Genomic DNA, 90,818 nt, shown 5'->3' on the forward strand with positions numbered 1-90,818 from the left:
AATCAAACAAACAAGAAAACTACATGATAACGCCCAGAACACAGACTGCCATTGCAGTACTCAAATGTATTTATGCAAGAGACTACGGTACTTGCATAAAACCGTGCACACTTACCGAAAAAGAAAAACAAGCACTATTATTACAACTTTCCATCGCAAAGTTCATTCTCCTGAAAGACACGGAAAATCCGCTGGAAATACAGTCCTACATCCCTGCCAGAAAAGCTGTGGAAATATCCCTGCTGGATATTCTCGAAGCCACGGGAGAACATCTGAACTGCAACCGCCCCATTACCGAGCAGTTCTATGCACAATACGGAAGAGCCGCCCAGAAACTCGGAATAATAAACCAGATAGCCAGAATATACCTGAAGGAAATTACACTGACAGATTTATAAAAGGAGGACAATAAATTGAAAAAGATAAACTATATCATAATATCGGCTTTGTTTGCAATATTGCCTTATGCAAGCAGACTGAAAGCGCAAACCATAGCTGTAAAAAGTGACCTGCTCACCGGAGCACTCTCTTCTCCCAATCTTAGTGCAGAGGTAAAACTCTCCGAACGTTTTACGCTGGAAGCCGGACTTCATTACAACCCTTTCTCAATAGGCAAAGACAAATACCTGAAGCACTGGTTTGTACAACCAGAATTGCGCTATTGGATGTATCAACCCTATAAAAGAAGTTTCTTGGGGATAAATCTCATGTATGGAGTATACAACATAAGCAAAATAAAATTGCCTTTCGGAATATTCAAAGGAATACGCTCGTCAAGATACGAAGGAGATTTTGTAGGAATAGGAATATCGTATGGCTATCATTTTATCCTGTCTTCCCATTGGAGAGTGGAAACAAGCATCGGAATGGGATTTCTTCACACCGGATATGAGCGTTACTATTGTTCGAGTTGCGGAGAAAAGACAGGAGCAGGCAATAGAAACTTCATTGCACCTACCAAAGCGGCAATCTCCCTGGTATATATAATAAAATAATGACAAACAATAACAAATTACATATTAACACTTAAAAAAACAGATGCATATGAAAACAAACAATTTTTTATGGGCAACATTGGCAACAGCCATCCTTACACTGACAGGATGCAGCAGTGACGACAACGAACTGACAGTTCCTCAACCGCAAGATAAAACAGCACTCTTGGAACTGCGTCTGATCGGGAATGGAATAAATACTAAAGCAACCGGTGACAATTTACCCACGCAAGCCGAAGAAAACACAGTAAAGCATTTCACTGTTGCTATTTTTAACAGCGACAACACCGTAAATACCCTGCATACCGTAACCGAAAACACAACCTCGGCAACAACCATCAGCTGCACACCGGCAACAGACTGTACGGGTATCGTAGTAGCCAACGCTCCTTCCGATAGTTATTTTACAGGTGTGCTGAACAAGGACGATTTCTTGAAGAAGACCATCGCATTGGCGGATGCACAAACCAAAGACTGCCTGCCCATGAGCGGAAATATAAAAGACAAAAACGGCAACGCCACCTTCACGTTGAGCGCAGGCGACAATGAGGGAATAACCGCCCAATTGAGCCGGCTTGTGGCAAGAGTATCGATAAGCAGCATCAAAACTGACTTCGACCCCAAAGGGCAGTACTCAGCAGCAACGTACGAGTTGAAAAACATCTTTGTCCGAAATGCAATAAAAGAAGTGATACCGGGCACAGGCGAATACAGCACAACGAAAATGGGAACCCCTGCTTACCTGAGCGGAAACTACGACAGTTCCATCGGGACAGCAGATTATCTGGCAAATGCGATAAGCCCTGCTGCGGATGTAAAAAATAGACATCAGGCCAACTACTGGTTTTATGTTCTCCCAAACGAGGAAACCACCCATACGGCATTGGTACTGGAAGGTACATTCAAGAAAAACGCGGACGATACGGGAAGTACCATCTATTACCCGATAATCATCAATAAAAGCCAGAGCGGAACAACCATCACCGGAGCTTCGGGCACAGGCACTTCAAACATAGCCCGCAACACCACTTACAGCATAAAAGCCACCATCAAAAGTATAGGTATTACAGATCCTATGGAAGATATAACCCCTACTTCACTCCAACTGACGGTAAGCGTGGCGGACTGGGCATTGAATATTACCCAGGATGTGACTTTCGAATAAAACCTGAATAACAAACAATACTTAAAATAGCCATGAAGTTTCTCCGAATATCCATACTTACGGCACTACATGTATGCCTCATATTCCTGCACACATCATGTATACGGGAAGAGATGAACGCCTGTGTACAATACAAGCTGAACACACAGGCAGTGGATGAACAAGGGAATGACCTGACCGGAAACGGGATACTGGAAAAATCGGAAGTTTATCTGTTTGGAGAAAAAGGATTTATAAGAATGATACCGGCAAAAGCATCGTTGGAATATCTCTTTGGAAACCATAAGAGCGAAAGACTGACACTCGTAGCATGGGGAAACATCAAGGAAGACACCTTGATTACTATCCCCATCCTGCCGGGAACCTCCATCGAAAATGCACGCCTGAAACTGAAAAGGCATACCGAAGGCAACCATCTGCCTGTAACGGATATGTTTTATTGCCGCAAGGAGCTGAATAATACCGCCACAAGAAGCATACAGGAAGAAAGCATCACATTGGTAATGAAAAGAATAGCAGCAGGACTTAGCATACATACCCTGCACCTGGAAGAGCAATATCCCCGACAAGAAGAAAACTATACACTTCTTATAAGAGGCACGGGAACGGAAATGGACTTCACAGGTAAAGTGACAGGCGAAAATGCCGAGTACAAGCCGCTATCCATTACCGATGAGCAAGGCAATGTACATGTTCCCCCTTTCAGGATTTTTCCTACCGAGGAAGGAAAGGGCATAGAAATAGACATATACAGAGGGCAGGACAAGGTATGTACAGTGGAACGGGACAATGAAGGAAAACCTCTCTACGTAATGGCAGGAAAGCAAACGGACATTGAAATTGACTTCAAAAACACACAAATAAAAGCAACAGTAAAGGTCTTGCCTTGGGGAGAAGTGAACCAGAACACAGAAATCTAAGTAAGGAGAAGTATGACACAATTATTGAAATACAAAAGTGGTAAAATGACCGCATTATCTGTTATAGTCTTCACTGCAACCATTGTTGCCATGTTGGCATCATGCGATACCGCGCAACTCGAAATTCCGGAAGTGCAACTGACACTCCGCCTTTCGTTACCGGAAGCAGGGGAATATGCACGTACACGTGCTATCACAGCCGATGAAGAAAATGCGATAGATATTGAACAACTGAAAGTATTGGTCTTCAAGGTAGAAGGAACTTCCGAGCTCTTTGCCTATGAAACTCCGCAGATACAGTTGCAGGCAAACCGGTATACAGTGACCCTAAAGCAAAGCCAAGCGGAAGAAAAGTACAGATTAGTTGTCATAGCCAATGCCGGCAAACAATTACCGGCCATTCAGGAAAACACTCCTAAAGACGAGGTACTAAGAAAAATTACGTTCAGCGCCAGCGGCAACTGGAACACGGCCAGTCCCTCAGATTACACTCCTTTTCCCATGTGGGGAGAAAGTGCCACTGCGCAATCGATAACTTCTGCCACTACTTTGGGTTCCATCACCTTGCTTCGTGCATTGGCGCGTATAGATGTGGGCTGCGGACTCAACAAGGAAGAGACAGCAACAGGAGTCGGCGGATTCGCATTAAAAACCGTCAGCATATACCGGACTAACAATAAAGGCTATGCTGCCCCCGTAGACAGTAAGACAATCACCGGCAATGTGGTTTCAGCCGTATCCGTACCTTCTGATGCCGGCACCAATGATGTCCTGACCTATACCTGTACAGATGATAAATCATTGCTACGGACTATCTATATAGCAGAAGCAGAACAGGGAACCAACAAGGATAACAATATATGTCTGGTCATAGGCGGGATTTATACAGGAGATACATATTATTACAGAGTGGACCTGACCGTCAACGGGAGCTATATTCCTATTAAAAGGAATTGCCGCTATATCGTAAATATCAAAGCTGTGAACAGCATAGGCTATACAACAGAAGAGGAAGCACTCCACGGCGACATTGTATTGTCCGTTACTGCCGACTTGTCGGCAGAAGCATGGGGCAGCCAGACAGAAGCGGGCAAGGGAACAATAACATTACTCTAAAAACAGTATAAAACAGATGGCAAAAATCATATCCTATACAGTATTCATACTATTATTCGTAACCGGATGTAGTACCGATGAAACGGAATATTTTCCAGAAGATAATGTATTGGTCGAAGTCAAAGCGCCACAGACCGATGGGTGGAGTACAAAGGATTATATCAACACCCGGAATTACTCAGAGAAAACAACCGTACGGAAAGAGGAAGACGGACTGAATATAAAAATACATACGCTTCCCGATACGAAAGGAACTGCAAAAAGCGGCATAAATACCCGCTGGACGAATATGGAAGATAACATCACTTTCAGGGTGATAGCCTACAAATGTGCAGATGCCGCCAATATTTCAACGGCCAATTATGCCGGTTACGGAGATTACAGATTATCGGGTAGCAGCGTGCAAACGAACAAGAAACTATCCCTTCTAATAGGAACTTATACGTTTGTCTGCTATTCTTTTGGCAATTTAAATTCCTTAGCCGGCTTCGATAACAGTACAACCAATATACCTGTTTCAAACGGACAAAATTTCATGATCTGCATAAAGCCTAATATCAGCATTAACAAAGCGGAAGATAGTAAATACACTTTGGACAATATTGTATTCAAACACCTGTGCGCACGATATAGGGTATTGGCAAAAGCACAAAGTGGAAGAATGAGTAACATCACAGCATGTTCCGGTTCCATAACATTGCCTAAAAAGACAGCAGTCTATTCATTTACCGACAACACATTGAATGTACAAGAAGAGAATACAGAAACCGTAAACATACTTTGGAACAATCCGGACGCCATGGAAGTATATAGCGAATACATATATTTACTTCCTCAAAACTCTGCAAAGATAACCGTCAGCCTGGATTTGACTGTTGGCGGAAAAGCCTACACAAACAAAAGTATCACAGCGGACGGATTGACATTTACTGCAAACAATACATACTACAGCAGCATAGATTTTAGTACAGAACAAGGTTACATAGTCGGAGGCGTAATATGGGCCAACGGAAATCTTTATTACGAGAACAATGAATATAAATTCTTTCCGAATACAGAAGACTTCATAGGAGGTACAAATACCGGCGAAATATTCTATTATAATGCACTGCTGCCATATCCATCCCTTAAAACAGATCCTGTAAAAACCTGGAATCCGGCGAATGACCCATGCAGTAAAATCGCTCCGGCAAACACATGGCGCACTCCAAGTTCCAAGGACTTCACCAAGTTACAGGAAGCAGGTTATACGATAGATGCAGTAAGTGGAAGCAAGAAAGGGTTCAAATTCGGCAATACGCTTTTCCTGCCGTATTGCGGTTATCTGCAATCCAAAGTGTCTCCATATTATAAAGACAAAGACTATCGCGGATTATATGCCACTTCCGATTACAAATATATATTTGTATTTTGGAACAGTGCTTATAACGGAAAAGCCGGATGCAACATGCCTAATGACTACAACTGCCCGTGGGATGCTTTTTGTATCCGGTGCATTCGGGATTAACACCGGTCTGGCAGATTTGCTGCAATTCTTGTTGTACTGCACTACCTATGACACAAAAAGCCAGCTAATCCATTGCGAGTTAGCTGGCTAATTCTATAATATTTTCCGAAAAATCTTAGGGGTTCTGCCCAATACCATTAGAACGGTACAGGCCCGTCCAATCCCACCCCGCCAAACGGATTGTCCGTTTGAGGCATATAATCGGAGGCAGACGGAGGCGGTGGCGTAGAGGGACTGCCAATGGGCGCATTCATACGCGAACCGAACGTGGCTCCTCCCATACCCTCGGTAGGCGGCGGAATAACCATATCGTCTTCCGGATTCTGGAAGCGGGTGTACTGGCCGATAAAGCGCAGGCGCACATCGCCCACGGCACCGTTACGGTGCTTGGCTATGATAATTTCCGCCATGCCGCGCAGGTCTGTGCCGTCGGCGGAAGTATAAATCTTGTAATATTCGGGACGGTGGATGAAGCACACCATATCGGCATCCTGCTCGATGGCTCCGGACTCGCGAAGGTCGCTCAACTGCGGACGCTTACCCTCTTCTCCCTCACGGTTCTCTACACCACGGTTCAACTGAGACAGGGCGATAATGGGAATGTTCAGCTCCTTGGCCAACCCCTTTAACGAACGCGAAATCGTACTCACCTCTTCCTGACGGCTGCCGAACGACATGCCGCTGGCATTCATTAATTGCAGGTAGTCGATAATAATTACCTTCACCCCATGCTCGCGAACCAGACGGCGGGCCTTGGTACGAAGTTCGAATACGGAAAGCGAGGGAGTATCATCCACGTACAGAGGCGCATCCAGCAGGTCGCGCAGCTTATAGTCCAACTGCTGCCATTCGTAATCGGCAAGCTGTCCGCTTTTGATTTTCTCACTCGGTATCTCGCACACGTTGGAGATGAGACGGTTCACCAACTGTACGTTGCTCATTTCAAGGGAGAACAAGGCAACGGGATTGCGGAAGTTCACGGCGATGTTCTTCGCCATGGAGAGCACGAACGCCGTCTTACCCATGGCAGGACGGGCGGCTATGATAATGAGGTCGGAGTTCTGCCAGCCGGAAGTCATCTTGTCCAGTTTCGTAAATCCGCTCTCAAGACCGCTCAAACCGTCGGTACGGGCGGCGGCTTTCTGAATAAGGTCGTACGCTTCGGCAATGACCGGATTGATTTGCGTATAGTCCTTCTTCATGTTCTGCTGCGAAATCTCGAAGAGCTTGCCTTCGGCTTCCTGCATCAGGTCGTCCACATCGAGCGTCTCGTCAAACGCCTTGGACTGTATGTTACTGGTGAAGGTTATCAGCTCACGCGCCAACGCCTTTTGGGCAATGATACGGGCGTGATACTCGATATGCGCAGAGGATGCCACCTTGCTGCTGAGCTGGGTGATGTAGAACGGGCCGCCCACCTCTTCCAAATCTCCGCGCTTGGCAAGCTGCTCCTTCACGGTGAGAATGTCCACCGGTTTCTGATTGACGGCAAGGTCTGTGATAGCGGAGTATATCAGCTGATGCCGGTGTTCGTAAAAAGATTCGGGACGGAGAATTTCGCTCACCAGCGAATAAGCGTCTTTCTCGATCATCAATGCACCCAGTACGGCCTCTTCCAGTTCCGGCGCCTGCGGCTGGATACGCCCGTAATCGTTGACCGGCTGGGGTGATTTCGACTTCGGGGTGCGGGTTGTTCGTCTTTGTTCTGCCACTTTATGAATTAAGAATTGAAATTTAAAAATTAAGAAATAAATAGTCCGCCTTTCAAAAGGGAAAGCAAAGATAAATGATTTTATTGATAGCAATCAACAAATCGTTGTTAAGTTTTCAATCTACTATGAACAGAATTCATTAACTTTGTCTCCGAAGCCTGCTTTGACAGGCCCGTTTTTATTTTTAAATTTTCAATTCTTAATTTAACGATGCTTACTTTTCCGAATGCTAAAATAAACCTGGGACTGAATATTACAGAAAAACGACCGGACGGTTACCATAACCTGGAGACCATCTTCTACCCTATTCCCGTTGAAGATGCGCTGGAAATAAACCCGCTGCGCGAGGGTGACGGAAAATATTGCCTGCATCAGGCTGGTATGGAAATAGCGGGAGAAGCGGAAAACAACCTCGTGGTGAAAGCGTATAAGCTGCTGGACGGGTTGTTCGACCTGCCGCCGGTGGACATTCATCTGTTCAAGCATATCCCATCGGGGGCCGGATTGGGTGGCGGCTCGGCAGATGCTGCATTTATGCTGAAAATGCTGAATGAGAAGTTCGGCCTTGGACTGAGTACCGGGACTCTGGAAGAGTATGCCGCCCGCCTGGGAGCGGATTGCGCTTTCTTCATCCGGAATGCTCCTACTTATGCGGAAGGCATCGGAAATATGTTCTCGCCTGTATTCTTGTCGCTGAAAGGGTATCAGCTCTGGCTGGTAAAACCGGATATATTCGTTTCCACACGGGATGCTTTCTCACAAATAAAGCCGCACCGTCCGGAACGGTCACTGAAAGATACGGTGCAGCTGCCCGTTGAAACATGGAAAGAGTATATGGTGAATGACTTTGAAGAGAGCGTGTTCCCACAGTTTCCCGCTATCGGGGCAATCAAGGATGAGATGTACCGGCAAGGCGCCGTCTATGCGTCGATGAGCGGTTCGGGATCATCGGTGTACGGACTGTTTGCAGCGGATGCCGTATTGCCGGATGTAGACTTCGGTGAAAAAGCATTCGTATATAAAGGAAAGCTGACCGTTTAAAAGTATGAAATATAAAGTATGAGGAATGAACCATGCGGACGGGACATTGTTATACCCTATATTTTATACTTCATACTTAATTTCAGGATGAAAAGATTCAGATTTTGTTTGGTAGCAGGCATGCTACTGTTTATTTCCGTTTCCACCGTTGCCAAAGGAGTTCCCACAAGCATACAGGCTGCTTTCGAAAAGATGTACCCGTATGTTGCAAATGCCCAATGGGAACAGATGGCAGGATGTTACGTAGCGGAATTCGTTATTGACGGCAGGGAAACAGATGTGTGGTTCGATGAAAATGCCCAATGGGTAATGATGGAGAATGATGTGGAGTCGCTGGAGAAAGTTCCCGCTCCCGTTGCGGAAGCATTTATGGAAAGCATTATGGCTTCCATGAGATTGAGGGATGTAAGGATAGTCACGTTTCCCAAACGCCCTGCGGTAATCGTTATCGAAGTGGAAGGCTACAATTCCGGTGAAGAATTCCAACTGTTCTATGCACCGGACGGAAAGCTGCAACGGCAACTGAATGTGAGTGAACTGGGCGGAGAGATTTACCCGGGACTCTTTAATTAAGCATAAAAGTATGAGGTATAACCATGCGGATGGAACACGGTTATACCTCATACTTTATATTTTATACTTAAACTCAGTACACTTCTACTTTCGCGGCTATCCGTTTGGCTTTATCGCGCAGCGCATCGAGGTCGCTGTCCAACGGGGCATAGCACAATACAACACCCATACGGCGATTGACGCGGGTGGTAGGCTTGCCGAAGATACGCAAGTAAGTATCTTCTTCTTTGGTCACCTCTTCCATGCCGCGGTAGTTGGGACGCTCCTGACTGGCAATGGGCGAAAGGATAACGGCACTTGCCCCTATCCGCTCCTGCTTGATACCCGGAATGGGCAAACCGAGTACGGCGCGGCAATGCAATTCGAATTCGTTCAGGTTCTGTGTTCCTGCCAGTGTCACCATGCCCGTATCGTGCGGACGCGGAGAGAGTTCGGAGAAGTAAACGCCGTTCTCGTGACTCAGGAAGAATTCCACTCCCCACAAACCGGCGCCGGTCAGGGCACGGGTCACTTTCTCCGCCATATCCTGCGCTTCCTTTAAATGAGCAGGGTCGATATGGGCGGGCTGGAAGCTCTCGCGATAGTCGCCGCCCTTCTGCACATGTCCGATAGGCGGGCAGAACAAGGTAGGGCCATTCTTTTGGGTAACCGTCAGCAAGGTGATTTCACTATCGAACTTGATAAACTCCTCAATGATAAGCTCCTTGATGTCGCCACGGCTTCCGTTGCAGCCGTACTCCCAGGCATGCTCCAGTTCGTCGGCACTCTTTACGAGCGACTGCCCCTTACCGGAAGAGGACATCAGCGGCTTTACCACACAGGGGAAACCGATTTTTTCGGCAGCAGCCTTCAGCTCATCCAGAGATTTGGCATAGAAGTACCTGGCTGTTTTCAGTCCCAGTTCCTTGGCGGCAAGGTCGCGGATAGCCTTACGGTTCATTGTAAAGTTGACCGCACGCGCGCTGGGCACAACCTGAATACCCTCTTTCTCGAAATCGTACAGGCGTTCCGTACGGATAGCCTCTATTTCGGGTACGATAATGTCCGGCCGGTGTTTGCGCACCACACGTTCCAATGCTTCGCCGTCCAGCATGCTGAACACTTCGCACTCGTCCGCCACCTGCATGGCGGGTGCTCCGGCGTAAGAGTCGCAGGCTATGATATATTGCCCTTTACGCTGAGCTGAAATTACAAACTCTTTACCCAGTTCACCGGAACCTAACAGTAAAATCTTTTTCATCGGTTACTAATTTATTTACTACCTATTATTATTGTTTTCTATAATTGGCAATTTGTTGTTTATCACTGGTGCTGTTCTCTCAACAGGTCATTCACCGTCTTCACCGGATTGAATGTAGTCAGAGGAACTTCTACAAAGACCGTATTCCAGTCGCTCATGGCACCGTTCCACAATCCGGGAAGTTCCAGAGCTTTCAGGTCTTTGCCGTTCTTCGACTTATAGGAGATGAAGCCCGTAGCCTTGTCCACATACTTCACCAAATCGAACTTATGGCCCTTATAGTCGCGCACTGCACATACCAGGTCCACCGGATTGAAGTGCGTACCTTTTTCAAACATATCCTTCTTCTCAGGGTCGTTCATGTCAATCTGAGAACTTTCGAGGATTTGCAGGGAAATTGTACCGTCGCTGTTGTAAGCAAGGAACGGACCGCCGCCCGGCTCGCCTACGTTCTTCACCATGCCGCAGACACGCATCGGACGGTTCAGCTTCTCTTTCAGGTAAATCACCAGTTCGGCATCTTCCAGGTTCTTCGTTTCGGGGTTCTTGCAGAACAGCTTCTTCTGTACAAACTGCAGGATGTCGAGAACCTGCTCGTGCGTGTACTTGCCGCTGTCCAGCAGTTGCAGATAGGCAAAAGCCTGCTGCTGCAAGGTGATGAGCACACCGGCAATCAGCTTCTTATATAATACGGTATCGCCTTTCAGTTTATCGGGCACTACGTTGTCGATGTTCTTGATGAAGATGACATCGGCATCGAGGTCGTTCAGGTTCTCTATCAATGCGCCGTGACCGCCCGGACGGAACAGAAGCTTGCCGTTATCGCGGAAAGGCTTGTTCTCCATATCGGCGGCGACGGTATCGGTGCTCGGTTTCTGCTCGGAGAAGCTGATGTTGTAATCCACGCCGTATTTTCTGGCATAAGCCGCGGCTTTCTCGTCTACCAATGCCTTGAACAGCGCACGGTGCTCGGGAGATACGGTGAAGTGCACATTTACCTTACCGCTCTTGTTGGCAGCATAAAGCGCACCTTCCACCAGATGTTCTTCGAGCGGGGTACGGCTGCCGTCCTCGTATTTATGAAACTTCAGCAATCCTTTCGGAAGCGCGCCGTAATTCAATCCTGCCGATTCGAGCAGGGCGGCAACCACCGCCTTGTAATTGCCGGCGGCAATCAGGGCGGGAATATCCTTGTCGGTTGTTTTCAGGCAAGCGGCGTTCAGGTCGTCATAGAAAGCGAACTTCCCGATTTTCCCGAAGAATGTTTTCTCAAAGTCCGACTGCGGAGCATCGTATTCCGCTCCGAGGAATTCAAATAAATTCTTAAACATACGGCTTGCCGCACCCGATGCCGGAACAAATTTCACCACCGTTTTGTCTGTCTGAGTATATGCTTCCCACGCATTCAGATATTTTTTCTGCTCATCGGCATCCGGAGCCAGTATACCCTGCTCCACGGAAGCAGCGGCAGACAACTTTAAATATGGAAATCCCTTTTCGAAGCAGGCCAGCTGCTCGGCTATCTGTTCTTCCGATATGCCTTTCTTGGCAAGTAGTTCTTTGTCTTGGAGTGTTATCATAATATCTAAATTAATTAATGCCCAAAAATACAAAAAAAGCACAAGCACCGTCATGAAAAGGAAGAAAAAAACTACCTTTACAGCAGAAAATACGGACAATTATGGAAACAGGTGAATTTTTCACAGCCGAAGAGAAGCGTTTGCTCTTCGTGCTCTACCGAAAATTATTGCAGCTTTCCGGAGAGACGCTCCACAAGGGCGATTGCAGAAAGCTGAAAACACATCTTGTAAACTCTATACAGAACAACCGCATACAGCGGGATATCTTCGGGCTGAACCCGATTATAAAGGATATGCAGACCGCCGTTATCGTGGCGGAAGAGATAGGCATGAGGCGGGCATCCATCCTGGGACTGATGCTCCACGACTCCGTGCGCTGCGGCACCTGTACCGCCGAAGAGGTGGAACGGAACTACGGCGAGGATGTGGCGGGCATCATACGCGGACTGATACGGGTAAACAAACTTTACGCCAAAAGCCCCACCATCGAGTCGGAGAACTTCCGCAACCTGCTGCTGTCCTTTGCAGAGGACATGCGCGTTATCCTCATCATGATTGCCGACCGCGTGAACATCATGCGCCAGATAAAGGAGTGCAAGAACGACGAGGCACGCAGGCAGGTGGCCAATGAAGCCGCCTATCTGTACGCTCCCCTCGCCCATAAGCTGGGTCTGTACAAACTGAAGTCGGAACTGGAAGACCTTTCGCTGAAGTACACGGAGAAGGAAGTCTACTACCACATCAAGGAGAAACTGAACGAAACCAAGGCATCGCGCGACAAGTATATAGCCGCTTTCATCGCTCCGGTACAGAAGAAACTGGAAGAGGCGGGACTGCACTTCCACATCAAGGGACGCACCAAATCCATCCACTCCATCTACCAGAAGATGAAGAAGCAGAAGTGCCCTTTCGAGGGTGTGTACGACCTGTTTGCCATCCGTGTAATCCTGGACTCCCAAGTGGAAAAGGAGAAGCTGGAGTGCTGGCAGGCATATTCCATTGTAACGGATATGTACCAGCCCAACCCGAAGCGTCTGCGCGACTGGCTGTCCGTGCCCAAGAGCAACGGCTACGAATCGCTGCACATCACCGTCATGGGGCCTGAGGGCAAATGGGTGGAAGTGCAGATACGCACCGAACGCATGGACGAGATAGCCGAACGGGGGCTTGCCGCCCACTGGCGGTACAAGGGCGTGAAAGGCGAAAGCGGACTGGACGAATGGCTGACTTCCGTACGTGAAGCGCTGGAGAATTCCGACAGCAGCGGACTGGAGACCATGGACCAGTTCAAGCTGGATTTATACGAAGACGAAGTGTTCGTCTTTACCCCCAAGGGAGACTTGTTCAAACTGGGCAAGGGTTCCACCGTGCTCGACTTCGCCTTCCACATCCACAGCAAGCTGGGCTGCAAATGTATAGGAGCCAAGGTAAACGGCAAGAACGCACAGTTGAAGCAGATACTGAACAGCGGCGACCAGGTGGAAATCATGACGTCCAATACACAGACGCCCAAGCAGGACTGGCTGAACATCGTCACCACTTCCAAGGCGCGCACCAAGATACGGCAGGCGCTCAAGGAAATGGCTGCCCGCCAGCACGCCTTTGCCAAGGAGACATTGGAACGTAAGTTCAAGAACCGGAAAATAGAGTATGACGAGGGTACGATGATGCGCCTCATCAAGCGGCTCGGCTTCAAGGTGGTGACGGACTTCTACCAGAGCATTGCCGATGAAACGCTCGACGTGAACGACATCATCGACAAGTACCTCGAACTCCAGAAACGGGAGAACGACACGCACGACGACATCGTGTACCGCAGCGCCGAAGGCTATAACCTGCAGGCTGCCGCCCTGCCCGAAGAGACTGCCGCCAAAGAGGATGTGCTCGTCATCGACCAGAACCTGAAAGGGCTGGACTTCAAGCTGGCACGCTGCTGCAATCCTATCTACGGAGATGAGGTATTCGGTTTCGTAACCGTAAGCGGCGGCATCAAGATACACCGCTGCGACTGTCCGAATGCAAGCGACTTGCGCGAACGCTTCGGATACCGCATCGTAAAGGCACGCTGGGCAGGCAAGTCGCAAGGCACGCAATACCCCATTACGCTGCGTGTGGTGGGACACGACGACATAGGCATCGTTACCAATATCACTTCCATCATCTCCAAAGAGACCGGCATTACGCTGCGAAGCATCGGCATAGACTCGCACGACGGATTATTCTCGGGAACGCTTACCATCATGGTAGGCGACACCGGAAGACTGGAAGCGCTCATCAAGAAGCTGAGGACGGTAAAGGGAGTAAAGCAGGTATCGCGCAACTGACGGGGTAAATCCCAAGTTCAACATTGCGGACCGTAAAGTGCTACACTACGTTTCTAAAGTGCTACTTGGCGACGCTAAAGTTCTACTTTACAATCCTAAAGTAGAACTCTACGTTTCCCAAGTCCAACACTGCGTCTTCCCCGCCCTTATTTCTCAATGTTTTAATTCTAAAGACTCAATTTACCAACTATGCGATACGATTTCAAAAAACAGCTCCGCAGTTTCGGTTATGCCTGGCAGGGCATCCGGAGCTGCGTAGGCAAGGAGCAGAACCTGAGTTTTCATCTGATTGCCATGACGGCAGTAACCCTTGCGGGATTTGTTTTAGGCATTACACGCACGGAATGGACAGTCGTTATCCTCTGTTTCGGTGTGGTGATTGCCGCCGAGCTGTTCAACACCGCTATCGAAAGGCTGGTAGACCTGGTATCTCCCGAACGGCACCCCGTTGCGGGGCAGGTAAAAGACATTGCCGCCGGAGCAGTGCTGGTGTGCGCTGTTGCGGCGGCAATTATAGGATTGATAATCTTTATACCGTATCTTTAAAGGCAGACGTTATCTTACCCTTTTCCTTTTATAGTAGGGATACGTCAGCAGGACGAAGAAGAACAAGGCAAGTATGGCGGCTACACCGGCGGCGTGGTAAAGCAGGAATGCATCTGCCAGGCGGCAAGCCGTTGCCAGACCCGCCAAAAGTCCGGTTTCCATAACCAGGTAGCAAGTCGTGTTGCCCGTTCCCCGCTGGCAGTGATGAGACAGTTTTACGAACATCCTTGTAAACGGCAGCGTCAGAAACACCAACGCCGCCAATGCCAGGAATGCAATGTAGTCGCCTATATAGAGCAGTGGCAGCAACACGCCCGGCACGAAAGCTATCAGCAACATATTCAGTGCAGGAACCCATGCACGCGGCAGCAGGAAGCGGTCCAGGCTGCACAGCCTCAACCCGATAGGCGCACGGAAAGCCACATATACCCTCGATGCGAAATACATGCCGAGAACTCCCACGGCAACGGCTGTATAAACAACCGTGCGGAAGCCGTAAAGGTCGTACAGCAGGAAGCCTGCGCACGCCCCTGCCAGCATACCCAGCCGGGCAGACCACGCATAGACCAGATTGCCGGCACTGCGCCTTGTAGATGTGGTAATGTCGATAGCCACCGTAATGCCCGCCGTCGTTGCCAGTCCGAAACATACGCCCTGTACCGAAGCAAGCAGCATCAGCTTGAGGTAGCTGTCGGCAAAGGCATACCCTGCCATTGCAGCCAGCATGACGAAAGCAGAGGAAAGCAATACGTTCTTCCGCTTATACTCATCGCACAGATAGGCATGAAACGGACCTGCCGCAAACATGGCCGCAATGAATGCCAGAAACATGTCGCCTGTCCGAGAAACGGACATTCCCAACTGCTCCGGCATTACGAACGAAAGTACGGGAAAGAGCATGTAGACGGATGCGAACAGCAGCAAATTAGCTGTGCACATCCGCCAGAAGTTCAGCGTCATAAGCCTGTCAGTACTGTTCTTTCTCATTCGGGAAGTCTAAGTTCTTCACATCGGAAATGTAATGGCTGATAGCATCGGTCATTACAGTATGCAGGTCGGCATAACGGCGCAGGAAACGGGGGCGGAAACCGTTGTTCATGCCCAGCATATCCTGCACTACCAGCACCTGGCCGTCCACACCGCTACCGGCGCCGATACCGATGACGGGAATAGTCAGCTCGCCTGCCACACGCTCTGCCAACGCAGCGGGAATCTTCTCCAGTACAAGGGCAAAGCATCCGGCTTCTTCCAGCAGGTGGGCGTCGCGTACCAGCTTCTCCGCTTCGGCATCGTCCTTGGCGCGTACCGTGTATGTTCCGTACTTGTTGATAGACTGAGGCATCAGTCCGAGGTGTCCCATAATAGGAATACCTGCGCTGAGAATGCGTTTTACCGTACCGATGATTTCTTCCCCGCCTTCCAGTTTCAGGGCATCGGCATGGCTCTCCTTCATGATGCGGATGGCAGATGCAAGACCTTCCATTTCGTTTCCCTGATAAGAGCCGAAAGGCATATCCACCACTACCATTGCGCGCTTTACGCCGCGCACGACGGACTTGGCATGATAAATCATCTGGTCGAGGGTTATGGGCAGCGTAGTCACGTTGCCCGCCATTACGTTGGAAGCGGAGTCGCCCACCAGGATGACGTCCATACCTGCGCCGTCGACAATCTGCGCCATGGTATAGTCGTACGAGGTCAGCATCGATATTTTTTCGCCTCTCTGTTTCATCTCAACAAGGCGATGCGTAGTTACTTTACGAGTGTCGTCTGAAATATATCCAGCCATAATCTTAATGAATGTGTTAATGAGTTATCAATTAAAATAGCGCGCAAAGTTAGCGCTTTTTCCCATTACTTGTGCACTTGAAGCATTTTATCGTAAGTGAATCCCGTAAAATCATCCAATACACAATGACATAACGGAGCTATAGCCTCACGGGAGTTGGTCGTTGCCAGCCCTATCACGGTGGCTTCGGATGCCATGCCCGCTTTCAGTCCGTTAAAGGAGTCCTCGAATACATAGGTGGTGTCGGGAGTCGTGCCGAATACTTCCATACCGAGCAGGAAACAGTCGGGAGCCGGCTTTGAACGGGAAAACATCTCTGCGGTAAGAATCCGGTCGAACATAGTCCTTACCTCAGGGCGGGCACGGTAGACGGCAGCCATTTTCCGGTCGTTGGAACTGGTGACAACCGCCATTTTCACGTGGTTACGGCGCAGGTCGGCAATGAAATCGAGCACACCGGGGATGTAATCATACGCCATCTCCCGCTCAAAAGCGTTGAGGGCGGCGGTGATTTCCTGCTGTTCCTTTGTCTTTCCGGCAAAGAAAGTGTCGTAGATGTAGGTCATGGTCTGCCCCTTTATGCGGCTCTCCAAATCGTCCATGCCCAGATAGTCCACTCCCGCTTTATGCCAAAAGACGGAATACTGCGTTTCGGTATCCATTACCACTCCGTCGAAATCGAACAGGACGGCCGTTGTTTTTGTTGTATCCATATTAAAAAACAAATATAATATTCGGGCGCAAAGGTCTGAATAATCATCGAACTGAGCAAATATTCACTATCTTTTGATAAGATAGGAAGCTTTCACTATCTTTGCAAACACTTAATTGACGTATATCCAATGAACGATCCGCACATTTTGGGAACCGAACGAATAGGCAAACTGCTTGTGCAGTATTCCATCCCTGCCATTATCGGTATGACAATTACTTCGTTATATAATATCATCGACAGTATATTCATCGGTCATGGCGTAGGCGCCATGGGTATTGCCGGGCTTGCCATCACCTTTCCGCTGATGAACCTGGTGGTCGCTTTCTGTACGGTAGTCTCGGCAGGCGGCTCCACCATATCATCCATACGTCTGGGGCAGAAAGATACGGACGGAGCCACAGAAGTGCTGAACCACACCCTGATGCTGTGCCTTGTCAACGCATTCCTGTTCGGCGGCATCTCCTTTATCTTCCTGGACGAAATCCTGCGCTTTTTCGGTGCCAGCAACGAAACGCTGCCGTATGCACGGAACTTTATGCAGATAATCCTGTTGGGTACGCCGGTGACATATACAATGATAGGGTTAAACAACATCATGCGTGCCACGGGGTATCCCAAGAAAGCGATGCTGACTTCGATGGTTACGGTGGTGTGCAACATTATTCTCGCCCCTATCTTCATCTTCCACTTCGGCTGGGGTATCCGCGGCGCGGCAACGGCAACGGTCATTTCGCAATTTATCGGCATGATATGGGTGGTGAGCCACTTCCTGCAAAAGACAAGCATCGTACGCTTGCAACCGGGTTTCTGGAAGATGAAAAAGCGTATTATCAGCAGCATTTTCTCCATAGGGATGTCTCCGTTCCTGATGAATGTAACGGCATGCGTCATCGTCATCATCGTCAACAACAGCCTGCAACGTTACGGCGGCGACATGGCTATCGGCGCTTACGGCATCATGAACCGGCTGCTGGTGCTGTACGTAATGATTGTACTGGGACTGACCATGGGCATGCAGCCCATCGTGGGCTACAACTTCGGAGCACAGAAGTACGACCGCGTAAAGGCTACGCTGCGCCTGAGCATCCTTACGGGCGTGTGCATCACCAGTACGGGCTTTATCATCTGCGAACTCTTTCCGCATGCCGTATCGGCTGTCTTTACCAGTGACGGGCAACTGATTGACATGGCTTCCAGAGGAGTGCGTATCGGCATAGCCATGTTCCCGCTGGTAGGTGCGCAAATCGTTATCGGCAACTTCTTCCAAAGCATCGGCAAGGCGAAAATCAGCATATTCCTGTCCCTTACCCGGCAGTTGTTGTACCTGCTGCCGGGACTGATTATCCTGCCCCGCTACATGGGGCTGGACGGTATCTGGACGTGTATGCCCGTATCGGACTTCTTTGCATTCGTTACGGCGGTCATTGCCCTGTGGATATATGTAAAGAAACTGAAGAGGTTGTCTCCTCTCCAGTCTTAATCCTTATAAATCGTTCGAGGCTACGCTCGCCACCACGCTGCCGTCGAACAAGTGTACCGTGCGGTGTGCAAACGAGGCATCGTGCCGGGAGTGCGTCACCATGACAATGGTAGTGCCTTCCCGGTTCAGTTCCGTCAGCAGGTTCATCACTTCCGCACCGTTCTTGGAGTCCAGGTTACCGGTAGGCTCATCGGCAAGAATCAGTTTCGGGTTCGTCACCACGGCGCGGGCAATGGCTACACGCTGCTGCTGACCGCCGGAAAGCTGTTGCGGAAAGTGCTTGGCACGGTGGCTGATGTTCATCCGTTTCAGGATATCATCTACCATGCGCTTGCGTTCACCCGCTTTCACGCCCAAATAGGTAAGAGGCAGTTCTACATTTTCGTAAACGTTCAGCTCATCTATCAGGTTGAAGCTCTGGAACACGAATCCCAGCTTGCCTTTGCGCACGCGGGTACGTTCTTTCTCTTTCAGGTCCGCCACTTCCTGCCCAAGCAACTTATAACTGCCTTCCGTAGGATTGTCCAGCAGACCGAGTATATTCAATAAGGTAGACTTGCCGCAACCGGACGGGCCCATGATGGCTACAAATTCCCCTTCTTTCACTTCGAGGTTTACATGGTTCAATGCTACCGTCTCCACTTCCGAGGTACGGAATACTTTACTGATGTCGTTTATCTTAATCATATTGTTTTGTTTTTCTATGTTATACGCTTCTTATTCACTCTTGATACTGTTCACAGGGTTCTCGTTGGCTATCCGCCAGGACTTCCAAAGGACGCAGCCTACGATTACCGCCAGATTGGCGATTACCACCAGCAGATATACAACCCAACCGAGAGGAACCTGCTCGGCAAACTGCTCCATCCAGATACCGTTGATGTACCACGATGCAAGGGTTCCGAGAACAACTGCCGGCAATGCTACGACAAGCACGTCTTTGGAAAGCAATTCCAGGATAGAGGACGCTTCCGCACCGTTGACCTTGCGGATGGCAATCTCCTTGCCGCGACGGCATACTTCATCGGCAGTATATCCTATCAGCCCCATCAGCATGACGAAGAACATCGTTACGGCCGCCATAAGTGTGGCATTGCGGAACACGCGGACACTGTTGTAGGAATCGGTAATCTGCTTTTCATAGCTGACGAAGTCGATGGTCTGATTGCCGAAGGCATCAGCTGCATCCTTGTTCAGTTGCCGCAGGTTCTGTACAAAAGGTTCTTTCAAACGGACATGTACCGTCCCCGTGAAATGTTGATTATAGCGGGCGACGAAAGGCATCTTGGCTTCCGTGAAATCCCCTATCTGGAAATCTTTCAGCACCCCCGCCACTTTCATCTGTACAGCATTGTCTACATCAACGGTACGCCCTACGGCATCGTTTCCCCAATGCATCATATCCGCAAATGTTTCATTTACGATTATCTCATCTTTCGTACGTGCCATACGCCCCGCCTTGAACGCCATGCCCATCATTGCCGGATAGTCCTCCCGCATATAGTAACAGGCACGTGTGGAAAAAAGCACATTGCCCGATGCGTCACGAATCATAGAGCCGCTATATCCGCTGACAGGCGTATTGTTGGCGCTGGTCACCGCCTCTACATAAGGAAGCCCTTTAAAGAACCGGAGAGCGGCATCACTCTCTTTATCCTCGTTCCAATAGGCATTGGCAAACGCCATCCGCTGTGGATTATACCCCATATCCTTGTTCAGCACATATTGATACTGCACCATCACCACGCACATAAGTCCGCAAATGAATGCCACCCCTGCAAACTGGATGAAAAGCAGCGGACGCTTCCAGCCTTTCTTCCCTTCGGTATAGCGGCGGAACACTTGGGATACGGGAATACGGGCAAACAAACGTCCCGGCAATACTCCGCCCACCATAAACAGTATGCCGACCACCGTCAGCGGAACCCAGATACGTTCCGGAGCAAGCAGCAAAGAAAGTTTCGCCGCAGCGGTATCTTCAAAGAACTCCCGGAAATTCAGCAGCACCAAAGTCATCAGGAGCAATGCCGCCGCAATGATAATCCCCGTTTCCAAAAGGAACATGCCGAATATCTTGCCACCGCTTGCCCCATTGCATTTATGCACGCCTACCGCTTTGGCACGGTATGTAAGTGAGGAAATGGAAATCAGCACGTAGTTCAGCGCCGCAATGAAAAGAATGGCAAGGCCGAGGACGGTCATGATATTACGCATCCGCTCTACGCTTTCATAATTGCGGTAGGTGTCACGGATAGGCTTTACAAACGCCGTATAGCCATACTTCTTTTTGTCCTCTTCCGGGCGATATTTCTCTATCATAGCGTCTATACGCGCATTCACTACCGACTTGTCCGCACCGGGGCGGAAACGGATGTATTCGGGATAACTGTCTCCCCCGCGCCATGAGTAGTTGCCGACTCCGTCGTTCCACAAGGTGGGCATAGAGATAACGGCTTCAGGATGGACGGTTGCGTTTTCGGGCAATGCCTCATAAGTACCTTTCACTATAAAGTCTTTCTCGTGATTGTAGTTGACGGTCTTTCCCACCGGATTCTCTCCGCCGAATATTCTCCCGGCAAAGCGGTCGCTTAGGAAAATCACATTGGGCTGCTGAAGGTCTTTCACCGGATTACCGCTCAGCACTTCGATACCCATTGTTTTGAAAAAGAGTGAATCCGCCACTATCTTTCTTTCGTCAAAACGGGCGTTTTCATTATATAACGGGGCATTCATCCAATGGCAGGTGCTGGTAGCAGCTTCCACCTGTTCGGGAAAATTCTCCAATATGGCGCCCGCCACAGGGCCGCAATTCTGCTCCTGCGGCGGGTACTTCTCGCCCTTAACGGTAAATACCGACCAGATTTGGTAGAGATTGTCGTAGTCTTTGTAGCAGGTGTCGAAACTCTGCTCGTACGCCACGCGGGAGAACAGCAGGATACTCATCGTCAGGCTTAATCCCAAGGAGATTATCTTGATGATATTCGAGCCGCGTCCCCGAAGCAGGGTTTGAATGACATAATAGATTTGTTTCATCGTATACTAATTTATAATTCGTAAACCTACAGTATCGGAAATACATGGCTTGCCGCCATGTTTTCCTGCCTATAATAATGCAGAAAGCGTGCCAAAGAAGTTATAGTTTTGATTATCAGGTAATCCCGCATAAATAATCCATATACAGGTGTCTAAAAATTAGACACCACCCGTCCAATAATTAGACACAGCCTGCCGAATAATCAAATACTATCTGCTTAATGCCTGCCTACAAATCAGATAAACAGACATTTATTCTTTGCAACCCCTGGCCTGATTAGCCAAATCATCACTTACAGAACAGAAAAACGGAAAATAGGACAACTTTTCTATCGAATGAAAACTTTACCTTTGCCCTCAGTTTCCATAGATATATACTGACAGATTATTCAACTTTCATAGATATAGACTGTATAGAGTTGTTATGATAAAGCCATATAAACCTTTGCTCCTGTCATTCCTCTGCCTGCTTATGGGCAGTTGCGACATGATAGACTATCATCCGTATGATGTACGCATCAACGGTGAGACCGATGTAAACGCCCATAATATTGCGGAGATAGAGCAGAAATGCAAGGACAAAACAACGATTAAGTTCGTGACCATGGGCGACTCGCAACGCTGGTACGACGAAACGCTGGACTTCGTGGGAGAGATAAACAAGCGCGATGACATCGACTTCGTTATCCACGGCGGTGACATGAGCGACTTCGGCGTGACGGACGAGTTTCTGTGGCAGCGCGACATCATGAACAAGCTCCATGTGCCCTACGTAGCCCTGATAGGCAACCACGACTGCCTCGGCACGGGAGAAGAAACATACCGCGCCGTATTTGGTGACCCTAACTTCTCATTCATTGCCGGACGGGTGAAGTTTGTATGCCTCAACACCAACGCCATGGAGTTTGACTACTCCCGCCCCATTCCCGACTTCACGTTCCTCGAAAAAGAGCTTACCGACCGCAAGGACGAATTCGACAAAACCGTTGTGTCCATGCACGTACGCCCCTATGCCGACCAGTTCAACAATAACGTGGCACGCGTCTTTCACCGCTACGTAACCGAATTTCCCGGCATACAATTCTGCACTGCTGCCCACGAGCACCACGTCTTCGAGGAAAACCTCTTTGAGGACGGCATCATGTACTACATGAGCGACTGCATGAAGAACCGCAACTACTATGTATTCACCATAACACCCGAAGGATATGAGCGCGAAGTGGTCTATTTCTAATCTGCCGGCACTCGCCGCCATCTGCCTGCTGTTGCTGTGGTGCAGCCCGCTTTCCGCACAGGAACGGGATACGGTGATTATCGTAAAGCACGATACAGTTTACCTGCAACGCAAACCCGACACCGTCGTTACCGGCCGTACACGCCACAGCCGTTACGACCGGCGCGTGCACCGCTACCGCAAACGGTGGGAAGCTTTGATTCCGACACACACCAAGATACAGTTTGCCGGCAATATGGGACTCCTCTCGCTGGGTACGGGTTGGGATTACGGCAAGCGCAACCAATGGGAAACGGATGTTTTTCTGGGTGTCCTGCCTAAATATCAGTCCGACTGCACCAAACTGACATTTACCTTGAAGCAGAACTACATCCCCTGGAGCCTGCAAATCAAGGAAAGCCGGTTCTCGGCAGAACCCCTTACCTGCGGTATGTACTTCAACACCGTATTCGGCGATGAATTCTGGGTGAACGAACCGGATCGTTATCCGAAAGGCTACTACGGTTTCTCGTCCAAAGTACGCATCCATGCTTTCCTCGGACAACGCATTACGTATGACATCGACCCGCGCCGCAGATTTACGGCAAAAGCCATTACGCTGTTCTACGAAATCAGTACCTGCGACCTGTACATCGTAAGTGCATTCACCAACAAGTACCTGAAGCCGAAGGATTACCTGAGCTTGTCCTTCGGAGTGAAGCTACAGTTGCTGTAAGACATGTCTTTCAAGTGAAATTACAGTTACCGCAAGGTCGCCGGCTGTATCTTGCAGTGGTACGAAATGTATCCCACGGTGGTACAAGAAGTACCTCGCTATGGTACGGCATGTACCCTGAGGTGGTACAGCACCTACCATGCCGTGGTATGACACCTACCTTGTCGTGGTACGGCATGTACTCTGAGGCGGAACGTAGCGCAGCCCCTCTTCTGCTACTGCTTTGGTTACTTCCGCTCCTTATAAAAAAACATCCATGTATCTTGCCGGGCAGCAAAGCCCAATGAAAAAGTCCCCGAATTATTCCTCTCCTTTCCCTTCTTTCTCGGGAAAATAGAATATATTTGCCCTCACAAATATAACAAGACATCGTTCTGCCATGAAGAAATCCGGAAACATTCTTATCGTTGATGACAATCGCGGCGTACTCACCGCATTGCAACTGCTGTTGAAGCCTTATTTTGATAAAATAACCGTCCTTTCTTCACCGGTTACCCTTCCCGCCACCTTACGCGAAGACACCTGGCAGGCAGTGCTTCTTGATATGAATTTCACATCCGGCATCAATACCGGAAACGAGGGGCTTTACTGGCTGCACGAAATAAAGAAACAATATCCGGCGCTCCCCGTAGTGCTGTTCACCGCCTATGCCGACATAGACCTTGCCGTACGGGGGATAAAGGAAGGAGCAACGGATTTTATCGTCAAGCCCTGGGACAACGGAAAGTTAGTGGAAACCCTGCTAAATGCCGCACAAAACGCCCCTGCATCCGGGAAGAAAACAGCAACCACGCCTGCAAGCACCGCTTCTTCCATGTACTGGGGAGAAAGCCCCATCATGCAGCAGCTTCGCATGCTGGTAGAAAAGGTAGCGGCCACCGATGCCAACATCCTCATCACCGGCGAGAACGGCACGGGTAAAGAGATGCTTGCCCGCGAGATACATGCCCTCTCCGCACGCTACCGCAAGGAAATGGTAAGCGTGGACATGGGCGCCATTACCGAAAGCCTTTTTGAAAGCGAGCTTTTCGGCCATGTGAAGGGGGCGTTCACCGATGCCCATGCCGACCGTCCCGGAAAGTTCGAGGTTGCCGACCACAGCACGCTCTTCCTCGATGAAATAGGCAATCTCCCCTATCACCTGCAAGCCAAACTGCTGACCGCCATCCAGCGCCGCAGCATCGTGCGGGTGGGCAGCAATACGCCTGTTCCCGTAGATATCCGCCTTATCTGCGCCACCAACCGCAACCTGTCCGAAATGGTGGACAAAGGAGAATTCCGTGAAGACCTGCTCTACCGCATCAACACCATCCATCTTGAAATTCCCGCGCTGCGTGAACGGCAGGAAGATATAATCCCGCTGGCAGAGCGTTTCATCACACGTTTCTGCAAACAATACGGGAAGCCGGCCTTGCGTCTGGACAATGCGGCGCGGGAGAAGCTGATGCTGCACCCCTGGTCCGGCAACATCCGCGAACTGGAACATGCCATTGAAAAGGCCGTTATCATCTGCGACGGTGCATACCTCTCTGCCGGATTGTTCCAGTTACAACGCAGGAACGAAGCCCCGGAAATGCCCGCCGCATCCACTCTTGAAGACATGGAAAAGCAAATGATACGCCGCACGCTGGACAAATGCGGCGGCAATCTCTCGGCGGTGGCCTCGCAACTGGGAATTACCCGGCAGACGCTTTACAATAAAATGAAGAAGTATGGGCTTTGAGAAACCTAAGGATATCAGCCAATATTACGTTTTCCGGACTATCGTCAGCCTGCTCACAGCCGCGGCCGCCGGAATAATGTGGACGCTGTTCTTTCTGAAGCCGCCGGGCGCGCATGGTTGGGGCGACCCTCTGCTCTGGGCTGTCCTGTTCACCGTGCTTCTTTCTTTGACAGTATACTGGCAGCAACGGTTGTACCGCCGCCACACCCGTAAAGTTCTTTTCATGCTCGACGCCATTGAGAACAGTGATACTTCCGTTCACTTCTCCGAAACGGACGGAACCGAAGACAACCGCCTCGTAAACCGTTCGCTGAACCGCGTAGCCCGTATCCTGCATAATGTAAAGAGTGAAACCGCCCAACGGGAGAAGTACTACGAGCTTATCCTCGACTGCGTTAATACCGGTATCGTCGTGCTGAACGACAACGGAGCCGTCTATCAAAAGAACAACGAAGCCCTGCGCCTGCTCGGACTGGAAGTATTTACGCACGTCCGCCAACTGTCGCGCGTGGATGCCCATCTGACGGATACGCTCACCGCCTGCCGTCCCGGCGACAAGTTCCAGGCGGCATTCGGCAACGAACGCGGAACCGTAAACCTATCTGTCCGCGTCAGCGACATCACCGTACGCCAAGAGCACCTGCGCATCCTCGCCCTGAACGACATCAACAACGAACTGGACGAAAAGGAGATAGACTCCTGGATACGCCTTACACGCGTGCTGACCCACGAAATCATGAACGCCGTAACCCCCATCACTTCCCTGAGCGACACCCTGCTGAAACTGACCGAAGCCCGAATATCGAAAGAAGAGATGCGGCACGGCCTGCAAACAATCAGTACCACAGGCAAAGGATTGCTCGCTTTTGTAGAATCCTACCGCAGGTTTACGCGCATCCCCACCCCCGAACCGTCCTTGTTCTACCTCAAAGGCTTCATCAACCGTATGGCGGAACTGGCGCGGCATCAATATCCCGATACCCCGGTTACGTGCAATGTTTCCATCGTTCCCGACGATTTAATACTCTATGCCGACGAAAACCTCATTTCGCAAGTCATCATAAACTTACTGAAAAATGCCATACAGGCTTTTGAAACGGGTGCTACGGCAGCAACGGGGACAAATGCGGAAACAAGCGCAGCGACTACGGAAAAACACATCAACATACGCGCCTACTGCAACGAAGCCGAAGCCGTACTGATAGAAATATCCAACAACGGTCCTGCCATCCCCCCGGACATTGCCGGGCATATCTTTATTCCTTTCTTCACCACCAAAGAGAACGGAAGCGGCATCGGACTGAGCATCTCCCGGCAAATCATGCGCTTATCCGGCGGAAGCCTCTCCCTGATAGCCGGGAAGGAGACAACTTTTGTATTGAAATTTAATTGAACCAATTAAGTTTTGGTTTTGTTGTCAAGAATGAATATCTTTGTACACAAAGGTACGAAAAGCATTTTCCAATAAAACTCATAACACACTATTTATGCTATTTACAGCCGAAAACATTTTACTTGTAGGTTCTATTTTACTTTTTGTCAGCATCATCGTAGGCAAAACCGGTTACCGTTTCGGAGTTCCCGCCTTGTTACTTTTTCTTGTGGTGGGCATGCTTTTCGGCAGCGACGGACTCGGACTGCAATTCCATAACGCCAAAGAAGCGCAGTTCATCGGTATGGTGGCCTTGAGCATTATCCTGTTTTCGGGCGGAATGGATACCAAGTTCACCGAAATCAAGCCTATCCTCTCCCCCGGTATTGTACTGTCTACTTTCGGTGTGCTACTGACGGCGCTGTTTACCGGACTGTTTATATGGTGGTTGTCGGGCATGAGCTGGACCAATATCCACCTGCCGCTCATCACCTCCCTGCTGTTGGCTTCCACCATGTCGTCTACGGACTCGGCATCGGTATTCGCCATCCTGCGCTCGCAGAAGATGAACCTGAAGCACAACCTGCGTCCCATGCTGGAGTTGGAAAGCGGAAGCAACGACCCGATGGCCTATATGCTGACTGTCGTACTTATCCAGCTCATCCAGTCCTCAGGTATGGGTGCTTCGCAGATAGCTTTCTCTTTCGTGATACAATTTGTAGTAGGTGCTGCCGCCGGCTATCTGCTGGGCAAGCTGGCCATCCTTATGCTCAACAGGCTGAATATAGACAACCAGTCGCTCTACCCCATTCTGCTGTTGTCGTTCGTATTCTTTACCTTCTCCATTACCGACCTGATGAAAGGCAACGGCTACCTCGCCGTCTACATTGCCGGCATGATGGTGGGTAACAACAAAATCATGCACCGCAAGGAGATTTACACGTTTATGGATGGACTGACATGGCTTTTCCAGATTATCATGTTCCTCTGTCTCGGCCTGCTGGTGAACCCGCACGAAATGCTGGAAGTGGCAGTCGTGGCATTGCTCATCGGCGTATTCATGATTGTCATAGGACGTCCGCTCAGCGTATTCCTCTGCCTGCTCCCGTTCGGGAAACGTATCAATATGAAGTCCAGGCTGTTTGTGTCCTGGGTAGGGTTGCGAGGCGCGGTTCCCATTATCTTCGCTACCTATCCGGTAGTGGCAGGTGTGCCGGGAGCAGATGTAATCTTCAACATCGTGTTCTTCATCACCATCCTCTCGCTCGTCATCCAAGGTACTACCGTCTCTAAAGCAGCACGTATCATGGGGCTTTCCACCCCGATGGAAAAGACGGGTAACGACTTCGGAGTGGAACTGCCCGAAGATATCGACTCCGACCTGCGCGATGTAACCGTCACCCGGGAGATGCTCGACGCGAAAGGCGATACCCTCAAAGACATGAACCTGCCCCAGGGAACTCTCGTTATGATAGTGAAGCGCAACAACGAATACCTGATACCCAACGGCACTCTGAAACTTCATGTGGGAGACAAGCTACTGCTTATTTCTGAAAAGACCAAAGAATAGGAAATAAGAGGGAGAAAATACACTTGATGTTTTTTTAGGCACGGAATTATACGGAAAACACAGATTTTCTTTATTCTTTTTCCGTGAAACCTGCGTAATCCCGTGCCTAAAAAACAAATAGCAAGCGATTTTTAATTTGATATACCCTCATGAAAAAAACTTTAAACCACTTGCTTTGCATCACTATAAGCCCTATATTTGCGCAGTTTTAACTAAAGTGTGCAAATATACGCATGGAACAAGAACAACTGTTCATCGACTATATCGAACAAAGCATCATACAAAACTGGGACAGAAACGCTCTGACAGACTATCAAGGAATAACCCTACAATATAAAGATGTTGCCCGCAAGATCGCTAAATTTCATATCGTATTGGAAAGCGCCGGCATCCAGCCCGGTGATAAAATAGCTGTATGCGGTCGTAACAGCGCCCATTGGGCGGTTTGCTTTCTGGCAACAGTGACTTATGGTGCTGTAATCGTTCCTATTCTTCACGAATTCAAGGCAGACAACATACATAATATCGTCAACCACTCCGAAGCCAAACTCCTTTTTGTCGGCGACCGGGCTTGGGAGAACTTGAACGAAGAAGCCATGCCGTTGCTCATGGGAGTTGTCTTGCTGACGGATTTTACTCCAGTTGTCTGCCGGGACGAACGGCTCATGGAAGCTTTCGAACACCGCAACGCCATCTACGGCACGCGCTATCCCAAGAACTTCCGTCCCGAACATATCTGCTACCGCAAAGAACAGTCGCCCGAAGAGCTGGCGGTTATCAATTATACGTCCGGCACTACCGGCTATTCCAAAGGCGTGATGCTGCCCTACCGCAGCTTATGGTCCAATATAGCCTATTGCCACGAAATGCTGCCCGTACGTCCCGGCGACCATATCGTATCCATGCTCCCTCTGGGGCATGTTTTCGGCATGGTCTACGATTTTCTTTACGGTTTCTCGGCAGGTGCACACCTTTATTTCCTCACCCGCATGCCGTCGCCAAAGATTATCGCGCAGTCATTTTCCGAAATCAAGCCGCGCGTCATATCCTGCGTGCCGCTCATCGTAGAGAAGATTATCAAGAAAAACATCCTGCCACTCATAGACAACAAGATAGGCAAGCTGCTGCTACGGATGCCTATCGTCAACGATAAGATAAAAGCGGACATGCGCAAAAAGGCTATGGATGTCTTCGGCGGCAATTTCGATGAAATCATCATCGGCGGCGCACCCTTCAACGCCGACGTGGAACGCTTCCTCAAACAGATAGGCTTCCCCTACACCATTGCCTACGGCATGACGGAATGCGGTCCTATCATCTGTTCCAGCCGTTGGGAAACCTTGAAACTGGCCTCTTGCGGAAAAGCCACCACCCGCATGGAAGTAAAGATAGACTCTCCCGATCCTCAGCATGTAGCGGGCGAAATCATCTGCCGGGGAAGCAACCTTATGCTGGGCTATTACAAGAATGCCGAAGCCACTTCCCAAATCATAGATGTCAACGGCTGGCTGCACACTGGCGACCTCGCCACAATGGATGCCGACGGCTACGTTACCGTACGCGGGCGTAGCAAGAATATGCTTCTCACTTCCAGCGGACAGAACATCTATCCCGAAGAGATAGAAAGCAAACTGAATAACATGCCTTACGTCTCGGAATCGTTGATCGTATTGCAGCATGACAAACTCGTAGCCCTGATTTATCCAGACTTCGACGATGCCTTTGCCCACGGCCTGCAACAAGCCGATATAGAAAAGGCAATGGAAGCCAACCGGAACGAACTGAACCTGCTTCTGCCGGCATATTGCCAGATTACCAAAGTAAAAATACACTTCGAGGAGTTTGAAAAGACCGCCAAGAAGAGTATCAAACGCTTTATGTATCAGGAAGCCAAAGGCTGAAATTCTTAAAAAAGATATAGAGGAAAGCATGATTTTATAAGAAGTGTTATAAAACATGCTTTTTTTCATAAATAATTTGCAGATTTATCAAATGTCCGTATCTTTGCAACGTGTTTTTTATAGTATTAGATTTAAGGTTAACAAAGGTTGGAGTACAGCGGTACTCCTTTTTTTATGCCCATGTATTTCATCCGCTTCTTTTTCGGAATCATCTTTTTTACGTTGCAGTGCCTTTTACCACCATTTCCGCTATTTATAGCATGCTTTAACGGGAATAATAATTATCTCGTATTCAGAAACAATTATAACACTCCCGGTTTTCCTGTCCACTCCTGATTAATTTTCCAGCCACTTTTCCGGTTTTTCTTTCTTATTTTTCAAAAACCAATCGGTTGTTTGGTTTTATATTTTCTTTCTTATATATTTGCATCAAAGGTTCTCGTCAGCACCTTTTAATTTGAGAGAAGCAAATAGTTTAAATCAGTTTGTATCAATGGAATACGCCATTAACTAATTATATGTACTTACTGTTTGGAAAAGAAAAATAATATTTACCGAAAATGAAGATAATCTTGTCCTATATAACGGCCACTATCATCCTTCTTTTTCTTCTTGCATTGCCCATTGCAGGAGTAGTAGCCTACATACGATTAATCCGTAAAATGCGCAGAGAGCAGATAACTGCCATTCCGAAATTCTCCTTATTCATGCTTTTTCTTATCTGCGGAACTTTGCTCATGGAAATTCTGTTAGGAATAAGCGGCATGTGGTCGGGAGCATCGACAGCGGGATTCATATTCCTGATGTTCGTTGCTCCCGCCTTGTGTGGAATGATAGCTTGGCGGCATCGGCATCATAGCGAAATATCCAAATACCACTGTACAATTTTGCATGCAGCATTAGGGTATTTGCTGGGCGAAGCGGTTCTGATAGGTGCAGTCAGCTTGTTTATCATCGGAGAACTGGCTTATATGGCGCTGCTCGGTTAGCATAAAACCGTATTTTCGCATACCGGAAAAGAAATTCCCGGAATATTAATTATCTTTGGTGAAAAATAGAAGGGAATGGATATACATACGTTTATAGGCAATTATCGGGAAGCTTTCGGGCAGCAGGCCGAACTTCCCATCGTATTTTGGTACTCCGACCAACCGGAAGCTCCGGCAGAGAAAGTAAACGGGTGCTTTTTTAAAAGCATGGCGCAAGTAAGAAACGGAAAAACAATCAGCCTCAATGCCGAAACAATAGGCTGTGGAGGCGGCAAGTTCTACACAGGCTTCACGGATATGCCGGAACATGTGCCCGGCTTCGTCTCTTTGAAAGAGAAATACAAGAAAACACCCGATATGGTTGTTGACTTCATACAGGAATTGCAAGTGCCTAAAGCGGAAAAAGCCTACCTGCACTTTGCACGAATCGACAAGATTGGTTCTTTCGACAAAGTGGAAGGCATATTGTTTCTTGCCACGCCGGACATGCTGGCAGGACTTGCCACATGGGCTTTTTTCGACAGCAATGCAACGGATGCCGTATCAGCTCCTTTCGGTTCGGGCTGTTGTTCCGTAGTAACTCAGACTATCCTTGAAAACCGGAAACAAGGCAAACGAACCTTTTTGGGATTCTTCGACCCGTCTGTCCGTCCTCATTTCGAGGCAGAGTTATTAAGCTTCACCATTCCGATGTCCCGGTTCAAGGAGATGTATCACACCATGCGCGAAAGCTGCCTGTTCGACACGCATGCCTGGAGCAAACTCAAGGAAAGGATACAAGGCAGGCAGAAAGAGACAAAGCCTTTCAACCATTTAAATGTATCTTTTGAAATCCGTCCGGATATTGTGCTGCGTGAAGTAACGGTAGAAGATGCCGCTGCCATATATCGTGCCATAGATACCCACCGCGACTATATGCGGACATGGTTGCCTTTTGTAGACAACCTGAAGTCCGTAGCCGATGAGGAAAACTTTCTGAAAGGAGTCCTCTCCGCCCCTGCCGACAGCTACGAACCTATATTCGGTATTTGGAACAGAGAGAATGAAATTTGCGGACTGATAGGTTTTCATTTTTCCGACTTTGCCAATCACCGCACGGAAATCGGTTACTGGCTTCTGCCCGAATACCAGCATCAGGGCATCATGACCGATTGTGTCCGCTGCTTATGCCGATGGGCCGTCGAAACCAAAAACATAAAACGCATACAGATACGTTGTGCCACAGGCAATGTAGCAAGTAACGGCATTCCCGTCCGGCTTGGCTTCCGCCTTGAAGGAACGGAACGGGCCGGAGAGTTATTGGCTTCGGGAGAATATGCGGACATACATGTATACAGTATTTTAAAAGAAGAACTTATGAAACAACAAGCGAAACTCAATGAGCACAACAAACAGGAATACCCGCCCCATGCAGACAGATGAGACACATTCTCTTATTTTTTTAGACAAAAGAACATAAGAACAAAAAGAAAACATGGAAATAGAAAATTTGATAAAAGCTGTTATTCAGTGTGCTTATAATGTAAGAATACACCTTGCAGCAGGTTTTCTCGAGAATGTTTATCAGAAAGCATTGATAATAGAATTAAAAGAAAAAAGTATTCATGCAGATACAGAAACTCCTATAAATGTATATTACAAAAATGAAATTGTTGGAGAATTTAGAGCGGACATAATCGTAGAAGGAGAAATAATCATTGAACTTAAAGCGGTACAGCATCTTCTTCCTATACACGAAACACAATTAGTAAATTACTTAACCGCTACCAATACAGACCACGGCTTATTAATAAACTTTGGTGGTGAACGTATCGAAATAAAAAGGAAATTCAGAGAATATAAACATAAAAATTACGCATAAGAAAAAATTTGTTCTTTTGTTCTTATGTCTCAAAGCAATAAAAATTTATCTATTATGGAAATAAATCAAGCAGCCCCCAAGTTTCAGGATGTGTCAATCGCACCTATGCATACCACCGAACACATCATTAATCAGACAATGATCAGATTATTCGGTTGCGGCCGTTCCGTCTCCGCTCATATAGAACGCAAAAAAAGTAAATTGGATTATCGGCTCAACGCCTGCCCCACAGAAGAACAAATAGAGAGTCTGGAAAAAGCGGTAAATGAAGTGATAGCACGGCATCTGCCTGTCACTACCGAGTTCATCACTCAGGCAGAAGCCAAAGGACGGTTCGATTTGGAACGGTTACCCGAAGACGCTTCGGAAACCGTACGTATAGTAAAAGTCGGTGATTATGACGAATGCCTTTGCATCGGTACACACGTTGCCAACACTTCCGAGATAGGAACTTTCAAAATTATCAGCCACGACTGGGACGAAGAAAGCAAGCGCTGGCGAATGCGTTTTAAATTAGTATGAAATTCAATCAATTTTAAATAAAAAGATAGCAATATTGGCATTATACAGGTAAAATAGTCAGCCCAACAATGACAATTAGTCAATAAAGTGAGTACAAACCTGTTGGCATACAGTTTGCCATAACAGTAAGTGAACAACGGTTCAAGATACAGACGATGAAAGCCGAAAGGTAAACATCGGGGAACATCGAAAGCCGAGGTTCAGAACAAACCGAATGTATAACTTTTTAAAGATAGGAGACTATGATTATGATGCCTGTAAGAAGAACTCAGAATTGGTTACCAAGTATCTTTAACGATTTCTTTGATAACGATTGGATGGTAAAAGCCAATGCAACGGCCCCCGCCATTAACGTATTTGAAACAGAAAAGGAATACAAGGTAGAGTTGGCAGCTCCCGGAATGACCAAAGAAGACTTCAACGTCCATATCGACGAAGAAAACAACTTGGTCATCAGCATGGAGAAGAAAACGGAAAACAAGGAAGAGAAGAAAGAAGGCCGCTATCTGCGTCGCGAATTCTCATACTCCAAATTCCAACAGACAATGATCCTTCCGGACGATGTAGACAAAGAAAAGATTTCCGCCCAAGTAGAAAACGGCGTATTGAACATAGACTTGCCGAAGTTTTCCGAACAGGAAAAAGAAAAGGCCAAAAGATTCATTGACGTAAAATAAGATAACTGGTAATTAGAGAAAAGTCCCGGTGCAGATTCTGAATAAACTGCATCGGGACTTTTTTATCATACCTGAACTGGATTACATTGTACATGCGTTTACCTCACTACACGAGAACTAACTTTTAACAGCTTTCTTTCCTTTCAGGAATCGGTCTGTCAGCCATTTGCGTATAGGTTCGTCATAGAGTTTCAGACAGGCATAGGCAAGCACGAAAGCACCGGCAAAGGTCAGTATCATATAAGGAATGCCTTCCGCTAAAGTAGCATTATTATTGCACACCCATGCCGTGTAGGTATACACCAACGGATAATGCGTTATGTATACCGGATACGAAATATCTCCCAGAAACTTGCACACAGCGGTAGAACGTTTGCCCGTCACCTTACCTCCCGCCCCCATGGACACAATCACAGGAAAGACAAAAAGAATGCAGCAGGCCTCATAGAGTCCGTTCATCCAATAATGATTTTCACCGCCCAGACGGGGAAATGCCAAAACTGCCACAATCATCAGACTGCACCACCAGAACGCACGCTTCTCAATACGAACAAGCCACCCCAGACGGGACAGCAGTAATCCGCCAAAGAAAGGATACATCAACCGGACAAGCCCTACGTACTGCTGCTCCCAATTCAACGCCCAGCCGCCGACAATATCACCCGCAGGTGCGGTAAGACAAAGGTGCACCGTAAAACATCCCGCCACAACAACGAGAACGGACAAAGCTGTCTTGCTGAACTTACGGATGAACAATGCATAAAGAATATTGCCTATGTATTCGTAGTAAAGCGACCACGCCGGTCCGTTGAGCGGATGCATCTCGGTCCAGCCGCGAATGTCCCATTTCAAAGGAAGCGGAAGCAGCGTACACCCCAACAGCATTACCAGCAGCATAGTCCCTACCGATGTATCCTGTATAGCCGGAAAGCAGGACGACTCCTGAAAATAAAAATATATCGCACCTACTATGCTTCCCACTATCACCATAGGATGCAAACGGATAATACGCCGCTTGAAGAAAGTACCGATGCTCATCCTGCTCCAGCGGTCGTCATAAGCATAACCGATAACAAAACCGGAAAGCATAAAGAAAAAATCTACAGCCAGGTAACCGTGATTGATAATTTGTTCCAAGTGATTGCCGCCGGAATGCGCTTCCAGCAGATGAAAAGCGACTACCATTACGGCAGCTACGCCACGAAGCCCGTCGAGTATCTCGTAATGCGGCTTTGAAGCAAGATAAGAGTTTTGCGTGTTCATTCGGTATAAGATATTAATTATATGTACTTGCAAAGATATGAAAAAGATTATCTCATAACCTTTTTCAATTCCCAATTTCCGTAACTTTTCATCACCCGAATATCGACTGTCACAGTATAAAGTCCACACGACGAATCTGACACCCCAGAACGCAATAGACAGAAAAATGTCCGTTTTTTATAAAGAGAGGGCATAAACAGAACATTTTATAATGCTTATAAACCTTTTATATATAGAAGAGACTGAGTAATTTTGTCACAAAACTAATATACCTTGAATTATGAAACGAATTTATTGGATTTTAACAAGCATCTCACTCTACTCGCTGCTATCCTGTAGCAACGGAGCTAAAGACACGCAAGAATACCAGACTGTAAAAACAGACACGGTCATCTCCGCCGGCGGGCAAACCAGCCTGCAATATCCCGGAAAAGTAAAAGCGGCACAAGACATCAGCCTCGCATTCAGAGTGAGCGGCACGATACAGAAGATATATGTAAAGGATGGAGCCCGCGTACAGGCAGGACAACTGCTTGCCGAACTGGACCCTACGGACTACCAGGTGCAACTGGACGCCACCGAGGCCGAATACAAACAGATTAAGGCAGAGGCGGAACGCGTAATGGCACTTTACAAAGACAACGGAACCACGCCCAGTGCCAACGATAAGGCCGTGTACGGACTGAAACAAATCACCGCCAAATACCGGCATCACAAAGACCAGTTGGGCTACACCCGCCTTTACGCCCCTTTCAGCGGCTATATACAGAAAAGGCTGTTTGAAGCACACGAAACGGTAGGAGCCGGAATGCCTGTCCTGTCCATGATAAGCAACAGCGCCCCGGAAGTGGAAATAAACCTTCCGGCAGCCGAATACATCCGGCGCGAGCAATTTGACCGATACCGCTGTACGTTCGACATTTATCCGGAGCAGACCTATGAGCTGAAACTCATCAGCGTCACCCCCAAAGCAAATGCGAACCAGCTCTACACCATGCGCCTGCAACTGATTACAGACAACCGCCCCGTTCCTTCTCCGGGCATGAACACCATGGTTACCATCCTTTGCGACAATGACAGTTCACGCAACCTCTCCGTACCCGGCAGCGCTGTTCTGCAAAAAGACGGCAAAGCCTGCGTATTCGTATACAACCCGTCCGACAGCAAAGTACACAGCCGCGAAGTAACCCTCGTGCGCCTGCTGAGCAACGGACGCAGCATCATCGCTTCCGACGGGCTGCAACCCGGCGACCAAGTGGTGTCGGCAGGAATACATCACATAAAGGACGGAGAAACCGTGACTCCTCTGCCTGCTGCCAGCGACACAAACATCGGCGGACTGTTATAGCATTGTTTTCCTTTAAAACTCAGCAATTATGGATATAAGCAAATGGGCATTCAAAAACCGCAATCTGGTTTACTTCCTGGTGACCGTCCTGTTTGTAGGCGGCATCCTCTCCTGCTACCAGATGAGCAAGCTGGAAGACCCTGAAATAAAAGTGAAACTCGCCATGGTGGTAACCACCTATCCGGGGGCATCCGCCCACCAGGTAGAGCTGGAAGTGACGGATGTGCTGGAGAAGAGCATCCGCAGCATGGGCAATATAGATAATGTGGAAAGCTACTCGTACAACGACCTCTCCCTGATACAGGTAGAACTCACCACCATTACCCCGGACGATGAAGTGGAGCAGTGCTGGGACATGCTGCGCCGCAAGGTGAGCGACGCCTGCGCCCTGCTGCCCGACGGAGCGAGCACCCCCATCGTGAAAGACGACTTCGGCAATGTATACGGAATGTTCTACGCACTGACCGGTGACGGACTGTCCGACCGGGAGCTGTCCGACTACGCAGAGCTCATCAAGCGCGAAATAAGCGACATGACAGGTGTGGAACGGGTGGAACTATACGGCAAACGTCCCGAATGCATCAACATCTCCCTGCTGCAAGACCGCATGGCAAACCTCGGCGTAAAGCCCGCCGAAGTCCTCGCCACCCTGAACGGACAGAACAAGACCACCTACAGCGGCTACTACGACAATGGCGACAACCGCATCCGCGTCACCGTCAGCGACAAGTTCAGGACAGTGGAAGATATAGGCAGCATGCTGATACAAGGGCATGACGACGACCAGCTCCGCATGCGCGACATCGCCCGCATCGAGAAAGGATACGAAGAACCTACCCGCAACGAACTGTTCTTCGACAGCGAACGGGCGCAGGGAATCCTCATCGCAGCTTCCAGCGGTTCGGACATCGTGAAAGTGGGCGCTGCCGTAGAAAAGAAGCTGGCGCAACTGAAAGAAAGCCGCCTGCCCGCAGGCGTGGAGTGCCACAAGGTATTCTATCAGCCCGAACGTGTGGGAGCCTCTTTGGGTACTTTCGTCATCAACCTGATAGAGTCCGTCATCATCGTTGTGGTAATCCTGATGCTGGCTATGGGCTTCAAGAGCGGAATCATCATCGGCATCAGCCTCATTGTCACCGTATTCGGTTCGTTCCTGTTCCTGTACACGGCAGACGGAACCATGCAGCGTGTATCGCTTGCCGCTTTCGTGCTGGCAATGGGTATGCTGGTAGATAATGCCATTGTCATCGTAGACGGCATACTGGTAGACCTGAAAGCCGGCAAAAACCGCATGGAGGCAATGACAGCCATCGGCCGCCAGACGGCAATGCCCCTGTTGGGCGCCACACTGATAGCCATCATCGCTTTCCTTCCCATCTTCCTGTCGCCGGACACTGCCGGGGTATACACCCGCGACCTGTTCATCGTACTGGCGGTGTCCTTACTGCTGAGTTGGGTGCTGGCGCTGGTGCACGTGCCGCTGATGGCAAACCGCAAGCTGCACCCTGCCGTTGAAGTCAGCGCCACCGGAAAGCGCGAATACAAGGGACGTACCTATGCCCTGCTGCGCACCGCCCTCTACTTCGGACTGGCACATCGCTGGAGCGTCGTACTGGCGATGCTCACCCTGCTGGGACTTTCCATTTTCGGCTACGGCTACATGCGGCAGGGTTTCTTCCCTGATATGGTGTACGACCAGCTCTACATGGAGTACAAGCTGCCCGAAGGCAATAACTCCACCCGCGTGGCACGCGATTTAAGGGAGATAGAATCCTACCTGAAAACACGCAAGGAGATTACCCATGTCACCGCCTCTGTCGGCGGCACGCCGGGACGCTACAACCTGGTGCGCAGCATCGCCAATCCGTCCTTGTCGTACGGCGAACTGATTATAGACTTCACCTCTCCTGACGACCTGGTAGAGAATATGGATGAGATACAGGAATACCTGACACGGCGTTATCCGGATGCTTACATCAACCTGAAACGCTACAACCTGATGTTCAAGAAGTACCCTATCGAAGCGCAGTTCATGGGGCCCGACCCTGCCGTACTGCACCGCTTGGCCGACAGCGCGCGGTACATTATGGAACACACGCCGGAAGTCCGCCTCATCACCACCGACTGGGAACCGCAGATACCCGTACTCTCCATCGAGTACGACCAGGCAGCCGCCCGTGCGCTGGGTCTCAGCCGCAATGATGTAAGCATGTCCCTGCTTTCCGCCAACGGCGGCATACCTATCGGGTTCTTCTACGAAGGCATCCACCGCGACAACATCTACCTGAAATGTCTGGACGAGGAAGGAAAGCCGATAGAAGACCTCGGCAATACGCAGGTATTCTCCGCCCTGCCCTCGCTGAACGGACTGCTGAACGAGGAAACCATGGTGAAACTGAAGGCAGGTACACTGAGCAAGGAAGAACTGGTGGAAAGCCTCATGGGAAGCACCCCGCTGAAACAAATCAGCAAGCGCATCGACATCCGCTGGGAAGACCCCGTCGTTCCACGCTATAACGGACAGCGCAGCCAGCGCGTGCAATGCTCTCCCGCTCCCGGCATAGAGACCGAAAAGGCAAGGCAGATTATCGCCCGCCGGATAGAACAGATAGAGCTTCCGCAAGGCTATACCCTGCATTGGCAGGGCGAGAAGAGCGCCAGCGACGAGTCCATGGAGTATCTGTTCAAGAACTTCCCGCTTGCCATCATCCTGATGATTGCCATTCTTATCATGCTGTTCAAGGACTACCGCAAGCCGATTATCATCTTCTGCAGTCTGCCCATGCTGCTTGTGGGAGTGGTGGCTGTGATGCTGCTTACAGACAAGACGTTCAACTTCGTGGCAATCGTGGGTACACTGGGACTGATAGGCATGCTTATCAAGAACGGCATCGTGCTGATGGATGAAATCACCCTTCAGCTCAACCAAGGGGTAGAACCCATTACGGCACTGGTGGACAGCGCCCAAAGCCGTCTCCGTCCTGTGACCATGGCTGCGCTGACCACCATTCTGGGTATGATACCGCTGCTACCCGACGCGATGTTCGGTTCGCTGGCGGCTTCCATCATGGGCGGCCTTACATTCGGAACGCTGATAACACTCCTGTTTATCCCTGTACTATACGCATTATTCTTTCATATAAAAAACGAACAATAATGAAAAAGACAACATTCATCCTCGCCGCCCTGCTCTCCGCTGCCTGCATCTCCGCCCAAGAGACGCTGACACTGGAACAATGCAGGGAAATGGCGCTGAAATACAATAAAGAAATGGCAGCCGCTGCCAGACAAACGGAAAGTGCACGCTACACCGCAAAGAGCTATAAGGGCAACTTCTTCCCCAACTTCAGCCTCAGCGGTACGGGTATCTACAGTACATCAGACGGCAGCCTCGGCATAGCCGGCGGCAATCTGCCTACTTTCCTGCCCGATGCCACGGGGCAATTCCTTCCCAACAAGGGGTTCGCCTACTTCCCCGGAATAGACCTGAACTACAAGATAGGCATGGTATATATGGGCGGCATACAAGTGGAACAGCCGCTCTACATGGGCGGTAAAATCCGTGCGGCATACAAAATGTCCCTGCTGGGTAAGGAAATGGCACAGTTGAGCGAGACGTTTACAGCCTCGGAAGTCATTGTAAAGACAGAGCAGGCATACGCACAAGTCATCAAAGCCAAAGAGATGAAGAAAGTGGCCGACAAATACAATGCCGTGCTCACGGAACTGATGAAGAACGTGGAAAGCGCCCATAAACACGGCCTCAAGCCCCAGAACGACGTGCTGAAAGTGCAGGTAAAGCTGAACGAAAGCGAACTCAACATCCGCAAGGCCGACAATGCGCTGCGCCTGGCCACCATGAACCTCTGCCACTACATCGGCAAACCGCTGACGGCAGATATACGCACCGCCGATACTTTTCCCGAAGTGGCACAGGACATCCGGCTGCAAACAGCCGACATCTCCGCCCGCCCCGAATATGCCATACTGAACCAGCAAGTGGCCATCGCCAAGCAGCAGGTGAAACTGAACCGCAGCGAACTCCTGCCCAAAATCGGCGTGAAAGGTTCGTACGACTACATCCACGGCTTGGAAATCAGCGACCAGGACCTGTTCGACGGCGGCAGCTTCTCTGTGCTTCTGAACGTAAGCGTACCGCTCTTCCACTTCGGTGCAAACAGCAATAAAGTACGTGCAGCCAAAGCCAAACTGGAGCAGGCGCGCCTCGAACAGGAGAACATGAACGAACAGATGCTGCTTGAGCTGGCACAATCCGTCAACAACCTCGACGAAGCCCGGCTGGAAAGCACCATTGCCGAACGCTCCCTGCAACAGGCGGAAGAGAACATGAGAGTGAGCCGCAGCCAATACGACGTGGGACTGGAAACCCTGTCCGACCACCTGGAAGCGCAAGCTCTGTGGCAGCAGGCGTACGAAACCAAAGTCGATGCACGTTTCCGGCTGTACCTGAACTACATCACTTATTTAAAGGCAACGGGAACGCTGCTGAAATGAAAACGTACATATATCAGATTACAGACAATTAGAAAATATATAAGGAGACCGGCAAAGAATAAAATAACGGATACTCTTGCACCCTACCAACAAAATGTAAAATTATTTATTCGCCTCCCAAGCGACACACCTTATACTCGACAGGGAAAATGTTTTATCAGAAGCATTTTCCCTGTTTTGCTACCGGTAAGCCCCGTTATACCGTCCCCCCAGACATCCTTTCCACGAAAAAGCGCATTTTTTTAAAATCTTTTGGTAAAAATAAAACCATCTATAGAAAAATAATATATATTTGTTGCTATAAGCGTCGTATTCAGAGATAATACGGACAAGCAAAGCAAACAAACAAATATATACAGCCGCTCCACACAGCAATGTTTATCGGAAAAATGTAACAATCTTTTCGACAGCGGCCAAACCATTCGTCTTATGAATGTTCTTAATAAAAGTGCGAAAAGCATTATTATTGGCTGGGTGATACCTTTTATAATCATTCCATATTGCCATGCCCAGCAAGAAAGAAGAACGTATGTTCCCGCCCAACCGATGGAACTTCATTTTCGTTTCGACCGGACGTTGCCCGACAGCGGATACATGGATAATATACATGTCTTCAATGCTCTGGACAGCCTGTTTTCCAGCCATGATACCGTTTCACAAAAGATAAGTTCCATACATATCCTCGCTTTTGCTTCTCCCGATGGCAATACCACCTACAACGAGCAATTGGCAGAACGCAGAGCGATAAACATCAAGAACTATCTGATACGTAAATTTCCCCATATCGATACCTGCCGCATACACACTTGTCCGCAAGGAGAAAACTGGCAAGGACTGCGGCGTCTTGTCGACGAAAAACGCCATCTCCCCCACCGTGGGCAGATACTGTACATCATCGACAACAGCAATACCGGCATCCAACGCAAAAAAGCCCTAAAGCTGCTGGAGAGTGCTTCCATCCACCCGCATATCCGTGCCCGGATATTACGTAGCCTGCGTTCGGCCATCCTGCAGATAGATTGGGAAAAAACAGTACGTCTGCCGGCATACCCCGGATACCTTTGCCTTCAAGATACCGTCCCGAATCTCTTTCGGAATGTAGAGTATCCGCTACCGGCCAGCATGGAAATTCCCGACAGGTTTCTGCCTGCTTCCGGTTCCGGACATCCCGCCACACACCCGTTGTTCGCCCTGAAGACCAACCTGCTATTTGACGTTGCGCTGATTCCCAACTTCGAGATTGAAATACCTATAGGCAGACATTGGTCGGTAAACGGAGAATACATGTTTCCCTGGTGGCTGCTTGACGGTGATAAATACTGCCTTGAAATCATGGCGGGCGGACTCGAAGTACGCTATTGGCCGCAGTTATACAGACAACGGAAGCGACAAGACATACTGACAGGACATTTCGTCGGTCTGTATGCCGGAGGCGGCAAATACGACCTGCAATGGAAAACCAATGGCTATCAGGGCGAATTTTTCATAGCAGCAGGATTCAGCTACGGTTATGCCCATAAACTTTCGCGTCACCTGCATTTGGAATTCAATATAGGTATAGGGTTGCTGCGCACAGACTACCGTCATTACCATGCCCGCAACAATTACCAGACCCTGCAATGGCAAGAGAACGGCCGTTATACATGGTTTGGCCCTACCAAAGCCAAAGTCTCGCTCATATGGCTGCTTGCCCGCAAGCAGAAAACACAGGAAGGAGGCATAAAATGAAACACAAATACCCCGCTACCTTTCCATTACTGTGCATCGTATTCCTGCACATCACATTCCTTGCCTGCGAACGCCGCGAACTGACCTACTATGAAGTAGCCGAAATCAGCCTCAGTGCCGACTGGAGTTTATCCGGACTGGACAGTAAAGAAGCGGATTTCGGTGCCACCGCCCTGTTTTATCCGCAAACAAGCGGCGAACCGAAAGTATTCCTTTTGGGCGACCGTTCGGGAGACAAGATACGTTTGCCGGAAGGCATATACCATGTCCTTCTCTTTAATCGTTCCTTCAACGACTTCAGCAACATTACATTCCGTGGAAAAGAGTGTTATGAAACACTGGAAGCCTGTGCCGGCAAAATAATCACACGTCCGGATGAAGGAATACGCACCCTTGTATCCTCTCCCGAAGAACTTGCCGTAGCCACAATGGAAGGATTCGAGGTTACGGAAAAGATGCTGGGCAACTACGGCAGCACTCCATACAAGCAAACCACCGTACATCCGGAGATTACTGCAACCGGCGATGACCCTTGTCATATTCACCTCACACCGCAAAAGATGACCCGTAAGATTATAGCCACATTCCACATAAAGGGGCTGAACAATGTCCGCTCACTCACCTGCCGTTTGGACGGTGTGTCTGAATCCGTATTTCTCGCCACCGGCAAGCCGTCGGCCAATACCGTGATACAGGAATTTGTGCCTTCCACTTACCAATTCACTCCCGAATCACCAGCCGACGGAACGATTAGCGGCACGTTCGAAATATTCGGCCTCCATACCGGAAGCGAACACAGGATATACATCGACGCATTACTTACAGACGGCAAAACCCACTTTACAGAAAGCTACGACAAGGTGGAAGTGACAGAAACGGACGACGGACAAGGAACAACCACACTCCGGATAGAAGTGAACACGGGAAAGATACCGGATGTGGAACCTGAAACCGGTTCAGGTTCGAGCTTTGACGTAGACGTAAACGGATGGGAAAACGATATCAATACCGACATACCTATTATATAAGCCATCATACCATCAATATATACATATATAATCTAAGTAAACAAACAACTATCAATTGAAAAGAAAGATGAAAAGAACCAGCGCAATCACGCAATTGCTGACAGTATTGCTATTAGCAGGCTGCTCGCAGAATGAAGTAACAGATGTAAACCCGGACTCCCATCCGGCAGTAGGATTCGGTGTATACACCGGACTGGCAACCCGTGGCGTGGACATGACCACGGAAAGTATGAAAGACTCTCCCTCGGATGCAGAGAAATACGGTGGCTTCGGCATTATGGGATATTTTACGGGACAGGAGACGTTCGATAATGTAAAAAACACAGTCACTGCAGGATATATGTACAATCAGGCGGTGGAGTATGATTCGAAAACCAGCGCATGGACATATAGCCCCGTAAAATACTGGCCCAACCGCGACGGCGACAAGATTTCCTTCTTCGCTTACGCGCCTTACGAAAGCAACGGGCAAAGCGGTACCAAAACGGGAATAACCATTTCCGCTGCTACCGAAGCAGGAATTCCTTACATTAATTTCAGCCTCAAAAAAGAGAACGAACTGACTAAAATGGTAGACCTTGTAGTAGCTGATGCACTCGACCAGCAGTACACTCAAGCCAATGGCGGAAAAGTAAGTTTCAACTTCAAACACACGCTTTCCCGCATCTCGTTCAAGGCAAAGTTGGGAAGCGGTGACTTTACCGGAATGGATGGCAATAACAGCTTCGTATACATCACGCATATGTGGATTGTGGGCAAAGACCATGGCACGACAGCAGAAAGCGGTAACCTTTCACTGACCAACCTTTCAGCGGCATCCAACCCCGGTTCCAAGTTCTATACAAGCGCCAAATGGTCACAGCTGCACTGGAACTATGAAAACGCTGTCATTCCTGATAAGGACTTCAGCCTCGATAATATCCTGGCGCTGGAGAAAGAAGGAATCATTGAAACCGATGCCACCACCGGGCACGAAGGTAGCGTCAAGGGAATAAAACTGACTGCCGAATCGCAAAAGACGCCCGTCAGCCTGTTTCCGGAAAAACAATACTTATACCTGATTCCAGTCGGAGACAATGACGCTGATGTAACCAAAAACTCCGGTTGTGCCGAAGGAGATATCAAGATAGGGTTCCATTATGACATCGTTACAAAGGACAATACCAGTTCCGGTTCCAGCAAGTACATTGCCAGCCATGCCGAATCCGTAATCTCATTGCCCAAAGGCCATATGAAGCGAAACGAATCCTATCTCTACACGCTGCAAATCAACCTGCACGAAATCAAGATAGAAGAAGCCAAAGTAGAAAACTGGTCTGACATAACGAATGACGTAACAATAGAATAAACCTCACCACACAGGCCGGGCGGAGTTGGATGTCTCTTCCCGGCCACCAAGAACATTGACCAATGAACAAGACCCAAAGTATATCTGGCACAAGACACCTGCCGGTCTTTATCGCATGCCTGTTGCTTACTGCCTGCAATGCAGGCAACGGAACGTCCGAAGTCCTGCAAGCGGAAGAACTCCTCATAGGATTCTCCACTGCGCCGGCAGAGACGCGGCAAACCCGAAACGACGGACTGACCGCAGACAATCTCTCCGCCATAGGCGTATATGCTTACTATACGGGCAGCAGAAACATGCAGAAAACGGACACCCCGAACTTCATGTGCAATCAGAAGGTAACACGCACCGAAGGCAGCTCCACCTGGACGTACTCTCCCTTGAAATACTGGCCCAACAACCCGGCGGACAAATTGAGCTTCTTCGCTTACGGACCATACAACACGGGCAGTTTCAACGTATCCGGCAATGCACAAAGCGGACCGCCCGTCATCGAATATACCCCGCCCCGGTCCGAAAGCGCACAGACCGACCTTCTTGCCGCCGTCCCGCTGATGAACCAGACTTCCGCTTCGGACAACAGCCTGGTGAAGTTTCGTTTTCACCATACCCTGACCCGGATTGCCATCTACGTAAAAAGCGACGACAACACGACCGGAAAGCAAATCACGGCATTCTCCATCCGCGGAATGAAAAACGGTATCCTCACCTGCCATATCCCGGAAGACAGTAAAGACAAAGGATTCGGCTGGAGTTATCCCGCCCCCGCCGAAACGGAAACATTCACCGCCACCGCTACCCGTTTCGATATTCCGGATAACACCGCAGCCCCCAAGGAACTGCTCGCAACCTTCTATCTGCTGCCTTACGGAACAGAGAGTGTCTTCAACCTCACCTACACCTACCAAGCCTATAATTCCGATAATACGGACATCACCCAGACTATCGTCCTGAGCAACCAGACACTGCCATCGACTGAAATGTGGACGGAAGGAGCTTCCATAAGTTATACCCTCGGCATCTCCCGGAAGAAAGTCACCGTAACAGCAGGCAGCCTTCCGACATGGAATACAGGAAGTACTGAAACGGTAAGCGAAACGGTTGTGATAAACTAAAAACGAAACGACATGAAACACCTATCTGCCAATATACTGCTTTGCAGCCTTCTCATCTGCAACGGATGTGACAACAGCCACGAACTATACAACAATGGCTACGACAAACGGATGCCTCTTACCGTCCGCGCCACGGCAGCCGGGTTTGCTCCTTTACCGGTATCCCCGGAAACAACCACACGCATCCCACAGGAAGACGGACTCGTCACCCGGTTTACCGCCGGCGATGCCATCGGATTGTTTGCCATCAAAGATAAAGCGATTGCAGACGGTGCAAATAACATCCGGTTGACATACACCCCCGAAACGAACGAATGGAAAACTGCCAACGGAGACCTTTACTGGTATGAAGGAACAAGCTACATAGCCTATTATCCATACAAAAAAGACATCACTATCGACCCCACTCAAACAGAAGAAATGATTGTCGGGGCGCTGGCCGCCGCCATGCCACCCGCTGCCGACCAGTCCGATGCCGGGAAATATGCCGCATCCGACCTGATGATTGCCACCGGCAGCCCGGACACCGGCAACGAAGGTACCGGCCGTAAGACACTCAATCTGTCTTTCGCCCATCAGTTCACCCTGCTGATACTGGAACCGCAGATACACGTCACCTGTGTAGAACCCGCCGATGCCGGCTTCACCTACCGCAACCAGTCCACCACCTGGGCTCTGGACACAAAAGCGCGGCAGGTAACCATGAACGGCGTAAAAGCCTGCAAAATGGATAACGGAACTTTCCGTGCCATCATCGCCCCCCAAGAAAAAGGACAGATACAATGCAGCTATTCCACAGACAATGTAATACTCAATGAGGAGAAAACAGTCACTGCCACCGGCAGTACAACAGCTTTTAATGCAGGCGAATGCCACACACTCAAAATAAACAGCCTGATTCCTGGTCCGGGCAGCCTCATCCGCCCGCTTGCCCCCGGCGATTTCGTTTTTCAAGGAACGGATGGCATCGAAGTATATCCCGGAGACGGCCTGCTGACAGACGGAAAAATTCCGGAGTACCAACAAGCCATCGGAATGGTGATTACCTGTACAGCCGACAAACTGACAGACTCTAAATGCAATGAAAACAACTGGAACCATGCCTACGTAATGGCACTCGACAGCATTGGAACAGGCAGGTGGGGAGATGACAACGTTGATGAAGCCATAGATAACTTCAACACAGAAGTCCGAGTAGACCTGAACATGAACGGTTATTCCGAAACGGAAACAATGCTGGAGCATCATGCCGACAAAGAGAACTTCACAACTGTCTACACAGCTCTCTCCATCCTCGTAAAATATCGCCAAAAGGACAATATCCCCAACAACTCACGCAGCCCGTGGTTCATTCCAAGCATCGGACAATGGTGTGACATGCTGAAAAATATATGTGGAAAAGACCCGATGACATTTAGCCGTACAAGTATCGCTTTCGAAGAGTTCTACAAATACGGAACCGAAACGCTGGACAAGCTGAACGCACAATTGGGCAAAGCAGGCAGGTCGGCAAGAAAGTTGTCGGCTGATAAAAGACGTATATACCAGACCAGCACCGAATTCAACCGACAGTTCAGCTGGATTATCATCTGGGGATTTCTCGATGATTGGGACAGAATCGGCATCAAAGGGTATAATAAAAGTGCCGGCTACCTGATTTATCCCTTCTTTGCATTCTGACTAAAACAAAGCGTTGGAGCATTAGAAAAAACACGTTTTTTCTCATCACTCGTCACTTTCGCCTTCTATCCCTTTGTTTATGGGGCATTGAGCGGTGACGACCATTGTTATGACAAGAGGTTTTGTCAAAATATACTTGATAATTTCCTTTTAAACACGGAATTACACGGATAGATACGGATTTATTTTATCCTTTTTCCGTGAAATCCGTGTAATTCCGTGCCTAAAAAGAAAAAAAAACGGGGAAACGCTCTCTTTATCCGCCTGCTTTTTCATACTTTATCCATTGATTAATATCGAAAAGCCATCGATAAAACTACGGAATGCTTATAGGAAAACCCCGTTTTGCAGTTGCGGGCCGCACGGGGGGCAATTGCGGGCTCTGCGGTTTCCATATGCGGGCTGTACAGCCCGCAGTTACGGGACGAAGAAAACAATACTCCATAACCGGGTTTTACCTACGGTATCTCTGCTTTATATCGCGGAGATACCGTAGAAAAACACCGGCAAACCGGATGCTCCGGACCGGAGTTCGGAACGGTTGCCCAAGCACTTTTACTTATATTCGTCCCAAGCCCTGATAGCCAAATCGTCTGGTGTCATGGTGCAGAAGGCATTGATAAACGCACTTGCCAGACGTGCATTCGTTATCAGCGGAATATTGAGGTCAATAGCGGCGCGGCGTATTCTGTAACCGTTGTCCAACTCGCCCGCAGTGAGGTTCTTCGGAATGTTCACCACCATATCTATCTCTTTTCTGTGCAGCATTTCGAGCGCCTGCGGGTGCATGTCGGGCTCGCTCGGCCAGTAGACACGGGTATTCTCCACCCCGTTCTCGGTAAGGAACTTGCTCGAACCGCCGGTAGCAAACAGTTTATACCCTTTCTTTTGAAGCATGCGGGCTGCGGAAAGCATGTCTACCTTCTGCTTCGGCGTACCGGTGGAGAGCAGGATATTCTTCTGCGGAATACGGTAACCCACCGAAAGCATCGCTTTGAGAATAGCGCAGGAAGTATCGCTGCCTATACACCCCACCTCGCCCGTAGACGCCATATCCACGCCCAATACGGGGTCTGCCTTTTGCAGGCGGTTGAAGGAGAACTGAGAGGCCTTGATTCCTACATAATCGAGGTCGAACAGGTTCTTGTCCGGCTTCTGCACGGGGATACCGAGCATCACTTTCGTAGCCAGTTCGATAAAGTTTATCTTGAGCACCTTGCTTACAAAGGGGAATGAACGCGACGCACGCAGATTACATTCGATTACCTTGATGTCGTTGTCCTTGGCGAGATACTGGATATTGAACGGGCCAGAGATATTCAGCTCGCGGGCTATCTCACGGCTGATGCGCTTGATGCGGCGCACCGTCTCCACATACAGTTTCTGCGGCGGGAACTGGATAGTGGCATCGCCGGAGTGCACACCTGCAAACTCAATGTGTTCGCTGATGGCGTAGGCAACGATTTCCCCGTTCTGCGCCACGGCATCCATTTCCACTTCCTTGGCATGCTCTATGAACTGGCTCACCACCACCGGATGTTTCTTCGAGACGTTTGCCGCCAGTTGCAGGAAGCGTTCCAGCTCTTCCCGGTTGGAGCAGACGTTCATTGCCGCGCCCGAAAGCACGTAGCTGGGACGAACCAGCACCGGGAAGCCTACCTTATCGACAAAGGCATTGATGTCTTCCAGCGAGGTAAGCGCACGCCATTCGGGCTGGTCTACGCCGATACGGTCCAGCATGGCGGAGAACTTGTCGCGGTCTTCGGCGTTGTCGATGCTCCTGGCGCTCGTACCGAGAATGGGCACGCGCTGCGCATCGAGACGCAAGGCGAGGTTGTTGGGTATCTGGCCGCCGGTGGATACGATGACGCCGTGCGGATTCTCCAGTTCGAGGATATCCATGACGCGCTCGAAGGTAAGCTCATCGAAATAAAGGCGGTCGCACATGTCATAATCCGTAGACACGGTTTCGGGGTTGTAGTTGATCATGACGCTGCGGTAGCCTTCCTTGCGGATGGTGTTCAACGCCTGCACGCCGCACCAGTCGAACTCCACCGAGGAACCGATGCGGTATGCACCCGAACCGAGTACGACGATGGATTTACGGTCGCCCAGGTAATGCACATCGTGAGCGATGCCGCTGTACGTCAGGTACAGATAGTTGGTACGGGCGGGATATTCGGCGGCAAGGGTGTCTATTTGTTTCACTACGGGCAGAATACCTGCACGCTTGCGCAGGGCACGTATGGCAAGGATGGCGTCCTCACCGTCCATATACCGTTCCAGGCCGAAAGCGCGGGCTATCTGGAAATCGGAGAAACCCTGTATCTTGGCCCTGTGCAACAATTCCCGCGCGGCTTTGTCATTCAGGAGGGAGTGTAGCATCCTTTCACCTTGTGCGGCTTTCGACGTACCTTCACCCTGTGCAGCTTCCGGTTCGACCTGCACCTTTTCCTGATATTCGTGCAGCGCCCTGCTGGTGTCCATTATATTCATCAGCTTTTCAAGAAACCAGCGGTCTATTTTTGTCAGCGCGTGCACCTGGTCTACGGTATATCCGGCACGGAAGGCCTTGGAGATAACGAAGATACGCTTGTCGGTAGGCTCGCGCAGCGCCTTGTCTATGTCGGGGATAACAAGCTCCCTGTTCTCCACGAAGCCGTGCATCCCCTGTCCTATCATGCGCAACCCCTTCTGAATGGCTTCCTCAAAAGTACGTCCGATAGCCATGACCTCGCCCACGGACTTCATGCTCGAACCCAGTTCCTTATCTACGCCATGAAACTTGCCCAAATCCCAACGGGGAATCTTGCAGACCACATAGTCCAGTGCCGGCTCGAAGAATGCGCCGGTGGTCTTGGTTACGGAGTTCTTCAATTCGAACAGGCCGTAGCCCAGTCCTAATTTGGCGGCAACGAATGCCAGCGGATAACCCGTTGCCTTAGAGGCAAGTGCGGACGAACGGCTCAAGCGGGCGTTTACCTCGATAACGCGGTAGTCCTCGCTTTCGGGGTCGTAGGCATACTGCACGTTGCACTCGCCCACAATGCCGATGTGGCGGATGATGCGGATAGCCAGTTCGCGCAGTTTATGATAATCCGTATTGCTCAGTGTCTGCGACGGAGCAATCACGATAGACTCTCCGGTGTGGATGCCCAGCGGGTCGAAGTTCTCCATGTTGCACACCGTGATGCAGTTGTCGAAACGGTCGCGTACCACTTCGTACTCCACCTCTTTCCAGCCGCGCAAGGATTTCTCCACCAGCACTTGCGGGGAGAAAGAGAAAGCCTTTTCCACCAGTACGTTCAGTTCGTCTTCGTTGTCGCAGAAGCCCGACCCTAACCCGCCGAGCGCATAAGCGGCACGGACGATAACCGGATAGCCCAGTTCCGCAGCGGCGCGGCGGGCATCCGCAGCATTCTCCACAGCCTCGCTCCGGATGGTCTTTACATTGATTTCGTTCAGCTTCTGTACGAATATCTCACGGTCTTCCGTATCTATAATGGCCTGTACGGGCGTACCGAGCACCTCGACGCCGTACTTCCCGAAAACACCTTCCTTGTAGAGCTCCACGCCGCAGTTCAAAGCCGTTTGTCCGCCAAAGGCGAGCATGATGCCGTCGGGACGTTCTTTTTCGATAACCTTCTCCACGAAGTAAGGGGTTACGGGCAGAAAGTAAATCCGATCGGCAACGCCTTCCGAGGTCTGCACCGTGGCAATGTTCGGATTGATGAGGACGGTGTGGATACCTTCTTCCTTCAATGCCTTGAGCGCCTGCGAACCGGAGTAGTCAAACTCTCCCGCCTCACCTATTTTCAGTGCGCCGGACCCCAGCAGCAGGACTTTCTTTATATTGTTCTCTTTCATTTGTCTTGATTTGATTGTACCAATAATTTGTTTTCACACGTATCCGAATCTTTTTCGATACCGATAAAACGGTTATAGCAGCTTCACGAACTCATCGAACAGAAATTCCGTATCCGTCGGTCCGCTGGCCGCTTCGGGATGAAACTGTGCGGAGAACCACGGATTGCGCTTATGGCGGATGCCTTCGTTGGAGCCGTCGTTCATATTGACGAAGAGCGGTTCCCAGTCTGCGCCCAGCGTGTTGCTGTCCACTGCATAGCCGTGGTTCTGCGAAGTGATGAAACAACGCTCCGTACCCACCATGCGTACGGGCTGGTTGTGGCTGCGGTGTCCGTATTTCAATTTGTATATTTCGGCTCCGCCGGCTTTGGAGAGTAGCTGATTGCCCATGCAAATGCCGAAGATAGGCAGCTTCTCGTTCTGCATCGCCTTGCGGATGTTCCGGACGGCGGCATCGCAGGTATCGGGGTCGCCGGGACCGTTGGAGATGAACAGCCCGTCGAACTCCAGTCCGTTGAAGTCGTAATCCCAGGGAACGCGGATTACTTCCACATCCCGCTTCAAGAGGCAACGGATGATGTTGGCCTTGACACCGCAGTCCACAAGGAGCACTTTCTTTCTGCCCTCGCCCGTGTTGTAACGGATAACTTCCCTGCAACTCACCTTATCCACGTAGTTTACACCCGCATAAGCGGCTTGGGGCACATTATCGGGATCGTCGTCAAAGACAATCTTTCCCATCATCACCCCGTGCTCGCGCAGCACTTTCGTCAACTCGCGGGTATCGATGCCCGTAATGCCCGGCACTTGTTCGCGTTTCAGCCAGTTGCCGAGGCTTTCCACGGCATTCCAATGACTGTAGTTACCGGAATAATCGCTTACGATAAGGGCTTCGGCATGGATGCGTTCGCTCTCCATAAATACAGGCAGCCCGTCGGAGGCGAAGGTAAAAGGCGGCACACCGTAATTGCCCGCCAAGGGATATGTAAGCGTCATCAACTGTCCGGCATACGAAGGGTCGGTCAGGCTTTCGGGATAACCCGACATGGCAGTGTTGAACACCACTTCTCCCGCTACCGGCTTTTCATAACCAAACGACTTGCCGTGAAAACGGCTCCCGTCGTCAAGGATAAGAGTCACATTTCTCATATTCAGAATTGATATACTTGTTCTATGTAATTAATAAATGCCACGTTCAGCAGCTTCACACCGCCCGGCGTGGGATAGTCACCGCTGAAGTACCAGTCGCCCCGGTGCTGCGGGCAGGCTTCGCGCAAGCCTTCGAGAGGTTGATAGACAATCTGCACTTGGGCTTTCGTACCTTTCGGGGTGAGCAGTTCCACCATTTTGGCGGAAATCTCCTCGTCGGTAAAGGGAGCGTATATCTCCTTTACGTAGTTCACCATCTGTTCTTTGGGCAGACTCACCTGTTCTTTGGACTTGCGGTAGGCGGACTCGATGACATCGCGCATCTCGCGTTCTTTCAGCAACTCGATGGCAGCCTTGAAAGCTATGAACTCGCTCATCTTCGCCATGTCGATGCCGTAATAGTCGGGATAGCGCACCTGCGGCGAGGAGCTTACAATCACTATCTTCTTCGGGCCGAGGCGGTCGAGAATGCCGATGATGCTCTGCTTCAGGGTAGTGCCGCGCACAATGCTGTCGTCTATGATAACCAGATTGTCCGTACCGGGCACGAGGCTGCCGTAAGTGATGTCGTACACATGGGCGGCAAGGTCGTTGCGGCTGTTGCCCTCGGCAATGAAAGTACGCAGCTTGATGTCCTTAATGGCCACCTTCTCGCTCCGTATGCGGCGGGACAGGATACGCTCCAGCTCATCGTGGCTGGGGTTGTGTCCCAAAGCGGCAATCTGCCGCACCTTCTCCTCGTTGAGATAGTCGTCCAGTCCCTGCAACATTCCGTAAAAAGCCACTTCCGCAGTATTCGGTATAAAGGAAAAGACGGTGTGGTCTATATCCTTGTCGATGGCTTTCAGGATGTTAGGTACCAGTTTCTCACCCAACAGTTTACGTTCCTTGTAGATGTCCATGTCACTGCCGCGACTGAAATAGATACGCTCGAAGGAGCAAGGCTTCACCTCGCGCGGCTTGTTGATTTGCACTGTGCGGAGCTTGCCGGCTTTGTTGATTAGCAAAGCCTGTCCCGGTTGCAACTCCCTGATGCGGTCGGCCGAGACGTTAAGCGCGGTCTGGATGACGGGGCGCTCGCTGGCAAGCACCGCTATCTCATCGTCCTGATACCAGAATGCAGGGCGGATGCCCCACGGGTCGCGGACGGCGAATGTCTCGCCGCTTCCGGTAAGTCCGCACATCACATAGCCCCCGTCCCACTCCTTGCTCGAGGTGCGCAGGACGTTGGCGAGGTCGATATGGTCTTCGATGTAATGCGTGATGCCCATGCCCGTCAGTCCTTCGGCTTCGGCAAGGTTGAAGAGGCGCTCCACCTCGCGGTCGAGCCGGTGGCCCACCTGCTCCAGCATGATATACGTATCGGCATACTTGCGCGGGTGCTGGCCGATGGCGGTGATGCGTGCGAAGATTTCATCCACGTTCGTCAGGTTGAAGTTGCCGCACAGGGCAAGGTTCTTGGCACGCCAGTTGTTCCGCCTGAGAAACGGATGCACGTACGAGAGGCCCGACTTCCCCGTGGTGGAGTAACGCAGATGCCCCATATACACCTCTCCCGCAAAGGGGAGCACGCGCTTGGCATAGCCGGCGTCGTGCAGTTGTTCTTTCGTAAGGTCTTTAAAGTTGCTTTGCACCGTGCCGAATATCTCGGTGATGGCTCCCGAACCGAGCGCCCGTTCGCGAAACATATATTCCTCGCCGGGGTTCGCTTCCAGTTTCACACAAGCCAGTCCGGCGCCTTCCTGCCCCCGGTTGTGCTGTTTCTCCATGAGAAGATAGAGCTTGTTCAGCCCGTACATCCATGTACCGTACTTTTCTTCGTAATACTCCAGCGGTTTCAGCAGGCGTATCATGGCGACGCCACATTCATGCTTCAGTTGTTCCATTTATATATTTACTAATGAGTAATTACTTCTTTTAAAAACGCGTTATTTATGTTCTGAGAACATATCATCTGTCAAGGGCAAACGCATTATCTGTTTTACCCATACATATCATCCGCTTCCGGTCATTCCACCGTTACCGACTTGGCAAGATTACGCGGTCGGTCTACATCCATGCCTTTACATACGGCTATGTGATAAGCGAGCAGTTGCAAGGGAACCGTAGTTATTAACGGGCCAAGACATTCCATTGTTTCGGGAAGTTCGATACAAATGTCAGCGATTTTACCGATAACCGTATCTCCCTTGGTAACAATCGCTATCACCCTGCCTTTGCGCGCTTTAATTTCCTGTATATTGCTCAGTACTTTTTCGTACAATCCGTTCTGTGTGGCAATAACCACCACCGGCATTTCCGCATCTATCAAAGCAATAGGCCCATGCTTCATTTCGGCGGCCGGATAGCCTTCCGCATGGATGTACGAGATTTCTTTCAGCTTCAAAGCGCCTTCCAACGCTACGGGATAACTGTAACCGCGTCCCAGATAGATAAAATTGTGTGCGTAAGTGAAGATTTTGGAAAGCTCCGCTATACGGTCGTTCAGCTTCAGCACCTCTTTCATCTTTCCGGGAATCTGTCCGAGTTCCCTCACTATGGCGAGGTATTGCGTTTCATCAATCGTACGCTTCTCCCGTGCAAGAGTCAATGCCAACATGGTGAGCACAGTTACCTGACCTGTAAAGGCTTTGGTGGACGCCACACCTATTTCCGGCCCTACATGAATGTAAGACCCCGTATTCGTAGCGCGCGGAATACTCGAACCGATAGCATTACAGATGCCATATATAAATGCACCACGGCTTTTGGCAAGTTCTATGGCAGCCAGCGTATCGGCTGTCTCCCCGCTTTGCGAAATGGCAATCACCACATCACTACTGTCAATCACCGGGTCCCGGTAACGAAATTCCGAAGCATACTCCACTTCCACCGGAATGCGGCAGAAACTCTCTATCAGATGTTTGCCTATAAGCGCAGCGTGCCACGACGTGCCACAAGCCACAATTACAAAACGTTTGGCAGCAAGCAGACGTTCCTTATAATCTATAATGGCGGAAAGCACCACGTTAGTACCCTCCAGATTAATGCGTCCGCGCATACAGTCATGAATACAATCGGGTTGCTCAAAAATCTCCTTCAACATGAAATGCGGATAACCGCCCTTCTCCAACTGGCCGAGATTGAGCGCCACCGTCTTTACCTCGTGCGGGCACTCCACATTCTTGAGATTCACCACTTTCAGTTTCTCCCCACAACGAATAACGGCTATCTCCTCATCTTCCAGATAGACCACCTTGTCCGTATATTCCACAATCGGAGTGGCATCGGATGCCAAGAAGAATTCATCCTGCCCGATACCCACCACCAACGGACTGCTTTTGCGCGCAGCAATAATCTCATCAGGATTCTCCCTGTCGAGCACGGCAATGGCATATGCACCGATAACCTCCTGCAAAGCCAGTTGCACGGCAGTCAGTAAATCGATGCGGTTTATAACCTGAATGTATTCTATGAGTTGTATCAGTACCTCGGTGTCGGTACTACTTTTAAAAGTATAGCCTTTGGCTTGGAGTTTGTCTTTAAGGGCGGCGTAATTTTCAATGATACCGTTGTGAATAAGAGCGAATCTTTCGGAAGAGGAATAATGGGGATGAGCGTTAACGGAACAAGGTTCTCCATGTGTAGCCCAGCGGGTATGTGCAATACCTATACTACCGGAAATATCTTTTTGAGTAACGAAAGTTTCTAAATCCGAAACCTTTCCTTTCGTCTTGTACACGTTCAGTTGTCGGTCATCACTGATTAATGCTACCCCTGCACTATCGTATCCGCGGTACTCCAACCGCTTCAAACCTTTGATAAGAATGGGGTAGGCTTTTCTTTGACCTATATAGCCTACTATTCCACACATAATATATCAGTATTTGATTTGCGCTGCAAAGATATATATTCTTTAGAACATAAAGTTAACCTTTTCACTATTTATTTGTCAAAAGAGTAGAAAAAAGTTATTTTATTATCAAAAAGACAAGGAAAATAATATTTTAAAAGCAAAAGGTCTAATTTATAATCTTAAAGCAAACAGACGAAATCTGATTTAAGATTAGAAGAAAACAAAGGGTATTTTCTATCAGATTATAACTTCATCCCCCGGTGTAAGTATTTAGCAAGGCACAAATCGAGGAATATTGTTATCAATTTGAAACTAAATATATATATTTGCAAAACATTTTGATACAACAAATAGGCATTACATAAATTGGAGTAAACCAAAAATGGAAAACAAAGAGCTTTTTAACAACAAAACAAAGGAACAACCCGCACAACGACAGCCCATGCAGTTGGGCCTGTACGATGCCACCAATGAACACGACGCTTGCGGTGTGGGAATGTTAGTGAACATTCACGGCAGCAAATCACATGAATTGGTTGAATCCGCATTGAAAGTATTGGAGAATATGCGTCATCGCGGAGCGGAAGGTGCCGACAACAAGACCGGAGACGGCGCCGGCATCATGTTGCAAATACCGCACGAATTCATCCTGCTGCAAGGCATCCCCGTTCCCGAAAAAGGGAAATACGGAACAGGACTGCTTTTTCTTCCGAAAGATGAGAAAGACCGGGCAGCCATCCTGAGTATCATCATTGAAGAAATAGAGAAAGAAGGATTGACGCTGATGCACCTGCGCAATGTGCCTACCTGCCCCGAAATACTGGGTGAGGCCGCACTTGCCAACGAACCCGACATCAAACAAATCTTCATCACCGGATTTACGGACAGTGAAACCGCCGACCGCCGTCTCTATATAATAAGGAAAAGAATAGAAAACAAAGTACGCAGGTCGGATATAGCCGCACGAGAGGATTTCTATATCGTGTCGCTGTCTACGAAGAACATCATCTATAAAGGTATGCTCTCTTCCCTACAGTTACGTAACTACTTCCCCGACCTGACAAACAACTACTTCACCAGCGGACTGGCTCTGGTGCACTCCCGTTTCAGCACCAACACCTTCCCTACATGGGGACTGGCACAGCCGTTCCGTCTCTTGGCGCACAACGGTGAAATCAATACCATACGCGGTAACCGCGGCTGGATGGAAGCGCGTGAAAGCGTCCTGTCCTCTCCCGCCCTTGGCGACATCAAAGAACTGCGTCCCATCATCCAGCCGAACATGAGCGACAGCGCCTCGCTGGACAACGTACTGGAGTTCCTTGTCATGTCCGGCCTCAGCCTACCGCATGCCATGGCAATGCTCGTACCGGAATCCTTCAACGAAAAGAACCCCATCAGCGAAGACCTCAAGGCCTTCTACGAATACCACTCTATCCTCATGGAACCTTGGGACGGACCTGCCGCACTACTCTTCAGCGACGGACGCTATGCGGGTGGTATGTTGGATCGCAACGGTCTGCGTCCCGCACGCTACCTTATTACGCACAACGACATCATGGTAGTGGCAAGTGAAGTCGGCGTAATGGATTTCGAACCGGGCGACATCAAAGAGAAAGGTCGTCTGCAACCCGGCAAGATACTTTTGATAGATACCGAGAAAGGCGAGATTTACTACGACGGCGAACTGAAAAAGCAACTTGCCGAAGCCAAGCCCTACCGCACTTGGCTCGCCAGCAACCGCATCGAACTGAACGAACTGAAAAGCGGGCGCAAAGTGCCCCACAACGTGGACAACTATAACAGTATGCTACGTACGTTCGGCTTCTCCAAAGAAGATGTCGAGAAAATCATCCTACCCATGGCATCCAACGGCGCCGAGCCTGTCAGCGCAATGGGTAACGACACCCCGCTTGCCGTACTTTCCGACAAGCCGCAGCTACTATACAATTACTTCCGCCAACAGTTTGCGCAAGTCACCAATCCGCCTATCGACCCTATCCGCGAAGAGTTGGTAATGTCTCTCACCGAGTACATCGGCGCAGTGGGCATGAACATACTGACACCCAACGAAAGCCATTGCAAAATGGTACGGCTGAACCACCCCATCCTGACGAATGCGCAATTGGATATTCTCTGCAACATCCGCTACAAAGGCTTCAAGACCGTAAAGCTGCCGATACTGTTTGAAGTCTCCAAAGGACGTGCAGGACTGCAGGAAGCGCTTGACCGCCTGTGCAAGGAAGCCGAAGAGTCCGTCACCGAAGGCGTGAACTACATTGTACTGACCGACCGCAACGTAGATACCGTCCATGCCGCCATCCCCTCATTGCTTGCCGTATCGGCAGTGCACCACCACCTCATTTCGGTAGGAAAGCGCGTACAGACCGCATTGGTCGTGGAAAGCGGCGAGATACGCGAAGTGATGCACGCCGCACTGCTCCTCGGATTCGGTGCAAGCGCACTGAACCCCTATATGGCATTTGCCGTACTGAACGAACTCGTTGCCAAGAAAGAGGTACAGTTGGACTATGCCACCGCAGAGAAGAATTACATCAAAGCCATTTGCAAAGGCCTGTTCAAGATTATGAGCAAAATGGGTATCAGCACCATCCGCTCCTACCGGGGCGCAAAGATATTCGAGGCTGTCGGGCTGAGCGAAGAATTGAGCAACGCTTACTTCGGCGGATTAAAATCGGCTATCGGCGGCATCCGTTTGGATGAGGTGGCACGTGACGCCATCACTTTTCACGACGAAGGAGAAGCGATGAAAAAGGAAGAAACGCGCATGAAGAATGATGGTGGTGAAGCTCCCCTATTGCCGAACAAAGGACTGTACGCATACCGTAAGGACGGAGAAAAGCACGCTTGGAACCCAGAGACTATCAGTACCCTGCAAATAGCTACTCGTCTGGGCAGTTACAAGAAATTCAAAGAGTTTACCCGCTTGGTCGATGAGAAAGAAAAGCCTATCTTCCTGCGCGACTTTCTCGACTTCCGTCACAACCCCATTTCCATAGACAGGGTGGAACCGGTGGAAAGCATTCTGAAACGTTTCGTTACGGGCGCCATGTCTTTCGGAGCCATCAGTCAGGAAGCGCATGAGGCAATGGCGGTTGCCATGAATAAACTGCACGGGCGAAGCAATACGGGTGAAGGCGGTGAAGATGCCGCACGCTTCGGAACTGAAATGCGCAGTGCCATCAAACAGGTAGCATCCGGACGTTTCGGGGTCACTACGGAATATCTGGTGAATGCCGACGAAATACAGATAAAAGTGGCACAAGGCGCCAAGCCGGGTGAAGGCGGCCAGTTGCCGGGATTCAAAGTAGACCAAGTGATTGCCCGCACGCGCCACTCCATTCCAGGTATTTCATTGATTTCTCCCCCGCCCCATCACGACATCTATTCCATCGAAGACCTGGCACAGCTTATCTTCGACTTGAAGAACGTCAATCCGAAAGCCAAAATCAGCGTGAAGCTGGTAGCCGAAAGCGGTGTGGGAACTATCGCCGCAGGTGTGGCGAAAGCCAAAGCCGACCTCATCGTCATCTCCGGCGCCGAAGGCGGTACAGGCGCATCACCCGCAAGCTCCATCCGATATGCCGGCATCTCGCCCGAACTCGGACTGAGCGAGACGCAACAGACACTGGTACTGAACGGGCTGCGCGGACAAGTGCTGCTGCAAGTGGACGGACAACTGAAAACCGGACGCGACGTAGTACTCATGGCCATGCTCGGTGCGGAAGAATACGGTTTCGCCACCGCTGCCCTCATCGTATTGGGATGCGTGATGATGCGCAAGTGTAACCAAAACACATGTCCCGTAGGTGTAGCCACCCAGAACCCGGAACTGCGCAAACGTTTCATCGGCCGTAGCGAATACCTTGTGAACTACTTTACCTTCCTTGCCCGCGAAGTACGCGAGTATCTGGCAGAGATTGGAGTGGAAAAACTGGATGATATCATCGGGCGTACCGACCTCATCATCCGCAGACCGGATGACGGCATCAAGAAACATCAACTCATCAACTTCGACAAAGTACTGGCGCGTGTGGACAACGGAGCCGCCATCCGCCACATCATAAACCAGCAACACGGCATCGACCGCGTAAAAGACGTGGAAATGCTGAATGCCGCCGCCAATGCCGTAGACGAACAGAAAGAAGTTTCTCTCGAATATACCATCGCCAACACCGACCGCGCCTGCGGTGCGATGCTCTCCGGCGCTATCGCCGCCAAGTACGGCGCAAAAGGCCTGCCCGAACATACACTGAACGTCAAGTTCAAAGGCTCGGCCGGACAGAGTTTCGGAGCATTCCTCGTACCGGGTATCAACTTCAAGCTGGAAGGTGAGGCCAATGACTATCTGGGCAAAGGGCTGAGTGGCGGACGTATCGCCGTACTACCCCCTGTACGCAGCAACTTCGAGGCCGAGAAGAACACAATTGCCGGAAACACCCTTCTGTATGGTGCAACCAGCGGCGAAGTATATATCAACGGTCGCGTAGGCGAACGCTTTGCCGTCCGCAACTCCGGTGCAATAGCCGTTGTAGAGGGTGTGGGTGACCATTGCTGCGAATACATGACCGGCGGACGTGTAGTGGTGCTCGGACAGACGGGACGTAACTTTGCCGCAGGTATGTCCGGTGGTGTGGCCTACGTCTGGAACAAAGACGGAAACTTCGACTACTTCTGTAACATGGAAATGGTGGAACTAAGCCTCATTGAAGAAACCTCATACCGCAAGGAGTTGCACGAACTCATCCGCCAGCATTATCTCTACACCGGTTCCAAACTGGCGCGCATCCTACTCGATGACTGGACGCACTACGTAGACGAGTTTATCCAAGTAGTCCCTATCGAGTACAAGAAAGTGCTGCAAGAAGAACAGATGAAGAAGCTGCAACAGAAGATTGCGGATATGCAAAGAGACTATTAAATTAAAAATTGAGAATTGAGAATTAAAAAATACAGAATAGTGCGTACTTACAAATTCCACGTTCTTTTTAATTTTCGATTCTCTGAGTATTATTTCTTAATTTTCAATTTTTAATTCTCAATTTATCAATCATGGGCGATTCAAAAGCATTCTTAAATATCCCCCGCCAAGAAGCGGGCTACCGTCCGATACACGAACGTATCACAGATTTCAGCCAGGTGGAACAGACGCTGAACAGTCACGACCGCAAGCTCCAAGCCTCACGCTGTATGGAATGCGGTGTACCTTTTTGCCATTGGGCATGTCCGTTGGGCAACAAGCAACCGGAGTTTCAAGACGCACTCTGCAAAGGAAAATGGCGCGAAGCCTATCAAGTACTGAACGAGACGAATGATTTCCCCGAATTTACGGGACGTATCTGCCCCGCACTTTGTGAGAAGTCATGTGTGCTGAAACTCTCCTGCGATGCTCCCGTAACCATCCGCGAGAATGAGGCAGCCATTGCCGAAGCCGCTTTTCGTGAAGGATATATCGTGCCTGTCCGCCCCGAACGCAATGGCTGGAAAATAGCTGTCATCGGTGCAGGGCCTGCCGGGCTGAGCGTTGCCGCACGGCTGAATGCCCGTGGCTACGAAGTCACGATATTCGATTCCAAACCGATGCCGGGCGGACTGCTTCGCTACGGTATTCCCAATTTCAAACTACCCAAAGAAGTGATAGACCGTCGCATGAATGTACTGAAAGCCGAAGGTATCCGGTTTGAAATGGGTGTCTGCATCGATATGCAGAAGCTGCCCGCAGGTTTCGATGCTTACGCCGTCTGCACAGGCACTCCCACTGCCCGTGACCTTACCATCCCCGGCCGTGAACTGAAAGGTATCTACTTTGCCCTCGATATGCTGGCTCAACAGAACCGTATCCTCGACGGAGAGACATTCCCGAAAGAGCAGCTTGTCAATGCCCGTGGCAAACGGGTGCTTGTCATTGGCGGTGGCGACACAGGCTCGGACTGCATCGGCACGAGCATCCGCCAAGGAGCTACGAGCGTGACACAAATAGAAATCATGCCACAACCACCCGTAGGCCACAATGACGCTACGCCCTGGCCGCAATGGCCCGTTGTCCTGAAAACCACTTCCAGTCACGAAGAAGGATGCACACGCCGCTGGTCACTGGCATCCAACAGATTCATCGGCAAGAACGGAAAGGTTTGCGGCGTGGAAGTGGAAGAAGTGGAATGGCTTCCGGCAAAAGACGGTGGCCGCCCCACCATGAAACCTACGGGTAAGAAAGAAGTCATTGAAGCCGATATGGTGCTGTTGGCTATGGGCTTCCTCAAACCGGAACAGCCGACATTTGCAGAGAATGTATTCGTGGCGGGAGATGCCGCCAATGGTGCAAGTCTCGTAGTACGTGCACTGGCTGACGGTCGCAAAGTAGCCCGGCGGATTGACCAATACTTCAACCGGTAGTTTTGCGGCAACGAAAAAAGTTTCAAAGAGGGATACCAAGAGTTTCAACGCATGAAACTTTCTGTCCCCCGGTGTGAAACGACTCGTTTCAACGCTTGAAACAATCCGTTCCAACGGACGAAACTGCCAGTCTCACCCGATACAACTAACATCATCCCGATATCAACTTCTAAAACAACTACAACCATGTGTGGAATAGCAGGTATTTTCAACATAAAATCCCAGACTCCGGAACTCAGGAGTAAAGCTTTAAAAATGGCACAGAAAATCCGCCATCGCGGACCGGACTGGAGCGGTATTTATGTAGGCGGCTCCGCAATCCTTGCACACGAGCGGCTTTCTATCGTCGACCCTCAATCGGGTGGGCAACCTCTGTACTCGCCCGACCGCAAGCAAATCCTTGCCGTCAACGGTGAGATATACAACCACCGCGATATCCGTGCACATTACGCCGGAAAGTACACCTTCCAGACGGGTTCGGACTGCGAAGTCATCCTCGCCCTCTACAAAGACAAGGGCATCAATTTCCTCGAAGAACTGAACGGTATCTTCGCCTTTGCCCTCTACGATGAAGAGACGGACGATTACCTCATAGCCCGCGACCCCATCGGAGTGATACCTTTATATATAGGCCGCGACAAGGAAGGCCGCATCTACTTCGGCAGCGAACTGAAAGCTCTCGAAGGCTTCTGCGACGAGTACGAGCCTTTCCTGCCCGGACACTATTACCGGGGACGTGAGGGTAAAATGCACCGCTGGTACACTCGCGACTGGATGCAATACCTTGCCGTAAAAGACAACTATCATACTGGTTACCCTGACGTCAATGCCACAACCTACCAAACTCAGGTTTCTGCCGTACATGATGCCCTCGAAGCCGCCGTACAGCGCCAACTTATGTCGGACGTACCTTACGGCGTGTTGTTGTCCGGCGGGCTGGACTCTTCCGTAATCTCGGCCATCGCCAAGAAATACGCCGGAAAACGTATTGAGACGGACAACAAGGCAGATGCGTGGTGGCCTCAACTCCACTCTTTTGCAGTAGGCTTGAAAGGTGCTCCCGACCTCATCAAAGCACGTGAAATGGCGCAATACATCGGCACTATCCACCATGAAATAAACTACACCATTCAAGAAGGGCTGGACGCCATTCGCGATGTCATCTACTTCATCGAAACCTACGACGTAACCACTGTCCGCGCATCCACGCCCATGTACTTGCTGGCGCGTGTCATCAAGAGCATGGGCATCAAGATGGTACTTAGTGGTGAAGGTGCGGACGAAGTATTCGGCGGCTACCTCTACTTCCACAAAGCGCCCACACCACAAGCCTTCCATGAAGAAACAGTACGTAAGCTCTCCAAACTGTACCTTTACGATTGCCTGCGCGCCAACAAGAGTCTTGCCGCTTGGGGCGTGGAAGGACGTGTCCCGTTTCTCGACAAAGAATTTCTGGATGTAGCCATGCGACTGAATCCTGCCACGAAGATGTGTCCCGGAAAAGAAATTGAAAAGAAAGTGGTTCGCGAAGCCTTTGCGGATATGCTGCCCGAAAGCGTCGCATGGCGTCAGAAAGAACAATTTTCTGATGGTGTGGGTTACAGCTGGATTGATACGCTGAAAGCTGTCACTGCCGCTGCCGTCAGTGATGAACAGATGCGGAAAGCCTCCGAACGCTTCCCCGTAAACACACCGATGAACAAAGAGGAATACTACTACCGCACTATTTTCGAGGAGCACTTCCCCAGCGAGAGTGCCGCCCGCAGTGTACCCAGCGTACCGAGTGTAGCCTGTTCCACCGCCGAAGCATTGGCATGGGACGTCTCATTCCAAGGGAAAAACGACCCTAGCGGACGCGCCGTTGCCGGTGTGCACGAAGAAGCCTACAAGGACTGAACCTTAAAAAAAGTAACCACACGGCAAATGCAACGGATTTTTAATATACTTTCTGTTTCATATTCGTAAGCTTATGCTACCTTTGCGAAAGAACGATGAAAATAATTAATTCTAAAGCCCATGAAACTGAAAAGCCTTATTATCACTTCCGCCCTGCTACTTGCCGCTTGTGGCTATACACAGGCACAGTCCACCCAAGTCATTGCTCACCGCGGCTTCTGGAAAACAGACGGTTCGGCACAGAATTCCATTGCCGCACTGGTGAAAGCCGACTCCATAAATTGTTACGGTTCCGAGTTCGATGTATGGCTCACCGCCGACAACCAACTTGTAGTAAACCACGATAGCACTTTCAAGGGAGTGAATATGCAGAAATCCACCGCACAACAGTGTACCGCCGTCATACTGGACAACGGAGAGCAACTCCCCACCCTGCGGCAATACTTGGAGAAGGCCGGACAACTGAAAACGCGCCTTATTCTGGAACTGAAATCCCACAAGACACCCGAACAGGAAACACGTGCCGTAGAAAGTATCGTGAAGATGGTGAAAGACATGGGATTGGAGAACCGCATGGAATACATCGCTTTCTCGCGACACGCCACCAAAGAATTTATCCGTCTTACCCCCAAAGGAACTCCGGTATATTATCTGGAAGGCGACCTCTCTCCCAAAGAACTGAAAGAATGGGGATGCGCCGGACCCGACTATCACTTCAGCGTATTCAAAAGACATCCCGAATGGATTAAAGAGTCCCACGACTTGGGCATGAAAGTAAATGCTTGGACCATAAACGATGCCAAAGACATGAAGTGGTTGATTGACCACGGTGTGGATTTCATCACTACCAACGTCCCCGTAGAACTGCAAGAAATATTACAGTAAAAGCATCAGCTTACAATACATTTAGAAAGTTATTACAGACAAGCTGCTTCATTATGAAAACAATGAAGCAGCTTTTATATTTCAAAAAGGTAGTAATAAGCGAATAAAACAATCATTTTTATTATTTCCCCGCAAGAGTGCGAGAGCATTATATTACAATCTTTACGAATATAGCATCATATACTTTTAAATTGAAAGGGAAATCATATATATTTGCACTGAATGAAAGCAGGAATAGAAATAAATAGAAAACAGATATCAATATAGATAAAAATCATCCAAAACGTCGTATATTTGCATTGAAATAAGACAAAAAGATATAGTCAACTAACCAAGTAAGTACAAAATGACAAGAAGCATAAAGTTTACCAAGATGCATGGCGCAGGAAACGACTACATATATGTAGACACTACCCGCTATCCTATCGAGAACCCGGAGAAACTCTCGAAGAAATGGAGCGCACCGCATACGGGAATCGGCAGTGACGGTCTGGTACTTATAGGGCGCTCCGACAAAGCCGATTTCAGCATGCGCATTTTCAATGCGGACGGTTCGGAAGCCAAGATGTGCGGCAATGCCAGCCGGTGCATCGGCAAATACCTTTATGACTACAAGCTGACTTCCAAAACAGAAATCACACTCGATACCCTGTCCGGCATCAAGATTCTAAAACTACACGCGACAGGCGATAAAGTAGACACTGTAACCGTTGACATGGGTATTCCGTCTGACGAACCCGTGAACTATGACGGCAAGGGGAGCAAGCCGATGACAGAACATCCCATCGAAATAGACGGCATACGCTATACGGGTACTACCGTATCCATGGGAAACCCGCATCTGGTAATCTTCGTGAACGACATTACGAAGGTAGACCTCTCCTCTATCGGCCCCAAACTGGAGAATCACCCTCTCTTCCCCGACCGCACCAATGTGGAGTTTGCCCAAGTATTGGAAGAGGGAAAGATAAGGATGCGCGTATGGGAACGGGGTTCGGGCGTCACCCGAGCCTGTGGAACAGGAGCCTGTGCCACAGCCGTAGCCGCTTTCCTCACAGGACGTGCCGGAAGAAAATCAATCATCGGCATGGATGGAGGAACACTCACCATTGAATGGGATATAGCCACCAAGCACGTCTTTATGACGGGAGAGGCAACCAAGGTGTTCGAGGGAGAGATGGAGACGGATGAAGAATTATGAATGAATATACGCTTTTGTGCCACATGGCAATTCTTCATTATTAATTCATCATTATTAAATAATTAAACCAACAGAGATATGGCATTAGTTAATGAACATTTTTTGAAACTGCCCGGAAGTTACTTATTTTCGGACATAGCTAAAAAAATTAATACTTTCAGGATAACGCACCCTAAAAAAGAAGTCATCCGTCTGGGTATCGGAGACGTTACCCGTCCGCTGCCGCAAGTTTGCATCGAAGCGATGCACAAGGCAGTGGATGAGATGGCTGATGCCAAGACATTCCGCGGATACGGTCCTGAACAGGGTTATGACTTTCTGATTGATGCCGTTATCAAACACGATTACGCGACACGCGGCGTTCATTTCAGCCCACAAGAAATCTTCATCAACGACGGAGCCAAGAGCGATACGGGAAACATAGGCGACATACTCCGCCATGACAACAGTGTGGGAGTAACCGACCCTATCTACCCCGTCTACATTGACAGCAACGTAATGTGCGGACGCGCCGGCATATTGGAAAAAGACGGCAAATGGAGCAATGTAACCTATATGCCCTGTACGGCCGAAAACAACTTTATCCCCGAAATACCGGACAAACGTATCGACATCGTCTACCTCTGTTACCCCAACAATCCTACGGGTACTACCCTTACCAAACCCGAACTGAAAAAGTGGGTGGACTATGCCCTTGACAACGAAACGCTTATCCTATTTGATGCCGCCTACGAGGCTTTCATCCAAGAGGACGATGTGCCCCACTCCATATACGAAATAAAAGGGGCGAAAAAATGCGCCATCGAGTTCCGCAGTTTCTCAAAGACAGCCGGATTTACAGGCGTACGCTGCGGCTACACCGTAGTACCGAAAGAACTGACCGCCGCTACGCTGGAAGGTGAACGTATCTCCCTCAACAAACTGTGGAACCGCCGCCAATGCACCAAGTTTAATGGTACAAGCTACATTACCCAGCGTGCCGCCGAAGCCATCTACACCGCAGAAGGCAGACGGCAGGTAAAAGAAACGATTGACTACTATATGAACAACGCCCGCACCATGAAAGAAGGACTGGAAACATCCGGGCTGGAAGTGTACGGCGGTGTGAACGCTCCATACATCTGGCTGAAAACCCCGAACGACATAAGCTCTTGGCGATTCTTCGAACAAATGTTGTACGAAGCCAATGTAGTGGGTACTCCGGGTGTAGGCTTCGGGCCAAGCGGTGAGGGATATATCCGCCTGACCGCTTTCGGCAAACACGAAGACTGTGTGGAAGCCATAAAACGCATCCGCAACTGGCTGAAATAAAAGTGAAGAATATAAACATCCTACTATTTAATAGTTCAAGCACAATACTATACTAACAGAACCGGACTGATCATCCGCAATTTTTCTAACTAAAAAGGTAAGAAGGTATGAAAACAAGAAACACAAAATTAGGAGTAATAGCAATAACGTTACTATCAGCTGCAATGCCTTTCACGGCAAAGGCACAGGACAAAGTAAAAGCATCCGTAGGCGCAGACATCGTAAGCGGCTACATCTGGCGCGGACAAGACTTGGGCGGTGTAAGCCTTCAACCCAACGCATCCATCGCCTATAAAGGTTTGTCTTTGGAAGCATGGGGATCGGTAGGTATTGAAAAGACAGATGCCGACGGTTACGATGCTAAAGAGTTCGACCTCACACTGGGCTACTCCACCGGTGGTTTTAGCGTATCAATTACTGATTATTGGTATAATACCGGAGCAGGTTACTTCCACTACGGTGCCCACAATACAACCCACCTGTACGAAGCCCAAGTGGGTTACGACTTCGGACCGGTAGCAGTAAACTGGTACACCAACTTTGCCGGAGACGACGGTGTCAAGGAGAATGGTGACAGAGCCTATTCATCCTATATTTCCATAGCCGCTCCGTTCAAATTGGGCGGACTTGACTGGACAGCCGAAGTAGGCGCCACTCCATGGGAAACGGACTTCTACGGAGCAAGCGGATTTACCGTATGCGACGTCAGCCTCGGAGCTACAAAGGATATCAGGATAACCAATTCATTCTCCCTGCCACTCTTTGCCAAAGCTACTTGGAATCCCTGTTCGGAAAGAGCATACTTCGTAGTAGGATTAAGTTTTTAAGAACAATAAAACACTTAAGGTATGAAAAAGATTGAAGCTATCATCCGCAAAACCAAATTCGAGGAAGTGAAAGACTCACTCCTCGAAGCAGATATCGAATGGTTCTCTTATTACGATGTAAGAGGTATCGGAAAATCCAGACAAGCCCGTATTTACCGTGGTGTACTGTACGACACCAGTTCCATCGAACGTATCCTCATCTCTATCGTTGTACGCGATAAAAACGCAGAAAAGACAGTACAAGCTATCATCAAAGCCGCACAAACCGGCGAAATCGGCGACGGCCGCATCTTCGTCATCCCCATTGAAGACGCTATCCGCATCCGCACCGGAGAACGGGGTGACATTGCCCTCTATAATGCCGAACAGGAAAGATAACCGGCAGCACTCAACCCACAGGATTTTCATTGAGCGGCGTGCTCAGTGAAAAACAAAATACAAGTACAACTAAAAACCCAAAAGATTATGGACAAATATATGAAACGCAGTTTCACAAAACTGCGTACGGCCCTTGCTATACTCATAGCTTGCTGCCTCACAACAGATATGTATGCACAAACCGCCGTAGCTGCGGATAGTGTGGCAACCGATACCGTCGCCCAGTTGGTTTCCGGTGTCAACACCGTCTGGATGTTACTTGCAGCCATGTTGGTATTCTTTATGCAACCGGGCTTCGCATTGGTGGAAGCCGGTTTCACCCGCACCAAGAACACCGCCAACATACTGATGAAAAACTTTGTGGACTTCATGTTCGGCTCACTTCTTTACTGGCTGGTAGGTTTCGGCATCATGTTCGGTTTAGGCGACTTCTTCGGAACTCCTCACCTCATGAGCCTGTTGTTCGATAGCAATGGCCTGCCCGACCCCGCTTCATTGCCTACCGAAGGTTTCCTCGTATTCCAAACCGTATTCTGCGCCACTTCCGCCACAATTGTTTCGGGAGCTATAGCGGAGCGTACAAAGTTTTCCATGTATCTGGTTTACACAATCTTCATCAGCGTACTGATTTATCCCGTTTCCGGGCACTGGACTTGGGGTGGTGGATGGCTGATGAACGGTGAAGCAGGTTCCTTCATGACGGAAACATTCGGAACTACCTTCCACGATTTCGCAGGTTCTACCATTGTACACTCCGTAGGCGGTTGGATTGCATTGGTAGGTGCAGCTATCCTCGGTCCGCGCATCGGCAAGTACGGCAAAGACGGCCGGTCAAAAGCCATCCCCGGACACAACCTCACCATTGCGGCACTGGGCGTGTTCATCCTATGGTTCGGATGGTTCGGTTTCAACCCCGGCTCTCAGTTGGCGGCAGCCACTACCGAGGATCAGGTAACTGTCTCGCTCGTATTCCTCAACACTAACTTGGCAGCTTGCGCTGGTGGTTTCTTTGCCCTGGCCGTCAGTTGGCTGAAATACGGCAAACCGTCCCTGTCACTCACGCTGAACGGTATTTTGGCGGGATTGGTAGGCATTACGGCAGGATGCGACGCCGTTGCTCCGCTGGGTGCGGTCATCATCGGCGCCATCTGTGGCGTACTGATGATATATGCCGTAGAATTCATTGACAAAGTACTGAAAATTGACGACCCCATAGGCGCATCTTCCGTACACGGCGTATGTGGTTTCACGGGAACGGTACTTACCGGACTGTTCTCTACCAGTGAAGGTCTGTTCTACGGTGCGGGTGCGGGCTTCCTCGGAGCACAGATATTCGGTGCGGTAATTGTCGGACTTTGGGCGGCAGGTATGGGCTTCATCATCTTCAAAGTACTCGACAAGATACACGGCTTGCGTGTTCCGGCTCGCGTGGAGGAAGAAGGACTTGACATCTACGAGCACGGAGAGTCCGCTTACAACTAAAACAAGTTTTTTTATTCTATCATATATTTATAAACCAACAATTACAATTCTAAGGTATTATGTCAAAATTGAGATTCAGAGTAGTAGAGACGGCGTTCAAGAAGAAACCCGTTGCAGTGGCAGTCCCGGCGGAACGTCCGTCGGAATACTTCGCCAAGTATGTATTCAACAAGGAAAAGATGTTCAGGTATCTGCCGAGCAAGGTATATGCCAAACTGATTGATGTAATTGACAACGGTGCGCCGCTGGACCGCAGTATTGCTGATGAAGTGGCGGCGGGAATGAAGAAATGGGCGCTTGAGATGGGAGCCACCCACTACACGCACTGGTTTCATCCGCTCACCGAAGGCACTGCCGAAAAACACGACGCTTTTGTGGAACACGACGGCAAGGGCGGCATGATGGAAGAATTCACAGGCAAGTTGCTTGTGCAGCAGGAACCGGACGCATCCAGCTTCCCCAACGGCGGTATCCGCAACACGTTCGAGGCACGCGGATATTCAGCATGGGACCCCTCTTCTCCCGCGTTCATAGTAGATGATACGCTCTGCATTCCTACCATCTTCATTGCCTACACGGGTGAATCTCTTGACTACAAAGCGCCGTTACTCAAAGCACTGCGTGCAGTGGACAAGGCAGCGGTAGACGTATGCCGCTACTTCAACCCGGACGTAAAGAAAGTAGTGGCGTACTTGGGCTGGGAACAGGAATACTTCCTGATTGACGAAGGCCTTTACGCCGCCCGCCCCGACCTGTTGATGACCGGCCGCACACTGACCGGACACGATAGTGCCAAGAACCAACAACTCGAAGACCACTACTTCGGCGCCATCCCTCCGCGTGTGGCAGCCTTTATGAAGGAGTTGGAAATCGAAGCGTTGAAACTCGGAATCCCTGTCAAGACCCGCCACAACGAGGTAGCTCCCAACCAATTCGAGTTGGCTCCTATCTTCGAGGAATGTAACCTTGCAGTAGACCACAATATGCTCATCATGGCTCTGATGCGCAAGGTGGCACGTAATCACGGCTTCCGAGTACTGTTGCACGAAAAGCCATTCAAGGGTGTCAACGGCAGCGGCAAGCACAACAACTGGTCGTTGGGTACGGACACGGGCATCCTGCTCCATGCCCCCGGCAAACTGCCCGAAGACAACCTACGCTTCATCACCTTCGTAGTAAATACCTTAATGGCAGTCTACAAACATAACGGATTACTGAAAGCCAGCATCTCCAGCGCCACAAACGCCCACCGACTGGGAGCGAATGAAGCGCCTCCTGCAATCATATCCAGCTTCCTCGGCAAGCAGTTGAGTCAGGTTCTGGAACATATTGAGGAAAGCACTAAGGATAACCTCATCAGCCTCAGCGGCAAACAGGGCATGAAGCTGGACATTCCGCAGATACCCGAGCTAATGATAGACAACACCGACCGTAACCGTACCAGCCCGTTTGCCTTTACGGGCAACCGCTTCGAGTTTCGTGCCGTAGGTTCGGAAGCCAACTGTGCCAGCGCCATGATTGCCCTGAACTCCGCTCTTGCCGAGCAACTGGTAGAATTCAAGAAGGATGTAGACAAACTTATCGGGAAGGGTGAACCGAAGATTTCGGCTATCCTCGACGTTATCCGCAAATACATCAGGATATGCAAGCCCATTCACTTCGACGGTAACGGCTACAGCGACGAATGGAAAGCCGAGGCCAAAAAACGCGGTCTGGACTGCGAAACCAGTGTACCCCTCATCTTCGACAACTATCTGAAGCCCGAAAGCATCCGTATGTTCGAGTCTGTAGGCGTAATGACGCAAAAGGAACTGGAAGCCCGCAACGAAGTGAAGTGGGAGACCTATACCAAGAAAATTCAGATTGAAGCCCGCGTGCTCGGTGACTTGGCGATGAATCACATCATTCCCGTAGCCACTCAATATCAGACGGATTTGATAGACAATGTCTACAAAATGAAAGACCTCTTCCCGGTAGAGAAAGCTGCAAAACTGTCTGCCAAGAATTTGGAACTCATCGAAGAGATTGCCGACCGTACCACCTTCATCAAGGAACATGTAGATACCATGATAGAAGCCCGCAAGGTTGCCAACAAGATTGAATGTGAACGCGACAAAGCCATCGCTTATCACGACAACATCGTACCGATGATGGAAGAAATCCGCTATCACATCGACAAGTTGGAACTCATCGTTGACAACCAGATGTGGACATTACCGAAATACAGGGAACTGTTGTTTATAAGATAAAGAGCTATTTCAGACATACAAACTCTGAAACCGGAAATTATCTATTTCTTTTGTTGGTTGTTTTAAGTTTGCAGGGGAAAGAAGTGCCGTGATGGTAGTTCTTTCCCCTTTTTTATCCGGCAGACAGCAGCCTGAAGAGGAAAACAGATTATCTTTGTCCCCAATTACAAATAAACACATTATGAAAGACCTGCGTACACGCCATACAGCATTGCTGCTGTTTACATTCTTGCTGGCATCGGTATCCTTATCCGCACAGACCGGCTTACAGCAGAAACTAAGTGAGATTTCCGCCATAACGGAAACCCAACCGTTGGAATCTACCGAGTTTTCGGAGAAGTATGTAACCTATTTCACCCAGCCGCTCGACCACCGGCATCCCAAGAAAGGAAGTTTCCGCCAGCGGGTTATCGTGGCGCATGCGGGCTTCGATCGTCCCACGGTCATTATAACCGAAGGATATGGAGCCGCCTACGCGCTCAAGCCCCAATATCGCGAGGAACTTTCCAGGCTCCTCAATGCCAATATGGTATTTGTGGAATACCGCTATTTCCTGGAATCCACTCCCGAACCCAAAGACTGGCGATACCTTACAGCCGAAAGTTCCGCCGATGATTTGCACGCGGTAACAACCGCATTCAAAAACATATATCCCGGAAAATGGATTGCTACCGGTATCAGCAAAGGCGGACAGACCGCCCTGCTCTACCGCACATTCTATCCGGACGATGTGGATGTATCCGTTCCTTACGTGGCTCCCCTCTGCTACGGAACAGAGGACGGCCGTCACGAACCGTTCCTCAAAAAAGTGTCTACGGATGAAGACCGTAAAAGAATTACCGACTTCCAGCTGGAAATCCTGAAACGCAAAGCGGCCTTACTCCCCCTTTTCGAGAAATACTGCACCGAACAAGAGTATAAGTTCCGTGCTCCTATCGAAGAGATATACGACTATTCGGTACTAGAATATTCATTCGCGCTCTGGCAATGGGGTACTCCCGTCGGCAGCATTCCGCTACCCACAGCCACCGACGCAGAACTCATAGCCCACCTGCTGGCCATCAGCGACCCGTCCTATTTCACAACCGACAGTACCAACGCCTCTTTCTTCGTACAGGCCGCACGCGAATTGGGCTATTACGGCTACGACACCCGTCCTTTCAAAAAGTATCTCTCCATCAAGTCCGGCAAAGGCTACCTGCATCGCCTGATGCTTCCCGAGGAACTGAAAGATATGCCTTTTGACAAGACACTCAGTAGGAAGATTAAGGGATTCTTGCAAAAGAACGACCCGAAAATGATATTCATCTACGGTGAAAACGATCCCTGGACGGCTGCCGGAGTTACCTGGCTCAAAGAGAAAAAGAATATTCACGTATTCATTCAGCCGGGCGGCAGCCATCTGGCACGCATCTCCACACTGCCCGAAAAGGAGAAAGAAGAAGTGATGAAGCTGCTAAACGAATGGTTGCGGTAAACGCACCCGTTCTTTCGCAGCATCCTGTTTCTGCCGCATAAGGGAAAAGACACAAACGGAAAAGGGCTGCCTCAGCGATTGAGACAGCCCCTTTTATATCAAACATACCACTCTTACCACTCAAGGAACTTTCCCCTCTCCCTGCGCTTCTGCAACTCCTCTTTCAGGAAGCGCTGACGGTCTTTGGCTATATAACGGCGGGCAAAGATGTTGGGAACGGCTACCCCCAGCGCAATGCAAAGGATAATCAACGAAGCGTTGATACCGTTGGACACAGCCACCGTGACCTCGCCCACCACTCCGTGCATATTAATGAGGGCCACCAGCGCACGGTACATCAACACTCCCGGAATCATCGGAATGACGGAAGGAATGGTAAGCACGTGATTAGGCACATGAAACCAGTGAACTGCCTTCACCGCCACCAGACTCACCACCATGGCTCCCATGAAAGAACCGATGACCGGACCGAGCCCCAACTCGAAGTTGACGAAATTACGCGTACACACGGCAAGGATTCCCCCTACCGCAACCACCCACAACAGACGGCGCTGGATATTGAATATCATGGAGAAGCCCATCGCGGATATGGCCGCCGCAATGGCGTATATATAATAAGGATCGTGCGGAACCATGCTCAGTTCGCTGAACTTCTTGTCAATCACCACATCTTCCATAGCCAGCAGGCGCATGGCCATCACAATGCCGAACGCCATGGCACACACCATGAGCACCGTATTGACGGCACGCACGATGCCCACCTGTATATAGTTGTCAATCATGTCGTCCACAAAGTTTATAATGGGAACTCCCGGCACAATGAACAGTGCGCACGCCAGCAGCGGATGGTAAGGCGTGCCCGAAAACCCTGTAAAGGTGGTGATATAAGCCAGACATGTGGACACCAGCGCCGCAATGGTGATGCTCATATACAGATTGATACCGAACTCTATGCAACGCGCACGGACACGGAAACCTGCAAAAGCGGCGATAGAGGCAAACAGAAAGGCAACCCAGTCGCTGCCGAACAGCTTGCAGAAGCCACCACAGGCAAAACCCGCACCGATGGCAACGAGATAGGGGGTGTAGTTCCGCTTCTTGTTTTTTATCTTCTCCAGCTCTTCCTCGTAGCGGTCGAGCGAATAGTCTTCCTCAATGGCACGCCAGGACAGCTTGCTGATTTCGGATATGGCCGTCATGTTGATACCATGTTTCTCGCACTTCTGAAATTTGGAATAAGAGTGCGATTCGTCACTCAGGTTCACCACCAGCATTGTATAAGTCACGTCGATGTGAAGATTTTCCTCAGGTAGTCCCAAATAAGCCGCCACACGATTCATATTGCGTACAATGCGATTGGTATCGGCAGCACTCTCCACTAATATTTTCCCCGTACGAAGCAATAAATCAAGCTTCCTGCGCAAGATAATCTCTTGCTCGACCATTGTTTTATCCATCAAACTTTCCACTAACTAATATCTGATTTTTACCTATTTTCAAAAAGGAGTACAAAAGTACATAAAAAGCATGAGTTTCCTACACCGGCATAACAAAGAAATCATTTTTTCTTTAGAGGAAAGAAAGGCAAAATATGGAAAAGAATTTCATATCTCATCGGAAACCGATACCTTTGCACACATTTTCGGACAAAAGAAAACGGGCAGAGCGAATGTTCATCATATCTCCCGGAAACAAAAGCTGACTTATATGGAAACATTTTGGAACACCATCGCACAGTATAATGAAAGCACCTGGTGGGCGCAGATTCTCATTACCGCAGCGGGCATCCTGCTGACTGCATTGCTATACCGCCGTCCCACCGTCTGGGCAAAACGCTCCATGAAAATATATATGGTATTCCTCAACGGCTGGATAGCGCTGGTGTACTACGCAATGTACTGCGACACGCGCAACTATCACTACGTCCTCTCCGCATTCTGGGGAACCGTCGCATTGATTTGGCTGTGGGATTTATTTACCGGTTACACTCCGTTCGAGCGTAACCCCAAGTACCCTATGCTGGCAGGAGTGCTCTATGCGATGCCTTTCCTATACCCGCTCCTTTCGTGGGCGCGCGGCATGGAGTTCCCGATGATGACGACCACAGTAATGCCCTGCTCGGTAGCCGCATTCACCATCGGACTGCTGTTGGCGTTCTCGCGCAAAGTCAATCTGCTCGTCATCCTCTTCCTCTGCCACTGGGCGCTCATCGCCTTCTCCAAAGTGTATGTGTACAAGATTCCCGAAGACCTGCTGCTGGCAAGCGCCACCGTACCTGCCATCTACCTGTTCTTCAAGAATTACATAGCCCAAAACCTGCACAAGGAAACGAAACTGAGCGCACGCCTCATGAACTGGTTCCTGATTCTGATGTGCATCGTTATCGGGGTATTCCTAAGCATCACGCTCTTTCAAGAGGTAGGAAAATAAACGGGCCGACACACGTATTCATCACCGTTTGCCCATATAATAATACCCTATAAAAAACAGACCATCCGTTTACCCGAAACGGATGGTCTGTCTGTATCAAACGGATGATGCGTTTCATACCAACGCACCATCTGTTTTGTTATCTTATCTTAGATGAACCAGCGAACATAGCAGAAGTCCTGACGGTGAGGCAGTTCTGCATTCTTCGGGAACATACGGTAAGCTACCTTGAAGCTGCCTGCGTTCTCCAGCTTATGCGTTGCCTGGAACGTATAGAGGTCGCCCTCTTTCTTCACTACTTCAAACGGCGCTACGGAGTAAACGTGCTGCTTGCCGTCCTGAGCTGTATAAGTAGTTACCAGTTCCAGACCGATAGCATCGTTCAGCCCCTTCTCGTCGATAACGTAGGTAATGGTGTATTCCTTACCGCTTTCGAGAGAGCCTTTCACCAGTTCTTCCGTCTTTTCGCAGGATACGACTTCGATGCTGTCCCACTTGGCCACAACTTCTTCCTTCCATGCTGCGAGTTCCTTGGCTTTGGCATAGTTGTTGGCAGCCAATGCCTTGAAGCGTTTTGCTTCCTTGGTGTAGAACTTGCTATAGTAATCGTCCAACTGACGCTTCATTGTGTAGTGAGGCGCAATCTGCGCGATGGAATTCTTGATAGTTCTGATCCAGCCTTCGGAATATCCCTTCTTGTTGCGTGCATAGTACAACGGCAGGATTTCCTGTTCGAGGATGCTGTAAATGGTAGCGGCATCCAACTGGTCTTGGTATTCCTGATTCTGGTAAGTACGCTTTTCGGTCAACGCCCAGCCTGCACCTTCACGATAGCCTTCCAGCCACCATCCGTCGAGCACGGAGAAGTTTACCACACCGTTCATCAACGCTTTCTCACCGGAAGTACCGGATGCTTCGAGCGGACGTGTCGGAGTGTTCAGCCAGATATCCACACCCGATACAAGACGGCGTGCCAACTGCATGTCGTAGTTCTCGAGGAAGATAATCTTACCCAGGAATTCGGGACGGCGGGAGATTTCGATGATTCTCTTAATCAATCCCTGGCCTGCACCGTCGTGCGGATGGGCCTTACCCGTAAAGAGGAACTGTACCGGATAGTCGGGGTTGTTCACAATCTTGGACAGACGGTCCAGGTCGGTGAACAGCAGGTGTGCACGCTTGTAAGTGGCGAAACGGCGTCCGAAACCTATCAGCAGTGCATTCGGGTTAATCTTGTCCAGCAGAGACACAACACGTGAGGGGTCTCCCTGGTTGTTCAGCCATGTCTTGCGGTATTCCTTGCGGACGTAGTCAATCAGTTTGTTCTTCATGGCCATGCGCGTCTTCCAGATCTCTTCGTCGGGTACGCTGTAGATTGCTTCCCAAATCTTAGGATTGGACTGGTCGTACCAGAAGTTTTCATCGAAGTGCTTGGCATAGAGCTGCTTCCACTCCGTTGCGCTCCATGTGGGGAAGTGCACACCATTGGTGACGTAGCCCACGTGCATTTCTTCCGGGAAGTAACCTTTCCAGATGGGAGCAAACATCTCCTGGGAAACCTTTCCGTGCAACCAGCTTACACCGTTCACTTCCTGAGAAGTGTTGCAGGCGAATACGGACATGCAGAAACGTTCGCCCTTGTCGCCGGGGTTGTTGCGGCCGAGGTCCATGAGGTCATCCCAAGTGATACCCATACGGGCAGGATAACCGCCCATGTACTTGCCGAAGAGGCCTTCGTCGAAGTAGTCGTGGCCGGCAGGAACCGGAGTATGTACGGTGTACAGAGAAGAGGCGCGTACCAGCTCGATGGCCTGGTCGTAGGTCAGACCTTCGGCTACGTAGTCGCAGATGCGCTGTACGTTAATCAACGCTGCGTGGCCTTCGTTGCAGTGATATACGTCTTTCTTGATACCCAGCTTCTTCAAGGTAAGGATACCACCGATACCGAGCAGGATTTCCTGCTTCAAACGGTTCTCCCAATCGCCGCCATAAAGCTGGTGAGTGATGGAACGGTCGAACTCGCTGTTCATCTCGTTGTCCGTATCGAGCAGATAAAGGGAGATACGGCCTACGTTCACTCTCCAAAGATAAGCATGTACGTAGTAATCCAGGTAAGGAACATCGACTACAACCTGCTTTCCGTTTTCGTCCAATACGCGGTCGAGAGGCAACTGGCCGAAGTTCTGGGCTTCGTAGTTGGCAATCTGCTGTCCGTCCATAGACAAAGTTTGGGTGAAATAACCGTAACGGTACAGGAAACCTACGGCACACAGGTCTACATTGCTGTCGGAAGCCTCTTTCAAATAGTCGCCGGCAAGTACGCCCAGACCACCGGAATATATCTTAAGTACATGATTCAAACCGTATTCCATACTGAAATATGCAACGGAAGGACGATTGCTGTCGGGTTTTACATCCATGTAATTGCGGAACTTGGAATATACATCTTCCATTCTGCGCAAAATAACCTTATCTTTAGCAAGCGCCTCAAGCTTGGCATAGCTCATACGTTCCAACAGCAGAACAGGGTTCTGTCCTACTTCTTTCCAAAGAGCAGGGTCAAGGTCTCTAAACAGTTCGGTGGCTTCAAAGTTCCATGACCACCAAATGTTACGTGCAAGTTCGGATAACTTCTCCAATTCAGCGGGGATGTGCGATTTCACGTTCACATCCTTCCAGTTCGGAGTGTTTACATTACTGACTTTAATATTCATTGTATGATTACTTGATTAATTAATATGATTTTTTTCATTGTCCCAACTGACGCTTCATCGCATTACGCAACGCAACGTCGTAGGCTTCGTTATAGTATTGTATGAAATGTTTCCACAAGGCTTGTTCCGCCACCTGAGCGGCACGCTTACGAATCTCTTTGATTTCCGCATTGGTCTTTGTAGAGAACAAGGCTATGGTGTCCTTGATGCCGTCCGCCACTTCGGAATAGTTATAGTCCGAACGGTGCAGCACCTCGACTCCATCATTGATGCCGTGCTGGTTCTTCAGGCTGTTTACCCAAAGTCCGAAGCCGGCAAGGTCGGTCGTAATGGTGGGCACGCGGAAAGCCACGCTCTCCAGCGGGGTATATCCCCACGGCTCATAGTAAGAGGGATAAACGCTGAGGTCCTCTCCCAGTATCAGGTCGTAATAATGCTTGTTGAGAATGCCGTCCTTACCGTCCAGATAGCAGGGAACGAAGATTACCTTCACCTTGTCTTCGGGACGGTTGCCCATACCGAGGTACTTCAGCATGTCCAGCACCTGGTCGTGCGTCATGTTGTGCAGCCAGTGCGTGATGAAAGGTACTTCCAAAGGAGTGGTATAACGCTCGTCTTTCTTTTTCAGACGCTGCTGCAGGTCTTCGCGGGGGTCACCCACCCAACCGGGTACGTTGACGAAAGCCAGCACTTTCTTATTCAGATTCTTATCGCGGTTCAAACGGTTCAATGATTCCAGAAACACATCGATGCCTTTGTTCTTGAACTCGTAACGGCCGCTGGTTCCGATGATAAGTGTATCCTCATCAAACTCCTGCCCCAACAGGCAGTTTGCCACACGCAACATGGTGGAACGCGCCCGCTTGCGCTTACCGGTAAATGTGGAGCCTTTCGGAACGAAATCGTCTTCGAAACCGTTCATCAGGATTACGTCGGCAGGCTTGTCAAGCAGTTCCTTGCACTCGTTGTTGGTAATTTCGCTTACGGTAGTGAAACAGTCTACGTAATGGGCGGTCTGCTTTTCGATGGAATGCTTGGACTCCATATTCAGCTCCTGCGCCATTTGGTCGCCGTTGTAGGCAAAAAGATAATCGTATAGCGGTTTGTTGTTACCCGCAATAGAACGGCCTATCGAAGTGGCATGGGTGGTGAATATCGTAGCGATTTCGGGAACGGCAGTCTGCAAGTAAAGCGCAGCCATACCGGTCATCCATTCATGTGCCTGAAATACAACCTTGTCCGTTTCCGTCAGGTTATACCGGTAGAAACTCTCCACCACCTTTCCGGTGGCGTATGCAAACATCGAGGCTTCATCGTAGTCACCGTATGCGTGCAGTGAATCCACCTGATAGTGTTCCCACATCTCCGCATAAATTTCATTCTTTTGTGCAAAGAAAGGTTGGAAGTCAACCAATATGACAATAGGTTCGCCCGGAATGTTCCAGCGGCCTACGCGGACAGAGAGGTTGTCTTTTTCAATAGCATATTTCTTCCATGCGGCACAAAGGTTATCGGACTCGATAAATAAAGGGTTCTCTTTACCTTGCCAGAAGTCCGGGCCTACAAAAAATACTTTATCGCGGAATTTTGTCTGCAAAGTGTTCGCTCTGGTAGACAAAACTGTATAGATACCGCCTACTTTATTACATACTTCCCAGCTCGCTTCGAAGATGTAATCGGGGGTAAGTAGCTCTTTAACCATATATGTTATAATCTCTTTATCGTAATTGTGGCTGCAAAAGTACGCATTATTCTTTGAAAAATAGCCTTTTAATCGAAAAAACTGATTAAATGTGCATAAACAATCGTTTGCATAAATACTACCGGCAAACGCTAAAAGCCCACCAATACAGAGAAGAGCGAAGATTACCGATGAAAAGAGAAAAAACAGAAGTTTGTACGAAATAGAAGGAAAAGACAGAGAAGAAGATATGAAAAAGAGGGTATATCAAAACTTAAATTCGCTTGCTGTTTGTTTCTTTTTAGGCACGGATTACACGGAAAACACAGATTTTCTTTGTTCTTTTTCCGTATAATTCCGTGACTAAAAAGAAATCAGCAAGTATGTTTTGACACCCTCTTCTTTTATTTCAACTGCTATTTGTGCAGTCGGTAATTGCTGTTTATGCGGTCAGCGCACTGCCAATCAAGAAAGTGGCAGCCAAAGCTACAATCGCATAAAGTTCGGGGAATACGGCAAGAATCAGCGTGTTGCTGAATACGTCGTGTCCCTGACCGATAGCGGCGATACCGTTGGCGCAAACCTGTCCCTGACGGATAGCGGAGAACAAGGCAACCAATCCCAAAGCAATACCTGCACCCAGAATGGCAGCAGCCTGAATGGCAGTCATGCCCGGAGTAAGGATGCCGAAAATAGTCTGGAACATAAAGTAGCCTGCAAAACCGTACAAGCCCTGAGTACCGGGAAGAGCGGTCAGCACAAGAAAGTTACCGAAAGCACCGTCGTTCTTCTTCAGCGCACCGATAGCCGCATTACCGGCAATTGTCACACCATAGGCACTACCGATACCCGACAAACCAATCATCACTGCAATGCCAATATAGGCAATCAATAAATTCATTTCCATAATCTTATTCGTTTTTTATTGTTTATATTTTATTTGTTTCTCTTGTTTGTTTCTCTTAAAGATTTCTTTTGAAGAATTCTCCTGAAGACTCTCGGAGAAAAGACTACGCTATCTCCGCGCAGCTCCTGTCTTCCTCTTTTGTCAATCTTTTATTCTCTATTTCTCAATTTAAATTTTCAACTCTCAATTCTTAAACGGCTTGTATTCCTTGCCTCCGCCTTCGTATCCGGAGTTCTTGAAGAATTCCACAAAGGTCAGACGCATGGGGTGAACCATTGCACCGAGCACGTTCATAAAGATATTGATGGCATGGCCGATAACGAATATCAGTACCATTACGATGGGACCTGCAATAACATTGTCAGGACTCATGCCCACCGCCAAGCTGTTGAACACCCCTGCAAGGATACCACCCGACAGTCCGAGGGCAAACAGACGTACATACGACAGCACATCGCCCAGCAATCCGGTAGCCATATTGTAGGAATCCCAAAGCCCAAGCCCGATATTGAGGAATATATTCTTTCCCGGACTGTTGTAGAGGAATATCATGGCTGCCGCCACACCGAGGATGCACAGATGCACCGTACCGCCCAATGGCATGACTTCCGGCAGCAAGGCTCCTACTCCGCAGGAAACCAGCAATATAATCCAGCCAATCGTAGCCACGGCATACTTGAATCCGAACTGAATACCCTGGTTCACCGCTTTCAGCACCATACCGAACAATATCTGCACCACACCGAGTATCAACGACAACTGGAACATATCGTTATTGTCCATGAACAAGGCCGCTTTCATCTTTTGGAAGAAAGGCAGGTCGATATCGTAAAGGTTCGCCCCGAAGAACGTACCGGTCAGCAATCCGCAGAAGAAAGTGGATGCCGCCAATACCTGCACCAATGAGAGGACAGGTTTCATCGCAGCGCTGATATTCTTGGCAAACAGACGGTACAGGGTTGCTCCAAGAAACAGGAACAGCCCATAACCGGAGTCTCCCAGACACAAGCCGAAGAACACCATAAAGAAAGGTGCAAAGAACGGCGTCAGATCCAGCTCGTTATACTTGGGCAGCATATAGAGCTTGCATATAGGCTCGAACCAGGCAAAGAAACCTTTGTTGTTCAACTGTATAGGCACGTTGTCGCCCGGTACGGGAGAGGTTACCTCGTAGTACACGTGCTGCGCATCGAGCCATTCGGAGATTTCTCCGACTCTGGATGCCGGCGCCCAGCCTTGCAGCAGCATCAGCTTCTCTCCTGCCGTAGCTTCCGTATTCAGCATTACTTTGGAGAATTCTATGTCGGTGTTCACCTCTTTCAAGGCAGCACGCAACGAAGGGATTTCTCTCTCGGCAAGCACTTTCATTTTTTCCTCGTTATCCGCCAGAGCCTGTTCCGTCTCGTTACAAAGCACTTGTACGCGCTCCAATGAGTAAGGCGGCAGCTTGGCCTGCTCCGCATCCAAATCCGTTTCTTCCGAACTACCGGTTACGGTAACGAAATAGACGCGAGAGGCCTGACGGCTGATAACCATCGCATTATAGGCATCTTCCCAGGTTGCGTCGTAATTGCCTTCCGAGCAACTGTAAAAGCCTACTGCCAGTCCGGCATCGTGCAGACGCGACAGGCTTGCGGGTTCAAAGTTACCCCATGGCTCCAGCGCAGCTTTTTCCTTCTGATAGGTCTGCAACTGCTGTTGCAACTTATTCTTTTCGGCTTGCAACTCGTCCACTTCGTTCAGCACTTCCAGTCCGCGGGCTGCCGAGGCGGGTGTTTCCTCCACCGCCGGTCTGGCGGGCTTAAACGCCTGCAACAGCTTTTCCGTAGCCTGCAGGCGGGCAGACAGACGGATACTGTCCTGTAACTCCGTATTGTCGGCAACGCCTTGCTGCTTTTCGGCCACATGCACCACACCGAGGTCGCGCACACCGTTCAGGAATGCTTCGTACTCCTTATAATATACAAGGAACGTGAGCTTCTTCATTTTCGTAATCATGCTTCTGCCTCCTTCCTTTTCTCTTGGTGGGACTTCATGATTTTCTGCGACGACTTGGAGAGGTTCTCCTCATCTTCCATAAACCGCTTGATTTTGCGCAGTGCATCCTGATAGCCCGGAATCTGTACTTTCTCAAAAAGATTCACCTTTTGGGTGGTCTTTTTACGCGCATGTTCCAGCAAGTTCAGCTTGGCCACGGTAAATTCCCGTTCAATGGCCGTGTGTGCCAGTTCCTTGAGCAGATGCAACCCGTCTGCATACCATTTGGGCGCATTGAACAAGCTGTAAGGGCGTATCTCGAAATCTACATTCTCGAGCAACGGCACTCTTACGCCGGCAATCTTCTTCACACCGAGATGAACATCGCTGACCTTTATCAATGAGGCGTCAAACTCATTCCAAAGGGCGAACATGGCTTCATAAGCTTGGATTTCCTTTTCCAACCTCGCGTCCAGCGCGGCAGCATCGGCTTTGCAGCGCTTCACTTCCATACGCAGGGCGCTCTCCTTGTTCTTAATGATGGGGAGCGTGCGCACACGTACTTTCAGTTGCTTTTCCAACTGCTGGAGCGACGTTTTATTATATTGAAACTTAATAGCCACTTCGTTAGTGATTAATGGTTAATTATAAGTGATTAGTTTTCTGCTTTGGGCCAGAATTCGTCCACAAGTTCTTTCTTGATGTTCACCTCTTCCGGACGGAAATACTTGCCGAACAAGCTCCAGGCTACGTCGAGCATCTCCGTGGTGTCGAGGTTTACGTCGATAGCCAGCAACTGGTTGGAGTAATCCTTGGCAAAGGCAAGCGTACGCTCGTCGTAGTTCGTCAGGTCGAAACCGTTCTCCAGCTTCGTCTTGGCATTGGCGGCATCGGCATACAGACGTACAGCGGCATTCATCACCTGCGGATGGTCCTTACGGGTCTTCTTACCGGTAACGAGCTGTTTCAGACGGGACAATGAACGGAACGGGTCGACGATAACCTTACCGATGTCACTGTCACGGCGAAGGAACAACTGTCCCTCGGTGATATACCCCGTATTATCGGGCACAGCGTGCGTAATATCGCCGCCGGACAAAGTAGTCACGGCGATAATCGTAATAGAACCGCCGCTGGGGAACTGCACCGCCTTCTCGTAAATCTTCGCCAAATCCGAATAAAGCGAACCCGGCATGGAGTCTTTGGACGGAATCTGGTCCATACGGTTGGACACGATAGCCAGCGCATCGGCATAGGACGTCATGTCTGTAAGCAATACCAATACCTTTTCATTGTTGTTCACCGCGAAGTATTCGGCGGCGGTCAGCGCCATATCCGGAATCAGCAGACGTTCCACGGGGGGATTCTCGGTAGTATTCATAAAGCTGACGATACGGTCGAGCGCACCGGCATTGGAGAATACATTCTTGAAGTACAGGTAGTCGTCGTTCGTCATACCCATACCGCCGAGGATAATCTTATCAGTTTCCGCACGCAGGGCTACGCTGGCCATCACCTGGTTGAAAGGCTGGTCGGGGTCTGCGAAGAACGGAATCTTCTGTCCGGACACCAACGTATTGTTCAGGTCGATACCTGCGATACCGGTTGCAATCAGTTCGGACGGTTGCTTACGGCGTACCGGGTTCACGGACGGACCGCCGATTTCCACTTCTTGACCTTCGATGGACGGACCGCCGTCGATAGGATCGCCGAAAGCGTTGAAGAAACGTCCGGCAAGCTGGTCGCTCACTTTAATGGTAGGAGCCTTGCCCAGAAACACCACCTCTGCATTGGTGGGGATACCTTCAGTACCCTCAAAAACCTGCAAAGTCACATCGTCACCGGCAATCTTCACCACCTGGGCCAGCTTGCCGTTTACGGTTGCCAACTCATCATACCCTACCCCCGTAGCTTTCAGCGAGCACGTGGCTTTCGTAATCTGAGTAATCTTAGTATATATTTTTTGAAATGCTTTTGTTGCCATCTTATTATTTATGCTTTACGTTCTTCAATCAATTCCTGCAACTGTTTGTAGAAATTGTCATACTCTTCCGATTTGAATTTCGAGTAGTTCATCTGCTTGCAAATGTTAATCATTTTCTTGAAGTAATCCATTACCTCGTTGAAGTTGTCGAACTCAAATTCCGTATGGCAGATGTCGATAACCATGTTCAGGATTTCTTCCTGACGTTCCATGGGTGTTACGGCGTCAATCTCGTCGAAAGCATCCTGTTGCAGGATAACGAAGTCAATCAGTTCCGATTTCCAGAAGGTTACGTGATATTCCACGGGTACACCGTCATCACCGAGAATGTTGATTTGCTCCGCAATTTCCTTACCGCGTTGCAGACGGGTCTTGACTTCGTTTACCTTGCCAATCCATTCGCCGTTGATACGCTTGGTTATATAATCCTCGAATTCAGGATACTCAATATATTTGGAATACGAGTCGATGGGATTTACGGCAGGATAACGCTTCTTATCCGCACGGTCTTGTTCGAGGGCGTAGAAGCAACGGGCCACCTTCTTGGTATTTTCGGTTACGGGTTCTTTCAAGTTACCGCCGGCAGGCGATACAGTACCGATGAAGGTAATGGAACCCGTCTCGCCGTTGTTCAGCTTCACGTATCCGGCACGGCCGTAGAAGTTGGAAATAATAGAAGACAAGTCCATCGGGAACGCATCCGGACCGGGCAACTCTTCCATACGGTTGGACATTTCGCGCAATGCCTGTGCCCAACGGGAAGTGGAGTCGGCCATCAGCAACACCTTCAATCCCATGCTGCGATAGTATTCCGCAATGGTCATGGCCGTGTACACAGATGCTTCACGGGCTGCCACCGGCATATTGGACGTATTGGCGATGATAATGGTACGCTCCATCAGCTTACGACCTGTATGCGGGTCGACCAGTTCGGGGAATTCCGTAAAGATTTCCACAACCTCGTTGGCGCGTTCACCGCAGGCGGCGATGATTACAATATCGGCTTCCGCCTGTTTGGAGATGGCGTGCTGGAGCACTGTCTTACCCGTACCGAACGGGCCGGGGATAAATCCCGTACCACCCTCTACAATCGGATTGACGGTATCGATTACGCGCACACCCGTTTCCAACAATTTGAAAGGACGCGGCTTCTCTTTATAGTTCGTCATGGCGCGCTTCACGGGCCATTTCTGAATCATATTCACTTTTACATCGTTACCTTCCTCGTCGGTCAGGACGGCAATGGTATCCTCAATGCCGTAATCGCCTTCCTTTACGATGGACTTCACGGTACATACACCTTTCTGCCCGAAAGGAACCATGATTTTCAACGGCTGGAAGTTTTCATCCACCTGCCCCAGCCATGCAGCGGCTTCCACTTGGTCGCCTGCCTTTGCCAAAGGCACAAAATGCCATTTGCTTTCCTTATCCAACGGATACGTATATTGTCCGCGCTTCAGGAAAACGCCATCCATTTTATCGAGGTCGTTTTGCAGACCGTCATAGTTTTTAGAAAGCATACCGGGACCCAATGTCACTTCGAGCATGTGTCCGGTAAACTCAGCTTCGGCTCCCACCTTCAGTCCACGGGTGCTTTCAAACACCTGTACATAGACCTGAGTGCCTACCACTTTAATAACCTCCGCCATCAATCGGTCTCCGCCGGTCGAGATATAACAAATCTCGTTCTGTGCCACGGGGCCGTCAACTACGAGGGTCACCATATTGGCTATTACGCCACTAACAGTTCCTTTTGTTGCCATATAATTATGTAATTTATTTTATCTGAATTCTGCGGGTATCCGTACTTCATCCTTCAACGCAGCAATTATGCTGCGGAACAGTTGGCTACCCTTTTCTTTATCTAACGAAATCCAACGTTCTATCATTTCGAGTTGTAACAGGAACACGAACAGACGTTCCACTGTGAAATAGTCGAAGAAAGTAGTCTCTTCCATCCAGTTCCACCGCAACCGGTCTATCTTTTTCTCCCGCTCCACCAGTTCTTCCGTCTCGCTGATTTTCACCAGTTGTTCCAGCCATTCCACTTCACCGCCCAGTCCGAAGTCCCTGGCCCCGGATGTGCGCAAAGCCTCACAAACTTCCGTATCTCCCACTATCAGAGGAGCCACGTCCATTTTAAACTTTCGCGCCGTCAGTGCAACCAGCACATTGTTAATCACAAGATTAAAACCGAACCAGGCAGATACAAACTTGTTTTTGCACTTCATGGCATAGGCATAATAAAGCGCAGCCAAACGGTCTTCATGCAAGAAGCCATCTTCTGCGGACAAGTTGACATATTCGGAGATAAAGACAGAAAGGTAAGAGGGAAACACGCGATCCGATACCTCGCCGCCTTCTTTCAGCAACGAGATATACTCGGTCAGTTCTTCCGCCGAGTAGTTTCCCCGCGGATCAATCGCAGCGTCCTTGTCTTTCAATAATTTCAAGACATTCGCATTGTCGAACTGAAGATAAAACAAGTCTATCAGCCTTTTATCATCCTCAGACAAAGCCGGATACAATTCCGTCCTGAAATCAGCTACCGTATAGCTCAGTTTGCTATCCTCTAAAGTGAGTTCCGGCAAACCGGCTACCAAGTAATAGTATTTACTCATAATCCTGTGGGGAATTAAAACAGCATTTCCACTAATTGCGGACGCAGGAATTCTTTGAAATAGTTCATAAATTCCTCTTCGCCGAAGTTCACTTTGTAAGAGCCGTCGGCCGGTGAAACAGAGAAGAGTGTCTTGTTTCCATTCACCTGCTCAATCTTCACGCCCTTATCCAATAATTCTTTTGCCTGAGCGGTGAAATACTTTTTCAAGCCTTCCGCATCCGATGTGGAAATCACGATAGGTTCGTCCACACTCCATTTGGATGCCAGCGCTACGATGAAAGCGTTAAGGAAATCTTTGTTTGCGGCAAAAGCTTTCACATCGGCGTTTACGATTTTATCCGTTACCAAAGTGGCAATTTCAGATTTCAGGGCGTTCACAGCCTGACCGGCAAACAGTTTCAACTCTGATTTGGTATTCTCCGCCAGCTCATCGGCTGATTTACGAGCAGCAGCCACAATAGAGTCTGCCTCTTTCTGTGCATTCTCTACTATTTTTTGGGCTTCTTCCTGAGCTTTTACGATAAGTTTTTGGGCTTCTTCATTACCTTTTTCCACCCCTTCACGGTAAATCTTATCGGTTAGCTCTTGAATCTTGTTTTCCATATTTTACAGGAGTTATTATATGATTTATTACAATATTAATTGCATGATTTTTTTCAGTCCTTATTAGATTCACGCCAAAATTACGAAAAACCATTTGATATTAAACAAGAAGAATGGAATAAAAGTAACCCATTTTCATAAAAAATATCGTTTTTCACCAGTTTTGTTCCGTAAAGATAACAATAAGATAACAAGGAAAAAAGAAATAAAGAGTAAAACCGGAAAATAGACAGATGAAAGGGGCAAATAAACGGATGCATAGCATTCTTTTAGACGATACGATATAATATCCTAAAAACTAAGAAAGAAAAAACACTTCACAAGTATAAGAATAATCCGCACTAAAAATCTGCTGACCCCAAGAAAACAAGCAAAACAAAGAAAAGAAAAGCAAGCAAAACAAGGCAAGTTAAGGCAAGGCAGACAAAATAGCCCCAAAAACAAGAAAGCCCCTGCATCTTCCGATACAAGGGCTTCTCTCTAAAAAAACGGCGACTACCTACTCTCCCACTGTTACGCAGTACCATCGGCGTGACTGAGCTTAACTTCTCTGTTCGGAATGGGAAGAGGTGGAACCTCAGTGCTATAGTCACCTGAATAAGG

66 protein-coding genes and 1 rRNA gene are annotated in these 90,818 nt (G+C 49.5%); 43 read left to right on the forward strand and 24 right to left on the reverse strand.

Annotated elements, in window-relative coordinates; all coding sequences use genetic code 11:
* Positions 1–23 precede the first annotated feature (23 nt).
* From H8S52_RS09825 to H8S52_RS09850, 6 genes are read left to right on the forward strand one after another with little or no spacing between them, the layout of a single operon-like run.
* Positions 24–398, forward strand: coding sequence for a hypothetical protein (locus H8S52_RS09825; protein ID WP_117857899.1), 375 nt, complete (start codon positions 24–26; stop codon positions 396–398).
* Between the two features lie 24 nt (positions 399–422).
* Positions 423–995, forward strand: coding sequence for a DUF3575 domain-containing protein (locus H8S52_RS09830; protein WP_370527581.1), 573 nt, complete (start codon positions 423–425; stop codon positions 993–995).
* A 49-nt stretch (positions 996–1,044) separates the two neighbouring features.
* The gene (locus H8S52_RS09835) at positions 1,045–2,160 is read left to right on the forward strand and encodes a fimbrial protein (RefSeq protein ID WP_186909715.1); all 1,116 of its coding nucleotides are present in this window, start codon (positions 1,045–1,047) and stop codon (positions 2,158–2,160) included.
* Between the two features lie 32 nt (positions 2,161–2,192).
* The gene (locus H8S52_RS09840; RefSeq protein WP_117857900.1) at positions 2,193–3,080 is read left to right on the forward strand and encodes a FimB/Mfa2 family fimbrial subunit; all 888 of its coding nucleotides are present in this window, start codon (positions 2,193–2,195) and stop codon (positions 3,078–3,080) included.
* 12 nt (positions 3,081–3,092) lie between these two features.
* The gene (locus tag H8S52_RS09845; RefSeq protein ID WP_186909716.1) at positions 3,093–4,196 is read left to right on the forward strand and encodes a fimbrial protein; all 1,104 of its coding nucleotides are present in this window, start codon (positions 3,093–3,095) and stop codon (positions 4,194–4,196) included.
* A 16-nt stretch (positions 4,197–4,212) separates the two neighbouring features.
* Positions 4,213–5,703 carry a fimbrillin family protein gene (locus H8S52_RS09850; RefSeq protein WP_186909717.1) on the forward strand — a complete coding sequence of 497 codons (1,491 nt, stop codon included), beginning with the start codon at positions 4,213–4,215 and terminating at the stop codon, positions 5,701–5,703.
* Positions 5,704–5,840: 137 nt separating this feature from the next.
* On the opposite strand, the gene dnaB is transcribed toward H8S52_RS09850, so the two are convergent.
* Positions 5,841–7,415 (reverse strand): replicative DNA helicase, encoded by a 1,575-nt coding sequence (dnaB, locus tag H8S52_RS09855; RefSeq protein ID WP_016662855.1) that lies wholly within the window; start codon positions 7,413–7,415, stop codon positions 5,841–5,843.
* Positions 7,416–7,625: 210 nt separating this feature from the next.
* Here dnaB and ispE point away from each other — a divergent pair, with 210 nt between their 5' ends.
* The gene (ispE, locus tag H8S52_RS09860) at positions 7,626–8,456 is read left to right on the forward strand and encodes a 4-(cytidine 5'-diphospho)-2-C-methyl-D-erythritol kinase (protein ID WP_117986011.1); all 831 of its coding nucleotides are present in this window, start codon (positions 7,626–7,628) and stop codon (positions 8,454–8,456) included.
* Positions 8,457–8,543: 87 nt separating this feature from the next.
* Positions 8,544–9,029 carry a PepSY-like domain-containing protein gene (locus H8S52_RS09865; RefSeq protein ID WP_016662854.1) on the forward strand — a complete coding sequence of 162 codons (486 nt, stop codon included), beginning with the start codon at positions 8,544–8,546 and terminating at the stop codon, positions 9,027–9,029.
* A 73-nt stretch (positions 9,030–9,102) separates the two neighbouring features.
* Here the strand turns inward: H8S52_RS09865 and purT are convergent, their stop codons facing one another.
* Both purT and H8S52_RS09875 read right to left on the reverse strand, forming a co-directional pair.
* Entirely contained in the window at positions 9,103–10,269 is a 1,167-nt protein-coding gene (gene purT / locus H8S52_RS09870; RefSeq protein ID WP_005656647.1) for a formate-dependent phosphoribosylglycinamide formyltransferase, read from the reverse strand.
* Between the two features lie 62 nt (positions 10,270–10,331).
* Positions 10,332–11,849: a DUF4301 family protein gene (locus tag H8S52_RS09875; RefSeq protein ID WP_186909718.1), complete on the reverse strand. Its 1,518-nt coding sequence runs from the start codon at positions 11,847–11,849 to the stop codon at positions 10,332–10,334.
* Positions 11,850–11,950: 101 nt separating this feature from the next.
* Here H8S52_RS09875 and H8S52_RS09880 point away from each other — a divergent pair, with 101 nt between their 5' ends.
* Positions 11,951–14,173 carry a bifunctional (p)ppGpp synthetase/guanosine-3',5'-bis(diphosphate) 3'-pyrophosphohydrolase gene (locus H8S52_RS09880; protein ID WP_186909719.1) on the forward strand — a complete coding sequence of 741 codons (2,223 nt, stop codon included), beginning with the start codon at positions 11,951–11,953 and terminating at the stop codon, positions 14,171–14,173.
* A 189-nt stretch (positions 14,174–14,362) separates the two neighbouring features.
* Complete coding sequence (locus H8S52_RS09885) at positions 14,363–14,719, forward strand: diacylglycerol kinase family protein (RefSeq protein ID WP_016662851.1); 357 nt, start codon at positions 14,363–14,365, stop codon at positions 14,717–14,719.
* 9 nt (positions 14,720–14,728) lie between these two features.
* On the opposite strand, the gene H8S52_RS09890 is transcribed toward H8S52_RS09885, so the two are convergent.
* The 3 genes from H8S52_RS09890 to H8S52_RS09900 all read right to left on the reverse strand — a co-directional run bounded on the left by H8S52_RS09890 (position 14,729) and on the right by H8S52_RS09900 (position 17,221).
* A complete protein-coding gene (locus H8S52_RS09890) occupies positions 14,729–15,706 on the reverse strand; it encodes an MFS transporter (protein ID WP_117857910.1) in 978 nt (325 codons plus the stop codon).
* A complete protein-coding gene (panB, locus tag H8S52_RS09895) occupies positions 15,687–16,508 on the reverse strand; it encodes a 3-methyl-2-oxobutanoate hydroxymethyltransferase (RefSeq protein ID WP_005656658.1) in 822 nt (273 codons plus the stop codon). The genes H8S52_RS09890 and panB overlap by 20 nt, the downstream gene beginning before the upstream one ends.
* A gap of 65 nt (positions 16,509–16,573) precedes the next feature.
* Positions 16,574–17,221, reverse strand: coding sequence for an HAD family phosphatase (locus H8S52_RS09900; protein ID WP_117906921.1), 648 nt, complete (start codon positions 17,219–17,221; stop codon positions 16,574–16,576).
* A 129-nt stretch (positions 17,222–17,350) separates the two neighbouring features.
* Between H8S52_RS09900 and H8S52_RS09905 the strand changes: the two genes are divergently transcribed.
* Positions 17,351–18,703, forward strand: coding sequence for an MATE family efflux transporter (locus H8S52_RS09905; protein ID WP_060386163.1), 1,353 nt, complete (start codon positions 17,351–17,353; stop codon positions 18,701–18,703).
* Positions 18,704–18,706: 3 nt separating this feature from the next.
* Here H8S52_RS09905 and H8S52_RS09910 read toward each other — a convergent pair whose 3' ends face one another.
* Both H8S52_RS09910 and H8S52_RS09915 read right to left on the reverse strand, forming a co-directional pair.
* Complete coding sequence (locus H8S52_RS09910; protein WP_016662847.1) at positions 18,707–19,390, reverse strand: ABC transporter ATP-binding protein; 684 nt, start codon at positions 19,388–19,390, stop codon at positions 18,707–18,709.
* Positions 19,391–19,420: 30 nt separating this feature from the next.
* Positions 19,421–21,736 (reverse strand): ABC transporter permease, encoded by a 2,316-nt coding sequence (locus H8S52_RS09915; protein WP_186909720.1) that lies wholly within the window; start codon positions 21,734–21,736, stop codon positions 19,421–19,423.
* Between the two features lie 424 nt (positions 21,737–22,160).
* Here H8S52_RS09915 and H8S52_RS09920 point away from each other — a divergent pair, with 424 nt between their 5' ends.
* The 12 genes from H8S52_RS09920 to H8S52_RS09975 all read left to right on the forward strand — a co-directional run bounded on the left by H8S52_RS09920 (position 22,161) and on the right by H8S52_RS09975 (position 34,300).
* Positions 22,161–22,970: a metallophosphoesterase gene (locus H8S52_RS09920; RefSeq protein ID WP_117955421.1), complete on the forward strand. Its 810-nt coding sequence runs from the start codon at positions 22,161–22,163 to the stop codon at positions 22,968–22,970.
* Entirely contained in the window at positions 22,945–23,685 is a 741-nt protein-coding gene (locus H8S52_RS09925) for a hypothetical protein (RefSeq protein WP_117666540.1), read from the forward strand. The genes H8S52_RS09920 and H8S52_RS09925 overlap by 26 nt, the downstream gene beginning before the upstream one ends.
* Before the next feature lie 14 nt (positions 23,686–23,699).
* Complete coding sequence (locus tag H8S52_RS09930; RefSeq protein ID WP_186909721.1) at positions 23,700–23,972, forward strand: hypothetical protein; 273 nt, start codon at positions 23,700–23,702, stop codon at positions 23,970–23,972.
* A 92-nt stretch (positions 23,973–24,064) separates the two neighbouring features.
* Positions 24,065–25,408 (forward strand): sigma-54 dependent transcriptional regulator, encoded by a 1,344-nt coding sequence (locus tag H8S52_RS09935; protein WP_186909722.1) that lies wholly within the window; start codon positions 24,065–24,067, stop codon positions 25,406–25,408.
* On the forward strand, positions 25,398–26,801 hold the full coding sequence (locus tag H8S52_RS09940) for a PAS domain-containing sensor histidine kinase (protein ID WP_186909723.1): 1,404 nt from the start codon (positions 25,398–25,400) through the stop codon (positions 26,799–26,801). Before H8S52_RS09935 ends, H8S52_RS09940 begins: the two co-directional genes overlap by 11 nt.
* Positions 26,802–26,895: 94 nt before the next feature.
* Positions 26,896–28,350: a potassium/proton antiporter gene (locus H8S52_RS09945; protein WP_117857918.1), complete on the forward strand. Its 1,455-nt coding sequence runs from the start codon at positions 26,896–26,898 to the stop codon at positions 28,348–28,350.
* A gap of 233 nt (positions 28,351–28,583) precedes the next feature.
* Entirely contained in the window at positions 28,584–30,251 is a 1,668-nt protein-coding gene (locus H8S52_RS09950) for a long-chain fatty acid--CoA ligase (RefSeq protein ID WP_186909724.1), read from the forward strand.
* A 560-nt stretch (positions 30,252–30,811) separates the two neighbouring features.
* A complete protein-coding gene (locus H8S52_RS09955) occupies positions 30,812–31,240 on the forward strand; it encodes a hypothetical protein (RefSeq protein WP_186909725.1) in 429 nt (142 codons plus the stop codon).
* A 75-nt stretch (positions 31,241–31,315) separates the two neighbouring features.
* Positions 31,316–32,662: a GNAT family N-acetyltransferase gene (locus H8S52_RS09960; protein WP_186909726.1), complete on the forward strand. Its 1,347-nt coding sequence runs from the start codon at positions 31,316–31,318 to the stop codon at positions 32,660–32,662.
* Between the two features lie 52 nt (positions 32,663–32,714).
* Positions 32,715–33,101: a GxxExxY protein gene (locus tag H8S52_RS09965; RefSeq protein WP_016662836.1), complete on the forward strand. Its 387-nt coding sequence runs from the start codon at positions 32,715–32,717 to the stop codon at positions 33,099–33,101.
* Positions 33,102–33,155: 54 nt separating this feature from the next.
* Positions 33,156–33,623: a hypothetical protein gene (locus H8S52_RS09970; RefSeq protein WP_117941618.1), complete on the forward strand. Its 468-nt coding sequence runs from the start codon at positions 33,156–33,158 to the stop codon at positions 33,621–33,623.
* A 248-nt stretch (positions 33,624–33,871) separates the two neighbouring features.
* Positions 33,872–34,300 carry an Hsp20/alpha crystallin family protein gene (locus tag H8S52_RS09975; RefSeq protein ID WP_175456010.1) on the forward strand — a complete coding sequence of 143 codons (429 nt, stop codon included), beginning with the start codon at positions 33,872–33,874 and terminating at the stop codon, positions 34,298–34,300.
* A gap of 117 nt (positions 34,301–34,417) precedes the next feature.
* Here the strand turns inward: H8S52_RS09975 and H8S52_RS09980 are convergent, their stop codons facing one another.
* Positions 34,418–35,563, reverse strand: a complete 1,146-nt coding sequence (locus H8S52_RS09980; protein ID WP_186909727.1) for an acyltransferase — start codon at positions 35,561–35,563, stop codon at positions 34,418–34,420.
* Between the two features lie 280 nt (positions 35,564–35,843).
* On the opposite strand from H8S52_RS09980, the gene H8S52_RS09985 reads away from it, so the two are divergent.
* From H8S52_RS09985 to H8S52_RS10020, 8 genes are all read left to right on the forward strand, one after another.
* Positions 35,844–36,911, forward strand: coding sequence for an efflux RND transporter periplasmic adaptor subunit (locus H8S52_RS09985; RefSeq protein WP_186909728.1), 1,068 nt, complete (start codon positions 35,844–35,846; stop codon positions 36,909–36,911).
* A 28-nt stretch (positions 36,912–36,939) separates the two neighbouring features.
* Positions 36,940–40,068, forward strand: coding sequence for an efflux RND transporter permease subunit (locus H8S52_RS09990; protein WP_186909729.1), 3,129 nt, complete (start codon positions 36,940–36,942; stop codon positions 40,066–40,068).
* Positions 40,068–41,426 carry a TolC family protein gene (locus tag H8S52_RS09995; RefSeq protein ID WP_186909730.1) on the forward strand — a complete coding sequence of 453 codons (1,359 nt, stop codon included), beginning with the start codon at positions 40,068–40,070 and terminating at the stop codon, positions 41,424–41,426. Before H8S52_RS09990 ends, H8S52_RS09995 begins: the two co-directional genes overlap by 1 nt.
* A gap of 429 nt (positions 41,427–41,855) precedes the next feature.
* Positions 41,856–43,154: a DUF3575 domain-containing protein gene (locus H8S52_RS10000; protein WP_118153900.1), complete on the forward strand. Its 1,299-nt coding sequence runs from the start codon at positions 41,856–41,858 to the stop codon at positions 43,152–43,154.
* The gene (locus H8S52_RS10005) at positions 43,151–44,182 is read left to right on the forward strand and encodes a DUF5119 domain-containing protein (protein WP_186909731.1); all 1,032 of its coding nucleotides are present in this window, start codon (positions 43,151–43,153) and stop codon (positions 44,180–44,182) included. The genes H8S52_RS10000 and H8S52_RS10005 overlap by 4 nt, the downstream gene beginning before the upstream one ends.
* Before the next feature lie 67 nt (positions 44,183–44,249).
* Positions 44,250–45,530 carry a fimbrillin family protein gene (locus H8S52_RS10010; protein WP_186909732.1) on the forward strand — a complete coding sequence of 427 codons (1,281 nt, stop codon included), beginning with the start codon at positions 44,250–44,252 and terminating at the stop codon, positions 45,528–45,530.
* 62 nt (positions 45,531–45,592) lie between these two features.
* Positions 45,593–46,645 (forward strand): fimbrillin family protein, encoded by a 1,053-nt coding sequence (locus H8S52_RS10015; RefSeq protein WP_152635302.1) that lies wholly within the window; start codon positions 45,593–45,595, stop codon positions 46,643–46,645.
* 12 nt (positions 46,646–46,657) lie between these two features.
* Positions 46,658–48,325, forward strand: coding sequence for a fimbrillin family protein (locus H8S52_RS10020; protein WP_186909733.1), 1,668 nt, complete (start codon positions 46,658–46,660; stop codon positions 48,323–48,325).
* A gap of 555 nt (positions 48,326–48,880) precedes the next feature.
* Here H8S52_RS10020 and carB read toward each other — a convergent pair.
* The 4 genes from carB to glmS form a co-directional block, all read right to left on the reverse strand.
* Positions 48,881–52,192 (reverse strand): carbamoyl-phosphate synthase large subunit, encoded by a 3,312-nt coding sequence (gene carB / locus H8S52_RS10025; RefSeq protein WP_117906936.1) that lies wholly within the window; start codon positions 52,190–52,192, stop codon positions 48,881–48,883.
* Positions 52,193–52,264: 72 nt separating this feature from the next.
* Positions 52,265–53,341, reverse strand: coding sequence for a glutamine-hydrolyzing carbamoyl-phosphate synthase small subunit (gene carA, locus H8S52_RS10030; RefSeq protein WP_117906937.1), 1,077 nt, complete (start codon positions 53,339–53,341; stop codon positions 52,265–52,267).
* A gap of 2 nt (positions 53,342–53,343) precedes the next feature.
* Positions 53,344–55,227, reverse strand: a complete 1,884-nt coding sequence (locus H8S52_RS10035; protein ID WP_117906938.1) for an amidophosphoribosyltransferase — start codon at positions 55,225–55,227, stop codon at positions 53,344–53,346.
* A 122-nt stretch (positions 55,228–55,349) separates the two neighbouring features.
* The gene (gene glmS, locus H8S52_RS10040; protein ID WP_005656726.1) at positions 55,350–57,194 is read right to left on the reverse strand and encodes a glutamine--fructose-6-phosphate transaminase (isomerizing); all 1,845 of its coding nucleotides are present in this window, start codon (positions 57,192–57,194) and stop codon (positions 55,350–55,352) included.
* Between the two features lie 364 nt (positions 57,195–57,558).
* On the opposite strand from glmS, the gene gltB reads away from it, so the two are divergent.
* From gltB to H8S52_RS10095, 11 genes are all read left to right on the forward strand, one after another.
* Entirely contained in the window at positions 57,559–62,118 is a 4,560-nt protein-coding gene (gene gltB / locus H8S52_RS10045; protein ID WP_186909734.1) for a glutamate synthase large subunit, read from the forward strand.
* A gap of 131 nt (positions 62,119–62,249) precedes the next feature.
* Positions 62,250–63,590, forward strand: coding sequence for a glutamate synthase subunit beta (locus H8S52_RS10050; RefSeq protein WP_005656729.1), 1,341 nt, complete (start codon positions 62,250–62,252; stop codon positions 63,588–63,590).
* Positions 63,591–63,776: 186 nt separating this feature from the next.
* Positions 63,777–65,486, forward strand: coding sequence for an asparagine synthase B (gene asnB / locus H8S52_RS10055; RefSeq protein WP_186909735.1), 1,710 nt, complete (start codon positions 63,777–63,779; stop codon positions 65,484–65,486).
* A gap of 120 nt (positions 65,487–65,606) precedes the next feature.
* Positions 65,607–66,371, forward strand: a complete 765-nt coding sequence (locus H8S52_RS10060; protein WP_005656732.1) for a glycerophosphodiester phosphodiesterase family protein — start codon at positions 65,607–65,609, stop codon at positions 66,369–66,371.
* Positions 66,372–66,717: 346 nt separating this feature from the next.
* Positions 66,718–67,572, forward strand: a complete 855-nt coding sequence (gene dapF / locus H8S52_RS10065; RefSeq protein ID WP_005656734.1) for a diaminopimelate epimerase — start codon at positions 66,718–66,720, stop codon at positions 67,570–67,572.
* 78 nt (positions 67,573–67,650) lie between these two features.
* On the forward strand, positions 67,651–68,883 hold the full coding sequence (locus H8S52_RS10070) for an LL-diaminopimelate aminotransferase (protein WP_117985761.1): 1,233 nt from the start codon (positions 67,651–67,653) through the stop codon (positions 68,881–68,883).
* 107 nt (positions 68,884–68,990) lie between these two features.
* Positions 68,991–69,710, forward strand: a complete 720-nt coding sequence (locus H8S52_RS10075; protein WP_117985762.1) for a hypothetical protein — start codon at positions 68,991–68,993, stop codon at positions 69,708–69,710.
* Positions 69,711–69,731: 21 nt separating this feature from the next.
* The gene (locus tag H8S52_RS10080) at positions 69,732–70,088 is read left to right on the forward strand and encodes a P-II family nitrogen regulator (protein ID WP_005656741.1); all 357 of its coding nucleotides are present in this window, start codon (positions 69,732–69,734) and stop codon (positions 70,086–70,088) included.
* A gap of 87 nt (positions 70,089–70,175) precedes the next feature.
* Positions 70,176–71,570, forward strand: coding sequence for an ammonium transporter (locus H8S52_RS10085; RefSeq protein ID WP_117740584.1), 1,395 nt, complete (start codon positions 70,176–70,178; stop codon positions 71,568–71,570).
* Between the two features lie 59 nt (positions 71,571–71,629).
* On the forward strand, positions 71,630–73,819 hold the full coding sequence (locus tag H8S52_RS10090; protein WP_005656745.1) for a glutamine synthetase III: 2,190 nt from the start codon (positions 71,630–71,632) through the stop codon (positions 73,817–73,819).
* A 181-nt stretch (positions 73,820–74,000) separates the two neighbouring features.
* Positions 74,001–75,296: a S28 family serine protease gene (locus H8S52_RS10095; protein WP_016662817.1), complete on the forward strand. Its 1,296-nt coding sequence runs from the start codon at positions 74,001–74,003 to the stop codon at positions 75,294–75,296.
* Between the two features lie 113 nt (positions 75,297–75,409).
* Here the strand turns inward: H8S52_RS10095 and H8S52_RS10100 are convergent, their stop codons facing one another.
* On the reverse strand, positions 75,410–76,753 hold the full coding sequence (locus tag H8S52_RS10100; protein ID WP_117740585.1) for a threonine/serine exporter ThrE family protein: 1,344 nt from the start codon (positions 76,751–76,753) through the stop codon (positions 75,410–75,412).
* A gap of 250 nt (positions 76,754–77,003) precedes the next feature.
* On the opposite strand from H8S52_RS10100, the gene H8S52_RS10105 reads away from it, so the two are divergent.
* Positions 77,004–77,726: a DUF6064 family protein gene (locus H8S52_RS10105; protein ID WP_117985766.1), complete on the forward strand. Its 723-nt coding sequence runs from the start codon at positions 77,004–77,006 to the stop codon at positions 77,724–77,726.
* Between the two features lie 149 nt (positions 77,727–77,875).
* Here H8S52_RS10105 and H8S52_RS10110 read toward each other — a convergent pair whose 3' ends face one another.
* The 10 genes from H8S52_RS10110 to rrf all read right to left on the reverse strand — a co-directional run bounded on the left by H8S52_RS10110 (position 77,876) and on the right by rrf (position 90,812).
* Positions 77,876–80,440 carry a glycosyltransferase family 1 protein gene (locus H8S52_RS10110; RefSeq protein ID WP_117985763.1) on the reverse strand — a complete coding sequence of 855 codons (2,565 nt, stop codon included), beginning with the start codon at positions 80,438–80,440 and terminating at the stop codon, positions 77,876–77,878.
* 34 nt (positions 80,441–80,474) lie between these two features.
* Positions 80,475–82,142, reverse strand: coding sequence for a glycogen/starch synthase (locus tag H8S52_RS10115; RefSeq protein WP_117985764.1), 1,668 nt, complete (start codon positions 82,140–82,142; stop codon positions 80,475–80,477).
* Between the two features lie 421 nt (positions 82,143–82,563).
* Positions 82,564–83,028: a V-type ATP synthase subunit K gene (locus H8S52_RS10120; protein WP_005656759.1), complete on the reverse strand. Its 465-nt coding sequence runs from the start codon at positions 83,026–83,028 to the stop codon at positions 82,564–82,566.
* 183 nt (positions 83,029–83,211) lie between these two features.
* Entirely contained in the window at positions 83,212–85,026 is a 1,815-nt protein-coding gene (locus H8S52_RS10125) for a V-type ATP synthase subunit I (RefSeq protein WP_186909736.1), read from the reverse strand.
* Positions 85,023–85,628 (reverse strand): V-type ATP synthase subunit D, encoded by a 606-nt coding sequence (locus tag H8S52_RS10130; protein WP_005656763.1) that lies wholly within the window; start codon positions 85,626–85,628, stop codon positions 85,023–85,025. The genes H8S52_RS10125 and H8S52_RS10130 overlap by 4 nt, the downstream gene beginning before the upstream one ends.
* A gap of 32 nt (positions 85,629–85,660) precedes the next feature.
* On the reverse strand, positions 85,661–86,989 hold the full coding sequence (locus H8S52_RS10135) for a V-type ATP synthase subunit B (RefSeq protein ID WP_128129363.1): 1,329 nt from the start codon (positions 86,987–86,989) through the stop codon (positions 85,661–85,663).
* An 8-nt stretch (positions 86,990–86,997) separates the two neighbouring features.
* Positions 86,998–88,752 (reverse strand): V-type ATP synthase subunit A, encoded by a 1,755-nt coding sequence (locus H8S52_RS10140; RefSeq protein WP_005656768.1) that lies wholly within the window; start codon positions 88,750–88,752, stop codon positions 86,998–87,000.
* A gap of 18 nt (positions 88,753–88,770) precedes the next feature.
* Complete coding sequence (locus tag H8S52_RS10145; RefSeq protein WP_022103781.1) at positions 88,771–89,610, reverse strand: DUF2764 domain-containing protein; 840 nt, start codon at positions 89,608–89,610, stop codon at positions 88,771–88,773.
* A gap of 14 nt (positions 89,611–89,624) precedes the next feature.
* A complete protein-coding gene (locus H8S52_RS10150; RefSeq protein WP_005656772.1) occupies positions 89,625–90,215 on the reverse strand; it encodes a hypothetical protein in 591 nt (196 codons plus the stop codon).
* 486 nt (positions 90,216–90,701) lie between these two features.
* Positions 90,702–90,812, reverse strand: a 5S ribosomal RNA gene (gene rrf / locus H8S52_RS10155).
* Between the last annotated feature and the right edge of the window lie 6 nt (positions 90,813–90,818).

The sequence above is a fragment of the Bacteroides sp. NSJ-48 genome (assembly GCF_014287405.1).
Taxonomy (GTDB): Bacteria; Bacteroidota; Bacteroidia; order Bacteroidales; family Bacteroidaceae; genus Bacteroides; species Bacteroides stercoris.

Excerpts from the sequence above, each read along its gene's own strand:
- H8S52_RS09825 (WP_117857899.1), top strand. The coding sequence starts at position 24 with ATGATAACGCCCAGAACACAGACTGCCATTGCAGTACTCAAATGTATT.
- H8S52_RS09835 (WP_186909715.1), top strand. The coding sequence starts at position 1,045 with ATGAAAACAAACAATTTTTTATGGGCAACATTGGCAACAGCCATCCTT.
- H8S52_RS09840 (WP_117857900.1), top strand. The coding sequence starts at position 2,193 with ATGAAGTTTCTCCGAATATCCATACTTACGGCACTACATGTATGCCTC.
- H8S52_RS09845 (WP_186909716.1), top strand. The coding sequence starts at position 3,093 with ATGACACAATTATTGAAATACAAAAGTGGTAAAATGACCGCATTATCT.
- H8S52_RS09850 (WP_186909717.1), top strand. The coding sequence starts at position 4,213 with ATGGCAAAAATCATATCCTATACAGTATTCATACTATTATTCGTAACC.
- ispE (WP_117986011.1), top strand. The coding sequence starts at position 7,626 with ATGCTTACTTTTCCGAATGCTAAAATAAACCTGGGACTGAATATTACA.
- H8S52_RS09865 (WP_016662854.1), top strand. The coding sequence starts at position 8,544 with ATGAAAAGATTCAGATTTTGTTTGGTAGCAGGCATGCTACTGTTTATT.
- purT (WP_005656647.1), bottom strand. The coding sequence starts at position 10,269 with ATGAAAAAGATTTTACTGTTAGGTTCCGGTGAACTGGGTAAAGAGTTT.
- H8S52_RS09875 (WP_186909718.1), bottom strand. The coding sequence starts at position 11,849 with ATGATAACACTCCAAGACAAAGAACTACTTGCCAAGAAAGGCATATCG.
- H8S52_RS09880 (WP_186909719.1), top strand. The coding sequence starts at position 11,951 with ATGGAAACAGGTGAATTTTTCACAGCCGAAGAGAAGCGTTTGCTCTTC.
- H8S52_RS09885 (WP_016662851.1), top strand. The coding sequence starts at position 14,363 with ATGCGATACGATTTCAAAAAACAGCTCCGCAGTTTCGGTTATGCCTGG.
- H8S52_RS09890 (WP_117857910.1), bottom strand. The coding sequence starts at position 15,706 with ATGAGAAAGAACAGTACTGACAGGCTTATGACGCTGAACTTCTGGCGG.
- panB (WP_005656658.1), bottom strand. The coding sequence starts at position 16,508 with ATGGCTGGATATATTTCAGACGACACTCGTAAAGTAACTACGCATCGC.
- H8S52_RS09900 (WP_117906921.1), bottom strand. The coding sequence starts at position 17,221 with ATGGATACAACAAAAACAACGGCCGTCCTGTTCGATTTCGACGGAGTG.
- H8S52_RS09905 (WP_060386163.1), top strand. The coding sequence starts at position 17,351 with ATGAACGATCCGCACATTTTGGGAACCGAACGAATAGGCAAACTGCTT.
- H8S52_RS09910 (WP_016662847.1), bottom strand. The coding sequence starts at position 19,390 with ATGATTAAGATAAACGACATCAGTAAAGTATTCCGTACCTCGGAAGTG.
- H8S52_RS09915 (WP_186909720.1), bottom strand. The coding sequence starts at position 21,736 with ATGAAACAAATCTATTATGTCATTCAAACCCTGCTTCGGGGACGCGGC.
- H8S52_RS09920 (WP_117955421.1), top strand. The coding sequence starts at position 22,161 with ATGATAAAGCCATATAAACCTTTGCTCCTGTCATTCCTCTGCCTGCTT.
- H8S52_RS09925 (WP_117666540.1), top strand. The coding sequence starts at position 22,945 with ATGAGCGCGAAGTGGTCTATTTCTAATCTGCCGGCACTCGCCGCCATC.
- H8S52_RS09935 (WP_186909722.1), top strand. The coding sequence starts at position 24,065 with ATGAAGAAATCCGGAAACATTCTTATCGTTGATGACAATCGCGGCGTA.
- H8S52_RS09940 (WP_186909723.1), top strand. The coding sequence starts at position 25,398 with ATGGGCTTTGAGAAACCTAAGGATATCAGCCAATATTACGTTTTCCGG.
- H8S52_RS09945 (WP_117857918.1), top strand. The coding sequence starts at position 26,896 with ATGCTATTTACAGCCGAAAACATTTTACTTGTAGGTTCTATTTTACTT.
- H8S52_RS09950 (WP_186909724.1), top strand. The coding sequence starts at position 28,584 with ATGGAACAAGAACAACTGTTCATCGACTATATCGAACAAAGCATCATA.
- H8S52_RS09955 (WP_186909725.1), top strand. The coding sequence starts at position 30,812 with ATGAAGATAATCTTGTCCTATATAACGGCCACTATCATCCTTCTTTTT.
- H8S52_RS09960 (WP_186909726.1), top strand. The coding sequence starts at position 31,316 with ATGGATATACATACGTTTATAGGCAATTATCGGGAAGCTTTCGGGCAG.
- H8S52_RS09965 (WP_016662836.1), top strand. The coding sequence starts at position 32,715 with ATGGAAATAGAAAATTTGATAAAAGCTGTTATTCAGTGTGCTTATAAT.
- H8S52_RS09970 (WP_117941618.1), top strand. The coding sequence starts at position 33,156 with ATGGAAATAAATCAAGCAGCCCCCAAGTTTCAGGATGTGTCAATCGCA.
- H8S52_RS09975 (WP_175456010.1), top strand. The coding sequence starts at position 33,872 with ATGATGCCTGTAAGAAGAACTCAGAATTGGTTACCAAGTATCTTTAAC.
- H8S52_RS09980 (WP_186909727.1), bottom strand. The coding sequence starts at position 35,563 with ATGAACACGCAAAACTCTTATCTTGCTTCAAAGCCGCATTACGAGATA.
- H8S52_RS09985 (WP_186909728.1), top strand. The coding sequence starts at position 35,844 with ATGAAACGAATTTATTGGATTTTAACAAGCATCTCACTCTACTCGCTG.
- H8S52_RS09990 (WP_186909729.1), top strand. The coding sequence starts at position 36,940 with ATGGATATAAGCAAATGGGCATTCAAAAACCGCAATCTGGTTTACTTC.
- H8S52_RS09995 (WP_186909730.1), top strand. The coding sequence starts at position 40,068 with ATGAAAAAGACAACATTCATCCTCGCCGCCCTGCTCTCCGCTGCCTGC.
- H8S52_RS10000 (WP_118153900.1), top strand. The coding sequence starts at position 41,856 with ATGAATGTTCTTAATAAAAGTGCGAAAAGCATTATTATTGGCTGGGTG.
- H8S52_RS10005 (WP_186909731.1), top strand. The coding sequence starts at position 43,151 with ATGAAACACAAATACCCCGCTACCTTTCCATTACTGTGCATCGTATTC.
- H8S52_RS10010 (WP_186909732.1), top strand. The coding sequence starts at position 44,250 with ATGAAAAGAACCAGCGCAATCACGCAATTGCTGACAGTATTGCTATTA.
- H8S52_RS10015 (WP_152635302.1), top strand. The coding sequence starts at position 45,593 with ATGAACAAGACCCAAAGTATATCTGGCACAAGACACCTGCCGGTCTTT.
- H8S52_RS10020 (WP_186909733.1), top strand. The coding sequence starts at position 46,658 with ATGAAACACCTATCTGCCAATATACTGCTTTGCAGCCTTCTCATCTGC.
- carB (WP_117906936.1), bottom strand. The coding sequence starts at position 52,192 with ATGAAAGAGAACAATATAAAGAAAGTCCTGCTGCTGGGGTCCGGCGCA.
- carA (WP_117906937.1), bottom strand. The coding sequence starts at position 53,341 with ATGAGAAATGTGACTCTTATCCTTGACGACGGGAGCCGTTTTCACGGC.
- H8S52_RS10035 (WP_117906938.1), bottom strand. The coding sequence starts at position 55,227 with ATGGAACAACTGAAGCATGAATGTGGCGTCGCCATGATACGCCTGCTG.
- glmS (WP_005656726.1), bottom strand. The coding sequence starts at position 57,194 with ATGTGTGGAATAGTAGGCTATATAGGTCAAAGAAAAGCCTACCCCATT.
- gltB (WP_186909734.1), top strand. The coding sequence starts at position 57,559 with ATGGAAAACAAAGAGCTTTTTAACAACAAAACAAAGGAACAACCCGCA.
- H8S52_RS10050 (WP_005656729.1), top strand. The coding sequence starts at position 62,250 with ATGGGCGATTCAAAAGCATTCTTAAATATCCCCCGCCAAGAAGCGGGC.
- asnB (WP_186909735.1), top strand. The coding sequence starts at position 63,777 with ATGTGTGGAATAGCAGGTATTTTCAACATAAAATCCCAGACTCCGGAA.
- H8S52_RS10060 (WP_005656732.1), top strand. The coding sequence starts at position 65,607 with ATGAAACTGAAAAGCCTTATTATCACTTCCGCCCTGCTACTTGCCGCT.
- dapF (WP_005656734.1), top strand. The coding sequence starts at position 66,718 with ATGACAAGAAGCATAAAGTTTACCAAGATGCATGGCGCAGGAAACGAC.
- H8S52_RS10070 (WP_117985761.1), top strand. The coding sequence starts at position 67,651 with ATGGCATTAGTTAATGAACATTTTTTGAAACTGCCCGGAAGTTACTTA.
- H8S52_RS10075 (WP_117985762.1), top strand. The coding sequence starts at position 68,991 with ATGAAAACAAGAAACACAAAATTAGGAGTAATAGCAATAACGTTACTA.
- H8S52_RS10080 (WP_005656741.1), top strand. The coding sequence starts at position 69,732 with ATGAAAAAGATTGAAGCTATCATCCGCAAAACCAAATTCGAGGAAGTG.
- H8S52_RS10085 (WP_117740584.1), top strand. The coding sequence starts at position 70,176 with ATGGACAAATATATGAAACGCAGTTTCACAAAACTGCGTACGGCCCTT.
- H8S52_RS10090 (WP_005656745.1), top strand. The coding sequence starts at position 71,630 with ATGTCAAAATTGAGATTCAGAGTAGTAGAGACGGCGTTCAAGAAGAAA.
- H8S52_RS10095 (WP_016662817.1), top strand. The coding sequence starts at position 74,001 with ATGAAAGACCTGCGTACACGCCATACAGCATTGCTGCTGTTTACATTC.
- H8S52_RS10100 (WP_117740585.1), bottom strand. The coding sequence starts at position 76,753 with ATGGATAAAACAATGGTCGAGCAAGAGATTATCTTGCGCAGGAAGCTT.
- H8S52_RS10105 (WP_117985766.1), top strand. The coding sequence starts at position 77,004 with ATGGAAACATTTTGGAACACCATCGCACAGTATAATGAAAGCACCTGG.
- H8S52_RS10110 (WP_117985763.1), bottom strand. The coding sequence starts at position 80,440 with ATGAATATTAAAGTCAGTAATGTAAACACTCCGAACTGGAAGGATGTG.
- H8S52_RS10115 (WP_117985764.1), bottom strand. The coding sequence starts at position 82,142 with ATGGTTAAAGAGCTACTTACCCCCGATTACATCTTCGAAGCGAGCTGG.
- H8S52_RS10120 (WP_005656759.1), bottom strand. The coding sequence starts at position 83,028 with ATGGAAATGAATTTATTGATTGCCTATATTGGCATTGCAGTGATGATT.
- H8S52_RS10125 (WP_186909736.1), bottom strand. The coding sequence starts at position 85,026 with ATGATTACGAAAATGAAGAAGCTCACGTTCCTTGTATATTATAAGGAG.
- H8S52_RS10135 (WP_128129363.1), bottom strand. The coding sequence starts at position 86,989 with ATGGCAACAAAAGCATTTCAAAAAATATATACTAAGATTACTCAGATT.
- H8S52_RS10140 (WP_005656768.1), bottom strand. The coding sequence starts at position 88,752 with ATGGCAACAAAAGGAACTGTTAGTGGCGTAATAGCCAATATGGTGACC.
- H8S52_RS10145 (WP_022103781.1), bottom strand. The coding sequence starts at position 89,610 with ATGAGTAAATACTATTACTTGGTAGCCGGTTTGCCGGAACTCACTTTA.
- H8S52_RS10150 (WP_005656772.1), bottom strand. The coding sequence starts at position 90,215 with ATGGAAAACAAGATTCAAGAGCTAACCGATAAGATTTACCGTGAAGGG.